The sequence below is a fragment of the Thermomonas sp. genome, assembly GCF_029945965.1.
Classification (GTDB): Bacteria; Pseudomonadota; Gammaproteobacteria; order Xanthomonadales; family Xanthomonadaceae; genus Thermomonas.
The window spans coordinates 171,488-286,830 of sequence record NZ_JAQSDO010000015.1 but is presented as its reverse complement, the minus strand read 5'-3'; the positions used below and the strand labels follow the sequence as shown (position 1 = coordinate 286,830).

At 61.9% G+C, this 115,343-nt stretch carries 101 protein-coding genes, 1 tRNA gene and 1 pseudogene (2 of these 103 running past the window's edge); 49 read left to right on the top strand and 54 right to left on the bottom strand.

The genetic code is table 11. From position 1 onward, the window contains the following. Together PSV05_RS07635 and PSV05_RS07630 are read right to left on the bottom strand one after the other, a co-directional pair. Nucleotides 1–860, bottom strand: partial view of a DMT family transporter gene (locus PSV05_RS07635; protein ID WP_300063782.1) — the 5' portion only. Its footprint begins 34 nt before the window's first position; 860 of the gene's 894 nt are visible here — the first part of the coding sequence; it begins with the start codon at nucleotides 858–860; its stop codon lies off the left edge, out of view. Nucleotides 861–881: 21 nt separating this feature from the next. Next, nucleotides 882–1,910: an NADP-dependent oxidoreductase gene (locus PSV05_RS07630; protein ID WP_300063781.1), complete on the bottom strand. Its 1,029-nt coding sequence runs from the start codon at nucleotides 1,908–1,910 to the stop codon at nucleotides 882–884. A 120-nt stretch (nucleotides 1,911–2,030) separates the two neighbouring features. Between PSV05_RS07630 and PSV05_RS07625 the strand changes: the two genes are divergently transcribed. The 3 genes from PSV05_RS07625 to PSV05_RS07615 all read left to right on the top strand — a co-directional run bounded on the left by PSV05_RS07625 (nucleotide 2,031) and on the right by PSV05_RS07615 (nucleotide 3,247). After that, entirely contained in the window at nucleotides 2,031–2,573 is a 543-nt protein-coding gene (locus PSV05_RS07625; RefSeq protein WP_300063780.1) for a glutaminase, read from the top strand. A 99-nt stretch (nucleotides 2,574–2,672) separates the two neighbouring features. Then, nucleotides 2,673–3,059 carry a hypothetical protein gene (locus PSV05_RS07620; RefSeq protein WP_300063779.1) on the top strand — a complete coding sequence of 129 codons (387 nt, stop codon included), beginning with the start codon at nucleotides 2,673–2,675 and terminating at the stop codon, nucleotides 3,057–3,059. After that, nucleotides 3,059–3,247 (top strand): helix-turn-helix transcriptional regulator, encoded by a 189-nt coding sequence (locus tag PSV05_RS07615; protein WP_300063778.1) that lies wholly within the window; start codon nucleotides 3,059–3,061, stop codon nucleotides 3,245–3,247. Before PSV05_RS07620 ends, PSV05_RS07615 begins: the two co-directional genes overlap by 1 nt. 47 nt (nucleotides 3,248–3,294) lie before the next feature. Here PSV05_RS07615 and PSV05_RS07610 read toward each other — a convergent pair whose 3' ends face one another. Beyond that, complete coding sequence (locus PSV05_RS07610) at nucleotides 3,295–4,065, bottom strand: M90 family metallopeptidase (RefSeq protein ID WP_300063777.1); 771 nt, start codon at nucleotides 4,063–4,065, stop codon at nucleotides 3,295–3,297. 25 nt (nucleotides 4,066–4,090) lie between these two features. On the opposite strand from PSV05_RS07610, the gene PSV05_RS07605 reads away from it, so the two are divergent. Then, nucleotides 4,091–4,294: a hypothetical protein gene (locus PSV05_RS07605; RefSeq protein ID WP_300063776.1), complete on the top strand. Its 204-nt coding sequence runs from the start codon at nucleotides 4,091–4,093 to the stop codon at nucleotides 4,292–4,294. Here the strand turns inward: PSV05_RS07605 and PSV05_RS07600 are convergent. The 5 genes from PSV05_RS07600 to PSV05_RS07580 all read right to left on the bottom strand — a co-directional run bounded on the left by PSV05_RS07600 (nucleotide 4,275) and on the right by PSV05_RS07580 (nucleotide 8,351). Beyond that, nucleotides 4,275–4,457: a DUF2892 domain-containing protein gene (locus PSV05_RS07600; protein WP_300063775.1), complete on the bottom strand. Its 183-nt coding sequence runs from the start codon at nucleotides 4,455–4,457 to the stop codon at nucleotides 4,275–4,277. The two genes, PSV05_RS07605 and PSV05_RS07600, sit on opposite strands and share 20 nt — an antisense overlap. 248 nt (nucleotides 4,458–4,705) lie before the next feature. Continuing rightward, nucleotides 4,706–5,728 carry an LLM class flavin-dependent oxidoreductase gene (locus tag PSV05_RS07595; protein ID WP_300063774.1) on the bottom strand — a complete coding sequence of 341 codons (1,023 nt, stop codon included), beginning with the start codon at nucleotides 5,726–5,728 and terminating at the stop codon, nucleotides 4,706–4,708. Between the two features lie 232 nt (nucleotides 5,729–5,960). After that, the gene (locus PSV05_RS07590; protein ID WP_300063773.1) at nucleotides 5,961–7,025 is read right to left on the bottom strand and encodes a serine hydrolase; all 1,065 of its coding nucleotides are present in this window, start codon (nucleotides 7,023–7,025) and stop codon (nucleotides 5,961–5,963) included. Between the two features lie 110 nt (nucleotides 7,026–7,135). Beyond that, nucleotides 7,136–7,801, bottom strand: a complete 666-nt coding sequence (locus PSV05_RS07585; protein WP_300063771.1) for a DUF480 domain-containing protein — start codon at nucleotides 7,799–7,801, stop codon at nucleotides 7,136–7,138. Nucleotides 7,802–7,841: 40 nt separating this feature from the next. Next, nucleotides 7,842–8,351 (bottom strand): DUF1993 domain-containing protein, encoded by a 510-nt coding sequence (locus tag PSV05_RS07580; protein WP_300063770.1) that lies wholly within the window; start codon nucleotides 8,349–8,351, stop codon nucleotides 7,842–7,844. Between the two features lie 95 nt (nucleotides 8,352–8,446). Here PSV05_RS07580 and PSV05_RS07575 point away from each other — a divergent pair, with 95 nt between their 5' ends. Both PSV05_RS07575 and PSV05_RS07570 read left to right on the top strand, forming a co-directional pair. Further along, nucleotides 8,447–8,893, top strand: a complete 447-nt coding sequence (locus PSV05_RS07575; RefSeq protein ID WP_300063768.1) for a hypothetical protein — start codon at nucleotides 8,447–8,449, stop codon at nucleotides 8,891–8,893. Nucleotides 8,894–9,055: 162 nt separating this feature from the next. Beyond that, on the top strand, nucleotides 9,056–9,496 hold the full coding sequence (locus PSV05_RS07570; RefSeq protein ID WP_300063766.1) for a hypothetical protein: 441 nt from the start codon (nucleotides 9,056–9,058) through the stop codon (nucleotides 9,494–9,496). 32 nt (nucleotides 9,497–9,528) lie between these two features. Here the strand turns inward: PSV05_RS07570 and PSV05_RS07565 are convergent, their stop codons facing one another. From PSV05_RS07565 to PSV05_RS07555, 3 genes are all read right to left on the bottom strand, one after another. Continuing rightward, nucleotides 9,529–10,317, bottom strand: coding sequence for an SDR family NAD(P)-dependent oxidoreductase (locus PSV05_RS07565; protein WP_300063764.1), 789 nt, complete (start codon nucleotides 10,315–10,317; stop codon nucleotides 9,529–9,531). A gap of 129 nt (nucleotides 10,318–10,446) precedes the next feature. Next, nucleotides 10,447–10,941, bottom strand: coding sequence for a CIA30 family protein (locus PSV05_RS07560; RefSeq protein ID WP_300063762.1), 495 nt, complete (start codon nucleotides 10,939–10,941; stop codon nucleotides 10,447–10,449). A 163-nt stretch (nucleotides 10,942–11,104) separates the two neighbouring features. Beyond that, entirely contained in the window at nucleotides 11,105–11,365 is a 261-nt protein-coding gene (locus tag PSV05_RS07555; RefSeq protein WP_300063760.1) for a hypothetical protein, read from the bottom strand. Nucleotides 11,366–11,545: 180 nt separating this feature from the next. Here PSV05_RS07555 and PSV05_RS07550 point away from each other — a divergent pair, with 180 nt between their 5' ends. Next, a complete protein-coding gene (locus tag PSV05_RS07550; protein WP_300063758.1) occupies nucleotides 11,546–12,700 on the top strand; it encodes a GGDEF domain-containing protein in 1,155 nt (384 codons plus the stop codon). Between the two features lie 132 nt (nucleotides 12,701–12,832). Here PSV05_RS07550 and PSV05_RS07545 read toward each other — a convergent pair whose 3' ends face one another. The 3 genes from PSV05_RS07545 to PSV05_RS07535 all read right to left on the bottom strand — a co-directional run bounded on the left by PSV05_RS07545 (nucleotide 12,833) and on the right by PSV05_RS07535 (nucleotide 15,591). Further along, the gene (locus tag PSV05_RS07545) at nucleotides 12,833–13,909 is read right to left on the bottom strand and encodes an OmpA family protein (protein WP_300063756.1); all 1,077 of its coding nucleotides are present in this window, start codon (nucleotides 13,907–13,909) and stop codon (nucleotides 12,833–12,835) included. 228 nt (nucleotides 13,910–14,137) lie between these two features. Next, nucleotides 14,138–15,091 carry a sensor domain-containing diguanylate cyclase gene (locus PSV05_RS07540; RefSeq protein WP_300063754.1) on the bottom strand — a complete coding sequence of 318 codons (954 nt, stop codon included), beginning with the start codon at nucleotides 15,089–15,091 and terminating at the stop codon, nucleotides 14,138–14,140. Between the two features lie 113 nt (nucleotides 15,092–15,204). Beyond that, nucleotides 15,205–15,591 (bottom strand): YajD family HNH nuclease, encoded by a 387-nt coding sequence (locus PSV05_RS07535; RefSeq protein WP_300063752.1) that lies wholly within the window; start codon nucleotides 15,589–15,591, stop codon nucleotides 15,205–15,207. Nucleotides 15,592–15,904: 313 nt separating this feature from the next. Between PSV05_RS07535 and PSV05_RS07530 the strand changes: the two genes are divergently transcribed. Genes PSV05_RS07530 through PSV05_RS07520 form a run of 3 tightly spaced genes read left to right on the top strand, consistent with a single transcriptional unit; the run spans nucleotide 15,905 to nucleotide 16,444 of the window. Continuing rightward, nucleotides 15,905–16,111 carry a hypothetical protein gene (locus PSV05_RS07530; protein ID WP_300063749.1) on the top strand — a complete coding sequence of 69 codons (207 nt, stop codon included), beginning with the start codon at nucleotides 15,905–15,907 and terminating at the stop codon, nucleotides 16,109–16,111. Nucleotides 16,112–16,127: 16 nt separating this feature from the next. Beyond that, nucleotides 16,128–16,307 (top strand): hypothetical protein, encoded by a 180-nt coding sequence (locus tag PSV05_RS07525; protein ID WP_300063747.1) that lies wholly within the window; start codon nucleotides 16,128–16,130, stop codon nucleotides 16,305–16,307. Beyond that, nucleotides 16,304–16,444, top strand: coding sequence for a hypothetical protein (locus tag PSV05_RS07520; protein WP_300063745.1), 141 nt, complete (start codon nucleotides 16,304–16,306; stop codon nucleotides 16,442–16,444). The genes PSV05_RS07525 and PSV05_RS07520 overlap by 4 nt, the downstream gene beginning before the upstream one ends. A 152-nt stretch (nucleotides 16,445–16,596) precedes the next feature. On the opposite strand, the gene PSV05_RS07515 is transcribed toward PSV05_RS07520, so the two are convergent. Further along, the gene (locus PSV05_RS07515; protein WP_300063743.1) at nucleotides 16,597–17,550 is read right to left on the bottom strand and encodes an acyltransferase family protein; all 954 of its coding nucleotides are present in this window, start codon (nucleotides 17,548–17,550) and stop codon (nucleotides 16,597–16,599) included. 726 nt (nucleotides 17,551–18,276) lie between these two features. Beyond that, nucleotides 18,277–19,590, bottom strand: a complete 1,314-nt coding sequence (locus PSV05_RS07510) for a VCBS repeat-containing protein (protein ID WP_300063741.1) — start codon at nucleotides 19,588–19,590, stop codon at nucleotides 18,277–18,279. A gap of 264 nt (nucleotides 19,591–19,854) precedes the next feature. Between PSV05_RS07510 and PSV05_RS07505 the strand changes: the two are divergent. After that, nucleotides 19,855–20,160, top strand: a pseudogene (locus PSV05_RS07505) (transposase); the annotation flags it as partial. 180 nt (nucleotides 20,161–20,340) lie between these two features. On the opposite strand, the gene PSV05_RS07500 reads toward PSV05_RS07505, so the two are convergent. The 4 genes from PSV05_RS07500 to PSV05_RS07485 form a co-directional block, all read right to left on the bottom strand. After that, nucleotides 20,341–21,240, bottom strand: coding sequence for an alpha/beta hydrolase (locus tag PSV05_RS07500; protein WP_300063739.1), 900 nt, complete (start codon nucleotides 21,238–21,240; stop codon nucleotides 20,341–20,343). Between the two features lie 560 nt (nucleotides 21,241–21,800). After that, complete coding sequence (locus PSV05_RS07495) at nucleotides 21,801–22,358, bottom strand: HNH endonuclease signature motif containing protein (protein ID WP_300063737.1); 558 nt, start codon at nucleotides 22,356–22,358, stop codon at nucleotides 21,801–21,803. Between the two features lie 232 nt (nucleotides 22,359–22,590). Then, nucleotides 22,591–25,680 (bottom strand): metallophosphoesterase, encoded by a 3,090-nt coding sequence (locus tag PSV05_RS07490; protein ID WP_300063735.1) that lies wholly within the window; start codon nucleotides 25,678–25,680, stop codon nucleotides 22,591–22,593. A gap of 60 nt (nucleotides 25,681–25,740) precedes the next feature. Further along, nucleotides 25,741–29,517, bottom strand: a complete 3,777-nt coding sequence (locus tag PSV05_RS07485; protein ID WP_300063733.1) for a methylmalonyl-CoA mutase family protein — start codon at nucleotides 29,515–29,517, stop codon at nucleotides 25,741–25,743. Between the two features lie 103 nt (nucleotides 29,518–29,620). Here PSV05_RS07485 and PSV05_RS07480 point away from each other — a divergent pair, with 103 nt between their 5' ends. Both PSV05_RS07480 and PSV05_RS07475 read left to right on the top strand, forming a co-directional pair. After that, the gene (locus PSV05_RS07480; RefSeq protein ID WP_300063731.1) at nucleotides 29,621–30,445 is read left to right on the top strand and encodes a ChaN family lipoprotein; all 825 of its coding nucleotides are present in this window, start codon (nucleotides 29,621–29,623) and stop codon (nucleotides 30,443–30,445) included. Between the two features lie 105 nt (nucleotides 30,446–30,550). Then, complete coding sequence (locus tag PSV05_RS07475; protein ID WP_300063729.1) at nucleotides 30,551–33,652, top strand: diguanylate cyclase; 3,102 nt, start codon at nucleotides 30,551–30,553, stop codon at nucleotides 33,650–33,652. Nucleotides 33,653–33,758: 106 nt separating this feature from the next. On the opposite strand, the gene PSV05_RS07470 is transcribed toward PSV05_RS07475, so the two are convergent. From PSV05_RS07470 to PSV05_RS07455, 4 genes are all read right to left on the bottom strand, one after another. Further along, nucleotides 33,759–34,292 (bottom strand): group 1 truncated hemoglobin, encoded by a 534-nt coding sequence (locus PSV05_RS07470; protein WP_300063727.1) that lies wholly within the window; start codon nucleotides 34,290–34,292, stop codon nucleotides 33,759–33,761. Between the two features lie 36 nt (nucleotides 34,293–34,328). Next, nucleotides 34,329–35,258, bottom strand: a complete 930-nt coding sequence (locus tag PSV05_RS07465) for a DUF3034 family protein (RefSeq protein ID WP_300063725.1) — start codon at nucleotides 35,256–35,258, stop codon at nucleotides 34,329–34,331. 102 nt (nucleotides 35,259–35,360) lie between these two features. After that, nucleotides 35,361–36,422 (bottom strand): hypothetical protein, encoded by a 1,062-nt coding sequence (locus PSV05_RS07460; RefSeq protein ID WP_300063723.1) that lies wholly within the window; start codon nucleotides 36,420–36,422, stop codon nucleotides 35,361–35,363. An 87-nt stretch (nucleotides 36,423–36,509) separates the two neighbouring features. Beyond that, entirely contained in the window at nucleotides 36,510–37,169 is a 660-nt protein-coding gene (locus PSV05_RS07455) for a hypothetical protein (protein WP_300063721.1), read from the bottom strand. A gap of 571 nt (nucleotides 37,170–37,740) precedes the next feature. On the opposite strand from PSV05_RS07455, the gene PSV05_RS07450 reads away from it, so the two are divergent. The 3 genes from PSV05_RS07450 to PSV05_RS07440 all read left to right on the top strand — a co-directional run bounded on the left by PSV05_RS07450 (nucleotide 37,741) and on the right by PSV05_RS07440 (nucleotide 41,673). Beyond that, the gene (locus PSV05_RS07450; RefSeq protein WP_300063719.1) at nucleotides 37,741–38,841 is read left to right on the top strand and encodes a Glu/Leu/Phe/Val dehydrogenase dimerization domain-containing protein; all 1,101 of its coding nucleotides are present in this window, start codon (nucleotides 37,741–37,743) and stop codon (nucleotides 38,839–38,841) included. Nucleotides 38,842–39,099: 258 nt separating this feature from the next. Beyond that, nucleotides 39,100–40,257: an isovaleryl-CoA dehydrogenase gene (locus PSV05_RS07445; protein WP_300063717.1), complete on the top strand. Its 1,158-nt coding sequence runs from the start codon at nucleotides 39,100–39,102 to the stop codon at nucleotides 40,255–40,257. A gap of 138 nt (nucleotides 40,258–40,395) precedes the next feature. Continuing rightward, entirely contained in the window at nucleotides 40,396–41,673 is a 1,278-nt protein-coding gene (locus PSV05_RS07440) for a sorbosone dehydrogenase family protein (RefSeq protein ID WP_300065390.1), read from the top strand. Between the two features lie 55 nt (nucleotides 41,674–41,728). On the opposite strand, the gene PSV05_RS07435 is transcribed toward PSV05_RS07440, so the two are convergent. Beyond that, nucleotides 41,729–44,707: an autotransporter serine protease gene (locus PSV05_RS07435; protein WP_300063715.1), complete on the bottom strand. Its 2,979-nt coding sequence runs from the start codon at nucleotides 44,705–44,707 to the stop codon at nucleotides 41,729–41,731. Between the two features lie 212 nt (nucleotides 44,708–44,919). Here PSV05_RS07435 and PSV05_RS07430 point away from each other — a divergent pair, with 212 nt between their 5' ends. From PSV05_RS07430 to PSV05_RS07415, 4 genes are all read left to right on the top strand, one after another. Then, nucleotides 44,920–46,095, top strand: a complete 1,176-nt coding sequence (locus PSV05_RS07430) for an acetyl-CoA C-acyltransferase (protein WP_300063713.1) — start codon at nucleotides 44,920–44,922, stop codon at nucleotides 46,093–46,095. 124 nt (nucleotides 46,096–46,219) lie between these two features. Continuing rightward, nucleotides 46,220–46,579: a hypothetical protein gene (locus PSV05_RS07425; protein ID WP_300063711.1), complete on the top strand. Its 360-nt coding sequence runs from the start codon at nucleotides 46,220–46,222 to the stop codon at nucleotides 46,577–46,579. Nucleotides 46,580–46,790: 211 nt separating this feature from the next. Then, nucleotides 46,791–47,174, top strand: a complete 384-nt coding sequence (locus tag PSV05_RS07420; protein ID WP_300063709.1) for a hypothetical protein — start codon at nucleotides 46,791–46,793, stop codon at nucleotides 47,172–47,174. Between the two features lie 280 nt (nucleotides 47,175–47,454). Further along, a complete protein-coding gene (locus PSV05_RS07415; protein WP_300063707.1) occupies nucleotides 47,455–49,065 on the top strand; it encodes a carboxyl transferase domain-containing protein in 1,611 nt (536 codons plus the stop codon). Between the two features lie 114 nt (nucleotides 49,066–49,179). Here the strand turns inward: PSV05_RS07415 and PSV05_RS07410 are convergent, their stop codons facing one another. Genes PSV05_RS07410 through PSV05_RS07400 form a run of 3 tightly spaced genes read right to left on the bottom strand, consistent with a single transcriptional unit; the run spans nucleotide 49,180 to nucleotide 51,134 of the window. Then, the gene (locus tag PSV05_RS07410; RefSeq protein WP_300063705.1) at nucleotides 49,180–49,905 is read right to left on the bottom strand and encodes a hypothetical protein; all 726 of its coding nucleotides are present in this window, start codon (nucleotides 49,903–49,905) and stop codon (nucleotides 49,180–49,182) included. Then, nucleotides 49,902–50,774 (bottom strand): FTR1 family protein, encoded by an 873-nt coding sequence (locus tag PSV05_RS07405; RefSeq protein ID WP_300063703.1) that lies wholly within the window; start codon nucleotides 50,772–50,774, stop codon nucleotides 49,902–49,904. The genes PSV05_RS07410 and PSV05_RS07405 overlap by 4 nt, the downstream gene beginning before the upstream one ends. A gap of 21 nt (nucleotides 50,775–50,795) precedes the next feature. Then, complete coding sequence (locus PSV05_RS07400) at nucleotides 50,796–51,134, bottom strand: cupredoxin domain-containing protein (protein ID WP_300063701.1); 339 nt, start codon at nucleotides 51,132–51,134, stop codon at nucleotides 50,796–50,798. Between the two features lie 372 nt (nucleotides 51,135–51,506). Between PSV05_RS07400 and PSV05_RS07395 the strand changes: the two genes are divergently transcribed. Together PSV05_RS07395 and PSV05_RS07390 are read left to right on the top strand one after the other, a co-directional pair. After that, complete coding sequence (locus PSV05_RS07395) at nucleotides 51,507–52,046, top strand: polymer-forming cytoskeletal protein (protein WP_345782241.1); 540 nt, start codon at nucleotides 51,507–51,509, stop codon at nucleotides 52,044–52,046. Continuing rightward, complete coding sequence (locus PSV05_RS07390; RefSeq protein WP_300063700.1) at nucleotides 52,043–52,396, top strand: hypothetical protein; 354 nt, start codon at nucleotides 52,043–52,045, stop codon at nucleotides 52,394–52,396. The genes PSV05_RS07395 and PSV05_RS07390 overlap by 4 nt, the downstream gene beginning before the upstream one ends. Nucleotides 52,397–52,415: 19 nt before the next feature. On the opposite strand, the gene PSV05_RS07385 is transcribed toward PSV05_RS07390, so the two are convergent. Genes PSV05_RS07385 through PSV05_RS07375 form a run of 3 tightly spaced genes read right to left on the bottom strand, consistent with a single transcriptional unit; the run spans nucleotide 52,416 to nucleotide 54,756 of the window. Continuing rightward, entirely contained in the window at nucleotides 52,416–52,649 is a 234-nt protein-coding gene (locus PSV05_RS07385; protein ID WP_300065388.1) for a DUF6587 family protein, read from the bottom strand. Nucleotides 52,650–52,651: 2 nt separating this feature from the next. Next, nucleotides 52,652–54,511, bottom strand: coding sequence for a ferrous iron transport protein B (gene feoB / locus PSV05_RS07380; RefSeq protein ID WP_300063698.1), 1,860 nt, complete (start codon nucleotides 54,509–54,511; stop codon nucleotides 52,652–52,654). Beyond that, nucleotides 54,508–54,756: a FeoA domain-containing protein gene (locus PSV05_RS07375; RefSeq protein WP_300063696.1), complete on the bottom strand. Its 249-nt coding sequence runs from the start codon at nucleotides 54,754–54,756 to the stop codon at nucleotides 54,508–54,510. The genes feoB and PSV05_RS07375 overlap by 4 nt, the downstream gene beginning before the upstream one ends. Before the next feature lie 132 nt (nucleotides 54,757–54,888). Between PSV05_RS07375 and PSV05_RS07370 the strand changes: the two genes are divergently transcribed. The 8 genes from PSV05_RS07370 to yeiP all read left to right on the top strand — a co-directional run bounded on the left by PSV05_RS07370 (nucleotide 54,889) and on the right by yeiP (nucleotide 63,549). Further along, nucleotides 54,889–55,674 carry an enoyl-CoA hydratase-related protein gene (locus PSV05_RS07370; RefSeq protein WP_300063695.1) on the top strand — a complete coding sequence of 262 codons (786 nt, stop codon included), beginning with the start codon at nucleotides 54,889–54,891 and terminating at the stop codon, nucleotides 55,672–55,674. Between the two features lie 42 nt (nucleotides 55,675–55,716). After that, nucleotides 55,717–57,777, top strand: coding sequence for a biotin carboxylase N-terminal domain-containing protein (locus PSV05_RS07365; protein WP_300063693.1), 2,061 nt, complete (start codon nucleotides 55,717–55,719; stop codon nucleotides 57,775–57,777). Between the two features lie 5 nt (nucleotides 57,778–57,782). Then, nucleotides 57,783–58,679, top strand: a complete 897-nt coding sequence (locus PSV05_RS07360) for a hydroxymethylglutaryl-CoA lyase (RefSeq protein WP_300063691.1) — start codon at nucleotides 57,783–57,785, stop codon at nucleotides 58,677–58,679. After that, the gene (locus PSV05_RS07355) at nucleotides 58,676–61,252 is read left to right on the top strand and encodes an EAL domain-containing protein (RefSeq protein ID WP_300063689.1); all 2,577 of its coding nucleotides are present in this window, start codon (nucleotides 58,676–58,678) and stop codon (nucleotides 61,250–61,252) included. The genes PSV05_RS07360 and PSV05_RS07355 overlap by 4 nt, the downstream gene beginning before the upstream one ends. Continuing rightward, nucleotides 61,249–61,746, top strand: coding sequence for a GNAT family N-acetyltransferase (locus PSV05_RS07350; RefSeq protein ID WP_300063687.1), 498 nt, complete (start codon nucleotides 61,249–61,251; stop codon nucleotides 61,744–61,746). The genes PSV05_RS07355 and PSV05_RS07350 overlap by 4 nt, the downstream gene beginning before the upstream one ends. Nucleotides 61,747–61,919: 173 nt before the next feature. After that, complete coding sequence (locus PSV05_RS07345) at nucleotides 61,920–62,690, top strand: SDR family NAD(P)-dependent oxidoreductase (RefSeq protein ID WP_300063685.1); 771 nt, start codon at nucleotides 61,920–61,922, stop codon at nucleotides 62,688–62,690. Continuing rightward, complete coding sequence (locus tag PSV05_RS07340) at nucleotides 62,687–62,986, top strand: hypothetical protein (protein WP_300063683.1); 300 nt, start codon at nucleotides 62,687–62,689, stop codon at nucleotides 62,984–62,986. Before PSV05_RS07345 ends, PSV05_RS07340 begins: the two co-directional genes overlap by 4 nt. Further along, nucleotides 62,983–63,549, top strand: a complete 567-nt coding sequence (gene yeiP, locus PSV05_RS07335; RefSeq protein ID WP_300063681.1) for an elongation factor P-like protein YeiP — start codon at nucleotides 62,983–62,985, stop codon at nucleotides 63,547–63,549. Before PSV05_RS07340 ends, yeiP begins: the two co-directional genes overlap by 4 nt. Nucleotides 63,550–63,574: 25 nt before the next feature. Here the strand turns inward: yeiP and PSV05_RS07330 are convergent, their stop codons facing one another. Beyond that, nucleotides 63,575–64,957, bottom strand: a complete 1,383-nt coding sequence (locus tag PSV05_RS07330) for an FAD-binding oxidoreductase (protein WP_300063679.1) — start codon at nucleotides 64,955–64,957, stop codon at nucleotides 63,575–63,577. 161 nt (nucleotides 64,958–65,118) lie between these two features. Here PSV05_RS07330 and serA point away from each other — a divergent pair, with 161 nt between their 5' ends. Further along, on the top strand, nucleotides 65,119–66,354 hold the full coding sequence (serA, locus tag PSV05_RS07325) for a phosphoglycerate dehydrogenase (RefSeq protein ID WP_300063677.1): 1,236 nt from the start codon (nucleotides 65,119–65,121) through the stop codon (nucleotides 66,352–66,354). A gap of 33 nt (nucleotides 66,355–66,387) precedes the next feature. Here serA and PSV05_RS07320 read toward each other — a convergent pair whose 3' ends face one another. Further along, entirely contained in the window at nucleotides 66,388–66,945 is a 558-nt protein-coding gene (locus tag PSV05_RS07320; RefSeq protein WP_300063675.1) for an NUDIX hydrolase, read from the bottom strand. 150 nt (nucleotides 66,946–67,095) lie between these two features. On the opposite strand from PSV05_RS07320, the gene PSV05_RS07315 reads away from it, so the two are divergent. The 5 genes from PSV05_RS07315 (at nucleotide 67,096) to PSV05_RS07295 (ending at nucleotide 71,909) form a co-directional block, all read left to right on the top strand. Beyond that, nucleotides 67,096–68,670 (top strand): amino acid permease, encoded by a 1,575-nt coding sequence (locus PSV05_RS07315; RefSeq protein WP_300063673.1) that lies wholly within the window; start codon nucleotides 67,096–67,098, stop codon nucleotides 68,668–68,670. A 98-nt stretch (nucleotides 68,671–68,768) separates the two neighbouring features. Beyond that, the gene (locus PSV05_RS07310; RefSeq protein ID WP_300063671.1) at nucleotides 68,769–69,401 is read left to right on the top strand and encodes a methylthioribulose 1-phosphate dehydratase; all 633 of its coding nucleotides are present in this window, start codon (nucleotides 68,769–68,771) and stop codon (nucleotides 69,399–69,401) included. Beyond that, nucleotides 69,398–69,958, top strand: coding sequence for an acireductone dioxygenase (locus tag PSV05_RS07305; protein ID WP_300063669.1), 561 nt, complete (start codon nucleotides 69,398–69,400; stop codon nucleotides 69,956–69,958). The genes PSV05_RS07310 and PSV05_RS07305 overlap by 4 nt, the downstream gene beginning before the upstream one ends. Next, a complete protein-coding gene (gene mtnC / locus PSV05_RS07300) occupies nucleotides 69,955–70,647 on the top strand; it encodes an acireductone synthase (RefSeq protein WP_300063667.1) in 693 nt (230 codons plus the stop codon). The genes PSV05_RS07305 and mtnC overlap by 4 nt, the downstream gene beginning before the upstream one ends. Then, the gene (locus PSV05_RS07295) at nucleotides 70,647–71,909 is read left to right on the top strand and encodes a hypothetical protein (protein ID WP_300063665.1); all 1,263 of its coding nucleotides are present in this window, start codon (nucleotides 70,647–70,649) and stop codon (nucleotides 71,907–71,909) included. The genes mtnC and PSV05_RS07295 overlap by 1 nt, the downstream gene beginning before the upstream one ends. 20 nt (nucleotides 71,910–71,929) lie before the next feature. Here PSV05_RS07295 and PSV05_RS07290 read toward each other — a convergent pair whose 3' ends face one another. Next, entirely contained in the window at nucleotides 71,930–73,312 is a 1,383-nt protein-coding gene (locus PSV05_RS07290; protein ID WP_300063663.1) for a calcineurin-like phosphoesterase C-terminal domain-containing protein, read from the bottom strand. A 135-nt stretch (nucleotides 73,313–73,447) separates the two neighbouring features. Here PSV05_RS07290 and PSV05_RS07285 point away from each other — a divergent pair, with 135 nt between their 5' ends. Continuing rightward, a complete protein-coding gene (locus tag PSV05_RS07285) occupies nucleotides 73,448–75,238 on the top strand; it encodes a diguanylate cyclase (protein WP_300063660.1) in 1,791 nt (596 codons plus the stop codon). A 37-nt stretch (nucleotides 75,239–75,275) separates the two neighbouring features. Here PSV05_RS07285 and hisIE read toward each other — a convergent pair whose 3' ends face one another. The 11 genes from hisIE to hisS form a co-directional block, all read right to left on the bottom strand. Then, a complete protein-coding gene (gene hisIE, locus PSV05_RS07280; protein ID WP_300063658.1) occupies nucleotides 75,276–75,878 on the bottom strand; it encodes a bifunctional phosphoribosyl-AMP cyclohydrolase/phosphoribosyl-ATP diphosphatase HisIE in 603 nt (200 codons plus the stop codon). After that, complete coding sequence (hisF, locus tag PSV05_RS07275) at nucleotides 75,875–76,645, bottom strand: imidazole glycerol phosphate synthase subunit HisF (RefSeq protein WP_300063656.1); 771 nt, start codon at nucleotides 76,643–76,645, stop codon at nucleotides 75,875–75,877. Before hisF ends, hisIE begins: the two co-directional genes overlap by 4 nt. After that, nucleotides 76,639–77,385: a 1-(5-phosphoribosyl)-5-[(5-phosphoribosylamino)methylideneamino]imidazole-4-carboxamide isomerase gene (gene hisA, locus PSV05_RS07270; protein ID WP_300063654.1), complete on the bottom strand. Its 747-nt coding sequence runs from the start codon at nucleotides 77,383–77,385 to the stop codon at nucleotides 76,639–76,641. Before hisA ends, hisF begins: the two co-directional genes overlap by 7 nt. Nucleotides 77,386–77,409: 24 nt before the next feature. Further along, entirely contained in the window at nucleotides 77,410–78,015 is a 606-nt protein-coding gene (hisH, locus tag PSV05_RS07265; protein ID WP_300065386.1) for an imidazole glycerol phosphate synthase subunit HisH, read from the bottom strand. A gap of 8 nt (nucleotides 78,016–78,023) precedes the next feature. Beyond that, complete coding sequence (hisB, locus tag PSV05_RS07260) at nucleotides 78,024–79,106, bottom strand: bifunctional histidinol-phosphatase/imidazoleglycerol-phosphate dehydratase HisB (RefSeq protein WP_300063652.1); 1,083 nt, start codon at nucleotides 79,104–79,106, stop codon at nucleotides 78,024–78,026. Continuing rightward, on the bottom strand, nucleotides 79,103–80,188 hold the full coding sequence (gene hisC, locus PSV05_RS07255; protein WP_300063650.1) for a histidinol-phosphate transaminase: 1,086 nt from the start codon (nucleotides 80,186–80,188) through the stop codon (nucleotides 79,103–79,105). The genes hisB and hisC overlap by 4 nt, the downstream gene beginning before the upstream one ends. Further along, nucleotides 80,185–81,498, bottom strand: a complete 1,314-nt coding sequence (hisD, locus tag PSV05_RS07250; RefSeq protein ID WP_300063648.1) for a histidinol dehydrogenase — start codon at nucleotides 81,496–81,498, stop codon at nucleotides 80,185–80,187. The genes hisC and hisD overlap by 4 nt, the downstream gene beginning before the upstream one ends. Continuing rightward, on the bottom strand, nucleotides 81,495–82,409 hold the full coding sequence (hisG, locus tag PSV05_RS07245) for an ATP phosphoribosyltransferase (RefSeq protein WP_300063647.1): 915 nt from the start codon (nucleotides 82,407–82,409) through the stop codon (nucleotides 81,495–81,497). Before hisG ends, hisD begins: the two co-directional genes overlap by 4 nt. A 10-nt stretch (nucleotides 82,410–82,419) precedes the next feature. Further along, nucleotides 82,420–82,743 carry a YerC/YecD family TrpR-related protein gene (locus PSV05_RS07240; RefSeq protein ID WP_300063645.1) on the bottom strand — a complete coding sequence of 108 codons (324 nt, stop codon included), beginning with the start codon at nucleotides 82,741–82,743 and terminating at the stop codon, nucleotides 82,420–82,422. A gap of 161 nt (nucleotides 82,744–82,904) precedes the next feature. Next, on the bottom strand, nucleotides 82,905–84,818 hold the full coding sequence (locus tag PSV05_RS07235; protein WP_300063643.1) for an aromatic amino acid ammonia-lyase: 1,914 nt from the start codon (nucleotides 84,816–84,818) through the stop codon (nucleotides 82,905–82,907). Further along, the gene (hisS, locus tag PSV05_RS07230; RefSeq protein ID WP_300063641.1) at nucleotides 84,815–86,197 is read right to left on the bottom strand and encodes a histidine--tRNA ligase; all 1,383 of its coding nucleotides are present in this window, start codon (nucleotides 86,195–86,197) and stop codon (nucleotides 84,815–84,817) included. The genes PSV05_RS07235 and hisS overlap by 4 nt, the downstream gene beginning before the upstream one ends. A 120-nt stretch (nucleotides 86,198–86,317) precedes the next feature. On the opposite strand from hisS, the gene PSV05_RS07225 reads away from it, so the two are divergent. The 3 genes from PSV05_RS07225 (at nucleotide 86,318) to PSV05_RS07215 (ending at nucleotide 89,732) form a co-directional block, all read left to right on the top strand. Beyond that, nucleotides 86,318–86,394 (top strand) — tRNA-Pro (locus PSV05_RS07225). Between the two features lie 137 nt (nucleotides 86,395–86,531). Next, complete coding sequence (locus PSV05_RS07220; RefSeq protein ID WP_300063639.1) at nucleotides 86,532–88,148, top strand: hybrid sensor histidine kinase/response regulator; 1,617 nt, start codon at nucleotides 86,532–86,534, stop codon at nucleotides 88,146–88,148. 24 nt (nucleotides 88,149–88,172) lie between these two features. Further along, entirely contained in the window at nucleotides 88,173–89,732 is a 1,560-nt protein-coding gene (locus PSV05_RS07215) for a class I SAM-dependent methyltransferase (RefSeq protein ID WP_300063637.1), read from the top strand. 34 nt (nucleotides 89,733–89,766) lie between these two features. On the opposite strand, the gene tssE is transcribed toward PSV05_RS07215, so the two are convergent. From tssE to PSV05_RS07170, 9 genes are all read right to left on the bottom strand, one after another. Continuing rightward, nucleotides 89,767–90,207 carry a type VI secretion system baseplate subunit TssE gene (gene tssE / locus PSV05_RS07210; protein WP_300063635.1) on the bottom strand — a complete coding sequence of 147 codons (441 nt, stop codon included), beginning with the start codon at nucleotides 90,205–90,207 and terminating at the stop codon, nucleotides 89,767–89,769. A 50-nt stretch (nucleotides 90,208–90,257) separates the two neighbouring features. Next, the gene (locus PSV05_RS07205; protein ID WP_300063633.1) at nucleotides 90,258–90,746 is read right to left on the bottom strand and encodes a type VI secretion system tube protein Hcp; all 489 of its coding nucleotides are present in this window, start codon (nucleotides 90,744–90,746) and stop codon (nucleotides 90,258–90,260) included. Between the two features lie 54 nt (nucleotides 90,747–90,800). Continuing rightward, entirely contained in the window at nucleotides 90,801–92,285 is a 1,485-nt protein-coding gene (gene tssC, locus PSV05_RS07200; RefSeq protein ID WP_300063631.1) for a type VI secretion system contractile sheath large subunit, read from the bottom strand. Nucleotides 92,286–92,354: 69 nt separating this feature from the next. Further along, nucleotides 92,355–92,867: a type VI secretion system contractile sheath small subunit gene (tssB, locus tag PSV05_RS07195; protein ID WP_300063630.1), complete on the bottom strand. Its 513-nt coding sequence runs from the start codon at nucleotides 92,865–92,867 to the stop codon at nucleotides 92,355–92,357. Between the two features lie 191 nt (nucleotides 92,868–93,058). Further along, a complete protein-coding gene (tssA, locus tag PSV05_RS07190) occupies nucleotides 93,059–94,135 on the bottom strand; it encodes a type VI secretion system protein TssA (RefSeq protein WP_300063628.1) in 1,077 nt (358 codons plus the stop codon). Between the two features lie 66 nt (nucleotides 94,136–94,201). After that, the gene (locus PSV05_RS07185; RefSeq protein WP_300063627.1) at nucleotides 94,202–97,801 is read right to left on the bottom strand and encodes a type VI secretion system protein; all 3,600 of its coding nucleotides are present in this window, start codon (nucleotides 97,799–97,801) and stop codon (nucleotides 94,202–94,204) included. Then, nucleotides 97,798–99,132 carry a DotU family type IV/VI secretion system protein gene (locus tag PSV05_RS07180; RefSeq protein ID WP_300063625.1) on the bottom strand — a complete coding sequence of 445 codons (1,335 nt, stop codon included), beginning with the start codon at nucleotides 99,130–99,132 and terminating at the stop codon, nucleotides 97,798–97,800. The genes PSV05_RS07185 and PSV05_RS07180 overlap by 4 nt, the downstream gene beginning before the upstream one ends. Nucleotides 99,133–99,136: 4 nt before the next feature. Beyond that, nucleotides 99,137–100,555 (bottom strand): type VI secretion system baseplate subunit TssK, encoded by a 1,419-nt coding sequence (tssK, locus tag PSV05_RS07175; protein WP_300063623.1) that lies wholly within the window; start codon nucleotides 100,553–100,555, stop codon nucleotides 99,137–99,139. Nucleotides 100,556–100,649: 94 nt separating this feature from the next. Then, nucleotides 100,650–101,927, bottom strand: a complete 1,278-nt coding sequence (locus tag PSV05_RS07170; RefSeq protein ID WP_300063621.1) for a TraB/GumN family protein — start codon at nucleotides 101,925–101,927, stop codon at nucleotides 100,650–100,652. 295 nt (nucleotides 101,928–102,222) lie between these two features. Between PSV05_RS07170 and PSV05_RS07165 the strand changes: the two genes are divergently transcribed. The 9 genes from PSV05_RS07165 to PSV05_RS07125 all read left to right on the top strand — a co-directional run. Continuing rightward, entirely contained in the window at nucleotides 102,223–102,897 is a 675-nt protein-coding gene (locus PSV05_RS07165; RefSeq protein WP_300063619.1) for a response regulator transcription factor, read from the top strand. Nucleotides 102,898–103,047: 150 nt separating this feature from the next. After that, nucleotides 103,048–104,862, top strand: coding sequence for an MltA domain-containing protein (locus PSV05_RS07160; RefSeq protein WP_300063618.1), 1,815 nt, complete (start codon nucleotides 103,048–103,050; stop codon nucleotides 104,860–104,862). A gap of 183 nt (nucleotides 104,863–105,045) precedes the next feature. Next, nucleotides 105,046–106,881, top strand: coding sequence for a type VI secretion system baseplate subunit TssF (tssF, locus tag PSV05_RS07155; RefSeq protein WP_300063616.1), 1,836 nt, complete (start codon nucleotides 105,046–105,048; stop codon nucleotides 106,879–106,881). 10 nt (nucleotides 106,882–106,891) lie between these two features. Beyond that, nucleotides 106,892–108,010 (top strand): type VI secretion system baseplate subunit TssG, encoded by a 1,119-nt coding sequence (tssG, locus tag PSV05_RS07150; protein WP_300063614.1) that lies wholly within the window; start codon nucleotides 106,892–106,894, stop codon nucleotides 108,008–108,010. Beyond that, complete coding sequence (tssH, locus tag PSV05_RS07145) at nucleotides 108,001–110,664, top strand: type VI secretion system ATPase TssH (protein WP_300063611.1); 2,664 nt, start codon at nucleotides 108,001–108,003, stop codon at nucleotides 110,662–110,664. Before tssG ends, tssH begins: the two co-directional genes overlap by 10 nt. Nucleotides 110,665–110,790: 126 nt before the next feature. Next, the gene (tssI, locus tag PSV05_RS07140) at nucleotides 110,791–112,917 is read left to right on the top strand and encodes a type VI secretion system tip protein TssI/VgrG (protein ID WP_300063608.1); all 2,127 of its coding nucleotides are present in this window, start codon (nucleotides 110,791–110,793) and stop codon (nucleotides 112,915–112,917) included. Nucleotides 112,918–113,038: 121 nt separating this feature from the next. After that, nucleotides 113,039–113,614: a DUF4123 domain-containing protein gene (locus PSV05_RS07135; RefSeq protein WP_345782255.1), complete on the top strand. Its 576-nt coding sequence runs from the start codon at nucleotides 113,039–113,041 to the stop codon at nucleotides 113,612–113,614. Between the two features lie 11 nt (nucleotides 113,615–113,625). Beyond that, on the top strand, nucleotides 113,626–113,982 hold the full coding sequence (locus PSV05_RS07130) for a hypothetical protein (RefSeq protein WP_300063602.1): 357 nt from the start codon (nucleotides 113,626–113,628) through the stop codon (nucleotides 113,980–113,982). Nucleotide 113,983: 1 nt separating this feature from the next. Then, a protein-coding gene (locus tag PSV05_RS07125; protein WP_300063599.1) for a hypothetical protein crosses the window boundary here: on the top strand, nucleotides 113,984–115,343 show its 5' portion. 206 nt of this gene lie beyond the right edge of the window; 1,360 of the gene's 1,566 nt are visible here — the first part of the coding sequence; it begins with the start codon at nucleotides 113,984–113,986; its stop codon lies beyond the right edge, outside the window.

The window sequence follows — 115,343 nt, the reverse complement described above, 5'->3', positions numbered from 1 at the left end:
CTGACTGCGGTCAGTCCCAGCAGTACGAACGCGATTCCAGCAAGCCCCATCGCCGATGGCTGCTCGTGCAGGATCAGCCACGCCAGCAGCACGCTGACAATCGGGACGCCCAGGCTCGAAACGCTGGCCACGGTGGTAGGCAGTCGCTGCAACACGATCAACCACAGCCACCACGCCAGGCTGGAGGCCAGCACGGCGCTGTAGGCAAGGCCGCCGATGAAGGCCCAGTTCCATTCGATCGAACGTTGCGGCACCGCCAGCGCCACGATGCCTAGCGCGAAGCCACCCACCAGCATCTGCCAGGCCGTGAGACTGAGCACGGATGGCGCGTGGCGTTGAAACATGCGCTTGCTCAACACGGTACCCGCCGCCCAGGCGATGCCGCCTGCAATGGCAAGCGTGGTGCTCAGCGGACTACCCAGCGAATGCCATGGCTCGATGATGCACAGCAGACCGATCGCTGCCAGCGCGAGTCCGAACCAATGTCGGCCCGTGGGATTGTCGCCCAGGAGCAGCCACGCCAGCAGCACTGCCCAGAACGGCATCGTGTACGCCAGCATCGCCACATGACCGGCGCCACCACTGACTAGCGCCCATTGCTCCAAACCCTGGAAAGCGGCCGTCTGACACAGGCCGATCAGGATCATTGGCAGCAACGGCGGTGGTCGCAGCGTTTGCCCCGACAGCATCAGTGCGGCAAACAGTATTGCTGCACCAATCAGATAGCGCAGCGCGGCGAAGTCGAACGGGCCGGCGTGCGCCATCACCTGTTTCATCACGATCCAGCTGTAGCCCCACAGCAGGATGGTGCCGATCAGCGCAAAGATGGCGCCGCGTTGGTGCAAGGAGACGGCTGACATGCCTGGTCCAGGAGCCAGCAATCAGCCGACGCGGATTACGCGCTTGCCGAAGTTGTCTCCCTTGAGCAGGCCGATGAAAGCTGCTGGTGCCGCTTCCAGTCCGTCGATGATCTCTTCGCGATACTTGATCTTGCCGCTCTCGATCCACCCACTCATTGCCTTGGCGAACTCCGGGTAGAGATGGCCGAAGCTGTCAAAGATGATGAAGCCCTGGATCAGGATCTTCTTGCTCAGTACCTGGCCCAGCAGCCAGTTCATCCGGTCCGGCCCCTCGGGCAGTTGGATTGCGTTGTATTGCGACACCAGTCCGCACAGCGGGATCCGCGCATTCGGATTGAGCAGCGGCAATACGGCATCAAGCACCTTGCCACCGACACTCTCGAAATAGACGTCGATCCCCTGCGGACTGGCCTTGCCCAGTTGCTCGGCAAAGTCGACCGCGTTGTGGTCGATGCACGCATCAAACCCCATTGCATCCACCGCGTAAGCGCACTTGTCCGGGCCACCCGCGATGCCGACCACCCGGCACCCGAGCAGTTTGCCGATCTGACCGACCGTCGCCCCGACCGGGCCGGTCGCCGCAGCCACAGCAATGGTCTCGCCCGGCTTGGGCTTGCCGATCTGGGTGAGACCCGCCCATGCGGTAAAACCGGGCATGCCTAAAACGCCCAGCGCCCAAGACGGATGCGTGGGTGATGCGCCCAGCGGCGTGACCCCCTTGCCGTCGGACACCGCGTAGTCCTGCCAACCGTTGAAGCTGAGCACCCAATCGTCCACGGCGAACCCGTCGAGGTTGGACTCGACCACCCGGGCCACGGTACCGCCCACCATCACCGCACCGATCGCGACCGGCTCAGCGTAAGACGCCGCATCGCTCATGCGTCCGCGCATGTAAGGATCCAGCGAAAGGAACACAGTGCGCAGCAACATCTGCCCCGCTCCCACGGTGGGGATCTGGCATTCCACCAAGCGTAGCGTGCGATCAGTGGGCTCGCCCTTGGGCCGCTCGCTAAGCAGCCATTGACGGTTCGTGGATTCTGTCTGGGGCATGGGGCTTTCCTTCGAAGTAGCGGCAATCAGTTATTAGGACAGAGGCGCAATTACGAGGCCGTGACGCTTATATCCGCGAGTGGCTGCAAGTGTTGGCGAGACGTCGAAAACAGAAAAGAAATGAAATCTCCCCGCCTCGCCCGCCAACGCGCGTCGTGCGAGCATGCCTGCGATGAATATTTCGATAGCGAGCACGGAATTCCGTGCAATCCACTGATCAATGCGGGTGCGCACGTCATCGCTGACGTGGTGCTGTCGCAATATCCCGATGCACTCGACCGGCTGCTGGCATTCGTGCGCGAACGCGCCGGCAACAACGGCATCGACATGGACCAGGAAGTGGCGCGATCCGAACGCGACACCGGCTTCCGCAATGCCGCCCTGGCAAACTTCATCAAGGCCGTCATCAGCCCGGACCGCGCCAAGCGCATCAACGCATTGATGCTGACCTGCGGCACCTACGACGCCGCCGGTGGAGTTTGCGTTCCGCGTTGGCCTGCCCGCCAAGAGCGGCGCGGGCGGCGGCACTGGATCGCTTTACGACAATCACCGGGCTGTCGGTCTTCTGAAGTACGCCAATGGGACGGCCGTAATTCCCGCACCACACGCCCCCTTCCTGCCACCAAACACCTTCGGAGTTGCCCCATTTTCAGGTTTCTGTAGAACCCGGGCCACTCCAAGTACATTTCGTAATGTAAAGGCTACTTGACACGGCCGTCATGCCAGCTCAATATGTAAAGCTTACTTTACGTGGAGACGGTGATGCGCGACCAGCGGTTGGCCAGACAATACCTTCTGGAACTATTCGGCAGCTCGACGGTATACATCGTGCTGCTGGTTTCCTCACTCTTTCTTGCCAAAGCGATGCAGCCCAGCGTGGCACGACTACTGGTACTGCTCAGCCCGATGCTCGGCTTTGGACTGATGCTTTGGATGCTGGTACGCCAGTACCGGCGCATGGACGAATTCTTGCGCCGAATACTGCTGGAGAACTGCGCAATCGCCGCCGGCATCACCGCTGCCCTGACCTTCACATATGGCTTTTTGGAAGGCGTCGGTTACCCACGCTTGAGCATGTTCACGGTGTGGGCCCTGTTGGGCGCGAGCTGGGGATTGACTGCCATTGTGCGCAGCGTGTTCGACCGCTGATGGAAAACCGCATTCGCGAACTGCGTGCCGAGCGAGGCTGGACGCAGGCCGATCTAGGGGAACTCCTCGACGTGTCGCGCCAAACCGTCAACGCACTCGAAACCGGCCGCCATGACCCGAGCCTCACCCTCGCTTTCGCAATTTCGGACGTATTCGGCAAAACGATCGAGCACATCTTCACGCCGTGAAACTTTACCTCGTACGGCATCGGCAACAAATGGGCTCCCTTTGTCGCTTATGCGCTCAACCTACTTTTCGGATCTTGTCGGTAGAACAACGCGAGTTGTTCGTAGACGGCTGGAAATTGATGATGCAACGTCGCGGGCGCTGTGAAGAAAGTCTCGCTCACCACCGCAAAGAACTCTGCCGGCGATGTCGCTGCATACGCATCGATTCCATGAGAATGATGATGTTCCAGCTGGCTGCGTAGCGCATCAAATGCGTCTGTAAAGACTTGCGTCCAATCCTCACGAATCATGCCCGAATGCACTGGCGGGATGCCATTGGCGCTGCCGTCCAGCGAGTCCAGTTTGTGCGCAAACTCATGCACCACCACGTTATGTCCGGACTGATGCCCGGCGAGATCGGCAGCGGCGGTAGCCCAGGCCAGCACTACCGGCCCGCGTTGCCACGACTCGCCGGCCAAGTGACCACCGGCATCTGACACCACGCCGTTTTCGTTCACGTCCCTGCTCACCTTGAACGCACCGGGATACAGGATGACTTCGACCCAGCCATCGTAGTAGTCCAGCCCCAGTTCCAGGATCAGCAAGCATGCCTGCGCTGCCACGGCCACAAGGATGTCGTTCGTCAGTTCCAGTCCCTGCGCTCCGCTGAACGCTTTTCGATGCAGGAACAGTGTGCTCATTTCGCGCAAATGGGCGCGTTCAACCGAAGTGAGGCCACGAAAAATATCCGCCTCGCGCATGAGCTTGTGCCAGCTCTCATCCGGGATCGGATGGTGGCGCAACGTATGGCGTACACGCAGGCGATCAAGCCATTTCATAGATAGTCGTCATGGTGGCGGCATAATGGCCATAATGGTGTCAGGGGCAATTTTGCGTTTGGCCATCCAGCAGCAAAAGACTTGGGGCAGCAAATGGTTCCGGTTGAAGATCAAGGCGCTTGCCGAGCGCGAGCTGCCTGTTCGGCTGCGCGGACGACCCAATACCAAGGAAAAATGTACTGATACCATTTTTCAGCAGGCCCAGCGCCTCAGCGTGCGCAGGTGTTGATTCCCACCAATCGATACAACGGACAGAAATTGATCAGCGCCGTGGCCAGCGGGATCACGCCGATCCACGCCCACATCGGCCCGCCGGTCGCAGCCCACGCAATCAGGGCAACTCCAAGGACGATTCGGATCCATTTGTCGATCTTGCCGATGTTGGCTTTCATGGCTATGCCCTTTGTTGAATGTGGAAGTCCGATACCGGATGCACGCTAGCACTACGTCCCGTGAAATGGTGTCAGGAACAATTTTGGAGGGGCGATCCTCGTCGTCGAGGAAACAAGACAAGCGATTATTGCCCCGCTGCACCACATACTGGTGAATACCGGCAAGATCAGGACAAGGAAGGCGGGCCATGCACCATAGCCTTCCCTCGCCGCCCGCAGACGCGATCAGCGCAACCCGCACCCAAGCATCAGAAATTGTCCCTGACACTATTTTTCGCCACCGATTGCCAGGCCTGCATCGCCAGCGCGAACGAGTGCAAGCGTGCCGCGTGGTCGAATATGTTGGCCGTCAGCAGCAGTTCGTCCGGGCGATGCGCCTTCACGAAAGCGTCGATGCCCGCACCCACAGTGTCAGCTGCACCAACCACGGCACAAGCCAGTGCACTGTCGACGCCGGCACGCTCCTGCGGCGTACAGAAATCCGCCATGGCCGATGTGCTCGGCAACGGCGGCGGCACCAGGCCAGGTCGTCCGCGACGCAGGTTGACGAAGGCTTGCTGCTGGGTAGTGAACAGGCGCGCCGCTTCTTCATCGGTATCGGCGGCCACCACGTTCAGCGCCAGCATCACGTGCGGCTTGGCAAGCCGTGGCGAGGGCTTGAATTGCTCGCGGTACACCGCGAGCGCCTGCGTGAGTGCCGCAGGGGCGAAGTGCGAAGCGAAGGCATACGGCAGGCCCAATTGCGCCGCGAGCTGCGCACCAAACAGGCTGGAGCCGAGAACCCACGCTTCCACTGCAATGCCCGCGCCGGGCACGGCCTGCACCGCCTGACCGGGTTGCACGGGCTCGAAATAATGCAGCAGCTCCACCACGTCCGCTGGAAACTCGTCGGCGCCCTCGTAATAGCGCCGCAGCGCGCGCGTAGCGGCTTGGTCCGTGCCTGGCGCGCGGCCGAGGCCAAGGTCGATGCGATCCGGATATAGCGCGCCAAGCGTGCCGAACTGCTCGGCGACCTGCAACGGCGCGTGGTTGGGCAGCATGATCCCACCCGCGCCGACCCGAATCGTCGATGTCCCACCCGCTACATGGCCAATCAACACCGCCGTAGCCGCACTCGCGATGCCAGGCATGTTGTGGTGCTCGGCCAACCAGAATCGCTGGAAGCCCAACTGCTCAGCGTGCTGCGCCAGTTCCAGCGTGTTGGCGAAGGTCCGCGCCGGCGTACTGCCTTCGGTGACCGGCGCAAGATCCAGGATTGACAGGGAAATCATGGGGATCGCCGTGAAGGGGAACTCATGACATGGGGGTGAATGCGGTTGAAAAAAGCCGCGTACGCACGCTGTGCGAGCATGCCTGCGATGAATATCCTCGACAGCCAGCACATGACGCGTGCGCAACAAACCAATTTTGCTGCAGTGCTCGAGCAGATCGCCACCGAAATGCAGCCTGTGGTTGGCCAAGGCAAGGTAGCCAACCACATCCCATTGTTTTTCCTTTTCTTCGCTAACGCTTCACGCAATCAATCACCTGCTGCACGAGATCGTTCACGCGTATGGCGGTCGGGTCTTCGTCGTATGCGCCGGCGGTGGTCACGATTGCCATGTCGAGCGCTGGAATGATGTAAAGGCGCTGTCCACCGTTGCCGAAACCGGCATGCCATTCCATCGGCTGGCCTTGCCAGTGCGCGACACCGCCCCACCATTGGTGCCCGTAACGATAGTTGCGTACATCTGTTCCGATGACCGTTTTCATCGATTGCCTGATCCATGTCGCCGGTACGATCTGCTTGTTCCGCCATTGGCCATCATCAAGGACGAGCCGGCCGATCTTGAGCAGGTCACGTGGCCGCATGCGCAACCCGTTGAATGCCATCGACCGACCATGCACGTCGGCCACCCACTCCCAGTCGCGGATATCCAGAGGCTCGAATAGGCGACTGCGCGCATATACGTAAAGCGGCTTCCCCGTGCCGCGCGTGATGAGGTCGGCGAGGATCGCCGTTCCGCCACCGTTGTAGTTAAAGGCGGTGCCTGGCGCAGTTTGCATACCGTGGCCGAGCACGTAACGCGCGATATCCCGTTTCCAGAACAGGCGCAATTCGTCATTCACACCGCGACCGCCTTCGTGCCAATCCAGGCCGTTGGCCATATTGAACAGGTCGCCGATCGCAATGCGGCGTTTTTCCGGCGTCGCGAGGTCGGCAAGCGTGGGATAGGCATCCAATACCGGTGTCGACAATGCCGGAACCTGTCCTTCGCCCAGGGCCACGCCGTAAAGCAAGCTGGTGATGCTCTTGCCTATCGACCGCATGTCCTGCCTTGTCGCAGGTCCAAAGCTGTGCCGGGTCGAGAACAATGCGTACACGGAACGGTCCTTGCCGCCTTGGTAATACTCGGCCACTAGTTTGCCGTGGCGTTCGATGAGCACGCTATGCACGTTCAGCGGCGCATCGAGCAGGGCCGTGACGGTGTTATCCAGCTCCACTCCATCGATGCCCTGCGCAGCAGGCACATCGATTACCCAGCCATCGGCCAGCGTCTCAGGCGTCGGCCCGGTGCGTGGTAACAACGGCCGCAACCAGCAAGCCCACAGTGCGGTTAGGACCAATACGCCCAATGAGACTCGCCATAGGATCCGGAACGGTCTAGAAGGAAAAATGTACCTGACCACTTTTTTGCTTACGTCCCTGTGTCCACTTTCGTCGCATCCAGCAGCCGCTCGAACTGCTCGCGCAAGTCCGCCACGTCGGCCTCCAGTGCGGACACGCGTGCCGCCAATGCCGGCGTGGCCGATTCGCCTGCGGTAGTCAAACTCCGCGCAACGATGGCGTCCACGTCCACCGGGCCGCACAGCAGATGTGCAACGCGATCCTCGCGCTGGCCGGCGCCGCGCGGCACCTGCACCACCAGCGCGGGCTGGTGTCGGGTCAGCCGATCAAGTTGGTGGCGCACCTCATCCAGATCAGTGAAGGCATGCAGCCGTTCGCTCCGCGACATCAGTTCGGACGCGGTCTGCGGGCCGCGCAGCAGCAGCAAGCCCAGCAAGGCGACCTGCTGCGATGGCAGCCCGAAGTGCGCCGCGACCCGGTGCTCATAGCGTTCCGCGCGCGAGGAAAACACCTGCCTGGCCAGCCCTTTTCCCTCCAACTGGCGCAGCGCGTGGTTCACCGCACCGGTTTCCAGCGCCATCACCGGTTCACGCGCGGTTTTCTGGTTGGCCGCTCCCTGCACCGCAGCGATCGTAAGCGGATAGACATCCGGCGTAGTCGCCTGTTTCTCGATCAGGCAGCCCAGCGCCCGCGCTTCGGCGGCGGTGAGCAACGGCAGGGAATCGGTAGCGTCCATACGGGATCCTTTTCGGCGAGGCACCTCATTCAAAGAGCCCTCAGTACGCGCCCATGAAGTCCTTCTTGCCGACTTCGACACCGTTGTGGCGCAGCAGGTCGTACGCGGTGGTGACATGGAAGAAGAACTGCGGCAGCCCATACGACACCAGGTAGGCCTGGCCGCCAATGCGGCGTTCCTTCGGCGTGCCGGGGCGCAACACGAGTTCGCGTTCATCGCTGCCGTTGAATCGCGCCGCATCCAACCCACCAATGAAGGCCAGCGTCGCGGCGATCCGCTGCTGCAGGTCGGCGAACGTCTGGTCGCCGCCTTCGTAGGCCGGGAGTTCCGCGCCCGCAAGCCGCGCCGACACGCTGCTGGCGAAATCGCAGGCGACCTGCACCTGACGTGCCAACGGGAACATGTCGGGGAACAGCCGCGCTTGCAGTAGCGCGGCAGGCTCGATCTTGCGTTCGGCAGCGTGGGCTTCAGCCTTTGCCAAAACGCCACCAAGCGCAGTGAGCATTTGCTGGAAGACGGGAACGGACACGGCATGCATCGAGAGGGACATGAGAGAGTTCCGTGATTGGGGGGGAAGGACATGGTATCCAAAAGGGGACGGAGGGAATTAAGCTCGCTCAACTCGCCGCACGGAAATAGTTCGTAATGAAGGGTAATCGCCGCGTGAAAAAAAATGGACAGGCAGTGATACATTTTATGCCCTCTCCATGGGCGACGCTGATGCACCTGCTGCTGCTCGCAGGCGTGTTCGCACTGTTCATGGGCCGCAAACCGGGCGCATTTCGGTCGGCGGACATCCTTGAGCTAGTGCCAGGGTTCTACAGCCACATCTCCAACTTCTCTATCTCATACGTGCTTTTGGCTGGGGTCGGATACTTGTGGTTGATGATGGGCGTATCGGTACGACACATCGCGTTGGCGGCACTCATAATGATCGCAGGCAACGTGATCTACGAATTGTTCTTGCCGCTATTAAACACGCGAGACCCAGTGGATGCGGCCTATGGTGTGGCCGGGACATTGCTCGCCTTCGCGTGGTTGTGGGTAATCAAGCGCGTCGGCTTGATGACCATCCCTGACCTGGGCAAGTGATGCAAAAATGGGGTCAGGTACATTTCTTACCAAGGCACGCGCCCAATGCCGAGTATGTGTCTACGAGCTAATTGCGAATGTGCGCGGGTCCTCACCTCGATTCAAGCACATGGCCCGCCTTCCCCGAATCGACCTGCCCGGTATCGCGCAACATATTGTCCAGTGCGGCATCGACGTACCGGCACCTTGCGGGAAGGTCGCTTCAAGTCAGCGCTCGTGGACAGCGAGCGGTACGTCCTCGCCTGTTACCGCTACATCGAACTCAACCCCATACGCGCCGGCATGGTAGCGACTGCCCTGGACTACCGTTGGTCAAGCCATGCTTGCAACGCGAACGGCGTGCACGATCCTCGGATCAACCCGCATCCAACCTACCGCGCGCTTGGCGCCACCGACGCGGAACAGCCGGAACAGCAAAAGACTTACCAGCACCTATTCGACGAAGGCCTGTCTGACAACGACGCGAACGCGTTGCGCCTGGCAACCAACCAGCAGAAAATCCGGGGCAGCGAACGGTTTCGGCTGCAGATCGAGGCGCTTGCCGAGCGCGAGCTCGAAGTTCGGCCACGCGGGCGACCCAAGCTCATGGGAAAATGTACCTGACCCCTTTTTTAGACCCCTTTTTTCAGTTGCTTTCACCAAGGGATCTCGTTCCCATCCCACCCGATGAAGCGACCACTGTCTTTCGCGGTACTTCCAGCGATGATCTTCAACAACTGGGTAGCGGCGCGCTGTGGGTCGAACAGCCGCTCTGCGGGCACCTTGGACTGGAATGGCGCCGAAAGCGGCGTATTGACCGTGCCAGGATGCAGCAGGAGGCAGGTGCCGAGGGGGTTGCGACGTTTCCATTCAATCGCGAAGGTCTTCATCAACTGGTTTTGCGCTGCCTTGGACGCACGATACGCGTACCAGCCACCAGCGCGGTTATCGCCGATCGACCCCACGCGCGCGGAAAGTGATGCAAAGACCGCAGGCTGTCCGCGGCATAGTTGCGGCAGCAGCACCTTTGCCAGCAGCAAGGGGGCGAATGCATTGATCGCGAACACGCGTTCGAACGTGGACCTGCTGGCTTGTTCGATCGATTTTTCGGGCGCCAACGCGTCGCCATGCAGTATGCCCGCAGCGTTGATCACTAGGTGCAACGCGTCGACCCCTTGCGTCGCGTGGGCCAGTCGCGCCAGGTCGTCTTCATTGGTGATATCGGCATCAATGCGCTGCAGACGCTCGCCGTGATCGCGTTGTAATTCACCCAAGGCGACCTTGGTGGTGGCGCTTCGCGACACGGCGAATACACGCCCGACATGCCGGTTCTCCAATAGCTGCTGCAACAGTGCATATCCAATGCCGCTGCTGGCCCCGGTGACCAACACCTCGGCTGGACAGTCAAGACCGGCCACAGGACACGTTTCAACGTCGAAGATCATGGCGACACACCTAAAAGAATGGGCTATGGAAAACAGGGACGCGGTGGACGTTTGTTGTCGAGCAGTAGTGGCCATCCTTCCTAGCGGAAATCATCGCTCTGTCCTAGTTTTTTTGCGTGTTGCAATCGCCTATTCCACGCCAATCCAGTCCACGTCCAGCGAGAACGCGCCTTCGCGCCCGTCCGCAATGAGCAGGCCAATCTCCCGCACCTGCGAGGCGTCCAGCGGTGGACCATGCAGACGGGTACCGCGCACGCTGGGATCAAGCTCTCCCAGTGGCACTCGCACTTCGGTCCACTCACCCGCCCGCGTATCGAACCCTGCTCTGTAAGACACGGCGACATCTTGGTGACGGGCATCCGTAGCCAGCCGCAGCTGATAGCGGCGGCCATCGCCACATACCCGCAGGACGATCACAGACACGTCCCTCAAGTCAAACGCGCGGACCTCGCAGCACACTGACGAAAAGCCCCCGTTATTGGCCAGCGACAACTCGCCGCTGAACGACAGCACTCCGTCGACTACCGATGAGCCACCACTCGAGCGCCCGCCCATCACGCCATCGTTGACCGCGATCCAGCGTGACTCCTGGGGACTATTCACGAAGCTGAAGAGACGATGCATGGAAGACTCTGTAGTAGAAAATGGGGTCAGGCCAGAATCCGGGGCAGTCCACCCTGACACCATTTTTTTGATCCCGAGCCAACTCAGCCCTGACGCAACTTAAAAAATCGACTCTGACCCCTGCTTTTGAGCACGCGCAATCAGCGCAACCCGCATCCTCCCATCATAAATTGCCCCTCACACCTTCTTTGTCTGTGGCGGAAGCCCCGAGTTCCATGATCTTGAGCACACGCAATTTCTCAGACTTCCTGAGTACTTCACGCGCTTCCTTGATGACCTGGTGGGCCAGATTTTGATTGGTGTGATGACGCTTTGCATCGATCGCGGCATCAAGCCGTTGCTGAGCCAACTTGATCGCCTTATCGACGCGATAGAGAGGGCCGTGAGGATCCGCAGTAAGAGGTGGATCGTAGCTTTTCGTCATGGCTTCTATCCGTGATCAGAACGGCACAATACCGAGGTTCAATCGGCTCCGCACGTTCGTAGTCATTGCCCAAAAACGCGCTTAATTCCCTGCGCCCCTTTTATTGCGGACTAAGATGATGGCATCGAAGGCGCGGCACTGGGCAACGCCGGGTGGTGAACAAGGGGAATGCTTCCACCTATGGATGCCTTGACGGCTGGGCTATCGCTCATCATTGGCCAGTTCTGCATTGCACTGGTCATGGTTGGCGCTCACTTCGCCACGCGTCCCGAACGCTCGACGCGATACTGGGCGTTGGCCGCAATCCTGGTGCTGGCGGGTGTACTGATGGTCGTCGCCAGCCGCAGATTTCCCATCCTGCAACCCATCGGAAGCAGCAGCCTGGTCTTCGGGGCCGTTTTGCAACTCTCGGGCTTGCAGGCGTTCTACAAGGTACGCCCGGGCAAGTTGGAATGGGTCATCGGCTCAGCCGCCTGCTTGCTCTTTTTCCTGCTTGTTGCAGCCGATGCACAGATCTACCGTCATCTCATCGTGTTCGCGACCGCGAATTTGGCCTTGTTTGCCATGAGTTTTCGCGTGCTGCTGGCGGGCATTCGACCTCGATGGACGTTCGCCAGCGTGTTGACGGTGGGGGCCGTCGTGCTACTCATGTCCAACAACATCACCCGCATCGTGTTGGCGATCGCGCGGGATCCGGACCTGATTGTCACGCGCTCCCCGATGGGCATCGCCACCCTGTACCTGGTGCCGCTGGGAGGCGTCTTCGTGTATGCGACGGGATTGCTGCTGCTGTACTTCGAGCGGCTGGTTGACGACAAGCACAAGCTCGCCACGCACGACGACCTGACCGGCCTGTTGAACAGGCGCGCCATCGTGATCGCGGGCGAGCGGGAAGTGGCCGTCGCGATCCGTCATCGGCAGCAACTGACCGTGGCCTTCGTGGACATCGATTACCTGAAGCGCGTCAATGACAGCTTCGGACATAAAGCCGGCGACCTGGTCGTAGCCGACATCGCCAAGCTGCTCAGCGAGGCATGCCGCAGCCTCGACCTGGTGGGGCGCTACGGTGGCGATGAATTCTGCATGGTATTTCCTTGCGCCGACAGCGACAGCGCAGCGCTCATGGGCGAAAGATTGCTCACGGCGGTACGGCAGAATTCCTTCCGCGACCAGCGCCCGCTCACCCTGAGCATTGGATTCGCCTCACTGCCACCCGATGGCGACCAATCATGGGCAAGCCTGATCCACCGCGCCGACTTGGCGCTCTACGAGGCCAAGGCGCAGGGCCGTGACCAGTTCTGTATCGCCCCGCAGGTCCAGAACATTTCCGTTTGAATTGCGGGGAGGCCGATACACGGCTCTCGCATCGCGTCCCCACATGCAAATGCATGATTGACCAGCGATATCTTAAAAGGGACGGAGGGAACTAAGCGCACTCAATTCCCTCCGTCCCCTTTCGTTGTGTTTTTAATTTGAAACCTTCACCAGTTCAACACGTCGATTCTTCGCTTTACCCTCTTCGCTGCCGTTATCGGCCACGGGTTGCGTGTCCCCGAAGCCTTCCGCGGTCAGCATGGTGGGAGCGATACCCTTCGCGACCAATGCCGCTATGACGGATTGCGCTCGTCCTTCAGAAAGTGCTTGGTTGTGGGACGTGCTGCCGGTGTTGTCGGTATGCCCGTTGATCGCGAGCTTGAGCGCTGCATCATCTTTCAGGAGTTGTACGACCTGATCAATCTGGGACTGTGAGTCGGGCAATATGTCGGTCTTGTCAGTGGCGAAATTGACCTGTATGGCGACCTTTCCTGTCGCATCAATCGCCTGCTTGAGGGTAGAGGCGGAGATCAGTTCAGAGGTTTGGGTGTAAGCGGTTTCCTTGCCGACAACATAGCCGCCGCGTTTCGGGTTAGTGGTCAGGAACACCCAGATATTGCCGTCGTTGCGGCGGATCACCCAAACCGACGACGTTGAAGCCGGATACTTGTATCTGGCGGGATCAATGCCGAGTCTGAAGCCGCCATTGATTTCAGGCCCCCAGTTTTTCACGACGTCGACTGGAATGTTCCCCTCGCCTACCTTGGTACCGCCGAGTTGCCGAATAGCACTGTCAAAGTTCTTTGAAATTTCAAACTCAGAGAAATCCTTGCCTTGTTCGGCCGCGAAGGCAGCGTAGTAGAACTTGCCTTCGATCCACTGATCCTTCTGGTCCACCCAAAATGGGAAGCGCGCGAAATCCTTTGTCGCACTCTTTTCCGTTCTGCCAGGGCCTTTTGATGTATAGCCTGCAGGCAAGGTGAAATAGGGAAATTCGCCAAGGGCGGCATCGCTGATGGGAAGGGTATTGACGTCGAATGCCTGCGACGTAGGCGTTGGGTCAGGCTCCACCGTTGGCGCTGACTGCGCGGTCGGGACTTCTGGAGCGGCCTGCACCGCGGCCTGTGTTTGCGTTCCACCGGCTGGCTCGGCACTGCAACCGGCCAGCGCCACAACCATCACGCAGCTCAACAGAATCAGGTTGGGACGCAGGGGATGTAGGCGCATCATAAGTCTCGATTGCGGAAGGTGAATATGTTTTGACATCTTGCGGCAGGTTCAAATCGAGTACAAGGCTGCGAAAAACGCTATTCCTTACGTCCCTGCGTGCCCTTTCGTCACCCCTTTTTCTGAGCTGGAAGTACGGTCACGCAGCCGTCCCAGGATTAAAGGAAAATGTACCTGCCCCTTTTTTTCCCGAAAAAGTCGACTCTGACCCCTGTTTTGTTCCGTAACCTGCTACGCCGCTCGCGGCTTGCGCTTGGCCGCGTAGAGCATCCGGTTTGTGTGGTCCACAAAGCCACTCGCGTCGTTGGCATCGCCAGCCACCTGGGTGTCCACTCCGATCGAAATACTGACCCATTCGCCCGCATCGTCGAAGCCATGCGGGATCTGCAGCGCAGTCACGGCGGCCTCCAGTTCCCGCGCCAATGCTTGCGCAGTGGCCGCATCGGTGTCCGGCAACAGCAGCCCGAACTCGTCCCCACCCAAACGAGCGGCGACGTCACGCGATCGCCTTGCCGCCCCCTGCAGAACCCCGGCGATTTGCTTGAGGCACGCATCGCCTGCGGGGTGCCCGTACAGATCGTTGTATTGCTTGAACCAATCGATATCCACGATCAACAGCGACAGCGGTTTGCCGCTGCGCCGGGAGTCGTTCCACTCGACGTCCAGGCGCTGGTCGAACAGGCGGCGGTTTGCGATCTCGGTCAATGCATCCGTGAGCGATAGCGCTTCCAATTCCTTGTGCAGACGCAGCAGCTCCACCTCCGCCTGTTTGCGTTCGCTGATGTCGAACATGAAGCCGACCAGGCTGGTCACCTCGCCCGCATCGTTGCGTGTGACATGCACGACATCACGGATCCAGACGTACGCGCCATCGCGCGTCAACGCTCGATAGTCCGCCTCATGGTCCATGCCGGCCTGCGATTGCGCCACGCAGAAGTTCACGGTGCGCTCGCGATCATCCGGGTGCATGCGCGTGGCCCAGTCCTCCACGGTCTTCCAGCTGTCCTGCGTCCACCCCAGCAGGCTTTCGATCTGGGGCCCGATATAGGCAAAGCGCAGGTCGGGCCAGTCAAGCTTCCACGGGATCGCGTTGGTGGATTCCAGTAGCGTCTTGTAGACGCCTGCATCTTCAGCCACGTCTCGCCCGTGCGCCGCGCGGAATACTTGGTTTTGATGTGTGGTCACAGGCTTATCTTAACCAAGTCCGCAAAACAGGGGTCAGAGTGGATTTCCCCGAAGTAGACCCATATCGCGGCGCGTTTCAAACGGAAATGTTCTCTGGCCTGTTTTGGTGTTCGCTATCCATCCTTGGGCGAGACTTTCCCAAGCAGTGACCTCAGGTCGCCGAACGGGTTGGACGTGGCTGCAGGCGGCTTGTCCTCGGCGGCCAGGGCGCTGACCCCGGTGTAGTCGGCCTGTCGTGAATGTTCGTTGTCATGGCAGTACACGCACAACAGCTCCCAATTGCTGCCGTCCGGCGGATTGTCGTCGTGGTTGTGGTTGCGGTGATGGACCGTCAGCTCGCGCAGGTTGGTGCGGGTGAACTCACGCGCGCAGCGCCCACAGACCCACGGGTACATCTTCAGGGCACGCTCGCGATACCCCTGGTCGCGCTGCTCGGCGTTGCGCCGGGCCTCGGCAACGATACGGTCGAGCTTGGCATCTTGTGGTGTCGTCATGGTCATAGCTTACGAGGTGCAGCAGGAAACACCGTCAATAAGGGGGTAGAAGCCAACAAATGGGGTCAGGTACATTGCTTACGGCTGCAGACCGAAGCGCTCGCCAAGCGCGACTTGGAGACTCGACCACGCGTGCGCTCCAAGCTCGAGGAAAAATGTAGCTGACTCTTTATTTCCAGGACCCCTTTTTTTGACCCCTTCTTTCGTATCGGGCGGGCCACTAATCGGGTTAGTATTGGCGCATGAAATGCACTGTGAAGCTGTCTTGCTTTTACGATTCCTGGATCCACCAAGGCGTCCGCGGGGGTGCGTGGACGCCATGATTCGCAAGCCGCACTATCGCCGCATCCTGCTGGTCGCCGGAGTCGTACTGCTCGTTCCAAGCCTCCTGCTGTTGTTCGGCGGGATGTTGGGCGTGTTGACCATCGATAACCTGCCTGAAGTCCTGCAATTCAAAATGCGCAGCCTGGGCAGTTTCGCAGTCGCCGGCTGTCTAATGGCGGCAATCGGCTCGCTAGAGCCCTGATCCGAAGAGGACAACAATGATCAAGCAATCCGATTTCTTCATTCTCCTGGCGGTGTCAGTCTCATTCGTGCTGTCGGCCTTCCTGTGGTTCAACGGACAGCGCGAGGAGGGGGCGTTCACAGCGCTGTGGGTGCCATCGATCCTCTGCTTCGGCATCTACTTCAAGCTCACGTCATTGATGGCGCGCAAGTCGTGAGTAACCCGATGATTGGCTATTTCGCCATTGCCGTATTCGGACTAATGATGATCGGGGTCATCCTGACCGGTATCGAATTCCGCAAGATGAGAGGCAACGACGACGCGAAGTCGCCCGAGGAAAAGTCGAACCGCTGAGCCAGCCTGGTGCAACGGCTCCTGTGTTTGCTCGGGAGCAAACGGGAGAGAAGGAATCAAGCGCGGCAATAACGGGGTCAGGTCCACTTGAGAGCTCTGACTAAGTGAACCTGACCCCGTAATTGCTTTCCTTTTTCACTCCGTTCATTGGATCAGGCGCCGATCAGCATCCGCGAATAGCGGCCGAACAGTTTCTTCAACATGATGCACAGCATCAGCGTCAAGGTAATGCTGACAAGATAAATAGCGAGGGCACCGGCGGCGACGCCCACCACGCTCATGCCCGGCCAAGCCTGGACCAGCGCCTTGTCGAGGTTCACCATTACGGTGAAATGCAGAAAATAAAGGCTGAAGGCGTAGGTGCCCAAGGTCTGCAGAAGCCTTGGCATCCGATCTTCGTGTGCTTGCAGGAGCTCGAGGATCAGAAGCGCTGCCAATATCTTGTTGAGATAGACCACACTTTCTTGCAGCGAAAAGAACCCTGATGGCGTGTAACCCGACAGAAACAACCAGAAGTTCGCTACCAGGCTAATCAAGAACACAGCCCACATCAACGCCCGGAAATTTCGCACGAGTGCCAGCATCGCCTCGAGCCGCTCACCCAGGTACATGCCAAACCCATACGCACCGAGAAAATAGATGACCGAATTGACGCTCAGCATGTGAGGCGAAACCGTGCGAGACACGACCAGCGGCACCAGAGCCAGCAACAGGAGCAGGACGCCATTGCGGAACCTGAGCATAGCTTCTAGCGCCGGCGTCATCACGAATAGCACCGCCAGCACCGGGATGTACCACAACTGTACTTCCGCGGATCCGGTCACGACGTTGAGGAGCAGCACGTGCAGGAATGAGTCTTGGAGGTCGTTCGCCTTCAGGTATGCAACGACCTGAGGCCACTGTAATGCGACAAGCACGGTCGACACCACGAGGTAAGGCAGGATCACGTTGGTGAACTTGTTGAGATAGAACCTGGCCCACGGCATGCCGCGCAACACCCGCGTAAACAGGATTCCGGAGATCAGCGCAAAGAACAGGGTGGTGCCGTGGAATAACCCTTCGGTCATTGCGTAAAGAATCCGGAAATCGGCGCCGGACGCGAGCACGTCGAACTGCGCGCCAAGCCCTGACTAGGCCTCCTGACCCAGCATGGACCAGGCATGTGCAGCCATGATCGCCAGGATGGCAATGCCACGAAAGCCGTGCAGGTAGTCGATGTATTCCTTGGTGTTTCGCGATTGCATGCACTCTCAATCAGTCGCTTTACCTGCGCATGCAGGAATTTTTTATTTCGACGCCCTCATACCAACGGGCAAATGCCGCGAGACCGGTCAGGGTTCGCGCACAAAAGGGGGGCAGAAATTTTCCCCAATGCACCCCGAATCGCGGCGCGTTTCAAACGGAAATGTTCTCTGACCCCTTTTCCCGCCCTCACATCGCGGCGCGTTTCAAACGGAAATGTTCTCTGACCCCTTTTTTGGAACCATGAAGGCGCATTCGTATACCGGATGGCGTGTAGCGTGTAGTCACCAGACACTCCTTATGAGTCGCACCGAGGCTTTCCGAAAGTCTGTCATACAGTGGCAAAAATGGGGTCAGGTACATTTCTGACCACGCCACCCGCCCAATGCCGATGGGAGGCATACGCTCTAGTTGCGAATGTGGGCAGACACTCACGCAAAAAGGGGTCAGAGAACTTTTCCTCGAAGCACCCTCACGTCGCGGCGCAATTCAAACGGAAATGTTCTCTGACCCCTTTTTTCCCGGACGCGGCCGACCCCGCCTCAAGAAAAAATGTATCTGACCCGTTTTTTCTCAAAAACCGAAAAAGGTCAACGCTTGCACTTGGCGCCCGTTCGAACCAGAAGGCCGTGTTGGTAATCGGCCAACACGACATCAATACAACCGTCAGAATTGATGTCACCAGCGGCCAAGCCGTCAGGCCTGTAATGCGAGGTGGGAAAGGCTGTCAACGAAACGGTAACCATCGTTTCCGGCTCAAAACCGCCAGGGCCTTGCAAGTAATAACCCATGTTGAAGAACCCGCCGTGCAGCGTGATGATGTCCTTCAATCCGTTTCCATCAAGGTCTGCAATGACCACCGGCTCGGGTATGTCGAACGAGTCAAGCACCTTATCCAGCTGATATCCCCCATTCGCCTGCGCAAGATAAACGGCAATTCCCGCGGGCCTATTCGAGACGAGGCTGGTCACCACGTCCGGCCGACCATCGCCATTCAGGTCAGCGGTATCCACGCCCCGCGCCATCCAAGGCCAATCGATGGGCGTACGCCTCGGGATTGCATTCGACGTTGCCGCCGCGAACGTCCCGTTTCCTTCGTTCAGCATCAGGTACCAGAACGCGAAACCCTGACCATTGGTCATCACCAGGTCAGGCTTCTGGTCCTTGTTCATGTCACGAGCAATTATCCGGTTGTACCCTGCAAGCGGTGTCGCCAGATCCTTGAAGCGCAGCAGGCCTCCAGTTCCGTCGCCCTTATACAACACGGCACCACTGGACCAGGTCTGTGCCACGACATCCACCTTGCCATCGCCATCAAAATCTCCGGTAGTGACAGCGGAATAGCCCACCGGGTCCGGCAACGTCACCATTTCCAGGCTATTTGTGCTGGGTCGGAATTTCGCGATGGACAGACCATCCTGATGACCGACTAGGATTTCCTGTACGCCATCGTTGTCGAGGTCACCGAGCGCCATGCCGGTGGTAGCCCAAGCATAGTGACTGAGGAAGGGCGCGTGAACAGGCTCCCCCAACGTCTTGTCCGGCAATTGCGGGAACACCATGACTTGACTGATCAAGCTGGGCGTAGAGGTTTGCTCGGTTCCTTCCGTGGTCATCACAACATCTGGGCGTCCATCCCCGGTGACATCCCCGATCGCCACGGCCGCACCCCAGTACTTGCCTTCCTGATTCACGAGCTGCGGCGGGTATTGCTTGAGAGGATTGAAGCTGAAATTTCTGTTGACGGAATTACTTGGTGGAGGTGGAGGTGGATTGACGATGGGCCCACCACCGCCTGTTCCAGTTCCCGATGACGAGCCGCCCCCACCCCCGCCACAACCCGCTACCAGGCTGGCGAAAAATGCGATGAAAGTTGCGTACAGCGCGTGACGTAGTGGCGACATCTCGAATTCATCCCCTGGTGGTCCAAAGCCCTAAAGAATTCTCCCATGTTTTAGAACGTCATTCCCAAAAATAGGGTCAGGTACATTTCCTACCGAAGCGCGTCCGTAACGCCGAGTGCTCTGCCAAAAACAGGGGTCAGAGTCGACTTTCCTGAAAACCGGGGTCAGAGTCGACTTTCCTGACCTCGGCAAACGAACTTTCCCGATGGGTCTGTGAAGCGTTGCGAGGCACCCTGCCTATGACTTATCACGCTGCCAATTGCTATGCCTCGTCCACTGCGAATAGATCTTCCCGGTATTCCGCAACATGTCGTTCAACGGGGCAACGACCGCCAGCCATGCTTCTTCAACGACGCTGACTACCTGTGCTATCGCAGCGAACTGCGTGACATGGCCCGCCGCGAGGGCTGCGCGATCCATGCGTATGTGCTGATGACGAACCATGTCCACTTGCTGCTGACGCCAACGGCGAAAGGCGCCGTCCCACGCCTTATGCAGGCTCTTGGGCGGCGCTATGTTCGATACATCAACGCCACATACCACCGCAGCGGCACCCTGTGGGAAGGACGTTACAAATCCAGTCTGGTCGGCGACGGCGGCTACCTCATGCACTGCCACCGCTACGTCGAACTCAACCCCATGCGCGCTGCGATGGTCGCCGATCCGCGCGACTATCGTTGGTCCAGCCATCGAGCACTGGCCTTTGGCGAGAGCGACAGCCTACTCACGCCTCATCCGGAATACTTGGCGCTATCGACTGATACCGCAAAACGTCAGCAGCATTACCGTGCCATGGTGATGACGGCAGTTGATGCCGAAGAAGTGGACGCCATCCGCTGTCACCTGCAACGCCAGCACCCCTACGCACAAGATCGCTTCAGGCTGGCAATCGAGGCTCAGCTTGGAAGAACCGTGGGCCCACAAAAAATCGGGCGGCCCAGGAAACAACAGCAGAAGCAAAACAGGGGTCAGAGTCGACTTTTGTTGCCGAGCCAACTCAGACCCGACGCACTCTGGAAAAGTCGACTCTGACCCCTGTTTTTCCTTGTAGGTGTGATCAAAATGCGCTTCGGACCAAGCGACAGCATCGCCGTTGTATGGCAACCGTGCGAGTAATGCGCGACCGGCATCCAGCGCTTTCGGCGTGAAGTTCCATTCGGCCGAGGCCACCGCAAGACGCATCAGGTTCGCAGCGGAAGGCTCCTGCTCGTACGCCGCGGCAGCCTGATCAAATGCCGGCAAGGGATGCTTCCGGGTCATCGCCACGAACTGCGCATGCCAGGAGCAGTCCGCCGCCGTGTCGAGCAAAACCAGGCCGCAGATTAAGCCATGCAGTCCCGCTGTCGCCAGCAGGTACATGCCGCCGGTCGAATGACCGACAAAAATCGCATCGGAAACCTCCTTGGCCGCTTCAACGATGACCCCCGGCCAACTTCCGAACACTTCACGATCATCTCGCGCCACGTTGGACCCATCGCCGGGAAGATCAACCAGCCAGACGGAACCAGGCACATCCAGCGCATCGGCGAGTTCCGTCAGGCTCTCCGAACCAAGGCCAGGGCCACCTGGCAAGAGCAGCCAGTTCAATGTTCCCGCTTTCGAACCATGAAGGCGCATTCGTATACCGGATGGCGTGTAGCGTGTAGTCACCAGACACTCCTTATGAGTCGCACCGAGGCTTTCCGAAAGTCTGTCATACAGTGGCAAAAATGGGGTCAGGTACATTTCTGACCACGCCACCCGCCCAATGCCGATGGGAGGCATACGCTCTAGTTGCGAATGTGGGCAGACACTCACGCAAAAAGGGGTCAGAGAACTTTTCCTCGAAGCACCCTCACGTCGCGGCGCAATTCAAACGGAAATGTTCTCTGACCCCTTTTTTCCTGCACGTTTCAAACGGAAATGTTCTCTGACCCTTTATTCCCGGATCCCTGCCCAACTCAGTCCCGACTCAGTTTGAAAAAAGTCGACTCTGACCCCTGTTTTCCGCGGAGCAATTCAAACGGAAATGTTCTCTGACCCCTTTTTGCCAGATGTAGACACTTGTATCGATAAGGTAAATAATGCGCCTTAATACTTTTGCGCGTATCGAGCACTTCGACGTGTGCCGTACCATTTTTTTCCAGACCGAGGAGCTCACCAAGCGCGATTTGAAAGTGCGCCGACGCGGCCGACCCAAGGTCAGAGAAAAATGTACCTGACCCCTTTTTTCACCGACCCCGCAGCCGGGCTTGAAGAAACACGTTTTCTCGATGGAAACGCAGATAGCTCCGCTGCCCTGAAGAGAAAGCACCTACATTCTTTAGTGAGGAGGGGTCCAGACCCATAGCGCTCAGTGACGCTACATGGGCGACGGGGGACACAAGGACTTTTCCCGAATCTTCAAAGCTCAAAAAACCACGATCGAATAGATGATCGGCGTCTGGCGTAAGCAACAAGCCGTTTTCGCCGTCTAAGCGCTCGGTGTTGTCTGCATCGCGCCATGGCTTGCAATGGCTAGCCCGAAGGTGTTCAAGGCGATCGACTCCGGTGAGACGACAGCGGCGTTCAATCTTCATGACCCGCTGCTTGAAAAGGCCTTGGCCGCGACGCGCCTGCACCACCGCCTGCCTCGTTGTCTCCGTTATCGTCGAGTCGTGTCGCACCTCAGCCAGTTGATGCTCTTCCCATTGAATTAGGCCCACAGCGGGCAAGGTCTCGGCATCAGCCACTTTGCTGCCCCGAAGAATAATACGAGCCTCGTGACCGATTAAGTCAGCAAGCTCCAAGACGAGTGATTCTGGGACGTTGGTGAGGTACACGCTCTGCAGCCCGCGCCCACTTGGCTGTAATGGCGCGTATCGCTTGAAAACAGGGGTCAGAGTCGACTTTTGATTCCCGGCGAACTCAGCCCAGACGGAATCTGGAAAAGTCGACTCTGACCCCTGTTTTTTGCCTGTTTTTTGGACTCTGAAAAAGTCGACTCTGACCCCTGTTTTGTACCTTTTTTACAGTCCCGGTTTACGACTTGCCTCCGGCGCCGACCAGCCGCGCTGGAAGGCGCTTCGTTTCTATTCCTAGGAGTTTGCATGCCTGATCCCGAACAGCATGATCGGGTGGATCTAAATGAAATCGTCGAGCAACCAACCATCCGAGTATTGAGTGCGCCAGAACATTCGCGGGCTTCAAGCCGCTATTGAATTCGATAACTGCGTGAGACGGGTACTCTGGATCAGCTATCAGTCTAGCCGCCAGCAACATCAATCTTGAATCTTCATCGTCGGCAGCATCTTTCTCGAGTCTAGAAATCAACAACGGTAGCTCTGGGGAAGCAAGCGCCTCTCCTACTATCGAAATTGACACCTTCCCGAATCCAACCACTAGCAATCCTATGAAATCATTTGCAATATTAGCGGCTTCTGTTTTGTCAATTTTTAATGCTCTCTCAAAAGCATCTGACGCGAAATGAACAAACATATCCGCATTTTCATAAATTATCTTGTAGAAGAATGAGAGCATTCTTCGAGTAAGCTTCATTGACTCGCTAGCTATTAATACTTTCTCGTCCGCTTCAAAACCACTAGCCCTACTTTTCAAAATCTGACCCAGCACTTGGATCGATTTGATAGCCGTATTCAATTTGAATGTGTCTTCCAACTGAGACCCGTTCCCCACATCCTCCCGACCTTCGATCATTCCATCCATACGATCGCGCTCATCGTGCATGTAGTCGCTAACTTGATCAGGCTTACCTAGCATCAATGTTTGACGGTCCGCCGCGGTGCGGTATCGAACTGATATTTTTGAGTATTCACTCAAAGTACCTTGAGTCGATTCAGAATATAGGCTCGACGCCATGGGAAGTAAAACTTTTAATACTTCATGATGTTTTTCTAAATGGGCCAGGAAGGTAAGAATATTTGCGGAGCGCTCAGTATTAACAAACTCCACATGCCGCCTGATTTCAATATCTCGCTCAACGTCCTTGAGCCGAGAAATCCAAAGTGCTGAAAAGTAATAATATAAATACGGGTAACGAAAGGCCATACCCCTAGCATCGACAGCAATTAATCTGGCTTCAACAAGCTCTTCTAACAAAATATCCGAACTAACCGTGACCAGTCTTGCAGCAAATTTTTCTCTCAAGCTGGCCACATCAGCCGTACTCAGATAAGCCGCATCTTTTACCCACAACGCAGCTGCGAATTCACTTAAAAAATCACGGACCGTGTTGATAGGGTGCTTATGGACATGCCCTTCAATCGCCTTAGTAATGAGTGCTTCAAAGAGAAATCCTTGCGATCCATTCGAAATCACAGATTTCAGCTGACGGCCCACGTCCATTTGCTGAAGCACGATCAGTACGAATACTGGGAATCGGGGTAGAAAATTTTTGCCCAGCCAGGCATCGATCACGGATTTGACTTGTCTGGTTTCATGCTCGATTTGCTCTGGAGTTATCGAGTCCGACCTACCAATCTCCACCCATTTCCTGATTAATTCCCCGCGGCGCTTATGAGAAAGCGGAAGAATCTCGAAAATCTTGGAGCCACGCCAGTATGCCGAATCTTGATCACCTTCAATTTCGGCAGAAAGCACAGTAATAGCCGGCGAAGCGCTTGTAAGTGAAATTATTCTATCTGCCCATGCTGTAACTAACTCAAAAACCCGTGCAATACCCGTTGAACCTGCTGGGGCCGACTGAAGGTTATCGAGCACGACGAAGCGACGTTTCGATTCTAGCTGTGAGATTTCATCGTGGGCGTCGCGCTCATATTGAGCTGACAATGCAGACCTGAACCAGGTCTTTATTTCACCCCTATTAGCACTACTTAGAGTGGCAAAGTCGAGGTAAATAGGAATGCTTCCATTATGCCGTAGCTCACTGACTAGCGTCTTAGCAAATGTGGTCTTTCCAGACTGCTCCTGTCCAAATACTATAACCTTTCCAAATGCGGTGGAAGCATCAATTAAATCAGACGTCGTTACACTGCTCGTTAGCTTGACGGATTCGCTCTTCGCAGAATCAACCGTACGGAATTCAGGATGAACATATACTTCTGATAGCCGCAGATGTCGGCTAAGTTGAGGATGTTTGAGAAACGCCCCTGGATCATCTAAAAAATCCTCGAACGTGCTAGTAAATCGAATTTTCCCTAAGAGGCGTGCCGGATTCATCGGGCATATTTCTCCAATGTGTTCCGACTTCAAGCGCAACTCCGCCCCGCTCCAGTGAAAATCTGTTTTCTGCAAACCACCTTCCGTCGCGCTAATTTTTAAACACGAGAATCCACATTCACTTTCTCTATCGTCAATCGGTAAGGCGATCAAATGCTTCACTTTGGATCCGAACTTACCGCGAATTTGTTCGAAATCGTCAATCGCGTGTTCGTGGCCCCAGAAAGTCATGTCAACATGAGTGTCCAGCCAATGCGAAAGATATCTTGCGTCCTGCGGCGAGAACCAATTAAGGGGATGATGTGCAATCGCAATAGCTAGATCCGCTTCGTCCATATCATTAGGCAAGACGTCCTTTGGCATCCGGAGTGCGCCTGGGGTTTCGGGATTTTTAGAGGTCCATGCCGTATTGATCGCATAGATCGCAATTGATCTTCCATTGAGATCGATACGAGTACGACTCAGTATCGATCCATGAGCTTGCATAGGCGAGCAAACCACATCCCTAAAGAGCGTGAAGTCCACTTGAGTTCGGCTCAGCTCCCCTATAATTGAATCCGTCTCCAAGCCGGCGACTTCGGGGATGTCGTTTATCAACGCAGATTGAACTGTGGTTGATATTTTTGAGAAATCACAATCATGATTCCCTGGCGACACATATACATGACTGCTCTCGACCGGCCATGCTTTTAGAGATTGTTTTAGCTTCTCTAGTGCCGTCGTGGCAAGATCATACTCTTCAGCCTTTCCTGAAAAGGCCAGATCTCCGGATACTAGAAACAATACGGCTGTCGGTCTGGTCACGAGACTGCCTATTGCGCCCGAGATATCTGACATTCGACTTAGTGCAATAGACTCTGCCGTACGAATATGGAGATCTGACAAGTGGCAAATTAAGATGTCTGGCTTAGTTTCGTCTACATCAATTGCCATTTGAGATCTGCCTTTTTCAAACTGAAATAAAAAACCACGCGTTTTTTCAGGTGTACTGAATCACATATTCCTCCGATACTCCCCACCCACATCATAAAGCGCATGCGAGATCTGCCCCAACGAATGCGTCTTCACCGCCTCCATCAACGCCTCGAACACATTCTTGCGATCCCGCGCCGTCTGCTGCAAATACCCCAATCCATGACCGTCGTGCGGTTCACTCGCCCCGCTCTCGTCTTCGATCATATGGCCGTGCGCGGTCTCCCCAACCGGCGCCAGGGCATTGCGTGAGTCCTGCCAGCCTTTGACGTTGGCGATCTGCTGGCCCTTCTCTTCTTCGGTTGAACGGATCAGCTCGATCTCGGTCGCAATCTCGCCAGCGTGTTCCTTGGGCAGGAACATGTTCACGCCGACCAGCGGCAGGCTGCCGTCGTGCTTCTTGTGTTCGTAGTACATCGACTCTTCCTGGATCTTGCCGCGCTGGTACATGGTGTCCATGGCGCCGAGCACGCCGCCGCGCTCGCTGATGGCTTCGAACTCCTTGTAGACCGCCTCTTCCACCATGTCGGTCAGGTAGTCGACCGCGAAGCTGCCCTGCCACGGGTTCTCGTTGAAGTTGAGGCCCAGTTCCTTGTTGATGATCATCTGGATGGCCACCGCGCGGCGCACGGACTCTTCGGTCGGCGTGGTGATGGCTTCGTCATAGGCATTGGTGTGCAGGCTGTTGCAGTTGTCGAACAGGGCGTACAGCGCCTGCAGCGTGGTGCGGATGTCGTTGAACTGGATTTCCTGCGCGTGCAGTGAGCGGCCGCTGGTCTGGATGTGGTACTTCATCATCTGGCTGCGGCTGGACGCGCCGTAACGCTCGCGCATGGCGCGCGCCCAGATGCGGCGGGCGACGCGGCCGATCACGGTGTACTCCGGGTCCATGCCGTTGCTGAAGAAGAAGCTCAGGTTGGGCGCGAAGTCGTCGATCGACATGCCGCGCGCCAGGTAGTACTCCACGATCGTGAAGCCATTGCTCAGGGTGAAGGCGAGCTGGCTGATCGGGTTGGCCCCGGCTTCGGCGATGTGATACCCGGAGATGCTGACCGAGTAGAAATTACGCACGCCGTGGTCGACGAAGTATTGCTGGATGTCGCCCATCATCCGCAGCGCGAATTCGGTGCTGAAGATGCAGGTGTTCTGCGCCTGGTCTTCTTTCAGGATGTCCGCCTGCACGGTGCCGCGCACGGTCTTGAGGGTGTCCGCCTTGATGCGGGCGTAGGTGTCGGCATCGACCACTTGATTACCGGTCACGCCGAGGAGGCCAAGCCCGAGACCGTCATTGGTCGGCGGCAATTCACCCGAATATTGCGGACGTTCGCGGCCATCGAACAGCTTGGCAATCGTCTTTTCGGCATCGGCCCAACGCGTGTCATCGGCCTTCAGGTATTTCTCGATTTGCTGGTCGATAGCGGTGTTCATGAACATCGCCAGGATCATCGGCGCCGGCCCGTTGATGGTCATCGACACGCTGGTGGTGGGCGCGCACAGGTCGAAGCCGGAGTACAGCTTCTTCATGTCGTCCAGCGTGGGGATGTTGACGCCGGAGTTACCGATCTTGCCGAAGATGTCCGGCCGCGGCGCGGGGTCTTCGCCGTACAGGGTGACGCTGTCGAAGGCGGTGGACAGGCGCGCGGCGGGCTGGCCGACGCTGAGGTAGTGGAAGCGGCGGTTGGTGCGCTCCGGCGTGCCCTCGCCCGCGAACATGCGGATCGGGTCTTCGCCGGTGCGGCGGTACGGATACACGCCGCCGGTGTACGGGTAGCTGCCCGGCAGGTTTTCCTTGCCGAGGAAGGTCAGCAAGTCGCCCCAGCCGCGGTAGGTGGGCGCGGCGATCTTGGGGATCTTCTGGTGACTCAGCGAAGTGGTGTAGTTCTCAACGCGGATGGTCTTGTCGCGCACCTTATATTCGGTGATCTCGTCGGTGATCGACTTCAATCGCTGCGGCCATGCGCGTAGCAGCTTGATGTTTTCGGCGGTGAGCGACTGGATGGCGTCGTTGTAGCGCTGGCGCAGTGTGAGCAGGCTGCGGTCGGGGGCATCGGTGAGCGCATCGGCGCCGTAGATATCCAGTGCAGCCGGCAATTCGGCATCGCCCAATTCCGACAACGCCTGCCACAAGGACTGCGCGCGGTCGGCGGTTTCGGCCTGGGTTTCGATCTGGCGGTTGATGCTACGGCCCTGCTCGGCGATCTCGGACAGGTAGCGCGTGCGAGCGCCGGGTATCAGCACTGTCGCGCGGGGTTCTTTCAGGGTGGTGTCGATGTGAGGAACCATCGAAAAGGGGTCAGAGGCATGTTTTCGGACGTTGTCTCCGGCAGGATCATTGTCATCGGCCGAAAAATGCGTCTGACCCCTTTTCTCCTCGGCCGAAAAATGGGCCTGACCCCTTTTCGACTCCCATTTTGCTTTCAGCAACCTGCACAAGTTGCTGAACATCCAGCTGATGCCGGGGTCATTGAACTGGCTGGCAATGGTCGGATAGACCGGAACGTCTTCGTCCTTGGTCTGGAACGCGACGCGGTTGCGCTTCCATTGCTTGCGGATGTCGCGCAGTGCGTCTTCGGCGCCGCGCTTGTCGTACTTGTTGAGCACGATGAGCTCAGCGAAGTCGATCATGTCGATCTTCTCCAGCTGCGACGCCGCGCCGTAGTCGCTGGTCATCACGTACATCGGGAAGTCGACCAGGTCGACGATCTCCGAATCGGATTGGCCGATGCCGGCGGTTTCGACGATCACCAAGTCGTAGCCCAGACCTTTGAGGAAACCGATGCAATCTTTCAGCACCGCATTGGTGGCGACGTTCTGCCGACGCGTGGCCATCGAACGCATGTAGACGCGATGGCTGCGTAGCGAGTTCATGCGAATGCGGTCACCCAGCAAGGCGCCACCGCTACGGCGGCGGGTGGGATCAACACTGATCACCGCGATACGCATCTGCGGGAAGCTGGCGAGGAAGCGGTTCAGCAGTTCGTCGGTGACCGAGGACTTGCCAGCGCCGCCGGTGCCGGTGATGCCGATGACCGGGGTCTTGCGGCTGGCGAGTTGCCATTGCTTGCGCTGCTTGGAGAGCTCGGCTTCGGACAGGGTGCCGTCTTCGATCGCGGACAGCGCGCGGCCGATGGCGATTTCGTTTTCGATGGAAGGTAAAAAGGGGTCAGAGAACATTTCCTCCGGCACCACATCCGAATTGAGCGCTGTCGGGGAGGAAACTGTTCTCTGACCCCTTTTTACGGAGAACATTTCCTCCGACACCACATCCGACTCAAGCTCTGTTGGGGAGGAAACTGTTCTCTGACCCCTTTTTACGTCACGCTGACCGCGGTTTTCACCCGCCCGCTTGACCACGTCTTCGATCATTTCCACCAGCCCCATCTTCATGCCGTCATTGGGGTGGTAGATGCGCTCGACGCCGTAGGCCTGGAGTTCGCGGATTTCTTCTGGCGTGATCGTGCCGCCACCGCCGGCGAAGATCCTGATGTGCGGGGCGCCGCGTTCTTTCAGCATGTCGACCATGTACTTCAGGTATTCGACATGCCCGCCCTGGTAACTGGACAGCGCAATCGCGTCGGCGTCTTCCTGCAACGCGGCACGGACCACGTCTTCGACGCTGCGGTTGTGGCCGAGATGGATCACTTCGGCGCCCTGCGCCTGGATCAGCCGCCGCATGATGTTGATCGCGGCATCGTGGCCGTCGAACAGGCTGGCGGCGGTGACGAAGCGCAGCGGGGAACGGCTCTCATCAAGAGCGGTGGGCTGGCTTGCGGGCAGGGTTTCGGCGGGACTGCTCATACGCTGGCATCAGTGATTGCGGGGACCGCCGATTGTAGCGCGCGCGTTATCCTGTCTCATTCGTATAAAAGTTCCAGCCACCGATCCACCGTCAGGACCTGCCATGCCGAATGCCAACCGCCTGTTCGTTGCCCTGCTCCCGCTGGTCCTGCTGGGCTGCGTGCACCATGACCCGGCGGCATCGGCTGATGTGCTGCTGCTTGGGGAAACCCACGACAACGGCGAAGGCCACCGCCTGCGCGCCAAGGAATTGCGCGCCCGCGTTGAGGCAGGCTGGCGCCCGGCCATTGCGATGGAGCAGTTCGACCGCGAGAACCAGGCCCTGCTGGATGCGGCGCTGCGCGAATGCACCGATGCCGATTGCGTGGTGGCGCGCGCGGCGCCTGGCAAATCCAGCTGGAACTGGGAATTCTACAAGCCGGTGATCGCGCTGGCCATGCAATACAAGCTGCCGCTACTGGCCGCCAACCTGTCGCGTGCGGATGCCGGCAAGGTGATCGAGAAAGGATTCGCCCCGGCGCTGGATGCGGGCGAGATCAGCCGTTACGGGCTGGACAAGCCGCTGCCGAGCGGGGTGTTGGGGCCGCAGATCGAGGAGGTACGCACTGGCCATTGCGGGATGCTGCCGGCCGAAATGCTGGAGCCGATGGCGCGCGCGCAGATTGCCCGCGACATTGTAATGGCCGAAACCCTGCGCCCATTCGCCTCACGCGGCGTGGTGCTGATTGCCGGCAATGGCCATGTGCGCCGCGACATCGCAGTGCCGTACTGGCTGCACACGCAGGGCCTGACGACATCGAGTATCGGGTTTGTCGAAGAAGCAGGCGCGCCGGGCGAGTTCGACAGCGAACGGCATATTCCTGCCATCCAGCGCCCGGATCCTTGCAAGGATCTGGGCAAGAAGATGGGCATGAAGCTCGGCGGCTGAGCCGGAATGGTGCCTGGCTGAGCGTATTCAGCGCGAAATTCGCATGTTTGCCACTTCAGATGGCATGGGCCTTGCTAAAGTCCTTCCCAAATCCTGGGGAGCTGCATGGCCGGCATCCGATCCATCTCCACCGCTGCCTGCCTGGCCACCATGCTTGCCATCGGCGCGCTTGCCATGGTCACGCCTGCCACGAGCACACCTGCCAAGGTCACGCCCGCCAAGGAGCTGGCGGCTGTATCACCCGCAGCCACGGTCGCTGCTGACACATCCGGATTGCATGGCTTGGGCTGGTTGCCGTCGGATGTCTTCGATACCGGCGAAGGCCTGCCCGACCCGACGGTGAATGCAATCGCCATCCAGCACAGCGGGCAAGTCTGGGTCGGCACCATGCGTGGACTGGCGCGCCAGAGCGGATCGCGGATGGTCGCCGAACATGGGCCTGGCGATGTGCTGGAGCGGCAGGTCCTGGACCTGCTGGTGACGGCTGACGACACCCTGCTGGCGTCGGTGGACAGCGGTGGCATCTGGCAACTCCGGAACGGCCATTGGTCCTCGCTGGGCTCGCCGTTCGATGAACGCCGCACGCAACGCATGCGCGCCTTTGCGTCGGGCTCGGGCGAACGCGTGTTCGCCGTGGGCGGCGGCGTTGCGGAATTCGTGGATGGGCAATGGCGTGCGTGGCCGCTGCCGGCGTCGCTGGCTGGGCGCGAGATTTTCGACATCGCGCTGGAGCCTACCCGCGCTGGCCAGCCACAGCGCATCTGGCTGGCGACGTTTGGCGCCGGATTGCAGCGTTGCGACGGTGACAGTTGTTCGCCGGTTTCGATGGCGGGATCGGGGCCACGCACCAACGAAATCCTGACCCTGCAGCAGCAACCGCGTGCCGGCACCTCGGCTGCGTTGTGGGTCGGCATGCAGGGCGGCGGGCTGGCACGCTGGCAGGACGATACATGGACTCGCTGGCACACCGACAACAGTCCGTTGCCGAGCAACTTCGTGGCCGACATCGAACTGGTCGCGATGCCGGGCGCAGGCACCGATGCCTGGATCGGCACGCGTGATGGCCTGGCGGTGTTGCGCGCGGACGGCAGTTGGACCATGGCCGATCCGCGCATCCCGCAGCTGGGCAGCCGCGTCCGCACACTTACCCCGGGGCAGGATTCACAGGGCAATCCGCTGATCTGGATCGGCACGGATGCCGGTGCGGTGCGCACGCCAATGACTGGCGCATGGCGACTGATGAGTACCCTGGGCACCCGCGGCAATGGTGTTTGGGGACTGTTGGTCGAGCCGGTTGCGGATGGCAGTGAACGCATCTGGCTGGCCAGCGACGGTGATGGCCTGCAGCGCTTCGAAGCCGGGCAATGGCATGCCTATGGCGCCGCCGAAGGTCTCCCCGAAAAGACGATCCGCAGCATTCTGCGCGTACCCGATGGCAGCCGCGAAGGCGCGCTGTGGGTCGGTGCGTGGAGCGGTCGCGTCCTGCGCCTGCAGGGCGACAGGTTCATCGAAATCCCCACCCCGTGGGCCAAGAACGACAACGAAGCGGTCAGCCTGCTGCTGGCCAACAAGGACAGCGTCTGGATCAGCACGCGCAACCAGGGCATTGCCCATTGGGATGGGCGCGCTTGGGACTGGAAAGGCACCCGGACAGGCATGCCGTCGCGGGCCTACGGTGCGATCCGGGTCGGACGCGATGTGTGGATGTCCACCGCGGACCGCGGCCTTGCCCGCGTGCGCGACGGCAACTGGGACTTCTTCGGCGCGGATATCGGGATTCCGTCCGATGCCCTGTACGACATGCACCTGATCCGAGATGCAGGCGGCCGTCCAGTGTTGTGGATCGGCAGCAACAAAAGCGGCCTGTTGCGCATCGATATCGGCAACCCGGACGTGCCTCGTCTGGTGACCAGGCCGGCATTGCCACCGTTGCCGGTACCGATGGTCTATGGGGTTGTACGCGATGGCAGCGGCGACTTGCTGGCATGCACCGACTATGGCGTAGCCCGCTTGAAGCGTGCCGGCACAGGCTACCAGTCGATCATCTACCATCGCGCCGATGGCCTGCCCCACGACGAATGCAATGCCAATGCCATGCAGGTGGACGACCGCGGCCGCGTCTGGATTGGCACGGTCGGTGGCGCCGCGGTGTATACGCCGCGTACGGCGGGCATGCGCAAGCCGTCGCCACTGTTGCTGTCGGCGGTGCTGGTGAATGGCAAGCGCATACCGGTTCCTGCCAATGGGCAACCACTGGTCTTGCCATCGCGCAGCAGCGGCGTGGAACTCCAGTTCGAGCTGCTGACTGGCGAAGACGAACACGCCAGCGAGTATCGGGTGATCGCTGAAGAGGCATCAGGCAATGTGGCCTGGTCGAACGACAATCGGCATCGGCTGGCCAACCTGGGCGATGGCCTGCATGAATTCCGCATCGAAGCCCGCGATGCGATGGGCACCACGGCATTCCCGATTACCTTTTCCATCGACGTGCCACAGGCGTGGTGGCGCACGCCGGCTGCGCGCGCGGCGCAAGTGCTGGCCGCCTTGGGCCTGTTCTGGCTGGTCCTGAAGTGGCGCGAACGCCAGCTGCGGCGAAATACGCAACGGCTGAGCGAAATGGTCCAGCAACGCACCACCGAGTTGAAGGGACGCGAGCAGGAACTTCACCAACTCAATCACGAATTGCTGCGGCTGTCCTACACCGACCCGCTGACCGGGCTCGGCAACCGACGACACCTGTTCGAGACGTTGGCGCGCGAATGGCAGGGCTCGACCGCTGCCTCTTCGCCACTGTCACTGCTGATGCTGGATCTGGATCATTTCAAGGCGTTCAACGACAGCCACGGCCATCAGGCTGGCGACGCGCGCCTGCAGCAGGTAGCGGGCATCCTGCAGTCGCATCTTCCTCCACAGGCGCTGGCAGCGCGCTATGGCGGCGAGGAATTCTGCGTACTGCTGCCCGGCACCGACCCGGTGCAGGCAATCGCAGTGGCCGAATCGCTGCGCGCCGCGATTGCATCGCTGTCGACGACAGGCGACCAGGCATTGCTGACTGGCCCGGCTACGACCGCCAGCATTGGCGTAGCGACGATGCGGCCCTCCTTGGAAAGCCGCCTGGACGACCTGATCGCCGAGGCCGACCAGGCCCTGTATGCCGCCAAGCACGCCGGACGCAACTGCATCAAGAGTGCCGCCGGCAGCGATTGATGCGGAAAAGGGGTCAGAGTGAATTTCCTGCCTACGGGCTTACATCATTCCTGATCGCAATCAGGAAACTTCACTCTGACCCCTTTTCCCTTCAAGTCGAAGTGCCCTACTTCGTTATCGCCTCGCGATGCATAGGCGCCAGGATCGCCAGCAGCTTGTTCTGCGAACGGAACGGCACCTTGTGGGTGTCCATCGCCAGCTGCAGGTCTTCGACCAGCGCGTTGAAATTATTGCGGTCGATCTTCAGGCCCGCGTGCGTGGTGCGCATGTCGCGACCCGTGTAAACGCAGTCGCCGCCCAGGATCACGCAGAACTGTTCAGTCAGCTCACGCTTGACCCGCTCGCGGTCGACATTGGCGAAAAACGGTTGCGTGCGCGGGTCGGCCATCATGTTGTCCATGAAAGTGCCGACGATTGTCGTCAGCCCGGCCTTGCCGCCGAAATCATGCAGCAGCACGCCGGCCAGTTCAGGATGCGGCGGCGCAGGATTCGGCGCGGTGGGGTCGAGCCGCGCAGTGGTTTCCATCGGCATCGCGTCGTTGGCATCGGTATTGGTATGGGCATCCTGTGCGAAGGCTGCAAATGGGAGGCAGGCAAGCAGCATGAAGCTGGATGCGATCAGGGTTTGCTTGAGATTCATTTGATTTGCTTCCTTGGGAAGGACTGAGCGTGCAAGTCAGAACCCGACCTGCAGCGAGGCGTACCAGCCGCGCTGGTTGTCGCGAATGACGATGTTGCCGAGATCCACGTAGGCCACGGTCACTGAGACGTGCTTGGCCGGTGCCCAGGCGATGAAGGCATCCCACGCATTGTTTTCATGCGCGATGTTGAGGTTGTCCGGCTTGCTGCGGTATTCGGCGCCAATTGCCAGGTTGCGGTTGAGCAGGTAGGCGGCCGAGCCTTCAAACTGCGGCTTGTAGCCGTCGTGGCGGTCACCGCCAAAACCAAGAATGCCGAACTGGTTGGCCTTGGTGAACCGAACCGTGGCGTTGAGCAGCAAGCTTTGTGCGAGATAGAGCTTGGTCGCGCTGACATACACATCGGTGCCATTTGCACTCTTCGCACCAATCGCCGAAAGCAGGCCGCCCTGGTCGTTGTGCTTGTACTGCACGCCGACCGCGACCTGCGGCATCCAGTTGTCCTGTTCAAGCACGGCATCGCCTGCAATCTTCACCTTCAGCCCATAAGTGTCCTGGCGGATGGTGAAGCCGTGGCCCAGACCAAGTGCGGCACCGACGGCTTCGGTATCAAAGGCCTGGCGCGACACGCTGAGTTCGACGCGGTCATGGATGCCGACCAACGCGCCGTAACTTTGCAGGTTGTAGTCGGACAGGTTGACCCGCGTGTAATAGGCATTTGCGCCAATCTGGTCGTGCGTGCCGTAACCGCCGATCACCGCCCAAGGCGTGAGCCCGCCCCCGGCCGCACCTTCGATCTGGGTCACGCCGCCTGTCAGCAGCAGCTTGCCACTGGTGCCGGTCGGTGTCTGCACAGGTTCGGCCGGTGGCTCCTGATCCTGCAAGGCGGAAGCCTCCTGCGCCTGCGCATTGAAGGCCCAGCCGAACAGGCACAGTGAAATGACGAGACTGGTCCGCCTGCCCTTCAAGTGCATTCCTTTCGAATGCATGCCCTTCAAATCTTGTGCTCGCATTGCGATGTCCCCTGTTGATTCTTGTGTTGTGGTGCAGTGGCAACGATGTGGTCGTGCTTATCGCGATTGCTGCTGCTTGAAGATCTGGTTGATCGCGGTGCCGATGCGGCGCAGCGCTTGTGCGCCGGCAACCGGTGCCGACATATGCATGTCATTGGCTTGCGCGGCACGTTCGAGGACTTCGGCCAATCCATTGGCCGGGCGCAGCAACTGCTGCCAGACCCGCCACGCAGCCGTGCCAAGTACCAGCAGCAGCAAGCCGCTGGCGATCAGGAACGGCAACCGCAAGGCCAGGAAGGAAGCGCTGTCCGTGGGTGGCCGCACCAGCGATACCAGCCGCGCCTGCTGCAGGCCGAACAGAGGCTGCACGGACACGTCCTGGCGCTTGCTTTCCATCTGGATTTCGGTGCGTGTCACATCGACCTTGCCATGTTGCGGCAGCTGGTCCAGCAGTCCGGCCTGCTGGTCGGCCGGCAAGGTCGAAGCCACCATCAACAGGCCATCCCTGGTATCGGCCAGCAAGGCCACATCGGCATGACCGATCTCGGCAATGGACTGCGCCTGCTCGATGCCGATGCGTTCGGCCACCAGCAACTGCGCCACGCCAACGCCGTAGTCGACCAAGGGCTGGATCGACACGCGCAGCAGGCGGCCACCATCGACCATCAAGCCGGTGTGCACCTTGCCGGTCTTGCTGGCATCTAGGTACAACGGGTTCTTGCTGAAATCGTTGCCTGCCGCGAACGGTTCGGTGCTGGCCACGACCTGGCCCTGCGCATCAATTACCGCCGCCATCGCAAGACCGAGCTGGTCGCGCCTGTCCTGCAGCAGGTCGACCAGGGATGCGGTATCAAACACCACGCCCGGCAACGAGCCACCGAGCGCCTGCGCCACGTAACCGGTCACGCCCTGGTTGTTGGCGATCTGCCCGCCACGCGATTCCAGTCCCTGCCGGCCGATCTCGGCCACCAGGCCCTGCACCCGCTGCAGTTGCTCCAGTCGCTCGCCCGCGACCGCCGTGGTCAGGCGCGCGTCCTGCCAGCGAAACAACCCGAACAATGCGACCAACAGCGCCGCGAGCACGACCAGTACTCCGATTCGATATTGCCTGGATGTCATCTCATTTCCCCTGTATCCCGCCGACTTGATTCACCGCACACGGCCTATTGGCGTTTGCCGCGGTGCGTGCTTGACGTTGCAAGCACTTCAATGCATTTGTGGCGACTTGCTGACGACCAGCGTCTGCGTGGCGCCGCCTGTCAGCGGTGCGCTGGCCTGCAATGATTTCGCGGCCGCGCGTGGATGCCAGAACACCAGCGTGCCCGGGCCTGGCGGCACGTCCTTGATCTGGTAGCGACCGTCCTTTGCCGGACGCGTGTAATACGGGGTGGCCAGCACCACCACATTGGCGCGCATGGTGTGGTGCACGGTGCAGTTGACGATCGCCAGCCCGGCCGTGTTGAAGGTGAACTCGGGGCTCTGGCCGGGGCCGTAGTAACCCAGGTCGAAACTGTTGCCGGGCGAACGCGAATACACGTTATGAATGATCGTGTCGACGTTCGGGAAGCGCACCGTGCTGCCCTGCGGCACCACCAGTGTCTCGGGAGCGAAACCCTTTGAACGGGTGTTGATGCTGAAGCGGCCCGGCTTGGGCTTCGGGCTGCCGGCCTTGGGCAGGAAATACACCAGGCCTTCGCTGACCTCGCCCGCACTGACCGATTGACCTTGTCCGGCAACCAGCTTCAAGGTGCCGCTGATGGAGCTTGCGGGTGCTGCATCAGGCTGCTGCGCTGGTGCAACCGCGACGGGTTTGGCGACCGGAGGTGGCTTGCTTGCAGGCACGGGCTTGGCGGCAGGCTTCGACATCACGACTGCTGGTTCAGCCGGAACAATCACTGGGACTGGCGCAGGTTCGGGTGCGGGGGCCACCTCGACAATTGCCTTGGGCACGGATTCGGGCATCGCTGCCGCTTTGGCGGCCGTCGTAGTTTGCTCGGCCGGCATCACGTGCGTGTCGTTGTTTTCACGCGTTGGCGCGGAGCTGCAGCCCGCGAGCGTAAGCAACAGCCCGGCGATCGCCGTCCTGTGGATGGTGTGCATGGATTACCCCCTGATTACCTGAACAGCTGATTTGCGACGTCGCCAGCCGGACTTGCACGGCTGTCTCTACAGCCCATACGCCGCCAGGGGCGGCCCGGATGCATCCGGGATTAAAATAGTTTCAAAAGAGCTGTTTCCACACGCATGCGTATGGAAACCGCAAGCGCCGCGCGACCTGCACAACGCGCTTTTGCTGGCCGACCTGCGTAAAATTCGCGCCGCGATCCGAACCTCGCGCCTACCGTCGCTCGACACCGCATATTCCTGATTGTTCCAGCGACTCAACACACACTGGCTGACGCCGCCAAGCGGACCTCGTCCAGACTGGGAGCACCCGATGATCTTCGAAACCCTCGACACCACCGGCCATGAGCAGGTCGTGTTCTGCCACAACAAGGATGCCGGCCTGAAGGCCATCATCGCGATCCACAACACGGTGCTTGGCCCGGCACTGGGCGGCACCCGCATGTGGCCGTACCAGACCGAGGCCGAAGCCCTGAACGATGTGCTGCGCCTGAGCCGCGGCATGACCTACAAGAACGCAGTGGCCGGCCTGAACCTTGGCGGCGGCAAGGCCGTGATCATCGGCGATCCGGCCAGCGACAAGTCCGAGTACCTGTTCCGCGCGTTCGGCCAGTTCGTGGAATCGCTGGGCGGCCGTTACATCACCGCCGAGGACGTCGGCATCGACGTCAACGACATGGAATTCGTCTACCGCGAAACCCAGTACGTGACCGGTGTGCACCAGGTCCATGGCGGTTCCGGCGATCCCTCGCCATTCACCGCCTACGGCACCTTGCAAGGCCTGATGGCGACCTTGAACAAGAAGTTCGGCGATGAGGATGTCGGCAAGTATTCCTATGCCGTACAGGGCCTGGGCCACGTCGGCATGGAGTTCGTGAAGCTGCTGAAGGAACGCGGCGCCAAGATTTTCGTCACCGACATCAACAAGGGCCTGGTCGAAAAGGCCATCAACGAATACGGCGCCGAAGCGGTCAGCCTGGACGAGATCTACGACGTGCCTGCCGATGTGTATTCGCCCTGCGCACTGGGCGGCACGGTCAACGAAGCCACCTTGCCGCGGCTCAAGGCCAAGGTGATCTGCGGCGCGGCCAACAACCAGCTGGCCAACAACGCGATCGGCGACGAAGTGGCCAAGCGCGGCATCCTGTACGCACCGGACTATGCGGTGAACGCGGGCGGCGTGATGAACGTGTCGCTGGAAATCGACGGCTACAACCGTGAGCGCGCGATGCGCATGATGCGCACGATTTATCACAACCTGGCGCGCATCTACGAGATCGCCGAACGCGACGCGATCCCGACCTACATGGCAGCCGACCGCTTGGCCGAGGAGCGTATCGAGCAGATCGGCAAGCTCAAGCTGCCAATGGGCCGCGGCACACCGCGCTTCCAGGGTCGTATCCGCGGGCATTGATATATCGACCTGAGCTGCGCTCAGATCAATCCCAAAGTTTGAAAAAATCAAACTTTGGGCCCCGCTGATCGCCATCCAAATCCCCGCCGCTGTCGCGGCGCACCCTTTACCAAAGGGGGCTACCTCAATCCACGCCACGACAGGGGTTGTTTGAATGAGGATTTGGATAACGGGTGAGACCAACGCGGCATAATCAACGGGGCCCCACGGCCCCGTCTGTTTTTTCGACGAGTTATTCACGAACACAGGACCAATGTCATGCGCCCGTTCCCCCTTGGTGAAGAGATCGATGCCCTGCGCGACGCCGTGCGCCGCTTTGCGGAGGCCGAGATTGCACCACGCGCGGCGCAGGTCGACGAGGACAATGCCTTCCCGCAGGAGCTGTGGCTGAAGCTGGGCGAGATGGGCCTGCTCGGCATCACCGTGCCGGGCGAATTCGGCGGCTCGGAGCTGGGCTACCTGGCGCATATGGTGGCGATGGAGGAGATCAGCCGCGCCTCGGGTTCTATTGGCCTGAGCTACGGCGCGCACAGCAATCTGTGCGTGAACAACCTGTACGCCAATGGCAACGATGCGCAGCGCGCGAAATACTTGCCGAAGTTATGCACGGGCGAGTGGAAGGGCGCGCTGGCGATGAGCGAACCCGGTGCCGGTTCCGACGTGGTCGGATCGATGAGCTGTCGGGCGGAACTCAAGGACGGCCAATGGATCGCCAACGGCACCAAGATGTGGATCACCAACGGCCCCGAGGCGGACGTGCTGATCGTCTACATGCGTACCGCAGGCAAGGACGCCGGCAGCCGCTGCATGACCGCCTTCATCGTCGAAAAGGGCATGCCTGGTTTTTCCACCGCGCAGAAGCTGGACAAGCTCGGCATGCGCGGCAGCAATACCTGCGAACTGGTATTCGAGGACTGCGCGATCCCGTCTGAAAACGTGCTCGGTGAAGTCAACCAAGGCGTCAAGGTACTGATGAGCGGCCTGAACACCGAACGCCTGGTGCTGTCCGGCGGGCCGATTGGCCTGATGCAGGCCGCGCTCGACATCACCCTGCCCTACGTGCGCGAGCGCAGGCAGTTCGACGAGGCGATCGGCACCTTCCAGCTGATGCAGGGCAAGATCGCCGACATGTACACGTCGCTGCAGTCATCGCGCGCCTTCGCCTACCAGGTTGCGCGCGACTATGACGCCGGCCATAAAAGTCGCGTCGATGCGGCATCGTGCCTGTTGCATGCCTCCGATGCCGCGGTGCAGGTCACGCTGGAAGCGATCCAGTCGCTGGGCGGCAATGGCTACATCAACGAATACCCGGCCGGCCGCCTGCTGCGCGATGCCAAACTTTATGCAATTGGCGCCGGCACCAACGAGATCCGGCGCATGCTGATTGGCCGCGAGCTGTTCAACGGCAACAGCTGACCACGCGCCAATCGCGCCATTTGGCGCACGCCCCGCTCACGCACTAACTGCTACACGACAGGCTCCAAAGTTCTCGGAGCTGCGTCCATGATTGCATCGCGATTACGCGCAATGCCCGCTGCCCCCGCCTTGGCGACGATGTTGTCGCTCGTAGGCTGCGCCGCGCCCGCAATGTTGCCGAGGTCCGCGACCACCGGTCACGATCCGACCCTGCCTGCGCCGGACCATTCGTTGATCCCTACGGTGGATATCGCGCCGGCGGAAGGCTGGCCCGCAGGCACTGCGCCCACCCCGGCGCCCGGCCTGGCCGTCACCCGTTTCGCCGACGGCCTGGTGCATCCGCGCTGGCTGCTGGTGTTGCCCAATGGCGACGTGCTCGTCGCGGAGACCAACGGCCCGCCGGGCAAGAGCGGCATCACCGGCATCAAGGGCAAGGTGATGGGCGTGGTCATGAAGAAGGCCGGAGCCGGGGTGCCGAGCCCGGACCGCATCACCCTGCTGCGCGATGCCGATGGCGACGGCGTGGCCGAAACCAAGCACGTGTTCCTGAAGGGTCTGCATTCGCCGTTCGGGATGGCGCTGGTGGGCAACACGCTGTATATCGCCAACGCGGCGTCACTGGTTTCGGTTCCCTACACCAGCGGCCAGACGCAAGCGACCGCCGAGCCCACCAAGGTCATCGACCTGCCCGGCAACGGCAAATTCAACCACCACTGGACCAAGAGCTTGTTGCCCAGCGCCGACGGAAAACGCCTGTACATCGGCGTGGGTTCAAACAGCAATGCCGGCGACAATGGCATGGCGGTCGAGGTGCTGCGTGCCAACATCCTCGAATACACGATCGCGACCCATGCGCTGCAGGTATTCGCTTCGGGCTTGCGCAATCCGGTTGGGCTCGCATGGGAGCCGGACACAGACGCGCTGTGGGCCGTGGTGAACGAACGCGACGAACTCGGCAGCGACCTGGTGCCTGATTACCTGACCTCGGTACAGCGCGGCGGCTTCTACGGCTGGCCCTACAGTTACTGGGGCCAACATCTGGATCCTCGGGTGAAACCGCAGGCGCCGGAATTGGTGGCGCGCGCGATCAAACCCGACTATGCGCTCGGTAACCATGTCGCGCCGCTTGGCCTCGCATTCCATCCCGGTGGTGTGTGGAGCGGCGGTCGCGCGGGTGCGGTAATAGGCCTGCATGGCTCATGGAATCGCAAGCCACTGGCGGGTTACAAGGTGGCTTTCGTGCCGTTCGAACAGGGTCGCCCGAAAGGCGCAATGCAGGACCTGCTGACCGGCTTCGTGGATGCCGATGGCAACGCGCGCGGCCGGCCGGTCGGGATCGCGGTAGCCAAGGATGGCGCGCTGCTGGTCGCCGACGACGTCGGCAATTCAGTGTGGCGATTGACTCCAAAACGCTGATGCGAAAACGCCGCGATCAAAGCCGCGGCGTTTTCATGGGCCAATGTGCTTCCGGTCAGAAGCGATACGCTGCTTGCAACGACGCCATCGTGCTTGCGCCGATTGCACCTGTGCGGCGACTGAGGTCAAAGCGAAACGACGTGTTGTTGTCTACGCTTGCCGACACGCCCAACCCGAGCAAGGAACTGCGGCTGCCCAATGCAATGCCCTGCAATGGCGCCCACTGGGTCAAACCGGTGTAACTGGCATCGAACAGTTGCCCGCGCGACGCGAGCGTCTGCTGCCATTCGGCGCGCGCATCGGCACGCAGGTCGATGCCACCCACGCGCCAACCGCGATCGGCGCGCAAGCCAGCGAAACCCTGCCAGCGGCTGCTGTCCCAGGCATTGGCGCGCAGGCCGAAGCCGGTCGCACTGGCCTCGGCAAAACCGTCATTGCCGATGCGCACGAACTGGCTGCCCAGATAAGGCGTCAGCGCAATGTCACTGGTGCCCTCGAAACGCCAGCCAATTTCGCCGGATGCACTGGTGTAGCTGCCAGCCAATTGCGTGGCTACTGCGTCCTGCAGTGAGCCGAGCAGCAGGTTGCGCTGCAGTTGGCGCTCGAATGAACCCAGCGCCAGTTGCGCCTGGCCGTACCAATCGCCGTGCCAGCTGGCGGCATACAGTTGCATCTCGCGCTGACGGCCGCGGTTGCGATCGCCGAACGCGCCCAGCCAGCTGGATTGCTCGATCCGGTTCATGCCGATGCCGATCACGGTGTTTTGGCCGGCCTGCCAATCGTTGCCGATCATCTCGCCCGACGCGCCCATGCCGATGCTGTCGTAGCTGCTTTGTGCCAGCGTGCCGCTGCTCGACAGGTCGCGATACCAGCCACCAACGCCACCCACCGCATTGCGCGCATGCGCGAGACGCTCGATGCGCCCATCCAGCGCACGACGTCCGGCATCGATGCCATCGAAGGTCATCGCCGCCGACGCCGCATGCAATTCACCCGACAGGCTGCGCAGGGAGATGTCGGCGTTGGCAATGCTGGTCGACCGCTGCAGATCGCCGGCTGCATCGATAAAGCTGCTGCCGATGCCCGCAGGTGCGAAGCCAGCAAGCTGGCCATCGATCGCGGTCATCGCCGACTCGACACGCACAGCCGACGTCTGCGTGATCGTGGACAGGCTCATCCCCGCCACGGCGGTGGCGACATCGATCCGGTTGATGTTGAGGAACACGTTGTTCGGGTCGTAGGCAAGGCTGGCATCGAGGAAGACGTTCGGCGCGGCCTTCAGCGTGCTGAAGGTGCCACTCACGCCACCCACCGAATTGAGCAGGGTTTCCTTGGCAGTGGTGGTGTACCCGCTCTTGACGCCCAGGATCGACATCTGCCCGTCGATCATGGCCGTGCCGGTGACTTTCAATGTGCTGCCAAGCCAGACCCCGAGGTTGCCGGTCGAGGACTGGATGAAATTACCGGCGATTGCTGCGGGCGTACTGGCCCCACCGAAGAAGCGGCCGCTGTTGCTGACGTTGCCGCCGAAGCTGCCGCTGCCCCAGACGGTGGCGCCGCTCGCAATCGACAGGTTGGAACGCAGGCCCTTGCGGATGTCCAGTCCACCGGCCTGGACCTGAGTCACACCGGTGAAATTGGCGGTTTCAGCCAAGGTCAGGATGCCGCTGCCGGCCTTGGTCAGGCCGCCGCTACCGATGATCGGATTGCGCCACACGGAATTTCCGGAAAACGACACGCTGACATCGCCCCAGGCGAAGTTGCTGGGGCCGTTGGCAGCTTTGGTGACGTCCAGCAGGCCCCAGCCGAAGACCGGATCCACGCCCGGAGCGCCGAGGTCCTTGGCAGCAGCCAGCAGGCTTTGCCGAACCAGGTCATTGTTGAAATACGGAAACACCGACCACACCACCGCTGCAGCACCGGACACCAAGGGCGCTGCATACGAGGTGCCGCCGCCTTTGTAGAGGCCACTGGTGGCTTGCGAGGTCGCCTTGGAGTCGATGAACACCACGTTGCCCGGTGCAACCAGGCAGTAATTCATCGCGATGCCGCACTGCTGCGAGTAGCTGGTCAACTGCGTGGGAGTGTCCGGATCCAGCGCGCCGACTGTGAGCCATCCCTTCTCGAGCGCAGCATCGTTGGCAATGGTCGGCAGCGCAGCATTGTCGGAAGGATTGCCGGCAAAGCGCGGGTCATCGCCGCTGTTACCGTTGGCAAAGACCACAATCCCGCCGCGGTTGACCACGAAGTCCTTCCACGCATTGGCCAATTCCACGGTCAGTGCAGGATCGTTCCAGTACAGGCCACCCCACGAGTTGTTGATGACCTTGGCACCTGCAGTGGCGAGCTCGGCATTGAGCGCCTGGAAATAATCGCCGTAACCCTCGCCAGCGAAGATTTCATTGCCTCCGCCGGAACCGTCATCGACCGGACGTGCATCACTGATGAAGCGAGACGACGCGATGTTGGCATCCTGGGCCACGCCACCGCCCCAAACTCCGGTATTGCCGGAGTTGGTTCCATCTGCGTTCAAGTAGTTGCCGACGGCCGATCGACCAGCCGCCAGCGATGCCACCGTGGTGCCATGGCCAACCACGTCGTCGATGCTCAGGTTGTTGGGTGGCGAATTGACATGAATGAAGCTGCTGGTGACCCGGCCGTTCAAGGTCGGATGGCTGCGATTCACTCCGGAATCGAGAAACCCGATCGTCACGCCCTGCCCCTTCAACCCGGCACCCAAGGCACCCATCGCATTGATCAGGCTCAGGTGCAGGTTGAGGCTGGGGTTAACAAAAGTGATGGGCGGAGCCAGAGTCGGGATGGCAGGTGGATTCACTACCAGAGTTGCGTCATTGGCCACATTCGGCGTGAAGCCGATCCCGCCAGTTGGTGGTGGTGTAGATGGCGTGACTGGCGGCGTGGCTCGCACACCACCGCCACCGCCACAGGCAGCCAGCGCCAGCGCGATCGCGCATGGCAGCAATGCTGAAGCCATCGGGCGCCTGCGGATTGATTGTTTGTTGTATGTCTTCATGCCCCACTCCAAAATTTCGCGCCGGCTGCATGTCGGCCGGATCCTCTCGCGTAGACGCATGTTGTATGCCAGTCCGCAGAGCATCTCAACGATTTTTTAATGAACAGGCCGGCCTTGTCGCAGCGCAGCATCGATCATCGTTTCGCGCCATAATCAGGGGATTCGATAATCAGATACCCGGCCCAGCCGGCCCCACGACCCGGGAGTTCTCCATGAGCGACATCGTCATCGTTGGTGCCAAGCGCACCGCCATCGGTTCATTCCTCGGCCAGTTCACCGGCGTACCAAGCCCCACCTTGGGCGCCACCGCGATCAGTGCTGCACTGGCGCAATCCGGCGTGGACGCCGCAAGCATCGATGAAGTCATCATGGGCTGCGTACTGTCCGCCGGCCTCGGCCAGGCACCGGCACGCCAGGCCTCGCGCGCCGCAGGCATCCCGGATGCCGCCGGCTGCACCACCATCAACAAGGTCTGCGGCTCCGGCATGAAGGCAGTGATGCTGGCCCACGACCTGATCAAGGCGGGCAGCGCAAGCGCCATTGTTGCCGGCGGCATGGAATCGATGACCAATGCGCCGCACCTGCTCAATGGCTCGCGCACCGGCATCCGCTTCGGTAGCGCCGAGTTCCTTGATCACATGGCTTACGACGGACTGACCAATCCCGACGATGGCAAGGCGATGGGCGTGTTCGGCGACACCGCCTGCAACAAGTACGATTTCGACCGTGCCAAGCTCGACGGCTTCTCGGCGGAAAGCGTCAAGCGCGCCCAGGCCGCGCAGGCTTCCGGCGCGTTCGCCGCCGAAATCGCGCCGGTGACCGTCAAGACCCGCAAGGGCGAGGTCGTCGTGGACCAGGACGAGGAGCCCGGCAAGATCGACACCAGCAAGATCCCGGGCCTGCGTGCGGCATTCGGAAAGGACGGCGTGTTGACCGCGGCCTCCTCATCCAAGATTTCCGATGGCGCGGCTGCGCTGGTGGTGATGTCGGCCGAGGCGGCCAAGGCCGCCGGCGCCACGCCGCTGGCACGGATTGTTGCGCATTCCACCCATGCACAGGCCCCGGAATGGTTCACCACAGCCCCCGTGACCGCTATCCGGAACGTGCTGGCCAAGGCGGGCTGGAACGTGGCTGACGTGGACCTGTTCGAGATTAACGAAGCCTTCGCCTGCGTAGCCATGGCACCGATGACCGATCTGGGCATTCCGCATGAAAAATTGAACGTAAATGGCGGCGCTTTGGCGCTGGGACATCCGATTGGGGCATCCGGCGCTCGCTTGCTGGTCACCTTGCTGAACGCCCTTCAGGCCCGTGGCGGGCGCCGCGGAGTGGCGTCCCTGTGCATTGGTGGCGGCGAAGCCACGGCCATGGCGGTCGAGTTGATGTGAAGAAATAAAACGAAAATATGAAAAAAAACAGGCCAACCGCTTGACACAGGATAATGGCTTGTCATCATGTTACGGGCGCGCAGTTTGCGCGTTGCCAAATAACTTACGACGAGGAAACCGTATCATGTCGATCAACAAGATCCTGCTGGCAATGGCGCTGGGCCTGGCCCTGACCGCTTGCACCAACAAGGAGCAGGCCGCTGACGCCTCTGCTGATGCCGCTGCTGCTGCTGGCGATGCCCAGGCTGCTGCCAACTCCGCCGCTGCAACCGGTGACACTGCTGCTACAGACGCTGCCCAGGCCGCTGCCGACACCGCTGCCATGGCTTCTGACGCTGCTGACTCCGCTGCCACTGCCACTGCCGCTGCTGGCAGCGACATGTCCAAGGCTGACTCCGCTGCCGACTCTGCTGAGAACGCAGCCGACGCCGCTGGTCAGGCCAAGGACGCCGCGGTAGACGCTGCTGCTGCTGCCAAGAAGTAATATTGATTTGGCGTAACCACGCCATGTTCAATATCGCAAGATCGAAGAGCCGTCGGTATACCGACGGCTTTTTCGTAACCAGCCTCTCGGGGCTGCGAACATAAGTAAGTCAGTGAACGACCCGCCGGTCACAGATCGGATCGCGAAGCCCACTGGCGTTGCTTGATCCAAAACCCGAACCATTTTCCATAACTCATCAGGAGAGAACCCAATGAATACCAAGCTCGTAGTGCTGCTCGCCGCTGGCGTCCTCGCCCTGTCGGCCTGCAAGAACGAAACTCCGGAAGCCAAGCAGCAAGCTGCCGAAGCCTCCGCCGCCGCCGACCAGGCTGGCAATGCTGCTGCCGACGCTGCTTCTGCTGCCGGCAACGCCGCCCAACAGGGTGTCGAATCTGCTGCCGCCTCCACCGGCGAAGCCGTGGGCGAAGTCGCTGCCAACGCCCAGCAGGCTGCTGATGCTGCCAAAGCCGCTGGTGCCGAAGCTGCTGCCGGCGCCGCCTCTGCCACTGCCGACGCTGCGCAGAGCACTGCAGACGCCGCACAGCACGTGGCCGACAAGGCTGATGCTGCTGCTGCAGAAGCCAAGAAAAACTGATTTTCTTAGCATCGCGATCCCTGAAAGGCCCGCCTCGGCGGGCCTTTTTTTTGGCTCGTTGCCCGCCTCGGCGGGCCTTTCGTTTTTGCGGGTTGCTTGCGCGCTAGCAGCATCGTGATGCCTCAGCTCTCGAGCACAATGCCTGCCTGCGCAATCACCAACGATTTGATGCTCGTAGCATCACCATTGCGGCATGCCGAAAGCAGGTGCCCTCAGCGGTTATCCTGTGGCATTGCCAGATTGATGGCTGACGAACAATGAACCAATAAATGGCCAACCGATGCCCGCGCTGACCTCCCAGATCGATCCCCGCTCACAGGATTTCCAGGACAACGTCGCCTGGCATCGCGAGCTGGTCGCCGAGCTCGACCGCCGCCTCGCACATGCTGCCGATGGTGGTGGCGAGAAGGCGCGCAACAAGCACACCGAACGCGGCAAGCTGCTCCCGCGTGATCGCATCAGCGCGCTGCTTGATGCCGGTTCGCCATTCCTGGAGATTGCCCCGCTCGCCGCCGAAGGCATGTACGACGGCGCCGCACCTGCGGCTGGCATGGTTTGCGGCATCGGCCGGGTGATGGGACAGGAAGTCGTGGTGGTGGCCAATGACGCCACCGTCAAGGGCGGCACCTACTTCCCGATGACGGTGAAGAAGCACCTGCGCGCGCAGGAGATCGCCCGCGAGAACCACCTCCCTTGCGTCTATCTGGTCGATTCCGGCGGCGCGTTCCTGCCGCTGCAGGACGAGGTATTCCCGGACAAGGAACACTTCGGCCGGATCTTCTACAACCAGGCGCGGCTGAGCGCGGAGAACATCCCGCAGATCGCGGTGGTGATGGGTAGTTGCACCGCTGGCGGCGCCTACGTGCCGGCGATGTGCGATGAATCGATCATCGTCAAGGAGCAGGGCACGATCTTCCTCGGCGGGCCGCCACTGGTGAAGGCTGCCACGGGCGAAGTGGTCGATGCCGAAACCCTGGGCGGCGCCGACGTGCATACCAGAATCTCGGGCGTCGCCGATCATTTCGCCGAGGACGACCGCCATGCGCTGGAAATCGCACGCGGGATCGTCGGTACGCTGAATCGCAGCAAGAAGTTGCCGGTGGCGGTACAGCCATCGCGCCAGCCGTTGTTCGCCGCTGAAGAGTTGTACGGCATCGTGCCGAAGGACGCGCGCCGTCCATTCGACATCCGCGAGGTCATCGCGCGCATCACCGACGGCAGTGAGCTACAGGAGTTCAAGGCGCGCTACGGCAAGACCCTGATCACCGGCTTCGCGCACCTGCATGGCTATCCAGTCGGGATCATCGCCAACAACGGCATCCTGTTCGCCGAAAGCGCGCTGAAGGGCGCGCACTTCATCGAACTGTGCAACCAGCGCGGCATCCCGCTGGTGTTCCTGCAGAACATCACCGGCTTCATGGTCGGCAAGAAATACGAACAGGCCGGGATTGCAAAAGACGGCGCCAAGATGGTGACTGCGGTGGCATGCTCGCATGTGCCCAAGTTCACGGTGGTGATCGGCGGCAGTTTTGGTGCCGGCAATTACGCGATGTGCGGCCGCGCCTACGGTGCGCGCTTCCTGTGGATGTGGCCGAATGCGCGGATCAGTGTGATGGGGGGCGAACAGGCGGCGACGGTGCTGGCCACGGTCAAGCGCGACGGCATCGAAGCCAAGGGCGGTGTGTGGACGCCCGAGGAAGAGGAAACATTCAAGGCGCCACTGCGCGATCAGTACGAGTTGCAGGGCAACCCCTACTACGCCACCGCGCGGCTATGGGACGATGGCATCATCGATCCGGCCGATACGCGCCGGGTGCTGGGCCTGGGGCTGTCAGCCTCGCTGAATGCACCGATCGCGGATCGCAGCCGTTTCGGCGTGTTCCGGATGTAGGTAACGCTACGGCCACCGCGGCCACTCCTGGAGCGCCTGCACGCTGTTCCAAGCGGCAGGCTCTCTCGGCGCGGAAGCAGTTCCTGCAGGGAACCATTCTTTGGCTGGCGGGGGCTACAGCGCCAGTTCGTACTCCAGTTGGAAGCGCACGGTGGTATCGGGCGCACCGGCGGTGACCCCGGCCAGGACCGCGCCGTCGTACTTGATCTTGTGACCCGACGGCAACCGCATGCTGCCGAACAACGCAGGACCCAGTTTGGACTCGTGAGCCTTACCCAAAGCGCCAGTCGGGCCGAGGTCGCCAAAGCCCTGCAAGCCGAATTCCAGTTTCGGGTTGCCGCGATGCTTCCATTGCCAGGCGTAGCCCAGCTCGGTCTTGGCACCGTCGACAAGCTCGCGCGAGAACTCGAAGTTGAGGTTGAATTGCTCGCGTCCCACCTGGGTCTGGAACAGTGGGCCGAACTCGATCTCGTTCAGTCCCCTGGCGCGGTTGTGCACGACCTCGGCGATCAGGCCGATGTCCAGCCAATGCTTGCCCGGCTCGGTCAGCAGGAAGATGTTCTCGGACTTGAACTCCTGGATCTGTCCGCCCTCGCCCGGGGCCCGGGAATAGAACACGGCCAGTTCGGTGAACCAGCGCGTGGTAACGCCGTAGCCGACGTCGAACACGTACTGCTGGCCATCACCTTGGTCGGTCCCGTTGTAGTCCTGCCAGCCGCCACGGAACTCGAGTTCAAGTTCGCGGTATTCGACTTTCGGCAGGTAGACCTTGGAGGCGGCACCGGCATGCGCCGGCAAGGACAATGCCAGCGCAGGCGCGGCCAAGGCGACTGCAATCAATGCGATTCGGAGCGGCTGGCTGCAGAGGGAACGGGAGTGACGACTGGACGGACGGGTGTTGGCGCGGATTGGGACGATCCCCATATTTTCATTCCTGTCAGGATGAGCAAAGCGGTGACTGTGTAGAAAACGAGTTGCATGCCTGACGGTCGCGCGTCGTACCCGATGAGGGTGCGCAGCGTCTGTCCCAGCAGCGACTGGTTGGAGAGCAGCCCGGAGGTATCCCAGACCTGCTGCGAAAGCGGAGGCAGGAGGTCGGCCTGGATCAGGAAGTGCGCCGCCTGCGACGCCAGTCCCGCTGCCAACAGCAACACCATCCAGTTGGTGGCGGTAAAGAAATGGCGCAGCGGAATGCCGAGCAGCCCGAGATACAGTGCGACGCCCACCGCGCCTCCCGCCAGCAGCCCGGCCGCTCCGCCGGCGGCCATCGAGGCGGCGCCCGAGCCGCCTGCGCCCATGCCGTATAGGAACAGGACGACCTCGGAGCCCTCGCGCAACACGGCCAGCGCGACCACCAGCATTAGCGCGCGTACCGGCCGCGCACCGGACACGACCTCGGCCCCGACGGTCTTCATCTGCAGCGCCAGTTCGCGGCCATGACGCGACATCCAGATTGCATGCCAGGCCAGCATGAGCACGGCGGCAAGCAACACACCGGCATTGAGCAGTTCCTGGCCCATGCCTTCGGCAGCGGCGGCGACGCGGCCAGCCCCCAGCGCCAGCACGACTGCACCGGCCAGGCCCCAGGCGACGCCCATCGCCACCCAGCGGCCGCGCCCGGCTAGCCCGCGAGTGGCGGCGAAGACAATACTGATGATCAGCGCGGCCTCGAGGACCTCGCGAAAGACCACGATGGCGGTGGCAAGCATGGCGGGATCTCCAGTGGCAGCTTATTCGGCGATGATCTTGCCCTTGGCGGTTTCCATGTGGAACTCGCCAAAGAAGGGATAGGTCCCGGGTCGCAGCGGACCGATGTAGACGACGATGCTGCTTCCGCCCGCGACCACTTTTTCGCGGTTCAACTCGTAACTCTCGAACTCTTCGGCAGTAGCGTCGCGGTTGACCACGGTGAGCTTGATCTTGCGGCCGGCCGGCACGACCAACTCTGCGGGCTGGAAGCGGTGACCCTGGATCACCAGGCTGGCCTCGTACTGATCGGCGGCGGATGCGGCGGGAGCACCAAGGGCGAGGCCGAGCAATGCAAGGCAGGTGGGAATCAGTCGGCACATGGAACAACTCCAGTTTGATTCTCAAATGCTAATAGTTCTCATTGACAAATGCAATCCATCCTCAACTGAACCTGGCACGCGAACCCCGGGAACGGCAATGGAACAGGAAGCCGTGATTGGGCCCGTACCAGCCCACCGCACGGCTGCGGGACGACCGCGTCATCGTCCGGCGACAGGCGTCGCGTCGTAAGGTTGGGTTTATCGGCATCGCTGACTGCGCCAATCATGGATCGCAGCCGTTTCGGCGTATTCCGGATGTAGCGCACGTTTCCTGCATGGGCGGCGACTTGCGGCACCCAGTTGACGTATTCATGCAGGAAATCGTCGCAAAGTAGTGATAGCCTCGATGCCCACCCCCGTGGAGCTCGACCGATGGCCATCTGGAAAGACCCGACCCCGGCTGCCAAGCCTGAATCGCACCGCTTCGATCCACCCGCACCGAAACCCGAACCGGCTGCCTCGACGCCGCCCCCTTCACCAGCCCCGATCCGCGCAGTCGAAGCCGCTGCGCGCGAATCGATCATTGCCGCCGATCTCACCATCGAAGGCAAGATCGAAGGTGCTGGCCACGTCCGCATCGCCGGCAAGTTCAAGGGCGACGTGCGCGTGCAAGGCAACCTGACCATCGAACAAGGTGCCAAGGTCAGCGGTGGCGTCACCGCCAACAAGGTCACCCTGGCCGGTGAACTGAACGGCAACGTCGAATCCGCGCAACAGATCGAGTTGCAACAGACCGGCGTGGTCAACGGCGACCTCAAGACCGGCTCGCTGACCGTGGCCGCTGGCTCGCGCATCCGCGGCCATGTGGAATGCGGCTGGAGCGAGAAGGACAGCAAGACGCTCACCCCGTCGACCTCGTCAACTTCGTCGGCGAGCTCCTCAAACAAGATGGAGAGCGGCAGCGCCGCATGAACGCGGCGCGCCCGGGTACGACAGGTGCGACCCGCACCTGTCCGCACTGCAAGACCGTGATCCTGGAAAGTTCGCCCGTGTGTCCGGCCTGCCGCGGCCACCTGCGTTTCGATACGCCGGTGGTGGATGCATCCGAGCACTTCGTGCCCTTGCAGGTCGAAGGCACGATCAACGCGCCCGCCGATAGCGCGTTCGAATACACCATGGTCGTGGTGATCCGCGACGAGCACGGCAAGGAAGTCAGCCGCCATGTGGCCGGTGTTGGCGCAGTCTTCCCCGGCGAATCACGCAGCTTCAATGTCAGTGTGGAAGCCGTGACGGCCTCTGCCGGCAAGCGGCGGCGGCACTAAACCGTCGGCTCCAATCAGGCTAGTCGCAACCGTTGCAGCCGCCGCAGTCCTTGCCGCCTGCGGCAGGCTCAGGCGCGATCCAGCGACCCATTTTCTTCAGCACGTCGGGCGAATCTTCGCGCAACATCGACAATGCTATCGCGATGCGCAGGCGTCGGGTTGCGCCCGGGAACTGCTTGCGCATGACCACGATCAGACTGGCAATGACCGCCAACGCGATCAGCAGGTATTGCGCGAGCAGGCCCACACTCATACTCACCCCGCGCCCATTGCAACCGCGACCTGATATGTCAGCAGCGAAGCCAGGTAGGCCAACGCAAACAGGTAAGCGGTGGCGAACGCGGTCTGCTTCCAGGAATGGGTTTCGCGGCGGATCGTGGCCAGCGTCGACAGGCACTGCGGCGCATAGATGAACCACACCAGCAGCGACAGCGCGGTGGCAACCGACCAGCCCTGGCTGATGATCGGGGACAACGCCTGCGCGGCGGCATCATCATTGGCCACAGACAACGCATAGACCGTGGCCAGCGAGGACACCACGACCTCGCGCGCGGCCATGCCCGGAATCAGCGCAATGCAGATCTGCCAATTGAAGCCGATCGGCGCAAACACGTACGTCATCACTGCGCCGATCCGCCCGGCGAAACTGTGTTCGATACCGCCGCCGGGGAACGACAGCAACACCCACAGCAGGATGGTCATGGAAAGAATGATCCCGCCCACGCGCTTGAGGAAGATCATCGCGCGTTCCCATAGGCCAATCGCAAGATCACGCAGGTGCGGCACGCGGTAGGACGGCAATTCCAGCAGCAGTGGATGCTCGCTCTTGTCGCGCCGCCACTTCTTCATCATCCAGGCCACGCCCAGCGCACTGACGATGCCCGCGGCATACAGTCCGAATAGCACTAGTCCCTGCAGGTTGAACCAGCCCACATCGCGCGCCGGGATGAACGCGCCGATCAGCAGCGCGTACACCGGCAATCGCGCCGAACATGTCATCAGCGGCGCTACAAGAATCGTGGCAAGGCGATCGCGCGGATCCTGGATCGAACGCGTCGCCATGATCCCCGGCACCGCGCAGGCGAAGCTGGACAGCAACGGAATGAAACTGCGCCCCGATAGACCGGCGGCGGCCATCATCCGGTCCAGCAGGAACGCCGCGCGCGGCAGGTAGCCGCTTTCTTCCAGCGCGAGAATAAAGAAGAACAGCACCAGGATCTGTGGCAGGAACACGATCACGCCGCCCACGCCGGCGATGATCCCGTCCACCAGCAGGCTGTTGAGCGGGCCTTGCGGCAACGCTGCGCCGACCGTGGCGCTCAGCCAACTGGTCGCAGCCGCGATGGCATCCATCATCGGCGTTGCCCAGGCGTATACCGCCTGGAAGATCAGGAACATCACCACGCCCAGCGCGAGCAGCCCAAACACGGGATGCAGCAACCAGCGATCAAGTGCATCGTCGATCGAAGCTGTCCGCCGCGGCATGGTCACCGCAAGCGCCAGCAGGCGACGTGTCTCAGCGTGCAGGTCGGCTTGCAGGTCAGCGCCGTCGGCCAGTTGCATCCGTGGCGGAGGAATGTCGGTACCGAGTCGTTCAAGTTGGTCGATCAGTGCTCGCGCGCCGTCGCGACGCACTGCCACGGTCTCCACCACTGGCACGCCGAGTTCGCGCTGCAAGGTTTCGATGTCGATGCCGATGCCGCGATGCCGCGCCGCATCGGCCATGTTCAGTGCGACCAGCATCGGCCGCCCAAGCTGGCGAAGTTCCAGTGCAAAGCGCAGGTGCAGGCGCAGGTTGGTGGCATCGACCACGCACACCAGGAGGTCCGGCGCAGCCTCACCAGGATAGAAACCGCGGATCAGGTCGCGGGTCACCGCTTCGTCCAGGCTCGCCGCATTCAGGCTGTAGGCACCGGGCAGGTCGAGCACCGCGTAGTGGCGACCGGACGGCACGCGCAACTGGCCTTCCTTGCGCTCCACCGTCACGCCTGCATAGTTCGCGACCTTCTGCCGGCTGCCGGTCAGCAGGTTGAACAGCGCGGTCTTGCCGCAGTTCGGACTGCCGACCAGGGCGATGCGCGGGATCGCGGCAACCATGTCGGCGCTGGGACTCATGCGCCGATTCCGTTGCTGCGCAGGCGGACGCGCGCGGCCTCGACCTGGCGCAGCGCAAAGCGGGTATAGCCGACCTGCACCAGCAAGGGTTCGGCGCCAAGCGGGCCAGCGGCGACGACCTGCACTTCCTCGCCAGCCACGAATCCGAGTTCGCGCAGACGACGCGCGATCACGTCGTTGGGCACGTGATCCTCGACGTCTTCAACGATGGCCGGCGTGCGCCGGGCGAGCTGGTTCAATTTCACGGCGAAAGCCGAATGGGAATTGTTCGCATTCTAGCATCCACTCGCACTGCGTGACGTTTCCCACTGCCAGAAGCGCGACGCCAGCTATCATGTCCGTTCACCTTCGTGGTGACTGCCTTGCCTGGAGATGAGATGAGCGATCGCCTGCAACTGCTCCGCGATGGTCCGGTCGCGCGCCTGCGCATGACCCGGCCGCAGGTCCACAACGCCTTCGATGCCGAACTCATCGGCGAACTCACCGCAGCGCTGCAACAGGTCGCTACCGATGCCGGCGTGCGGGTGCTGGTGCTGGAAGCCGAAGGCGCCTCGTTCTCGGCCGGCGCCGACCTCAACTGGATGCGTAGCATGGCCACTGCCAGCGAGGATGCCAACCGCATCGACTCGCTCGCCCTCGCCCGCCTGATGCGCACGCTGGATGAACTGCCGAAACCAACCATCGCCCGGGTCCAGGGCGCGGCCTTCGGTGGCGGCGTCGGCCTGGTTGCCTGCTGCGACATCGCGATTGGCGCCGAAGGCGCGAAGTTCGGGCTGACCGAATCGAAACTCGGGCTGTTGCCGGCGGTGATCTCGCCATATGTCATCGCCGCGATTGGCCCGCGCCAGGCGCGCCGCTATTTCGCGACCGCGGAAATCTTCGATGCCACCGCAGCACTGCGCATTGGCCTGCTGCACCAGGTGGTCGATGCCAATGCACTGGACGCTGCGGTGCAGGCGCAAGTGGCGTTACTGCTCAAGGCCGGCCCGGTCGCTGCGGCATCGGCCAAACAGCTGGTGCGCGACGTATGTGCGCATGCCGACGGCAACCGCCATGATGCCGACAACGCCGCACTGATCGCGCGACTGCGTGTGTCACCGGAAGGCCAGGAAGGCCTGTCTGCATTCCTCGACAAGCGCAAGCCACAGTGGATCGCCCAATGAGGATTTCCCTATGAGAACTAGCCTCATGAAGATCAGCGCCTGATGTTCGACACCATCCTCATCGCCAACCGCGGCGAAATCGCTTGCCGGGTTATCCGCACCGCACGCCGGCTCGGCATTCGAACGATCGCTGTGTATTCCGATGCCGATGCCGATGCACAACACGCGCGCTTGGCCGACGAAGCCCACCACATCGGTGGCGCGCGCCCACAGGACAGTTATCTGCGTGGCGACGCAATCATCGAGGTCGCGAAACGCACGGGCGCACAGGCGATCCACCCCGGTTACGGCTTCCTGTCCGAAAACGCCGACTTCGCTGATGCAGTGGAAGCCGCCGGCATCGCCTTCATTGGCCCGAAGGCCGCCTCGATGCGCAAGATGGGCAGCAAGGCCGGTGCCAAGGAACTGATGGCCGCAGCCGGCGTGCCGGTGGTGCCCGGCTATACCGGTGAGGACCAGTCATCCGGCCTGCTGCAGCGCGAAGCAGACAAGATGGGCTACCCGCTGATGATCAAGGCTGCGCACGGCGGCGGCGGCAAGGGCATGCGCATCGTGCGCGAATCCGGCGAATTCGCAGCGAATCTCGAAAGCTGCCAGCGCGAGGCTCGCAATGCCTTCGGCCGCGACCGCGTGTTGCTGGAACGCTACATTGAACAACCCCGCCACATCGAGATCCAGGTGTTCGGCGACAGCCATGGCGGCGCGATCCATTTGGGCGAACGCGAGTGCTCGGCACAGCGTCGCTACCAGAAAGTGCTGGAGGAATCGCCCTCGCCGTTCCTGACACCAGAGCTACGCGCGAAAATGGGCGCCGCTGCGGTGCAGGCTGCGCACGCGATCGACTATGCCAATGCCGGCACGGTGGAGTTCATCGTTGATGTACATGGACGCACGAATGCCGCGGGAGGCAGGATGCCGGGAGCGGCCGGCCAAGGCGGCGATTTCTATTTCATGGAAATCAATACCCGCCTGCAGGTCGAACATCCGGTCACTGAGGAAGTCACCGGCCTGGACCTGGTCGAATGGCAATTGCGGATTGCAGCAGGCGAACATTTACCTCTGGCGCAGGAGCAAGTGACCCAGACTGGCCATGCGATCGAGGTTCGCCTGTACGCGGAAGATCCGGATGCCGGTTTCCTGCCCGGATCCGGCACCTTGCAGACGCTGCGCATGCCTGAGGCGTCGCGACATGTTCGGATCGATTCCGGCGTGATCGAAGGCGACACCGTCACCATTTTCTACGACCCGATGATCGCCAAGCTGATCGTCTGGGACGAAGACCGCCCACGCGCACTGGCGCGCATGCGCGACGCGCTGGCGGCATGCGAGATCGTCGGGCCGAAATCCAATATCGGTTTCCTCGAACGCCTGACCCGGCACCCGGTGGTGACCGAAGGGCGCATCGATACCGGCTATCTGGACCGGCATCTGGATGAATTCCTGACCCCAGCCGAGCTTGATCAAGGTCTGCTGCTGGCCGCTGCCGCCACACGCTTGCTGGTACAGGAAGCCGAGGCCAGCGAGCGTGCCGCAGCCAGCAGCGACCCGAGCTCACCCTGGGGCACCTCCGATGGCTGGCGGCTGGGCCATGGTGGCGCGCGGCGGCTCGCATTCGCGCATGGCGGCGCGCCTGGCGAAAGCCGGCGCATCGAACTGGTCGCGCACGGCCACGCTGGCAACTATCGGATCGAGTTGGACGGCACCTCGCACGAGATCAGTGGCGCACGCCTGCACGATGGCGTGCTCAGCCTGCGCCTGGATGGCGCGATGCGGCGCTTGCATGCCAGCGCTGATGCCGCCCGTGTGCTGGTCCACGATGGCCGGCAGCGGCTGCGCCTGAATTCGGTGGAGGTGTATCGTCGGCAGGATGCCGGTAACGATACCGCCGAGCACCGCATCCGCGCACCGATGCCGGGACGCGTGGTGCTGGTGCAGGCCAAGCCAGGCGATACCGTGAGCGCAGGGGACGTGGTGCTGGTGATCGAGGCGATGAAGATGGAACTGGCATTGAAGGCCCCGCGCGATGGCGTGGTCGCCGAGATACGCACGACGGCCGGCGAATTCGTCGAGGCCGATGCCGTACTGGCGACGTTGGCGCAATAGCGGTGATGCTCCCGGCACAAGTGCGCATCGTTGAAGTCGGGCCACGCGATGGCCTGCAGAACGAGAAGACCGAGATCAGCACCGCGGACAAGATCACGCTGATCGATAAACTCTCGGCCACCGGACTGCGCAGCATCGAAGCCACTGCTTTCGTCAGTCCGAAGTGGGTGCCACAAATGGCCGATGCCAGCCAGGTGCTGGCCGGGATCACCCGCCGCGACGGCATCAGTTATCCGGTGCTGGTGCCGAACGAACAGGGCTATGATCGCGCACGCGCGGCTGGTGCTGAGGAAGTCGCGGTATTCACCGCTGCGTCGGAAGCCTTCAACCTGAAGAACACCAATGCCGGCATCGACGAATCGCTGCGCCGGTTCGAGCCGGTGCTGGCACGTGCCAAGGCCGATGGCGTGCGCGTGCGTGGCTACGTCTCCACCGTGCTGGGTTGCCCTTATCAAGGCGTGGTGCCGATCGCGGACGTGGTGCGGGTCGCACGTAGCCTGCACGACATGGGTTGCTACGAAGTCTCGCTGGGCGACACGATTGGCGTTGGCACACCGGCCAAGGCGCGCGCGATGTTGAAAGTGGTCGCCGAAGAAGTACCGATGGCGGCGCTCGCCATCCATTTCCACGACACCTACGGACAGGCACTGGCGAACGTGCTGGCCTGCCTGGAAGAAGGCGTGGCGGTAGTCGACAGCGCAGTGTCGGGCGCCGGCGGCTGTCCGTATGCGAAAGGCGCCAGCGGCAACGTCGCCAGCGAGGACGTGGTCTACATGCTGCACGGACTCGGCATCCGGACTGGTATTGATCTCGACGCACTGGCCGCGGTTGGTCGCTGGCTTGCCGTATTGCTCGGCCGTGAGAACGGCAGCAAGGTCGGCAAGGCATTGGCCGCACGATGAATGCACCACAGCCGCCAGCCAAGGCGGACCCCACCGCCATGTCGGAAAACCCTGCCCTGGACGCATTGGTGCAGTCGCTGCAGCAGGCGGCCCACGATGTTGTTTTGCCCGATCCCACCCGCGCGTTGTTGATGGAATCCGCGCGTGAACTGCGCGCCGCGCGCGACGCGATCGATGCCGAACGCACCCGCTACCGCGCCCTGTTCGATGCCGTACCGGACCCGGTCAGCGTGCTCACCCGCGATGGCACCGTGCTCGACCTCAACAAGGCCGGCATGGCGGCGTACAAGCGTCCGCGCGAGGAGATCATCGGCAAGCCGATCGACATCCTCAATCCGGAACTGCCGCGCGGCCACATGGTGCCGGTATTGGAGGCGCTCGATCGCGGTGAAACCTATGTCATCGAAGTCACCAACATGCGCGCGGATGGCTCGCGCTTCCCGGTGGAAGTGCATTCGGCCAACCTGGTCTACGACAGCCAGCCCGCAATCGTGGCGGTGGCCCGCGACCTGAGCCAGCGACAGGAAGCGGAAATCCGCTACCGCGAACTGATGGAGGTGATCGACAAGGGCATCCTCATCCAGGAACGCGACGGTAAATGCGTGTTCGGGAATTCGGCGGCGATGCGCATCCTGGGCGTCGGCGCGGGCGAGGCACTGGCGGAGGCACTGGACCTGCGGCGCTGGAAATTCCTGCACGAACACGGCCACGAAATGCCGCTGGCCGAACACCCAGCGATGCGTGCGCTGCGCAGCGGACGCATCGTCGAAAGTACAGTGCTCGGCCTGTTCCACCTGCATCGCCGGCAACTGACCTGGATCACGGTCACGGTGGTGCCGCAGTACGCACCCGGCGAGGACACGCCAAGCCGGCTGCTGTCGCTGTTCAGCGATGTCACCGAACTCAAGCGCGATGTCGCCTGGTTCGACCGTGCGCAGGCTTTGGCCCAGATCGGCGGCTGGCAGTGGGATCGCGCCGGCGACGAAATGTACCTGACCGAGGAGGCAGTACGAATCCTCGGCGCTGTCACCACTCCGCACGACATGGAAGGCTTCCTGGCTTGCCTGCACGACGCCGATCGGCGCCGCCTGCGCGACCTGCTGTCCAGGATCGGCCAGGGCACCGGCTTCGAAGTCGAACTGCAGGGGACGCAAGGTGATGGAACGCAGTTCTGGATCAGGATGATAGGCGAGTCCGAATCCGGCGGCCCCGGCACCGACCTGCTCACCGGCACCTTGCAGGACGTCACCGACCGCAAGCGCGCGGAGGACACCCTGCGCGTACAGGCGCAGACCGATGCGTTGACCGGCCTGATGAACCGCGATGCGATCCTGGCCAAACTCGACACGCGCCTGGCCGATCGCACCAGCAACCACATCGCCCTGCTCTACATCGACCTGGACCGTTTCAAGATCGTCAATGACGTGCTTGGCCACAATGCCGGCGACGTACTGCTGATGGCGGCGGCACAGCGCATGCGCGATGCGATCGGCACCGAAGGCCTGCTCGCCCGTTTCGGCGGCGACGAATTCGTGGCGATCTGCGACATCCACGACGATGTTGGCCGCCCGGAACGGCTGGCACGCAACATCCAGAACGCCTTCACTGACCAGTTCTGCCTGCAGGGCGAAGAGTTCAACGTCACCACCAGCATTGGCATTGCCCGCGCACCCACCGATGGCGAGACTTCGCAGCAGCTCATCCAGAGCGCCGACGTGGCGATGTACGACAGCAAGCGCCGCCATCGCAATGGATGGCAGTCATATTCGCCCGAACTGGCATCCCGCCAGCACGAGCGCTTGCAAACCGAAACCCAATTACGCCGCGCACTCGACAAAGGCGAGTTCCACCTGGTCTACCAACCGCAGGTGGACCTGCGCACCGGTCGCATCGTGTATGCCGAAGCGCTGGTGCGCTGGCGCAATCCACAACTGGGCGAGATGCGCCCGGATCGCTTCATCGAACTGGCCGAAGGCACCGGTGACATCGTTCGCATCGGCAACTGGGTCCTGCGCGAAGCCTGCACCCAGATGCGCCGCTGGCGCGAACAGGGCCTGCCGATCCAGCGGGTGGCGGTGAACGTTTCGTATCGGCAATTCACCGGCGAAAACCTTGGCGAAAGCGTGCGCCAGGCATTGCTGGATGCCGACCTGCCCGGCTCGGCACTGGAGCTTGAGCTGACCGAACGCGTACTGGTCGACGACAGTACTGACACCCTGATCGTGTTCGACCAGTTGCGTGCGCTTGGCGTGCAGCTGTCGATCGACGATTTCGGCGAGGGCTACAGCGCGCTGAACTACCTGCGCCGGCTGCCGATCAATGCGCTCAAGCTGAGCCATTCGTTCATCAAGGGCGTGCCCGGCAAGCCGTCGGATGTCGCGATTTGCCAGGCGGTCGCCGGGATCGCGCAGAGCCTCGGGCTGGGCTTGGTCGCGGAAGGAATCGAGAACGAAGCACAACGGGATTTCCTGCTGCGGCTCGGAGTCACCACCGGCCAGGGCTTCCTGTTCGCGCCCGGTTTGCTGCCAGGTGAATTTGCCAAGCGCGTTGCTGCACAACAGGACACAGCATGACCGAAGCACTCCACTACCAACTTCGCCCGATCCGTGGCGAGGACGACGCAGCCATGGCTGCGGTTATCCGCACGGTGATGCCGGAGTTCGGCGCAATCGGAAGTGGCTTCGCTATCGCCGACCCGGAAGTCGACTGGATGAGCCGCGCCTATGCCGAACCGCGGCATGCGTATTTCGTGGTCGAATCCGGTGGTCGCCTGCTCGGTGGCGCCGGCATGGCGCCATTGATTGGCGGCGATGTCGACACCTGCGAACTTCGCAAGATGTACTTCCTGCCCGAAGCGCGTGGCCACGGCGCCGGCACCGCGATGATGCAGTGCTGCCTGGACGCAGCCCGCGCCGCCGGCTTCAAACGCTGCTACCTGGAAACCCTGGCCGGCATGGACGCGGCCATGCGCCTGTACGAACGCAGCGGCTTCCAGCGCATCGCAAAACCTATGGGCGCAACCGGCCACGGCGGTTGCGATGCGTTTTATTTGCTGGAGTTCCAGTAATCCGGACAAAGCGGCGAGACCGTCGCGTGATCGCGCAGGGGCATTTCGAGCCCCGTAGCGAGCACGCGACGGTAGGCGCCGCGGCGGCTCTCGCGGAATTTGCAGCGCTGAGCTGTTGGAACACTCGCATCCGGTAAAATGCAGTATTCCCGTTTCCTTCCGCAGGATTGCCCATGCAACTCGCCAACGTCCGCGCCGTGATCACCGGTGGCGTCTCCGGCCTCGGCCTCGCTGTCGCCGAACACCTGGTCAAGCACGGTGGCAAGGTCGCCTTGTTCGACGTCAATGACGACAAGGGCGCCATCGCAGTCAGCGCACTCGGCGAAGCCAACGCCCGCTACTTCAAGACCGACGTCACCGATGAAGCCGGCGTGTCGGCCAATGTCGATGCCGCGCGCGAATTCCTGGGCGGCCTCAATGCCACCATCAACTGCGCCGGCATCCTTGGCGCAGGACGCATGCTCGGCCGCGAAGCACCGATGCCGCTGGCCAATTTCCAGACCACGGTCATGGTCAACCTGGTCGGCAGCTTCAACGTGGCCAAGGCCGCGGCCAACCTGATGCAGCACAACGAGGCGGGTATCGACGGCGAGCGCGGCGTAATCGTCAACACCGCATCGGTGGCCGCGTATGAAGGCCAGATCGGCCAGGCTGCGTATTCCGCATCCAAGGGTGGTGTGGTCGGCATGACCCTGCCGATGGCGCGCGAACTGGCCCGCTTCGGCATTCGCGTGATGACGATTGCGCCCGGTATTTTCTGGACGCCGATGGTCGATGGCATGCCCGATTCGGTGCAGGAATCGCTGGCGGCCTCGATCCCGTTCCCGTCGCGGCTCGGCCAACCGCCAGAGTTTGCCGACCTGGTCGCATATATCCTCGGCAACACCTATCTGAACGGCGAAACCATCCGCCTGGATGGCGCCACCCGGCTAGCGCCCAAGTGATCGATTACGGTTCGCGCACCGAACGATCAATCGCCAGGCGCTGGCCGGCGATTCGCGCCAAGGGCATGGCGCATTTCGTGCTGGTACGCGGCCTGTTGCTATGGGGCGGACTGATGTTCGCCTTCTCGATCGCCCTGACCTGGGCGAAGTTTGGCCCGCAGCATCCTCGCTTCGGCCTGTTGCTGGGCGTCGCTGCCGGCCTGTGCGCGGTTGGCGGCCTGGTCTGGGGCCTGCTCACCTGGACCATCAACGAACGCATTTTCCGCAACCTCAACCTGCACCGGAACTCCGCATGAAGGCTTACGACACCAAGAAAGGCAATGTGGTCGAACACAATGGCACCGTTTACCAGGTCCGCGACATCGAGCGCAGCTCGCCGCAGGGCCGTGGCGGCAACGTCAAGTTTCGTTTCACCATGTACAGCGTGCCGGGCGGCGTGAAATACGACCTCAGCCTGGGTGGCGACGACGACCTGAAGGAAGTCGAGCTGTCGCGCCGGCAGGTCACGTATTCCTATCGCGATGGCGATGCTTTCGTGTTCCTCGACGACGAGGACTACAGCCCGTACACGCTCGATGCAAACGTGATCGGCGACGCCGCCGGTTATATCGTCGAGAACCTCACCGGCTGCTTCGTGCAGATCATCGACGACCTGCCGGTGGCACTCCAATTGCCCTCCAGCGTGGTGATGGAAGTCATCGACACGCCACCGGAACTCAAGGGCGGCACCGCGACCAAGCGACCGAAGCCGGCCAAGCTGTCCACCGGCATCGAAATCCAGGTGCCGGAATACATCAGCAATGGCGAGAAGGTCTGGGTCAGCACTGCCACCGGCGAGTTCGGCGGTCGCGCGGACTGACGCCTGCCCGCGCGGCTGAGGCTGCTCAGTCGAACAGCTTGCCGGGATTCATGATGCCATTCGGATCCAGCACCGCCTTGATCCCGCGCATGACTGCGATTTCCGCTTCGCTGCGCGTGCTCGACAGGTAGGGTTTCTTGACCAGGCCGATGCCGTGCTCGGCAGAGATGCTGCCGCCATGTGCCTTGAGCACCTGCGCGAGCAGTTTGGTCACCCGCTCGCAATCCGCCACGAATGCGTCCTGCGCCATGTCATCCGGCTTGAGGATGTTGATGTGCAGGTTGCCGTCGCCAATGTGCCCGAACCAGACCACCTCGAAGTGCGGGTACTCGCTGGCCAGCAATTCCTGCGTCTCCGCCAGGAAGGCAGGCATCGCCGAGATCCGCACAGAGACATCATTCTTGTAAGGCACGTAGCGGGCCAGGCTTTCGGTAATACCTTCGCGCAGGTGCCAGAGCTGCGCTGCCTGTGAATCGCTCTGGCTGATCACGCCGTCAGCGACCAGCCCCTGCTCCAGGCAAGCCTCGAATGCCGCAAGTGCCTCGGCTTCGCTGGCCTCGTCACTGGCGAATTCGGTGACCACGTAAAAGGGATGCGTCTCAGCAAATGGCGGTTGTCCGCCCTGCGCCAGCACGTGCGCCAGCGCGCGATCAGTCAGGAATTCGAACGCCTGCAGTTGCAGGCGCTGGCGGAACGCCGCGAACACTTGCATCAGCGCATCGAACGACGGCAATGCCAGCAACATCACGTTGGTCGGTGGCGGCGGCTCGGTCAGCCTGAGGGTCGCTTCGACCACGATGCCCAGCGTGCCTTCCGAGGCGATTGCCAAGTGCCGAAGGTCGTAACCGCTGGAGTTCTTGACCAGGCTACGCCCAAGTTCCAGCAGTTCGCCGCGGCCGGTCACCAGCTTCAGGCCGGCGATCCACTCGCGGGTGTTGCCGTAACGCACGACCCGGATCCCGCCGGCATTGGTTGCGATGTTGCCGCCAATCGTGCACGAACCGCGTGCGGCGAAATCCACCGGATACTGCAACCCGTGTTCGCGCGCTGCTTCCTGCACGCGCTGCAGCGGGATCCCGGCTTCCACCGTCAGCGTGCGGTCCACGGCATCGAAGCCCAGCACCTTGGTCATGCGCTCCAGGCTGACCACAAGCTCGCCATTAGCCGCGACCGCGCCGCCGGACAGGCCAGTGCGCCCACCGGAAGGGACGATGGCGACTGCGTTCGCGTTGGCCCAGTGCACAATGGCCTGCACCTCTTCAACGCTGGCGGGCAAGGCGATCGCCAGCGGCGCAGGCGTCCAGCGTCGGGTCCAGTCGCGGCCGTAGTGCTCCAGGTCGGCCGGGGCGGTTTTCAGCCGCAACGCGGGCAGTGCAGTGGCGAGGGATTGCAGACGCGGGTCGGCCATGGCCTGCTCGATACGCTCCGTGCGGAGCTTTGGCGGAAACTAAGGGGTGACAACGGGAGGTCTCCAGCCTGCCAGCCGCCACCGCCCGCGTCCAGTGCGGCACTGCAGCAAACCACCGTTGGAACTGGCAAACTGGAACATCCACCGGCAATGACGACCTGATGAAGAAGACCTCGTACCCCAAGCAGGACATCAAGGTCCTGCTGCTCGAAGGCATCAGTTCCAACGCTATCGAGACGTTCCGCGCCGCCGGCTACAGCAACATCGTCAGCCATGCCAAGTCGCTGCCGGAAGCCGAGCTGCGCATTGCCATCGCCGATGCGCATTTCATCGGTATCCGCTCACGCACCCAGCTGACCGCCGGGGTGCTATCGGAAGCCAAGCGCCTGCTGGCGATCGGCTGTTTCTGCATCGGCACCAACCAAGTCGATCTGGAAGCGGCCGAACTAGCTGGCGTGCCGGTCTTCAACGCACCCTACTCCAATACCCGCAGCGTGGCGGAACTTGTCCTGGCCGAGGCAATCATGCTGCTGCGCGGGATCCCGCAGAAATCCGCGCAGTGTCATCGCGGCGGATGGAGCAAGTCCGCCACCGGCAGCCACGAGGCCCGCGGCAAGACCCTGGGCATCGTCGGTTACGGCCACATCGGTACCCAAGCCGGCGTGCTCGCCGAGTCGCTGGGCATGCAAGTGCTGTTCCATGACATCGAGACCAAGTTGTCGCTGGGCAATGCGCGTGCGGCGCGCGACCTGGATACGCTGCTTGAGGCGTCCGACGTGGTAACCCTGCACGTGCCGGAAACACCGGCCACGAAATGGATGATCGGTGCTCCGCAGATCGCGCGAATGAAGCTTGGCGCGCACCTGATCAACGCGTCGCGCGGCACGGTGGTGGATATCGTCGCACTCGCAGCGGCGCTCGCTACCGGGCATCTCGGCGGAGCGGCGGTCGATGTGTTCCCGGAAGAACCCAAGGGCAACGACGATCCGCTGCTATCGCCGCTGTGTGGCCTGGACAACGTGATCCTGACCCCGCACGTGGGTGGCAGCACGCTGGAGGCACAGGACAATATCGGGATCGAGGTCGCGGCCAAACTCGTCCGCTATAGCGACAACGGCAGCACGCTGTCGGCGGTGAACTTCCCCGAAGTCACCCTGCCCGAGCACGACGGCAGCCATCGCATCCTGCACATCCACCAGAACGTGCCCGGCGTGTTGTCGCGGGTCAACGAAATCTTCGGCCAGCGCGGCATCAACATCGATGGACAGTTCCTGCGCACTGACGCGAACGTCGGCTACGTTGTCATCGACATCAGCACCGGCGATGCGCAAGCCGCCGACCTGCGCGCCGACCTGGCCGCGATCCCGGGCACCCTGCGGACCCGCGTCCTGTACTGATCGGTCCGATGTGATCTTGCCTGCCGACCGGGTTCAGGCGTCCGCCTGTCGCGCCAGCCACTTCCCCGCCATCCGCCGTACCGACGCATCGGCCTCGGTGCTGTTGGCAAGCTCGGCAATGCCGCGCCAGGCCAGGTCATGCGATTCGTCGCTGACGACATACTTTTCGTTCACGCCAGCACGCACCACATAGCGCACGTCGTAATGCCAATGCTCGGCCACGCCCTTGTGTTCGGGGATGCGATGGCGGTCGAGATCGAAAATGCCGGGCTCGATGCGCAAGTCCGTCAGCCCGGATTCTTCTTCCGCTTCCTTCAGCGCCGCGACCTGCAGGTCGCGCTCGCCATCGGCATGGCCACCGAGTTGCAACCACATTCCGAGCTTGCGGTGATGAGTCAACAAGACGCGACCTCCATCATCACTGACCAGCCACACCGAGGCGGTGAAGTGACCCGCCAGCCGCTCACGCCGGAACGGGTTTTCGGCATCAACCAAAAGATGCTCGAACAATCCAACCGTCTCGCGCTCGAACGGCCATCGGCGCGCATAGGCGGACAAATCATTGGTGAAGGCTTGGTCGGTGTCAGGCATGTTGCATCGCATCATCGTCGGAAGCATTGATTATCGCCGCTGAATGGTCGTTTGGCGCTTGTGCATGACCCCGCCAGCCCGGTAAGGTCGGCGCCTTGCATCATGTGCACGATGACTCGTGCTCCGTCTGAATTGCCTGGGGAGAACACAATGCTTTTTTGGCGCGTCAAGCCGCTCGATCAGATTCTAGAAACTGCTGGAAGGAAGGCGCTGACCCGCCAGCTTGGCGCGTTCCAGCTGACCATGCTGGGTATCGGTGCGGTGATCGGCACCGGTATCTTCGTATTGACTGCCGAGGCAGGCCAGAAGGCTGGCCCGGCAATGATGGTGGCATTTGTCATTGCCGCGGTGGTTTGTGCCCTGGCCGCCCTGGCCTACGCGGAACTTGCGGCGATGATCCCGGTGTCGGGCTCGGCCTACACATATACCTACGGCGTGCTGGGCGAGGCCTTGGCCTGGATCGTGGGCTGGGCACTCGTCCTTGAATATGCAGTCGCGGCAGGTGCGGTATCGGTGGGCTGGTCCGGCTACATGAACGGGCTACTGAAGCACATAGACTTGTTCGGACTTGTCCAACCCGGCACGCTTGAGTTGCCGCGCTGGCTGCAGACCGGTCCGTATGACGGCGGCACCTTCAACATCCTGGCGTTCTCGATCGCGCTGCTGGTGACCTGGCTGCTGGTGCTCGGCACCTCCAAGTCGGCCAAGGTCAACGCGGTGCTGGTGTCGATCAAGATTGCTGCTCTGATCGCCTTCATCATCATCGCGCTGCCAGCGGTGAATAACCAGAATTTCGAACCGTTCTTCCCGACCGGCTGGGGCAGCCCGATGGGTGGCGTCGGGGTGCTGGGCGCGGCGGCATCGATCTTCTTCGCTTACGTCGGCTTCGATGCAGTGTCCACTGCATCGGAAGAAACCAAGAACCCAAACCGCAACATCCCGATCGGCCTGATCGGTTCGCTGGCGGTCTGCACCATCTTCTACCTGCTGGTGGGTTATGGTGCGGTGGGCGCGGCGGGTTCGGCACCGATGGTCGGCGCAGACGGTGTTGCGTTGTCGCCGGGCACGCCGGAAATGGCCGCCGCCTGCGCAATGGCATCACATGCCGATGCCCTGGTCTGCAGCAAGGAGCCGCTTGCGCACGTGATGCGCATGATTGGCTTCGGCAAGGTCGGCAACATGATTGGCCTCGCCGCGGCAGTGGCGCTGCCGTCGGTGGTGCTGATGATGATCTACGGCCAGACCCGCATCTTCTTCACGATGTCGCGTGATGGCCTGCTGCCCGAGAAGCTCTCGAAAATCCATCCGAAGTACCATACTCCGCACGTGATCACGATCATCACTGGCGTGTTCGTGGCGCTGTTCGGCGCGATGTTCCCGGTCGGGATCCTCGCGGACATCTCCAACTCGGGCACCCTGTTCGCCTTCATCATGGTGTCGGTCGGCGTGATGATCCTGCGCAAGCAACAGCCGAACCGGCATCGCCCGTTCCGTACGCCGCTGGTGTGGGTGGTCTGCCCGCTCGCGGTCGCCGGCTGCCTGCTGCTGTTCGTGAACCTGTCGGTGTACACGATTGGCCTGTTCTTCGGCTGGGCAGCCATCGGCCTGGTGGTGTATCGGCTGTATGGCTACAACCGCAGTGAGCTGGCGCCGGGCAACAATAAACACGGCGGCGGCCCCGGCATGGACCCGGAGCCCAAGTTCCACGAAGGGCCGCAAGCCTGATCCCTGCTACATGAAACCCCAGAAAGCCCGGCTCCGGCCGGGTTTTTTGTTGCCTGGCCATGCAGAAGGCAAACACCCGATTCGCTACACTGACGCGCATGAAAGATGCCTACGACGTGCAGCACCTGCGCCACCTGGCTGGCGAGATCATCACCAATGTGCGCGAGTTGTCGCGCGCCGGCCTGACACCTGCGACCAGCAGCAATTTCTCGCTGCGCCTGGACGAACGCCATGCGGCCATCACCGTCTCCGGACGCGACAAGGGCAAGCTGACCGAAGCCGACATCATGGTCGTGGATTTCCATGGTAATCCGGTCGGCAGTGAGCACTGCCCGTCTGCGGAAACCCTGCTGCATACCCACCTCTACCACCGCTTCCCGGAAATTGGTTGCGTGCTGCATACGCATTCGCAGGTGCAGACGATTGCATCACGCCTGTACGCATCCGATGGCCACATCCGGCTGGAAGGCTATGAGCTGCTCAAGGCATTCGCCGGCAACACCACCCACGAAGCCGCAATCGACGTGCCAGTTTTTGCCAACACCCAGGACATGGTGCAACTCGCCGCACAGGTTGACGAATCGCTCGACCGGCAAACCATGTGGGGCTACCTGATCGATGGCCACGGCCTGTACGCCTGGGGCCGCAACATGGGTGAAGCGCGCCGGCATCTGGAAGCATTCGAATTCCTGCTGTCCTGCGAACTGGAATTGCGCAGGTTGCAGCGATGAGCCGACTCAGGATCTTCGCGGACGATGCACCGGACGTGCCGCGCCTGGCGACCTCAGACGTGGCAGAACTCGCCGCTGAATTGGCCGTGATTGGCGTCGGCTTCGAACAATGGGACGCATCGCAACCCGTGCAACCAGGCGATGCGCCAGACACGATCATGGCCGCCTATCGCGCCGATATCGACCGTCTGGTCGAAGCCAATGGCTTCCGCAGCATCGACGTGGTCAGCATCTCCCCCGACAATGAGCAGTGCGAAGTGATGCGTGCAAAATTCCTCGAGGAACACTTCCACAAGGAAGACGAGGTGCGTTTCTTCGTCGCAGGCTCAGGCCTGTTCACCCTGCACGTTGACGACAAGGTCTTTGAGGTGTTGTGCGAAGCCGGCGACCTGATCGCGGTACCGGACCGCATGACCCACTGGTTCGACATGGGCCCGGAGCCGAGCTTCGTGGCGATTCGCTTTTTCACCGAAGCGGACGGCTGGGTCGGCCATTTCACCGGCACCGACATCGCCACGCGCTTTCCGCGCTATGAAGTGGGAGCCGCGCGCGCATGAAAACGACAATCCTGACTGATATTGAAGGAACCACGTCGTCGATTTCCTTCGTCAAGGACGTGCTGTTTCCGTACGCGCGCCGCGAACTGCCGCGCTTCGTTCGCGAACACGGCCATGAGCTCGAAGTACGCCACTGGCTGGACGTGGTCGCCACCGAACATGGCGCGATCTGCGACGACGCTGTCATCGCCGAAACCCTGCAGGGCTGGATCGACCAGGACCGCAAGCACACCGCGCTGAAGGCGCTGCAGGGCATGATCTGGAAGGCTGGCTACTGCAGCCGCGATTTCACCGCGCACATGTATCCCGATGTTGCACCGCAGTTGCGTGCATGGCACGAGGCCGGGCATCGGTTGGCGGTGTATTCCTCGGGCTCGGTTCCCGCGCAGAAACTGCTGTTCGGTAACTCCGATACCGGCGACCTGTCCGCACTGTTCAGCGCCTGGTTCGACACCGAAGTTGGCCACAAGCGCGACGCCGACAGCTACCGGCTGATCGCCGACGCACTCCATCGCAGCCCGGCCGACATCCTGTTCCTGTCCGACGTAGTCGCCGAACTGGATGCCGCGCGCGATGCCGGCATGCGCACAGTCCTGCTGGACCGCCACGAGGACTATCCCGAGCCGCGCACAGGCGACGATACGCATGGCCATATGCGAGTGGAGTCGTTCGCGGAGATCATCCCCTGATGCGTATACATCGGTGCAATACGATCCTCTTGATTGTTCCATTGGCCGCTGTGCTTGCCTGCGGCATGGCAGCAGCTTCAACGCCATCGTCATCGCCCCAGGCCAATGACGACAAGACATCGACGGCGGTCACTTACAAGCAAGGTTCATTGCGATCGCGCATAGCACTTGATGCCTATCTCATAGCCAACAAGGGGCATGCGACTCCATTCGACGCATTGCCGTCTATGGCGCGTCGTCGGTTCCTGGATAGCCTTGTCTTTGGACGCAACGGACTAGGCGGATTCGGGACCGCAGAATTGGAAACGGAACTCACCCGCGACGAAGTCATTAGGATATTGACGCTTTTTGATCTCTCGGAATATGCCTCGGGAGTGAAATCCCGGCATCCCGATGTGCCACCAGCTTGGCGAAAAAAGCAAGCGGATGCCGGCAAGGTGGAAACCGGTTTCGACGAGCTTTACCGCCTGAATCGACCCGATGCCAGCAATCGTCTGGAACTACGCCAACGCTTCAATGTGTTGTTCGCAGATCTGTTCCGTCAACCCGACATAATCAGGAATATACCAGAGCACGATTTGCTGTATTTGATGCGGTCGATTGAACTGACCGCGTCCGATTCACCAACACCGGAGACCATTAAGGACCTGCGTGCCGTTGTTGCAGCAATGAATGAATCTGGCATCGCACAGGCACAGGATTTTCGAAGCGTTTACGACGCGCTGCTGAGGTTGCATCGCTTCGATGAAGCCAAACGCTACGCGGTTGAACATCCCAATGCTGACCTGGCAGAGCTTCCCAGGATGGTGGATCCATTCCATGACAGCGCCCCACCTATCAGTGTCTGGCGTACGAGCAACGACAATACGAGCCTGGTGAGGACCGCACTTGATATCGGGCCGACGCAAATCCTGGTAACGGCCGGCTGCCACTTCTCCGAAGATGCTGCCGAAGATATCTCCAACGATCCCATGCTCGGTCCAGCATTCGCAGCACACGCACACTGGCTGTTGTTGCCACCGGGTCAGGAAGACCAGGATGCCGTGCGTGAATGGAACCAGCGTTTCCCAGCTGCCCAAGCAATGCAGATCTATGATCGGAAAGAATGGACACTGCTGCCCCCAGGCTGGGCCATGCCGACCTTCCTGGTCGTACGCAACGGCAAAGTGCTGGAGCGCATCACAGGCTGGCCACGCAAGCCTGCAGCCAATCGTCAATTGCTGATCGATGCACTCAAGCGCGCAGACCTGCTGAAACCATAGAAGTATCTTTCAAGTGCGCCTCAAGGTGCCGCATCCTCTAGCCGATAGCTCGTGGTCGCGCGCAATTCGCCGCGCCAGCGATCAAACGTGCGCACTTCTATCTTGTGTTCGCCAACAGCCAGCGTGGTCGGCAAGGCGGCTCGCCAGAGATGGCGTGATGGCTCGGCTTCGGGCGAGCGATCGTAGCCACGCAAGGCATCCGCCGCGTCATCACGCATGTTTTCTGCCAGCAATGCCGGATCCGGCTGCAGCAGCTTGCGCATCGGCGCCCAGTCGCCGCCGTCGACGCGGTACTCGACGCGGCTGTCGTCCATGCCCATGTAGACATTCGCGTACACGCCCCAGGCCGGGTACGCGCCGCGTCGCAATACTTTTGGTGCATGCAGTCCGATCTGGGTATCGGCGACGTCGCGTGCGTTATGCCAGGCCAGCGCATACGTGCCGCCTGCCTGCACGGTCAACACCGCGTAACCGTTCGGGGTGCCATCGGCCATGGTCGCATCGGGAATGCCGTCGCTATCCTTGATGCCGGACCAGTAGGCGCCACAGGCGGCACCAATGTTGTATTCGTGCAGTGGTTGCGCGCCGTTCCAGCCGTCGCCGGCATCGTGGAAGACATGTTGTTGCGAGTGGCTGTGCGCACTCAGCACCAGCAAGTGCGGGAAGTCGCGCAGCAGTTCGAACAGGTGCGCGCGGTCGGCGTCGCGGAAACTGTCCTTGCTCTCTTCCTCGAACAACGGGATATGCACCGCCAGCACCAGCAGCCGATCCTTGCGCAGGGTCGGCAGATAGGCTTCGAGGAAGGCGAACTGATCCTTGCGGAAGCCACCGATGTAGGCCGGCTTGCGGCCCGGCAGCGCGATCACATCATCAAGCGCGATGAATGTGGCCAGTGTGGTTTCACGGGCATGGGTATCAGCACCGAACGCCTGATGGAAACTGCGTAGCGAATCCGCATCGCCGGTCGCATCCGCATCGATATCGTGGTTGCCTGGCAGGTACATCCACGGCAGGCCGAGTTCCGCTGTCGCGGCCTTCACCAGCGGATACACGGCAGGCGCATCGCTGACGATGTCGCCCAGCGAGAGCCCCAGTGCGGCCTGCTGGCGTCCGCGCAATGGCTCGACGATGTCGCGCCGGAAATAGTCGGCATCCACCGCTGACTTGGGCTGTGGGTCGCCGAACACCAGTACTTCCAGCGGCGTATCGGGCGCAGGAGCTGCAGGCTGCGGAATGTAGCGGATGCAGGCGGTCGATGTCCGCACCACGGTGGTACGCGACTGCGCATTGCCGGACTCGACCACGACCGGCGTACATTCGGCCACGCGCGCCTGCGCGCTGCCCGCCATTACGAGCATCACAACCGACATGCAACCAGGAATCAACGCGACCATCGTGCGCATGGGCACCTCCAGCCCCGATTATGCCGCGCCAACCCAACCTTGGGATTTCCACTAGAATCCTGCAAGGCAGGGGAGCCTGAAGGCAGGCCGCGATTGCGCGATGTGATTCGTAAGATTCATCGATGCTGGCTCGGGATGGCGATGCTCCTGCTCGCCACCAGCGGCATTGTGCGCGCCGGGCAACCACTGGCCCTGGATACCAGCATGACATCCGTGCCGCTCAGCCAGAGCATCACGTATCGTCATGACGCACTCGCCAGCGACGGTGCCAGTGAAGCCTTCCAGCGCGCGCAGGAGGGGCAGTACGCGCCGCTACCCGACGGCAACCCGAGCCTCGGGTTCCAGGAAGGCGCCTACTGGTTCCACGTGACGGTAGTGAACCGCAACCCGGAAGAGCCGCGCTGGGTGCTGGTGCAGGAATACGCGCTCAGCGACAACCTGGACCTGTACCTGCGCTACCCGGACGGCCGCGTGGTGCACCAGAGCAGCGGCGACCACGTGCCATTCGGAACGCGATACATCCGCTATCGCCATCCCAATTTCCGCATCGATCTGCCACTGGGCCAACCGGTAGAACTGTTGCTGCGGGTGCAGAGCCAGAGCTCGATGCAGGTACCGCTGGTGCTGTACACGCCGGGTGCGTTCGCCGAACTGTTGCGCGACGCGCAATTTTCCACCGGCCTGTACTACGGCATCGTGCTCGCGCTGTTGATCTACAACCTGGTGCTGTGGTTGATGCTGCGCGATTCCAGTTACTTCTGGTACCTGTTGCACGTCAGCGCATTCGGCCTTGTGCTGTTCACGCTCAATGGCTACGGCTTCGAATATCTCTGGCCGGAGTGGCCATGGATGGCTGATGCCTCGGTACCCCTGTCGATCTGCCTGGCATTGATCGGCATGCAACTGTTCTCGCGAAGTTTCCTGGAACTGCAGGAACGCTGGCCGGTCGGCAATGCGATCAGCCTTGGCATCAGCGCGTTCTTCGGAGTGTTGGCCATCGTCTCGACCCAGGTCGAGTACCACGTGGTTACCCCACTCGCCTCGAAGACGGTGTTGCTCGGCCTGGCATGGATCATTGTTGCCGCCATCGTCATGCTGCGGCGTGGGTACAAGCCGGCACGGCTGTTCCTGCTCGCATGGGCGTTGTTCCTGGTCGGGACCGCGATGTTCACCCTGCTCGCGTTCGGCCTGGTGCCGCGTAATTTCTGGACCTTGAATGGCGTGCAGATCGGTTCAGCCATGGAAATGCTGCTGCTCTCGCTGGCGCTGGGATCACGCTATGCCGGCCTGCGCGTGGAGAACATCCGGATCGTGCAGCAAGCCAACGAACAACTGGAACGCAGCGTGATAGATCGTACCAAGCAGCTGCGCACCACGATGGCGCAACTGGGCGAGGCCAACGTGCAACTGCGCGAATACAGCCAGCGCGATCCGTTGACCGGGGTCTACAACCGTGGTCATTTCCACGAAGCCTTCAAGCAAGCGCTGGACGCGCGCCTGTATGACGGCAAGCCTCTGGCCCTGCTGTTGCTGGACCTGGATCATTTCAAGCAGATCAACGATACCTACGGGCACCTCGCCGGGGATGATTGCCTGCGGCATGCGGCGCGCTGCGTGGAAAGTGTCGTCAACGCACGTGGCGGCCTGGTCGCACGCTTCGGCGGTGAGGAATTTGTTGCGGTACTGCCCGCCACCGATGCGAAGGCTGCGCTAAAGGTTGCCGAAGCCGTACGCCAGCGCATCCAGCAAGCGCCGGTCGCAACCCGCAACCACAGTATCCGCATGAGTGCCAGCATCGGCGTGCATACAGTTGATGTCAGCCGCGAGACGGTTCCGGAAGAGGTGATCCGCATCGCCGACGAAGCCCTGTACCGGGCCAAGGACGATGGCCGCAACTGCGTGCGGCATTCGGTCACTGTCGCCTGATTCCAGGCCTCATGCCCGCCTCCTTGACGCAAGCACGCTAGCTTTCGCGCGCCTTCAGCATCGCTTTTGCGTCCGCCAGCGACAGCCCGCGGGCACGCAGCAACACCATCAGGTGATAGAGCAGGTCCGCAGCTTCGCCAAGCAAGGCGGCATCGTCCTGCACCACGGCGGCAAGTGCAGTTTCCACGCCCTCCTCACCGACCTTCTGGGCAATCCGGCGCACGCCGGCCTCGAACAAAGTCGTGGTGTAGCTGCCAGCGGGACGCTCGCGTTCGCGCTCGGCAATGCGCATATCCAACGCCGACAACACGTCATGCGGTGCGTTGGGGAAGCAACTCGTACTGCCGAGATGGCAAGTCGGGCCAGCGGGCTCAGCCATCACCAGCAGCGTGTCCTGGTCGCAATCGGCCTCGATCGAAACCAGCCGCAACACGTTGCCGCTCTGCTCGCCCTTGCGCCACAGTTGCTGACGGCTACGGCTGAAGAAGGTGACTTCGCCACATTCAATGGTCGCCAGCAATGCCGCGCGGTCCATGTAGCCCAGCATCAAGACACGCAGCGTGCTGGCGTCCTGGACGATGGCCGGCAGCAGGCCATCCTGTTTGCCCCATGCCAATTCATCGACCCATTTATTGCTCACAGGCGCACCTCGATGCCAGCATCGCGCAGGCCTTGCTTGAGATCGGAAATGGCCAGCACGCCCGAATGAAACACGCTGGCTGCGAGCGCCGCATCGACATCGGCATCGCGGAATACGTCAATGAAATGTTGCGCAATACCAGCACCACCAGACGCCACCAGCGGCACATGGCAGATGTCGCGCACCTCACGCAACTGGTCGATGTCATAACCGCTGCGCACGCCGTCGCTGTCCATGCAATTGAGCACGATCTCGCCGGCACCGCGCGACTGCGCCTCGCTGATCCAGTCCAGCGTACGCTTGCCGGGCGCACGCATGTTTTCAGGATCTCCCGTATGGCTGCGCACGCGCCATTGCCCGTCAGCTTCACGCTGCGTATCAATGCCGACCACCACGCATTGCACGCCGAAGGCCTCGGCAAGTTCTTCGATCAGCACCGGCCGTTCCAGCGCAGGCGAGTTGATCGAAATCTTGTCCGCCCCGGCATGCAGCACCGCACGCGCATCCGCCACGCTGCGAATGCCGCCCGCTACGCAGAACGGGATGTCCAGTACCCGAGCGACCTGCTCCACCCAATCACGATCAACGCTGCGGCCTTGCGGACTGGCGGTGATGTCGTAAAATACCAGTTCATCTGCGCCTTCATCGCGATAACCACGTGCCAGCGTCAGGATGTCGCCCATGTCGATGTGGTCGCGGAAACGCACGCCCTTGACCACGCGTCCATCGCGCACATCCAGGCACGGAATGATGCGACGACTCAACATGACGCGACTCCGTCAAGCGCTTCGGTCACTGTGAAGCGAGCATCCAGCAGCGCCTTGCCCAGCACCACGCCTGCACAACCCAGTGTTGTCGCCTTGCGGATGTCGTCCACGCTGCGGATGCCGCCAGACGCCTGCAACTGCACCTGCGGCGCACGCGCCAACAGTTGTCCATACAGCTCCAGCGCAGGCCCAGCCAACATGCCGTCGCGGGCGATGTCGGTGCACAGCACGTGGCGCGCACCGGCATGCAGATACTCGTCCAGCAGCGTGAACAAACTTGTACCGCTGGCACGGGTCCATCCGTGTGACGGCAGCTGCCATTCGCCATCCGGATTGCAGCTTGCATCCAGCGCCACCGTGACGCGCTCGGCGCCGTAGCGTGCAAGCCAGCCTTTCACGCGCTCAGGCTCGCGGATCGCCAGCGACCCGACCACCACCCGATCCGCACCCGCCGCGAACAACGCATCGACGCCGGTTTCGTCGCGAATGCCGCCGCCGGTTTGTACGCTCATTGAGGTCGCGGTCTTGATCCGCGAAAGCAGGTCGAGTTGCGCATAACCGCCGTCACGCGCCGCATCCAGGTCGACCAGGTGCAGCCAGGTCGCGCCCTGCGCGGCATAGCGGGACGCAAGTTCGAAAGGATCATCGGCATAGCGCGTCTCACGCGCGTAGTCGCCCTGTTGCAGGCGGACCACGCGCCCGTCGCGCACGTCGATGGCCGGATAAAGGACGGCAGTCATGCGTCGGTGCTCATGGAAGGCGACTCATTCGGGATTCCAGCGCAGGAAATTGGAGAGCAGCGTCGAACCGACATCGGCCGAGCGCTCCGGGTGAAACTGCATGCCGGCGATGCGACCACGCTGCACGCAGGCGGCAAACGGATCGCCATGTGTGCAGCTCGCGATGCAGTCATCAGTGACCGGCGTAGCATAGCCATGCACGAAATAGGCATGCGCAGGCATGGCGATGCCATCCAGCAATGCGGATTCTCGAATAATTTCCAGCGTATTCCAGCCCATGTGCGGCACCCGCAGACCGGCGCTGCCCTGCATCCGGCGCACCGTACCTGGCAGCAAGCCGAGGCAGGCGACATCGCCCTCCTCGCTCGCGTCAAACAGCAGTTGCATGCCAAGGCAGATTCCGAGCAATGGCGCATCCAGTGCACGCAAGGCGACATCCAGCCCGCGCTCGCGCAGGAGTGCCATCGCTGGTGCCGCCGCACCGACCCCTGGCAGGATCACCCGCTGCGCGCCGTGCAGGCCATTAGCATCACGCACGATGCGTGCGTCCACGCCGAGCCGCTCCAGCGCATACCGCACCGAGCCGAGGTTGGCGCCGCCGGCATCGATCAAGGCAACATCGTTCGCGATTCCATTTTTCACAGCATGCCCTTGGTACTTGGCAGCTCGTTGCCCTCGCGGCGCAGCGCCTGCCGTAGCACCCGCGCCACTGCTTTGAAACAAGCTTCGATCTTGTGGTGGTCATTGTCGCCAGTGACGGTCAGGTGCAGATTCAGGCGCGCGCCATCGCACAGCGATTGGAAGAAATGCGGGACCAGTTCGGTCGGCATGTCGCCGACGCGTTCGCGCGAGAACGATCCACTGAATTCGAAATACGGCCGTCCGGAGAAATCCAGCGCAGCGCTGGCCAGCGACTCGTCCATCGGCAGCACGAATCCGTAGCGACCGATGCCGCGTTTGTCGCCAAGCGCCTCGGCAAGCGCCTGCCCGAGCGCGAGCGCGGTGTCTTCGATGGTGTGATGCTCATCGATATGCAGGTCGCCCATGCAACGCACGCGCAGCGCAAAGCCGCCATGCTTGCCGAGTTGTTCCAGCATGTGGTCGAAGAAGCCGAGGCCGGTCTTGATGTCAGGCTCTGCACTGCGATCCAGGTCGAGTTCGACCTCGACTTTCGTTTCGCGGGTATCACGTGTCACCAGAGCGGTACGCGGCGCATCAGCCAAGGCGTGGGCAATCCCGGTCCAGTCCCATTCACCGCCGAACTGCGGGGTGCGCAACTGGAACCCGCGAATGCCGAGGTTGTCGGCGAAGGTAATGTCGGTCGTGCGATCACCGACCATCGCACTGCGCGCCCAGTCGATGCCGCGATCCTTCAGGTAGTGCTGGACCAAGCCCAGGTCGGGTTTGCGGGTCGGCGCGTTGTCGGCAGGAAAGCTGCAGTCGATCAGAACCTCGCGAAACCGGATGCCCTGACTTTCGAACACCTGCATCATCAAAGCCTGCGGGCCATCGAAGGACGCCTGCGGGTAGTCAGGCCTGCCCAGGCCGTCCTGGTTGCTGACGATCACGAAGTCGTAGCCGACATCGCGCAGGCGAAGCATTGCCGGGATCACGTTTGCCACGAAACGCAGCTTGTCGAGCCGGTCGATCTGGAAGTCTTCGGGTTCTTCGATCAGTGTGCCATCGCGATCGACGAACAGGATGGGTGTGCCATTGCTCATGCTGCTTCCACCTGTGCCTGCGCAAGCACTTCAAGTACCCGCAGATTCTGTTCAGGACTACCAATCGTGATGCGCAAGGCATCGCCGAGTTGCGGCTGGCTGCGCATGTCACGTACGACCACACCTGCCTGCAACAGGCGCTGGAATGCAACTTCGGCATCATCAAACCGCGCGAGCAGGAAATTACCCTGCGAGGCATACACGCGCCGCACGCCCGGTAATCCGACCATGGCAACCGCAACCACTGCCCGCTCCGAGCAGATTTCGCGCACACGTTGGCGAGTTACCTCTAAAGCGCTGCCCGACAATGCCTCACAGGCCACATCGGCACATGGCTGCGGGATTGGATACGGCGCCTGGCAGCGACGCAACGCATCGATCATCTCCACGGAACCGATCACGCAACCGATCCGTGCCGCCGCCAGCGCATGCGCCTTCGACAGCGTGCGCAGGATGGCAAGATTGTCGTGTGCATCCAGCAATGCAGTCGCGGAAGGCTGCTCGCTGAACTCAGCGTAGGCCTCGTCCACCACCACGACGGCGCGGTTGCGCAGTCGCTCAGCCACGACTGCGATCGCATCGAGCGACAACGCTTCGCCCGATGGATTGCCCGGCGAGCACAGGAACAGCAGGCGCGCATCGTTTGCAATGACGGCATCCACCATCGCATCAAGATCAGCATTGAGACCCGCAGCGCCATCGACCAGCGGAACTTCGATCACTGCCGTGCCATGCAAGCGCGCACAAACCGCATACATGCCGAACACCGGCGGCGCGATCACGATGCGATCCTGCCCCGGCATGCAGAACGCACGCTGCAACAAGTCTATCGCTTCATCGCTGCCGCGCCCGGCCAACACCTGTTCGGGGGTTACCAGATACAGGCCTGCCAACACATCGCGCAGCTGTTGCGGTTGCGGCGACGGATAGCGACGCAAATCGCTTGCCGGCGTGCCGGGATTCGCCCACGGCGATTCGTTGGCATTCAGCCAGATATCACCATCAAGCTTGTCGCTGCGCGCCGAGCGATAGCCGCCAAAATCGCGTAGGTCGCTACGCAGCAATGCAGACACCGTACTCATGCTGCTATCTCAAGACGTGCGCGCTCCAGGCGCAGCTCGACTGCACGCGCATGCGCCTGCAGGCCTTCGGCATGGGCCAGCGTCGCAGCGCAAGGGCCGGTGTTGACGATGCCTTCGCGGCTCGCCGTCTGCACCGTGATCGCCTTCTGGAAACTGGCCACGCTCAACCCGCTCCACGCACGCGCAGCCCCGCCGGTAGGCAATACGTGGTTGCTGCCGCTGCAGTAATCACCGAGTGCTTCAGGCGTCCAGTCGCCGAGAAAAATAGTACCTGCGCTAGTGACGCGTTCAACCCAGGTTTGCGGTTCCCGCAAAGCCAGAATCAAGTGTTCCGGCGCGTATGAATTGCTGATCTCGAATGCGGTTTCAAGCGTGTCCACCAGCACCGCACGCGACTCGCCAAGCGCAACACGGGCGATATCAGCGCGGGGCAACTGTGCAAGTTGCACTTGCACCTGCAGCAGCACCGCATCCAGCAATTGCAACGAATCGGTCAGCAGCAGTACCTGCGAATCCGGGCCATGCTCCGCCTGCGACAACAAGTCAGCCGCAACGAACGTGGGATCGGCACCGGCATCGGCGATCACCAGCACTTCCGACGGTCCAGCGGGCATGTCGATGGCGGGGCCGCCAAGCTCCTGTGTGACCTGCCGCTTGGCTTCATCGACATAACCATTGCCCGGTCCGAACAGCTTGTCGCAACGCGGCAGGCTTTCGGTGCCGATGGCCATGGCCGCTATCGCCTGCGCACCGCCAAGCTTGAACACGCGCACGCCCGGCGTCATCCGCGCGGCAACCAGCACTGCAGGATCGGCCTGGCCATCTGCGCGCGGCGGTGTGCAGAGAATGATGTCGCGGCAACCGGCAAGGCCGGCCGGCATCGTCAGCATCAATGCGGTCGATGGCAACGGCGCACTGCCCGCAGGAACATACAGCCCCACCCGCATGATCGGACGCTGGATGCGTTCGCAGCGTAGGCCCGGCGCAGTGTCGACCGCATATGGCGCAGCCATCCCGGCGCGGTGGAAGGCTTCAATGCGTCCGGCAGCTTCGCGCATCGCGTCGCGCAACGATGCGGGCACGGCGGCTTCCGCGGCGGCGAATTCGGCTTCACCGACTTCGAAGCTGTCCAGATCCACGCCATCGAATTGCGCGGTCAATGCGCGCAGTGCCGCATCGCCATTTTCAGAAACTTCAGCACGGATCTCCGAAACCGCATCGCGCACGCGTTCGGAAACCCCCTGCACCGGACGCTGCAGCACCTGCGCCTTCGCAGCGTCATCCAGGCTCGACCAGTCGATCCGATTCACGCCAGCATCCTCTCAACCGGCAACACCATCAGCCCACGAGCGCCTGCACGCTTCAGGTCTTCCAGCCGCTGCCAGGTGACAACGCCATGGCACAGCGCCTGCAGCGCGATGGAATCACTGCCATCGACCTGCATCATGGTCGGCGCCTCGGCATCCGGTAGCAGGCTGATGACCTCAGCCAGACAGTCGCGTGAGGCCTGGAACAACAGCAACTTGCTGTCGCGGATCCGCAACACGCCATCCAGGCGGCGCAGCAGCATGTCTGCGAGATCCGCACGCGTGTCGCCAAACGGTAACGCCGGTGCGGCAAGCACGGCCTCAGTTTCGAGGATCGTGTGCACCGCCTTGAGGTGGTTGGCGGCTAGCGTCGCGCCACTGGAAACCAGGTCACAGACGGCATCGGCTTGCCCAAGTCGTGGTGCGATCTCTACCGAGCCCGACAGCGTCACCACATCGGCATCGATTGCAGACGCCTTCAGCCAGCTGCGCAGCAATGCCGGGTAGCTTGTGGCGATGCGTTTGCCGGCTAACTCTTCCGGCGCTTGCCAATCCCACTCGTCCGGCACCGCCAGCATGAGCTTGCAGCCACCGAAGCCAAGCGGTCGCAGTTCGCGGAATGCCGCTGGCTCTCCCGCTTGCTCGCGCTCGCCAGCCTGTTCCAGCAACACGTTGCGGCCGACGATGCCGAGGTCACACAACCCGCCGGCGATCAAGCCTGGAATGTCGTCGTCGCGCACCAGCAGTAGGTCGATCGGCGCGCTTTCGCCATAGCAGAACAGGCGGTCGCGGCTTTCGCGCCAGCTCAGCCCACAGGCACTCAGCAGCGCACGTGCGGGATCGCTGAGGCGACCGTTTTTCTGGATGGCGATGCGCAGGCGATCACGCACCGCCGGATTGGCGGGGGGAGTCATGGGAGTTGCCTTAATGCGAAGCGAGGGGGAGGCGCAGGCGACGTGCCGCGAGGGTGTAGCCACCCGTACCGCGGTCAATCGTGCGCGCCACGCGACCGATGGTGGTCACGCTGACCGAGGTTCGGTCGTGTATTTCACGGTACGGCACGCCCTGCAGCAGCAAGGGCACCACTTTCCAGCGGTCCCCCATCGACTCCAGTTCGGCCGGCGTGCACAGGTCTTCAAGGAAGGAACGCACTTCCTCTCCCGTTTTCAACGACGCCAAAGCATGCGCCAGCGCATGCAGCGCGGTGGCGCTGTCATAGTCCGGCAAGGGTTGTGGGCGTTGCTTCATGCGGGTAGAGGCCTGGTTGACTGGAAGTCAATCGAACAAGCGAATTAATGTAATAACACGTTAATACATTAAAACAATGATTGGTACCTCGTCAACCCTTGTATGGGTCGAATTTGATTCGGGGGACTTTGTGTTGGAACTCTTGTTCCGGGCGAACGCAATCAGACGTTACTGATGGCCCGTGCAGCCTTCAGTACATCGCCAGTGGCCACCATCTGAACAATCGTGGCGACTTCGCCATCGAGTGCGCGATCGCGATCCAGGAATGGCAGGCGTGCACGGATCGCGGCGTGTGCCGCAGCCACGGCGGGCCCGGGCTGGAACGGCTCGGCCGCCGCGAGTTCGGCGCGCAATCCATCCACTTCGTCGATGAAGCGTGCATGCTGCGGATCGCCCGGCAACGGGCCACCCTGCACTTTTAACGCAAGTACCTGCGCATCCGCACGACCGGCAAGATCACGCGCCGCATTGATCATGTCGCGGCGCAGGTCCAGCGCCTGGGCTGCAGTGTAAAGCTCAAGCGCCAGCACCTTGCCGAGATCGGCCGTCATCGCCAGGACGTGGCGTGCTTCATTGGCACCCATCGAGACATGGTCCTCGGCATTGGCCGAGGTCGGGATCGAATACACGGACGCCGGCATCGCGCGGCTGGTCAAGTCGTTGACAATTGCCGCAGCGGTGTACTGCACGATCATGTGACCGGATTCGGTGCCGTCCTCGTTGCCGATCAGGAATGCCGGCAGGCCATCATTGGTGGCGGGATCGACCAGCTTGTTGAGGCGGCGCTCGGAGATCGAGGCCAGCACCGGGATTGCAGCCTTGACGTAACTCATGGTCAGCGCCAGCGGCATGCCATGGAAGTGGCCGGCGGAAATCACTTGTTGCTCAACGTGCTCAGACTGCGCATCCGGGAACACCAGCGGGTTATCGGTGACCGCGTTGAGCTCGACATCGAACACACGTTTAGCCTGCTCCACCGCATCGCGCACGGCGCCATGCACCTGCGGGGTGCAGCGCAGTGAATAGCTGTCCTGCGGTTGATGCTTCTTGCCGCCACGGAACGGACGGAAGCGCTCATAGAACTTTTCGCGGCCATGACGCTGGCCGAATGGCACCCAGTCCCAGCCGATGTCGAAGCTGAGTTGCTGTGCTTCCGGACTATCCCAAGACGTCGGCAACCACTGCCGGAACTTCGGTACCAGGTGGTAAGCGATGTCGGCCAGGGTCGAACCGTGCAGCAACGTACGCAGATTCCCGGCGACCCGCACCTGCCCCGGATGCGGGCGCAACGCATGCACTTGCGGCGCGAACGCGCCGAGCCGACCTGCGAATGCGTCAATGGTCATTGCGGCAGCAAGGTCGGCGGTGTCCAGCAACTCGTCAAGCTGGTGCAGCGCCAGCACGCCGGTCGCCAGCATCTGCGCGGTGCCGTTGTTGAGTGCCAGGCCTTCCTTGTAGGACAACGTGACCGGCTGCAGGCCTGCTTGCGCCAGTGCCTGCGCGCCCGGCATGCGCTGGCCATCGACGAAGGCTTCGCCGCCACCCAGCAATACGATAGCCAGGTGCGACAGCGGCGCAAGATCACCCGACGCACCCACCGAACCCAGTTGTGGAACCACTGGCACGATGCCGGCGTTGAGCATCGCCGTCAGCGCCTGCAAGGTCTGCACGCGGATGCCGGAATGGCCGCGGAGAAGGGTGTTGATGCGGATACACAACATCGCCCGCACCACGTCCGGTGCGAACGGTTCGCCCACGCAAACCGCATGGGTGACGATGAGGTTTTGCTGCAGTTCCACATGCAGCGAACGGCCGGATCGCGCGGCGCCCGGCAATTCATCGCGCAGCGGATGCGCACCCAGCAGCTTGTCGGCATTGCTGCCAAAACCGGTGGACACGCCGTAGATAGGTTCTTCGCGGCGCACCTGTTCGGCCAGGAATTCGGCCGCTCGCTCCACAGCTCCCAGCGAGCTTGTGGCCAGCGTCACCGGGGCACCATTGGCCACCGCGACCAATTGTTCGCGGGTCAGCGAAACACCATCGAGCTCGACGCTAGCGTTGTTCACCTCGCTCATGCCGGCAGCCCCTGGGTCCGTAATTGTTCGCGCTCCACCTGCAGCGTCGCCGCAAGCTCGGTTTCGACCACATCGAACTGTTCGCCGCGACGCAGGTCCTTGACTGCAATCACGCCACGCGCGATCTCGTCTTCGCCACGGATCACCACGAAGCGGATCCCCGCGCGGTCGGCGTATTGCATCTGCTTGGCCAGCTTGCGCGGTTCGAGCTGGGTTTCCACGTTCAGGCCGGCTGCGCGCAACCGCTGCGACAGCGCCAATGCATGCGCGAGACCATCGTCGTCCAGTAATGAGACCAACACATCGACCGAGCTTTCTGCAGTCGTGACCAAGCCGGCTTCGCGCAATTGATAGAACAAGCGAGTCAGGCCGATGGAAATGCCGACGCCCGGCAGCTTCGACTTGCTGTAATGACTGGCCAGGTTGTCGTAACGGCCGCCAGAGCAGATCGAGCCGATCTGCGGGTGTGCGTCCAACGTGGTCTCGTAGACCACGCCGGTGTAGTAATCCAGGCCGCGCGCAATCGACAGGTTCAGCGCATAGCGCGACTCCGCCACGCCCAGCGCGCGCAATTGCTGCAGGATGCCGCGCAGTTCGTCGCGACCTTGCTCGAACAAGGCTGTGCCGGTGCCAAGCGCGTCGAGCTTGGCCAGCGCGTCGTCATGACCATTGGAACGCACCCGCGCGAAGGCCATCAGCTTTTCGATGGCATCCGCCTGCAAGTTGAAGCCTTCACCAGCGAGGGTCTCGCGCACGGCGTCTTCGCCGCGTTTATCAAGCTTGTCCATTTCGCGCAGCACCGTGAATTGCTGCTCACCTTCAATACCGACGCCCTCGAAATAACCACGCAGCAACTTGCGATGGTTGAGCTGGATGGTGAAATCACCGATGGCCAGACGTTCGAACACTGCTGCAATGACCGCAGGGATCTCCGCATCGAAGCGTGGCGACAGGCTGTCCTTGCCGATCACGTCGATGTCACATTGGTAGAATTCGCGGAAGCGTCCGCGCTGCGCGCGCTCGCCACGGTAGACGCGCTGCATCTGGTAGCGGCGGAACGGGAACGCCAGGTCGTGCTCGTGCTCGGCCACGTAACGCGCCAGCGGCACGGTCAGGTCGAAGCGCAGGGCCAGCTCGGGCATGCCATCGGTCGCACCTTTCTCAAGCGCACCGGTAGACTGCACGAAATACACTTGGCGCTCGGTTTCACCGCCGGTCTTGGTCAACAGCACCTCGGACAGCTCCATCACCGGGGTTTCCACCGGCAGGAACCCGAAGCGCTCGAAGGTCTGGCGGATCGTGTCCAGCATGCGCTGGAAGGCGATCTGGTCACGGGGCAGCAGCTCCATGACCCCGGGCGGCGTGCGTGGCTTGATCAAGAAAGTGGCTCCGGCGCAGTGAGCCACCAAGTTTAGCGGTTCCTCCCATGCGCGATGCAGCTGGCGCGAATTCAGTTGCCGAACCGCCACCTCATTGCCTACAATGTGCGGCTACACCGTCGGGGTGTAGCTCAGTCTGGTAGAGCGCTACGTTCGGGACGTAGAGGTCGCAGGTTCGAATCCTGTCTCCCCGACCAATGGAATCAAGGTGTTACGTCAAAACCGCCGTAAGGCGGTTTTTTCATGCCTGCTTCGACATGCACTGCAGCAAGGGTTGTCCAGTTCACCGAGCTTTTCGCGTTTAAACCGGCACGATCTTCATGCAGGTTACTGCGTGCCGCAAGCAAGCCATGACCGCGAAACCGCCATCAGCCGCGATGGGTACAGCCCACCCGTGCTGCGCTATCTGGCGCTACGGATCATCCTGCCGATGCTGCTGGTCTCGCTGGCCCTGTTCTGCCTGCTTGCCTACGACGCCGGCAAGCTATACCCCGCATCCAGCCCACAGCATGTTGCTGCGCTATGGCGCAGTGGCATCCTGCTGCTGATCGGCTTGGCCATGGTCGTGGTTTTCGGATGGTGGACCGCAAAGCGGGCGATCAGGCCAATCACCGAGCTGACCCATGCGATCGAGCGCATCGGCGAAGGCGAAGTAGTCCGTCTGGATGTCGAACGCAGCGAAATACTCGGCCGCCTGCAGCGCGGGATCAACGACGCCTCGCTGATGTTGGCGCGTTCACGCAACCGGATGGAGAGCGAGCTCGGGCGCACCTCGGTGGAACTGGCGGACAAGAATGCACGGCTTGAGGCGGCCAGCCAATCGCGCTCCCGCTTCCTGGCCGCGGCCAGCCACGATCTGCGCCAGCCGCTGTATGCCTTGACCCTGTTCTCGTCGGCGTTGCGTGCTGGCGAAACCGATCCGACCAAGCTCACCCGGGTGCTGCGCATCGAGGAATGCGTCGCCTCGCTTGACCAGTTGTTCTCGGAACTGCTGGATCTGTCGCGATTGGAAGCCGGGGTGATGCACGCGGCGATGTCCGATGTACGCGTGGATGATGTGTTCGACGAAGTCAGTCGCAATTTCCGGATCATGGCCGAATCGCGCGGCCTGCGTCTGATCGTGCGCAAGACTGATGCCTGGGTGCGCACCGATCGCACCATGCTGGCGCGCATCCTCAACAACCTGATCAGCAACGCATTACGTTACACCGCAACTGGTGGCGTGTTGCTGGGCGTACGCTTCCAGGCATCCGGGCAAGTGCGGATCGATGTCTGGGACAGTGGCCGCGGGATCGAGCCCGAACACCAACAACGCGTGTTCGATGAGTTCTACCAGGTCACAGTCGCCAACGAACACTCGGGTGAGCGCCAACGCGGACTTGGGCTTGGACTGGCAACCGTGCGCAAACTGGCCGAACTGGTGGATTGCCAGGTGCAGCTGGCGTCCTGGCCGCAACGCGGCACCCGCATCTCGGTACTGCTGGCGCCAGCATCCGGCACAAGTGCATCGCGAATACCCGATCAAATAGACATTCCATTGGATATCAGCGGCTTACGCGTACTGGTAGTGGACGACGAGCCGAATATCCTGGAAGGCCTGAGCGCCTTGCTGCAGGAGTGGGGCTGCGATATCCGCGCCGCCGAAAACGAAGCGCAGGCCATCGAGATGCTGTCTGGCTGGGATCGTCCGCCGGATCTGGCAATCAGTGACCTGCGCCTGCGCGAAGGACGCAGCGGCGTGGATGTCCTGCGCGCTGTGGCCCGCCACTACGGGCAGGATCCGCAAAAGCCCGGATTTGCCCGCCTGCTGGTCACCGGGGAAACCCGCAGCGACCGTATCGGCGAAATCGCCGCCAGCCGCATCCCGGTGCTGTTCAAACCGGTATCTCCACAAAAATTGCGCGAGGCCATGCTGGCATCGGTATTCGCCAGTCGCGCAGCACCGCAATGAACCAGATGCCACCAAGGATTCGACATGAACAATGACTTCGCCTACGACAAGGTCCGCTACCCGGCCCAGGTCTACCCCAAGTTGCATCCCTCGCGCCTGGCTGCCATCGCCAGGCTGCACGGCGTGCCTGTCGCTTCGCCGAAGGCGTGCCGCTTGCTTGAGGTTGGTTGTGGCGACGGCCTGACGCTGCTCACGCAGGCCATGGCCTACCCCGACAGCCAATTCGTCGGTGTCGATATGTCGCATGCGGCGATTGCGCGTGGCGACGCGATCAGGGCCAAGCTCGGCCTCGACAACCTGACCCTGGTGGCCGCCGACCTGCTCAGCTGGGATCCGGGCGACGAACGCTTCGACTTCATCATCGCGCATGGGTTCTATTCCTGGGTTCCGCACGCGGTGCGTGAACGCTTGCTGGCGCTGTGCAACCAGGCCATGGCGCCGGCTGCAATCGCCTGCATCAGCTACAACGCCCTGCCCGGCTGCCATATGCGGCGCATGTTGTGGGACATGCTCAAGTTCCACTCAGCAGTCGTTGAGGATCCGGTCGAACGTGTCGAACGTGCGCGGGAGTTCCTCGACCTGCTCAAGTCGGGCCTGCCTGAAAACAGCTTGTACGCGACGACGATGACTGGGGAAATCGACGACCTGAGCGAACGCCTCGATCCCAACGTCCTGTTCCACGACGACCTTGCCAAGATCAACGACCCGTGTACGCTGGACCAGTTCGTCCGCCATGCAAGTGAACATGATTTGACCTTCGTGGCCGAAGCCAATTACCACGAAATGTCCCCGCGAACGGCGCATGAGCGCATACGGCCGCTGCTGGAACAGATGGGGCGCGACGACCTGGTGGCCAAGGAGCAATACCTCGACTTCTTTACCGGTCGGCGTTTTCGCCAGACGCTGCTGTGCAGGCGCGACGCGGCGCCGAACCCCATCCTCGATCCGACCGTGATCGGCACGCTCGAACTTGCATCGGACCTGCAGCCGGATACAAGTGACCCGGATGATGAAGGCCGCCAACGCTTCTCACTGCGATCCAGCGGCAGCGTGGTTTCCGACAATGCAGTGATCCAGGCCCTGCTGACGGAATGCGCAGAGCTGTACCCGCAGTCGCGGCGCGTTGCGGACCTTGCGGATGCCGCCCTGTCGGTCATTGCGAATGCGGATGTGCGTGCGCATGAATTCGAGAAAATCTGCCAGTTCTTCGCGCGCGCCTTCGAAGTCGGGATCGTGGAGCTGCATTGCGACGGGCCCCGGTTTGCCGGTCGTCCGTCGCTGCGTCCATGCGCAAGCCCGCTGGCGCGGCTGCAAGTGAAGACAGGTGAATCCGTGGTCACGAGCCTGCGTCCATCCACGCTCACCCTGGATGACATCGTCAGCCGCAGCCTGTTGCTGGCGCTGGACGGCAGCCGGGATCGCGCAGAGACCGTTGCCTTCCTCGCTGCGGAGATGGATCGCATTCAATCGGATGGCGATGCGGGTGGCATTCACCTGCCAAGAACCAGTGAACTGGAAGCCCATCTGGATGCCAACCTGGAGAAGATGGCGCAACTTGGCCTGCTATTGCAGGACGAGGCCTGATACGCGGTCATGGCCGCGCACGAGCGCTACCGGGTCAGCGCACTGAGTACGAATGGGTACTGAGCTGAAGCACTGCGTCGAATTGCACCTTTTCGCCCTCTTCGCCCAGGTTCAAGAGCGCATCCACGCGGAAGCGCAGGGAGCGGACCAGTTCATCTTGCGGTTCAAGGGTCACCCGGACCCGTGTCAACCGAGTCTCATGCAGGCCGATGGCCTGCTCCAGTGAGCGCCGGATGCGGTCACGATCGCGCGGGCTGAGCAAACTATAGGACGAGAAATCCAGGATGCCGTAAGTCAACGACGAGGCGCGGGATTCCTTGAAGATGTCCGGCACCACCCGGGCGGCTTCCGAACGCGTGTTGAGCAGCGCTTCCAGGTCGGCGGACACCTCCGCACGCATCTCGGTCATGGAAGGCCGACGCCCTGCGTCTTCAGGCAGGGCGTCGGTAACCAAGCGGTTAAACAGGCCGCGCATGGTCTGGCGTGCGCAATGCGTGGTCGGTTGGGCAGACCATGCCGATCAGGTCAGACCGCGGTGTTCTTGGCGCGATCAACCGTGACCGCCATGTTGCCCTTGAGGCTGCCATCGTCGCCCTGCTGCTTGTATTCCCACTTGAACTTGGTCGGGCTAAGCGACAGGTTCTCGTGGAATTCCCCACCCGCGCCGCCGGAGACCTGAATGCCGGTTACGAAGATGGTGTCGAGCTCGTAAACCTGATAATCAACCTGGCCGGCAGCACCACCCGACTTGCGGATGTAGATCTTGGCCTTTTTGATGTGCTCGCCCCTGGCTGAAATCAGGGCAAGCTTCGGTGAGGAAATATCGACGGCCTTCGTCATATTGAATTCGGAAAAAGTCGCCTTGCCGACGCCGCCACCGGTGCTGGCCGAACCAATGCTGACGCCACTGCTGGCGCCCCACGAGAAACTTTGAAGTTCGATCGTACCCGGGTGTTTATCGTCGGTCGATTCGCCTTTTACCCCGTCGAGCTCTAGAAACATGTCAATAGGCATGATGGATCCTCTGCTAGTGGAAAAATGGAACGGTTAGGGTTATGTCGACGCGTTTTATCTCGCGGACTTGGGCAATTCAGCGACCAGTCGCAGTGACACGCTCAGCTCGTCGAGCTGGTAATGCGGCCGCAGGAATGCCACCGACTTGAAGGCGCCAGGCTTGCCGGGAACATCGGTGACTTCGATGCGGGCTTCACGCAACGGATAGGAAGCCTTGGCTTCCTGCGAGGCGTTGTCGTCCAGTAGCACGTACTGCGCAATCCAGTTGTTGAGGAACAGCTCGACACTGGACTTGGACGCGAAGCTGCCGATCTTGTCGCGCATCATCGACTTGAGGTAGTGGGCGATGCGGCTGACCGCGAAGATGTATTGCAACTGCGAGGACAGCCGCGCATTGGCATTGGCGGCATCGGTGTTGTATTCCTTGGACTTCTGCGTCGACTGGGTCGAGAAGAACGCCGCGTAGTCGGTGCCCTTGCAGTGCACCAGCGGCACCAGGCCGAGGTCGGCGAGTTCTTTCTCGCGGCGATCGGTGATCGCAATCTCGGTCGGGCACTTCAGCGCCACTTCGCCGTCATCGGTGGCGAAGGTATGCGTCGGCAGGCCCTCCACCAGGCCGCCGCCCTCGACGCCACGGATCGCCGCGCACCAGCCGTACTTGGCAAATGCGTCAGTCACCTTGGTGCCTAGTGCGTACGCTGCGTTCATCCACAGGTACTTGTTATGGTCGGTGCCGGTAGTGGATTCGATGAAATTGAAGGCTTCCACCGGTGCAGTGTCCGGCCCATACGGCAGGCGGCCGAGCACGTGCGGCAGGGCCAGGCCGACATAACGGGAGTCTTCGGATTGACGGAAGCTCTTCCACTTCGCGTATTCGACAGTATCGAAGATCTTGGCCAGGTCGCGCGGACCGGACAGCTCGGTGAAATCGTCGAAGCCCAACAGCTCCGGCGACGCAGCGCTCAGGAACGGGGCATGCGCAGCGGCGCAGACGTGGGAGATTTCCTCCACCAGGTACATGTCTTCCGGGTGCCTGCCGAACTCGAAGTCACCAATCAGGGTGGCGAATGGCGCACCACCGAAGGTGCCGTATTCCTCTTCGTAGCACTTCTTGAACAGCGTGCTCTGGTCGAAGTCGGAGGCGTTCTTGAAATCCTTGAGCAGCTCTTTCTTGGTGGTATTGAGCACCTTGATCTTGAGAGTGGTGCTGGTCTCGGAGTTGTCGACCAGGTACTTCAGGCCACGCCAGCTGCCTTCCAACTGCTGGAACTCGGGCGCGTGCATGACCGCGGAAAGCTGGTCGGACAGCACGCGGTCGATCTCGGCGATGCGCGCGTCCATTGCACCGATTGCGTCCTTGGACACCACCATGGCGCCTTCAGTGACTTGGGCCACGAGTTCGGCGATCAGGTCGCGGGCGCGGGTACGCTCGGTATCGGAACGGGCGATCTTGCTCTGGGTCAGGATCTGGTCCAGCAAGCCGCCTTCGACGGCTTCGGCAGCGGCGGCGCCTGCCGCCTGGGTTTCGGTATTGGCCATGGTGTTGTGCTCGCTTGTTCGTTTGTCGGGTCTGCAGAACCTAGGGACGGCTGCGGCTCATTGGTCGGGTCATTCCTCGGACTTGGGCCCGACTTCCTTGGTCAGCTGCGCGATCTTGTCGGTGTTCTGCAGCACCTCGTTGAGCAAATCCTCGAACTTGTCGTTGCTGGCCGCCTTGTTGCGCAGGTCGGCGAGCTTCTGGCGCGCTTCAAGCAACTTGCGCAGCGGTTCGATCTGGTTGGCCACGCGCTCCGGCGAGAAATCCTCCAGGCTGCGGAAGTTCAACTCGACACCAAGCTTGGAGCCGTCATCGGCCAGCCTGTTTTCGACCTGCATCTGCACCCGCGGCTTCATGCCCTTCATCACGTCGTCATAGTTGTCCTTGTCCAGGTTGACGAACTTGCGGTCCTTCAACTTGCCCAAGGGCTCGGCGGGCTGCCCGCTGAAATTGCCGATGACGCCGGCAACGAAGGGCAGCTCCTTCTTCTCGATGGCGTCGCCCACTTCGACGTCGTAGGTGAGCTGTACGCGCGGGGCGCGTACGCGATCGAGTTTGTGCTGGGTGCTTTCCTTCTTGGCCATGACAATCCCCGTAAGCTGTTGATAGGTTCGGTACTGGTGGAGGGAACGGCCGTCAAGGCCAAACCCCGGCTAGTAAAAACAAGTCTAGGAATGGCAGCCGTGCTGCAACATCCATCGGACGGCCAGACTTGGGCATATGCCGTTCGGCGTGGCCACTCTGCTTGCCCGGTTGCGTGGCAACCACATTCGGGTCAGTTGGACGGTGGCAGGCCGACCCGTTCCCGTATCGAAGACAGCGTGCTCTGGTCGCGGATCACCTCCGCCAACCAATCCTCCAGCGGCATGTTGGCCCAGACCACGGCGCGGTCCAGCAGGTAGGCCACCGGATTGTGCGGTTCGGTCCGGCGGAAGAAGCCGGCAATCTCGCTGATCGCATGCAGCGCTGCTTCCTTGGAGGCCAGGCTGCCTGCACTGAGGTCGAGTGCGCCACCGCCACCACCCGCGGTGCCTGCACTGCCGCCGCTTGCGATCGACTCCCCTGCCTCGTCCACGGCGGTGACTTCGCCCATGCCCTTGGCAACGGCGACCTTGGAATAGATCTGCTGGACCTTCTTCAAGGCGTCGTCGATCGCGGCCAAGCTGGGTGCGTCGCGTCCGAGCTTGCCGTCGGACAGGGCGCTGAACCGAGCGAAGGCATCGCGCGCAGCGGCCGCTTGATCAATGCGCTCCTTGATCAGGGCGTCTGGAATTGCTTGCGCGCGGGCATCGTAGGTCTCGCCATTGATCCTGTTTTCGTCCATCGCGGCCTGATAGGCCTCGGCGTTCTGCCGCCCGAGATTGTCGACTTCGCGCGAATCTATCCACCCTGCCAAGGTCAGCGGCGCCTGCGGATCGTCGTTCAACAGCATCATCTGCAAGGCTGTTCCAGCATAAGTGTTGAACCATGCAAGCTTGCCGGCGCGTTCCTCGAGATCGCCGTCGTCGGCCCGCGGGTACAGGCTCTCCCAGTAGGTGTCGAGCAACCCCGAAATCAGATCAAAGCTGGCCTTCGCGCCCTGCAGGCCATCCCGGGAGATCACCGCCTCGCCTAGCCATACCGCGGCCTGCAAGTCCTTGCTGGTGCGCAGCAGGATGTCCTCGGACAGGCTCTGTGCCACGCGCCAGTCGGCGACTTTGCGCTCGGTCTGCCACTCGCCCTGGGGCAGGTTGGGATCATCCGACCGGCGCGCCTCGCGAATGCGGTCGAACTCGTCGGAAAAGCTGACGTCGCTGCCGGCAGGATCGTCGCCGGGAATCGGGGCAAGAAGTTCGTTGAGATCAATGGGCATGGCGCAGCTCCGGTTGGCTCGGTTGTACGAGGAATGACTCGAGAGACCTGCTCGAGGGGTCTGGATTTACTCGAGGATCACGTTGGGGACCTCGGCACGCGCCGTGCGCGCGCCCAGGAACAGTTTCATCTGGTCAGAAAGATCCACTTGCAGGTACACCCTTGCATTGCGAAATTTTGCCTCTGACAGGCGCGCGCGCAGGCCTGTCCATTGCGCCGGGCTGTAGCTTTCGCGAAAATCGTCGATGCCGAACACATGGCTGCCGCTGGCGAATTCCTCGACCAAACGGGCGAAGCCTTCGGGGCCGGGATAGATGCGAGTCAGGCTGATCTGCTCGGCAACAGGCACTTCGGCCGCCTGCATCTTGCTGGTCTCCGGGTCGAATTCCTGCAATGGCTGGGTGACTTCGGCAGGCGGCACTGCCATGTTGATGCGTATGCGTGCCTCCAGGCAGCTGGATGGCGACCAGAACACCTGCGCCTTGGCATCGGCCAGCGATTCACCGGCGGAACTGGCGCGGTACACACGCTCGCGGCATTCGACTTCAAAGACCGTGCCGCCCTCGCCTTCATCCAGCGCGCCCAGCACACTCGGTTGGGTGAGGGTGAAGCTGCCGGCCAGGAATGGCGGGCCATTGTCGAGCACGGGCAGGAACTTGCGCTCGGCAGCCACCATCGACTGGTAGCCCAGCGTGAGCGGCATCGCCACGCCACCCACTTTCATCGGCACACGTTCCTTTTCGGAGATGAAGGGCTTCAGCCAGTCATTGACGAACGCACCGAGCTTGCCTTGCGGCCCATACAGCGCCTCGATCTGTTGCTCCTGCGGCAAGTTGGCGAGCGGCTTGACCACGCTTTCGCGCCAACGCTCCTGCACGTATTCGCCGGCCCGATGCACGGTCAGGAACAGCAGCAGCTTCGATGGCCCACGCACGATCGACCATGCCGCCATGTCGTCGCCCTTGAACGCCGTCGCAAATTTCTCCTCCGGCTTGTCCACCGCGTTGATCAACGCGGTGTACTCGCTCGCCGGTGGTTGCTCCGCCCGGCCCTTGCTGGCGAACAGGTCGGAAGCGATCTGGTATACGTCCTGGCCGGTCCCTTCGGCCTGCAGGCGCAGGTAGGCGCGGGCAAAATCGCCCTCTTCGCCAACCAGCACGCGCGCCTGGGTGTCGTGCATCGCCAACAGCCATACCGGCGGCGTGATGTTTTCCCCGCCAAACTTGAATGAATCGGCGATGAGGCGACCGAAGGGCCGCCATGAGGACAGCCACTTGGCCTTCATCTGTACCCAGGTTGCAGCCCAGCGCGACGAGAACGGCCAATCGAGCGGCAGTTCATACAGGTTGCGCTCGGCGGCCTGAAAAAAAAGGTTGTAAGGGTTGTCCTGGCTGCTTGCGCGCTTCTGCAACTCCCCGTAGCGGCCACGCCATAGTGCGACGCCATCGGGGAACTTCGCCTGGAACCTGGCCCAGTTGGCGAAGTAGTCCTTGAAGTAGCTGTTGCGCAGTTCGTCGATGCGCGCCTGTTGCTTTGGCGCCTGGTCGTCCAGGGTATCCAGCATTGGTTTGACGATGCCGTCCCAGGAATCGCGGGTGTAGGCGCTGGACACTGCCGCGGTGTCACCGGCTTCGGTCCCCACAACCGCACCTTCGGGCAGCCAGTAGGTACCCAGGTCCATTCCCGGCTCGCGTGCATCGGCCCATTTCTGCAGGTCCGCGGCGCGCGGGGTATAGCCAGCCAGCAATTTCTTCAGCTGGGTTTCCAGCCGATCATGCTCTGCGTCAAGGACGTTTTTTTTTTGCCAGCGAATATAGCCGAGGTAGGTTGCGAACAGTGCCTCTGCGTTGTCGCGGTCGCGCCTGGTGTCATGCTCGGGACTGACGAATGGCGCGAACAGGCGCGAGCGTGCGTCGAAGCTGACGTTGTTCGGCATCTCCTGCTTGCGGCATTCGTCCTTGCTGCTGCGGCATTCATCCAGCAGGCGCAAGCGCTGGGTGATCGCCAACACATGCTCGATGCCGGCACGGTTGCGGTCGATGTCGGTCGCCAGCATCTGGTCCTCGGGCGCCAGGATCAAGTTGGCAAAGTCCTCGATCACCCGTTTTTTCAGTTTCTCGATGTCGCTGTCGGCGCGGCCCATGCCAAACCTCAACGAGGTGCTGCTTGCAGCGGCTTCAAGCGATTCGATGGTGCGCCCGCAACCCGCTACCCAATTGATGCGTCCACTTGATGTGCGGTCCGCGACCTCAGCGCAGGCACTCCTGGTTTGCGCGAGCAGGAGGGTATCGTCACGGTGTGCTGTCGATAGGGTATATGCCAGTGATGACGAGAGCCCGAGCATCGCCAGCACGCCAACGCCGGCGATGGCCAGGCGTCCGGCCTTGCCGCGCAGGCTGTTTCCAGCCAGGGGCTGGTCGGTTGGCAAAAAGCGCGTGAACAGGTCGGCGACGAAAGCACCACCACGATGCGCGTCGTCGGCGGCACCGGCGAAGTACAGGCCACGCCAGCGCGGGGTGCGTTGGAAGGGGTTGTCTTCCAGCATCAGTGCAACGAACAGCGAGAGCCCCTGGTCAGCCTGGCGCAACGATTCGATGAAATCGAACACCGCGCGGCGCGACTGCGGCGTGGTCTGCGTGCGCATCGCGGTCATGCGCAGCGCATGCAGGCGATCCTCGATGGGTTTGATCACGTCCTCGATGCGCCCGCTTGCGGCCGCACTGACGACTTCGCTTTCGGCGAATCGATGGCCGAGTGCCTGGCTGAACACTTCCGCCGGCAGGGTTGCGCGCACCTGCGCGTAACCGGGCAGGCGGTCCAGGCCGCTGACCACGAAGTACACCGGCATCTGCACCTGCAGGTGTTCCATCGCCTCGTCGACCAACCGGCGCAGGCGCGTCGCGGTCTCCTTCAGCGTATCGGCCGGCCCCATCAGGGTCTGTGCGGAAACCGCAACCACCAGGCCATTTAACGGCAGCTTCTCGCGCTCGTCGGCGAGCTTCATCAAGGACTGGTACCAGAGGCCGCGATCCAGCCGTGCACTGTTGTCGCAGACCACGCGCGGATGCATCTCGACCGCGATCATCGACTTGAAGAACCACCAACGCCAGACATCGCCGGCATCCATCTCCCCGCTGTCGGGCGGCGGGAACGGCGACACTTCGCAACCAGCGCGCAACAGGCCATCGACATCGGCCGCCTGATCGCCGATGAACATCATCCATGGGATCCGGTACAGCGGCGTACGACCCTTGGCGATGTCCGGCGAACGGGCAATCATGCGCTTGGCCTCGTCGATCACCGCAGCCATCTTTTGCAGCGGCTCGCGTTCGTCCTCGGCATTGCCGGGACCAAGGTCACCCATGCGCTTGCGCGTGCGACCCTTGAGCGAAGCCTTGCGCCGGCCTGTCGCGAACCACCACAGCACCACCACCGCCACCACGCAGATGCCAAGTACCTGCCAGAAGCGCATGGGGATCTGCGGGATGAACGCGAGGCCCAGGAACACCAGGCCCGCCAACACGATCAACAACAGCAGCCCCAACAGGATCCTGCGCAGCCACGGGCTCTTTGCACCATCGGCGACCGGACGGTAGATGTATCCGATTCGGCGGGTCATCGAACCGAATCTGGTGAACATTCTTTCGACGATATCCAGCGGGTTCATCGTGCGGGCTCCGTCTGCATGAACAGGTAGGTCGCAGCCAACTTGGTATTGCCCTTGTTGGCTTCCAGCATCTGCCGCAGGCGTGGCAGGTATTCCTCGGCGGTCTGGATCTCCGGCAACGGCTCCGTATACAGCGGCGTTGGCGACGAGATCACGGTGATCAATTCCTGGCCGAATGGCGGCGCGACCGTCCAGGTCTTGGTCGGCGTGGCGCCGACTTCGAACTCCTCGCTGGATCGGATCAGGCGTCCGCTTTCCGGCTCGCCGGTGTTCGGATACATGTGTGCGACCTGACCGGTCACAGTGAAATAGTCCACGTACACATAGCCGTCGTAGTTGGCCTGCTGCAGCTTGGCGATGACGTTTTCGTTTTCGATGAAACGGTCCGAGTGACCCGTGCTCGGCGTGATGGCCAGGCCATAGCCGCTATCACTGTTGCGATCCTTGAACGGCGCGAGGATCTTGACCACCTCGCAATGCGGCCAGATCCGCAACTGCACGTCGGCCGTGGCGGACTTCACGCCCTCCACGCCATTGATCCTCTGTTTCACCGCGCTGATGTCGTCCGCCCGCGACACATAGCCGGATACCTTGACCGAGCCCTTGTCCTCGTTGACCTCGTCGATTTTCAGGTCGGAGCATGGGAAGCCCGCGAGTGCCTCCTGTATCGGCACCTGGATATTGGGTTTTGGCGCGGCCAGCAGGATGTAGATCAGGTAGATGATGGGAATCAGCAGCGCGACCAGCGCACCGATGCGCAGCAGGGTGCGGTCCCATTGCCGCGGCAAGCGCGGACCGGAGGGATCCTCGATGCCATATGGCTGCGGGGTGATCTTCTCCTCGCGCAGGGTGTGGATCGGTGCCGGCGCGACCGGCAATTGCCGCGAGTGCAATTCCTTGAGCTTGCCGAGCTCGCCGGTGTCGCCATTCTCGTAGTAGTACTGACCGACGAAGCCGCACAACAACGCGTGGTAGTAGACCTCGCGTACCTCGTCCTGGTCCTGCTTCAGCGCCGACAGATGCTGGAAGAACTCGTTGCCCGCGTTGTTGGTGTTGAACATCGTCACCTGCAGCGGAATGCTGCCGGTGAGCCAGGTCGGGTTGCGCGCCATGATCTCGTCGATCCAGGCGGCCACCGCGAACGCGGCACCGTCGGCCTGCTCGGGGCGCTTGCCATCAGCCTGTGCCGCGGTCTTGGCGCGGTCGATCAGCGCGCGTGCGCTCGCCACGATCGATGCGCCAGGCTCGCTGGCCTGACCGGCGTTGACTTTCTCGTCCAGCGCCAGGCCATACGAAAACACGGGGATGAAGTGGTGTAGAAGTCGAGCCATGCGTTCAGTCCTGCGTGGCGACCGGGAACAGCTTGATCACGGTCGAGTCGGCCGGCAGGTCGGAGAACACCGCGATGTTGCGGCCGTTCTTGATCATCTGCCAGAAAGGATGGGTGGTATCGACGAGGAAGTACGTCGTGTTCGGGCTCTTCTGCGGCAACTCTTCCGGAGGTACCGGCAACAGGTCGATCTTCAGGCCGAATAGCGCCGCCGAGAGCAGTCGCGGCATCTCGTCGATCGAGGCGATCTTGCCAGTGCGCGAGAGCCGCGCGAACAATTCGGCGCCCTTCAACTCCGATTCGAACGCCAGGTAGAAGCGGGTCTTGTCGTTCTCGAACAGATTGGCCGGCAGGTCGGCGCGGTAGAAGCGCCCGTCATAGGCCAATGTAATCCCGACCTCGGCGCCCACGGTCAGCGCCTTGATCAGGGCCTCGGCGCGGTCGAAGCCAATCCGGAAGCAGCGCCGCAGGTCTTCGTGGTCGTAGTCGGGAAGCTCGGTTTCGCGCGGCTTGTTGGCCAACTCGCCGAAATAACCGATGTCCTCGGAAAACACCGAGAACTCAGCCACCAGTCGGCGCAGGTCCTGGTACATCGCATACGCGCCGATATTGCCCAACCGCGCGTGTTCCTGGAACTGGGTGATGTAGCGCGCGAAAGTCTGCATCATCACCACTCGCATGACTTCCTGCGCACTGGTCGAGGCCGCGCGGATGCCGCGCTGACGCTTGGTCGAGGCGAAGTCCTGGCCACGCGACACCAGCAGGTCGCGCAGCGCCCGGGTCCAGCGCGACAGGTTGTGCGAGGCGGTGATCGCCGTGGTCGGCGGAATGTAGTCGTGCGAGAGCTTGAACTTGCCCGGCCCCGCAGGAAGCAGCTCCGCGAACTTGTAGCTGTCGGAGGAACGCACGATGGCCTCGGCATTCTCGTCCAACCCGGTGATGATATTTGGCTGGTACAGCAGGAAATCGACATCGGCCGCGGGCGCCTGCGGATCGTAGGCATCGGCCATGCTGTCGGTGGCCAGCGCATGCCGCGCCAGCAGGCGCTCGGACTCGCGCGCGGCCAAGCCCTGCAATGCGCGCTCGCGGTTGAACACCAGCCACAGCGGGATCGGATCGTTGTTGGCAACCTTGAGCTCGACGATGTTGCGCTGGAGTACTCGGGTATTGCCGGGGTCGGTCTGGATCGAACCACCAATGAGACGCTCGCCTTCGCGGGTGACAAGCACGAAGCGTTCCACATCGACGATGCCACTGCCCAATGCATCCTCGCGCAGGCGCAGCGCTTCATAGCCCCACGGAAACGGTGTCAACCGCTGGTGCAAGGCATGCCGGCCGGCCTGCTGCCAGGTGTCCTGCGCCTGCAGATGCTGTGGACTGAGGAAGGCACCTTGCCCCCAATGAACCTGCCGCTCTCCACTCATTCCCGACACTCCTGGAATAGCACCTGAAAACACGCCTGAGTCGCTGTTCGCACCGCAGTTCGTGCCACGCATTCCTGTAAACGCAAAAAGCCACTCATAGCGGCACTTCCTCGATCCGATACCCATCACGGCGCAATACCGCGAGCAGGCCTTCAGGTCCCACGAGGTGCACTGCACCGACCGCAACGAAGCTTGGCCCGTCCTGGAACAACGTCTCCAGTTGCCCGCCCCAGCGCGCGTTGCGCTCTTCCAGCAGGCAATGGCGCGAACGTTGTTCGATCGCCTTGCCCGCATAGCTCAGGCCGTACATGTGGTCGATGTCGGCCAGCCACGCACCCAGGTTGCGAGTGCGGTAATAGCGCATCGCCGCCGCGGATTCATCGCGCAGGATCCACGGTGCGCGCAGGCGTTCGTCCAGCACCAGCGCATGTTCAGTTGCAGGCACGCAATCCAGCGCCTTCAGCTGCTGTTCCAGCGTTTCAAGGTGCACCAGGCGTTTGCCGGATGCACTTGCGATGCGTTGCAGGCGCCCATCCATGCTGGTATCGCCGCCGGTCTCGCCGCGCGCTTCCAGCAGGGCCAGCACCGACCATGGCTTCATCCGCACCAGATCCTGCGCGCGCACGTTCGGCAGCAGCGAACGTGCCATGGCATAGCTGTCCTTGCCGATCATCGACGACAGCGGCTGTTCCGGTGACAACCAGCGATAGTCGTCGTAGGCCGGCTTCCATACCTCGTCGAGGTTGGCCTCATTGACGAAAGTCTCAACCCCGGCCAGCGCTTTTTCGAGGATCGCGTAATCGATACCCTGCTCTTCCGGGCTACCGAAATGGATAGTGCCCAGCAGATAGCTGGGCTGCGGTCGTGAGAGCGTCGACGCAATCTGTGCCGGTGCAGCGCTAGCCGCATTCGCTTGCGATCCGCCATCCACGTTGGCGGACTCGGCAACGGCGAGCTCGGCCGGGAGTTCGGTGGGCATGGGCGGGAAGATCCGGAACAGCACGCCACGCGTGGCGCCGAGCGTGACCGGCGCGGCGACAGCCACGTCAGGCGAAGACGCCGACGCTGGCATGCCGGACGGCATTCCAGGTTCCGATGTGGCATTTGCAGGCGTAGTCGATGCCTGCTGCGCGGCATCCTGCGCAACTTGCCTGGCTTGTGCGTCCTGCTTGTCTTGCGATGTCGATTCGAGCTGTGCCGCCGCCGCTTCATTGGCTGCCTGCGCGGAAATCCCGCGAGTTGCCACGTGCGACCTGGGCGTGGCGATCTGCGTCTTAGGCTCGACTGGAATCGAATCCTGCCCGGAAGAGGCGTGCTGCGTTGCATTGGCCGTGGACATGACCACCAGCAATGCAATCATTAGCCATGCCATGGGCAACGTCCGCCAGCATCGCCATTCCGCGCGATTGCGTGCGTATGTCAGGACTGCGCGCTGGCGTGCTGCCCTACTCATTGGAGCGCATCGGAACTCATCGACACTCATGGGCTGCGCCGGCAGGCGCGGATGTCTTTCATTCTTCTGCGTGCACACCACCTGCAGCCATATGTCGTCGGAGCTATGCCTTAGGAACGGCGCCCTGCCATTGCTGGCCGCATTGGTTGGGAGATATCGTCTCTGCCATAAAGCGCAGTTGCGTTCGCAACACCGCGCGCCGGGGAATTTGTGAATGAAGGTGCTGATCGCAGACGATCATCGTTTGATCATCGAAGGGGTCAAGATCAAGCTCGCTGAACTTGATCCCACCGTCGAGGCAGTGGTGGCGATGAACATCGAGGAGCTCGAACGCGCGGTCGCCGAGCATGCCGACCAGCTGGACCTGGCGCTTGTGGACATCGCCATGCCCGGCACCCAGGGCCATCAACACATCGCCAAGCTGCGTGCGCAGGCACCTTTGCTGCCGGTGATCGTGCTGTCCGGTTCGGAAGACCCGGAGTTGATGCGTTCGCTGCTCGACATGGGTGTGCTCGGCTTCATCCCCAAGGCCTATTCGCCAGACATCATGCTGTCGGCCATCCGGCTGGTGCTGGCCGGGGGCGTTTATATCCCGCCATTGCTGCTGGCCAATTCACAGACGCAAGGCTGGCAACCCGCCGATGCCACTGCCGGCCCACAGGGATTCGATTCCGCCCGCTCTCTGGAAGGCCTGCGCACCTTGCTGACCGAGCGCCAGATCGATGTGATGCGGCTGCTGTCGCAGGGCAAGCCGAACAAACTGATCGCACGCGACCTCGGCATCAGCGAAGGCACGGTGAAAATTCATTTGGCCGCGATCTTCCGTGCGTTGAACGTGCGCAACCGGGTCGAAGCAGTGGTGGCCTCGCGCAAGCTGCAAGGGCTCTGACCAGAAAGGGCTCCGAAACAAGCCCCATGCGGGGCAGCCGCAGGCCCCACCTCGGGCCATAGTGCGTACGCCGTATTGTCGCCACAAGATGGCCGGCGCAGCCTGAAGCTTGATGCGCGGCCCGGTTTCGTGGCCGCGGAGGCATGAGCCATGAACCGCACCGTCCCAAGTACGACCAGCAAGCACCCGCTGCGCACGCCACTGCTGGCCTTGGGCATCGCCATCAGCAGTCTTGCCGCTGCACAAAGTGCGCCGGATGCACCCACAACGCCGGTCAACCCGGATCTGGGGCCTGCATTCGCAACCAAGACCGCCGCTTATGTCCCGGTGCTGTTCGACGAGATCCCCGGTTGGGACAACGAAAGCTTCGAGGAGACCAGCGCTGGCTTCGCCAGCAACTGCATGGCGATGAAGCGGCGCTCGGCATGGGCGCCAATCTGCGCCAGGCTGACCAAGCTGCCCAAGACCCATGAAGCGCTGCAGCAGTTCATGCACGACGAGTTCTATGCCTACCAGATGCTGACCTCGACCCGCAGCGCCACCGGCAAGCTGACCGGCTACTTCGAACCGTTGATCTCCGGCTCACTGCACCGCACTGGCTCTTACAAATATCCGCTTTACGGCATCCCCAACGACATGTACATGGTGGATTCGCGCACGGTCGCAGGCCAGTCCAGCCGTTGGCTGAAGGTGTCGCAAGGCAAGTTGGTCGGTGCTGATACCGGTGAATCAGGTGCGCATCAGTACCAAATTGATCTGGCCGGTGTCAGTCCAAACAATCGCGACAAGCGTTACCGCGTACGCATCATCGGTGACACCATCCGCCCCTACTACAACCGCCAGGAGATCGATGCCAACGGCATCGACGCGCCGGTGCTGGCGTGGGTCGCCGACCCGTTCAAGCTGTGGTCGATGCAGATCCAGGGTTCGGGCAAGATCCAGCTCAAGGATGGCGGCCTGATTCGCCTGGCTTACGCCGAGCAGAACGGCTTCCCGTTCATGCCCAACGCGACCCGCGGCGACTCCGACACGATGCTGCAGGCAATCAAGGCACGCGGCTTGTCGGAGCCGCTGACTATCGACATCCCCGGCGGCACTCGCGGCGTGCGCAAAACCGGCGGCAATTCCGCGGTCGATGATGAAGTCGCACGCATCGTGGCGGCCCTGTCCGGTGGCGGATCCGGAACCGCAGCATTTGCATCGACTTCAAGACCGTCGAACAGCGGCAAGAAACAAGGGAAGCGCCCATCGCGTCCTGCGGCCAGCAGCAGGCCAGCGGCCAGTACCGATGCGATCCATGTCGAATCTGCCGAAGTCGAGGCGATGATCGCCGCGCTACTCACCGCACCGGTGGCCGATGACAGCGACTACGTGCCGCCGGAGGAAGACGTTGTCGCCTCGATCGCACGACCCAGCAGTGCGAAATCATCCGGCTCTTCGGCCGGTGCACACATGGACATGTCCGAATACGAGGGCGATGGCAGTGGCAAGTCCGCAGGCCAGGCCGTTGGCGAAGGTGCTGCAGTGCCCAAGACCGGCATCACCGACCCCAGCTATGTATTTTTCCGCCGCATCGGCGATGGCCCGGAAGGTCCGATCGGCGCACTTGGCGTGCCGCTCAGCCCGGGTCGTTCGATGGCAGTGGATCCACGCGCCACGCCATTGGGCGCACCTGTTTTCATCAATGGCCAGCAACCAGGCGGCAAGGGTCCGATGCAGCGCCTGGTGTTCGCCCAGGACACCGGCGGCGCGATCCGCGGCAGCGTGCGCGGAGATTTCTTCTGGGGCTTCGGCGACAAGGCCGGCAAGATGGCGTTGGCAACCAATCAGCCGGTGCAGATGTGGCTGCTACTGCCCAAGGCAGTAGCTGGCAGCGCCGCTGCCAGCGGCATCAAGACCCGTGGTGGCCCCGCCGAACTGCGCGATTGCGCAGTGCCGGATCCAGACTTCTGCGTCGAGGATTGATGCACCTTGAGTAGCAAAGGGCGGCCATGGATGGCCGCCATCTCAGGCTCCAACGCACGCTTCAACCGACGCGAATCCAGAGTGCATACGCCTTCCGGCAAATGGCCGCATCGTCGATGGCTATCTAGCCTGTGCTGATATCGGGTGCGCATTCCGCGTCACCCGGCCACGCGCGGGAACGCCATGCTCGAAGATCTGCTGCCGTACTACGAGAACGAACTGACCTACCTTCGACGCCTGTCCAAGGAGTTCGCCTCCAAGTACCCGAAGATCGCCTCGCGCCTGCAGATGGAAGGCGAGGTCTGCGAAGACCCGCACGTGGAACGCATCATCGAGTCATTCGCGTTCCTGACTTCGCGTATCCACAAAAAACTCGATGACGAATTCCCGCAGATCACCGAAGCCTTGCTGTCGGTGCTGTATCCGCACTTCCTGCGACCGGTGCCATCGATGTCGATCGCCCAGCTGCAGCTGGCGCCGGGCGCCGAGATCAGCACGATGCAGGAACTGCCGCGGCACAGCGAGCTGCTGAGTCGGCCCGTGCAAGGCCTGCCGGTTCGCTATCGCACCGGCTACCCGGTCGAGGTCTGGCCGATCAAGATTGCAGATGCACGCCTGGAGGCGGCCGAGCGCTCCGCCTTCGCGGTGACCCATGACGAGACCATCGCGACGCTGCGCATCCGCATCGAAGCCACCGGCCAGACCGACCTGTCGAAGCTGCCGATCAATCGCCTGCGGCTGTACCTGGACGGCGAAAGCCCGCTGGTGCACGCGCTGCACGAGGTCCTGCTCAATTCGGTTGCCGGCATCACCCTGCGTGCGCCCGATGACGCCACCCAGGTGCCACCATTGCGCTTGCCCGCCTCGGCCTTGCAGCCGGTCGGGTACGGCGACGACGACGCCCTACTCGACTACGACCCGCGATCCTTCCTTGGCTACCGACTGATCCAGGAATTCTTCGTGCTGCCGGAGAAATTCCTGTTCATCGATATCGATGGCCTGGATTTCTCACGCTTCCAGCGTGCCGCGGAACTCACCATCGAGCTGAGTGCATTCGGCCGGCCGGATCGCCTGCAGCGGCTGGAACAGACCGTCTCCGCAGACAGTTTCAAGTTGTTCTGTACGCCAATCGTCAACCTGTTCAAGCAGCAGGGTGAGCCGATCCGGGTTTCGCAGGAACGCCACGAATACCAGATCGTGCCTGACGTGCGCCGCCCGCTGGGGCTGGAGGTCTACTCGGTCGACTGGGTGCGCAAGTTCAGTCGCAACCCGAGCAGCCACGAGGTGGTCGAGTTCCATCCGGCCTACTCCGTGAAACACGGCCTGCATGACGACGGCGACGGGCACTACTGGTATCTGCAGCGACGCCCATCGTTACTTCCGAACGACGATGGCACCGACGTGATGATCAGCCTGGTCGATCGCGACATGAATCCGCGCGCTCCTGTGGTGGACACGCTTTCGCTCAGCCTGACCTGTACCAACCGCGACCTGCCATCCGCGCTGCCGTTCGGCGGCGAGGAAAGCAATCTGCAACTGGAACAAGGCGGCGTGATCGCCAGCGCCCGTCTGCTGAAGAAGCCGAGCGGGACCTGGCGTGCGCCAATGCGCATGGCCAACCAATGGCGGCTGATCTCGCACCTGTCGCTCAACCACTTGTCGATTATTGATGGGGGTCGCGAAGCGTTGCTGGAGATCCTGAGCCTCTACAACTTCGCCGACTCGGTCACCGTGCGCAAGCAGATCGCCGGCATCACCAACGTATCCGGTGGCCCATCGACCACGCGCATCGGACAGGCACCACGGCAGGCATTCGTGCGCGGCACCGAGATCGAACTGGAATTCGACGAGAGCCAGTACGTGGGTTCCGGCGTCTACCTGATGTCGTGCATGCTCGACCACTTTTTCGGCCTGTACTGCACCGCAAATTCCTACACGCGCCTGAGCGTGCGCACCCAGCAACGCGAAGGCTGGATGGTGCGCTTCCCGCCGCGCAGTGGCGCACAGCCGCTCGTATGAGCCAGCAACGATGAGCCCAGCCACAATGAGCGAAGACAAGCCCGACGCAGATCCTCCCGACGGCCACGGGATTCCATTGGGCGATCCGATGCGGCCGGCAATCGACCGCCTGCACCATGACCCGGGACGGTTCGGCTTCTTCCAGGCCGTGCGCCTGATGTATGCCGACAACGGCTTCGATGGGCGCGGCACCGGCTCGCGCCCGGGTCCGCTGCGCTTCACGACCCCAGCCTCGCTGTCGTTCCCGCCGTCGGAATTGCACTCGGTCACGCGCAGCGATGCCAACACCCGCGTCTGCGTGAACTTCCTGGGCCTGACCGGACCATCAGGCGTCTTGCCACGCACCTATACCGAGATGCTGATCGCGCGCCAACAGGTCCAACGGGACCGCAGCGCGCAGGAATTCCTGGACCTGTTCAACCATCGCCTGGTCGCCTTGTTCTGGCTGGCGTGGGCCAAGCACCGCCCGGAGATCGGCCGCCAGTTTGGCTTCCACAATTCGGTGCTGGGCTACCTGGAGCACATCGTCGGCATGGGCACGCCGGCCTTGCAGGCGCAACTGCATCCAGGCAAGCGCAGTGCGGGCAAGGCCCGCAAGCCAATGCCTGGCGCCGCAATGACCTATTTCTCCGGCCTGATCGCGCAGCGTCCGCACGGCGAAGTCTCACTGGCACAAGTGGTGTCTGCGGTGGTCGGTGCACCGGTGTGCGCCAACAGCTGCCTTGGCACCTGGCAAGCCATCGGCGCCGACGCGCGCACCCAGCTTGGCCGCAGTTCGAATCGGCTGGGCCATGACTGCGTGCTGGGAAAATCCTATTGGGACCGCCAGTCCACGCTGCGCCTGAACATCGGTCCGATCGACCGCAAGCGCTTCAATGCGCTGCTGCCGACCGGCACGATGCTGCCGGACATCATCGAGCTCAGCCGCTTCCTGACCGGCTTGGCATTGGACCTGCGCATCCGCCTGTCGCTGCGCGCCGACCAGGTGCCGGCGCTGCGGCTGGGCGCACGCAATGTCGACCGTCCGCGACTGGGCTGGAACACCTGGCTGGGAGGGCGCAACGATCCGCGCCCGGCCCAGGACTGTGAATTCAATTTTTCCGCAATGGGAGGCCAATCATGGCACTGAATCTACGCTCGCTCGTCGCACGCCTGAACACCACTTGCCGCGGCGCGATGGAAGGTGCCGCGGGCCTGTGCATGTCCCGCGGTCACTACGACGTTGAAGTCGAGCACCTGCTGCTCAAGCTGCTGGAAGTCGAGAATAGCGACATCCGCCGCATCCTGCGCCAGTTCGAGATCGCGCCGGAAGCATTGGAGCGCGAACTTGGCAAGGCCCTGGATGGTTTCAAGACCGGCAACCAGCGCACGCCTGCCCTGTCCGCGACGATCCCCAAGCTGTTCGAACATGGCTGGACCTGGGCCTCGATTGAATTCGGCGAAGCCAAGGTGCGCAGCGGCCACCTGCTGGTCGCCCTGCTGGCCGATTCCGAATTGCGCCGGCTGGTCTCGGCCAGTGCGCGTTCGCTGGAGAAGATCAACCTTGAATCCCTGACCCAGAATTTCCACGCGCTAGTGGAAGCCTCCACTGAAGCGCGCGACGCGCGTGCCCTCGGTGATGCTGCCGGCGGCGGCGCAGTCGGTGACGGCACCACCCCGGGCGCGGGCGCGACCGGCGGCAAACCGAGCCACAGTCCGAACCTGGACAAGTACTGCGTCAACCTGACCCAACGCGCCCGCGACGGTCAGCTGGACGCCGTCCTGGGCCGCGATGCGGAAATCCGCCTGATGATCGATGTGCTCACGCGGCGTCGCCAGAACAACCCGATCCTTACTGGCGAAGCGGGTGTCGGCAAAACCGCCGTAGTCGAGGGCCTGGCGATGCGCATCGCCCAAGACGATGTGCCGCCGATTCTGCACGGGGTGGAATTGCTGTCGCTCGACCTCGGCCTGCTGCAGGCCGGTGCCAGCGTCAAGGGTGAATTCGAGAATCGCCTGAAGGGCGTGATCCAAGAGGTCAAGTCCAGCCCGAAACCCATCATCATGTTCATCGACGAGGCGCACACCCTGATCGGTGCTGGTGGTGCTGCAGGCCAGAACGATGCCGCCAACCTGCTCAAGCCGGCACTGGCGCGCGGCGAGATGCGCACGATTGCGGCCACTACCTGGTCTGAATACAAGAAATATTTCGAGAAGGACCCTGCCCTTACCCGCCGTTTCCAGGTGATCAAGGTCGACGAGCCCGACGACGAAAAAGCGATCTCGATGCTGCGCGGCGTCGGCCAGGCAATGGCCGCTCACCACAAGGTGCGCATCCTCGACGAAGCGATCACCGAAGCGGTCAAGCTCAGCTCGCGTTTCATCCCCGGCCGGCAACTGCCGGACAAGGCGGTCAGCGTGCTCGATACCGCCTGCGCCAAGATCGCGATCGGCCAGAACGCAACACCAGCGAAGCTCGAGGATGCACGCCGCCGGCTGGACATCCTCGCCACCGAGCGTGCACAGCTGGACAAGGAACAGTCCAGCGGCAGCGACCACGGCAAGCGCGTAGGAGAAATCGAAGCGGAGACGACCGCGCTCAGCGCAACGCTGGCGGCCGACGAAGCACGCTTCGTCATCGAAAAGGAACTGGTCGCCAAGGTCCACGCCGGACTCGACAAGATCGAGGCGCTGCCGGCCGATGATCCCAGCCGCGCCGAGGTGCTGGCGGAATTGAATGCCGTGCGCGCCGAGTTGTCCGCGCTGCAGGGCTTCGAGCCGATGATGCTGCCGGTGGTCGACGCCAACGCGATCGCACAGATCATCGCCGGCTGGACCGGGATCCCGGTCGGGCGGATGGTCGCCGACGAGATCAAGACCGTGCTTCGCCTCAAGGAGTCGCTGGAAGAACGCGTGATCGGCCAAAGCCATGCGCTGGATGCGATTGCACAGCGCGTGCGCACCTCGCGCGCGAACCTGGAAGACCCGGACAAGCCCAAGGGCGTGTTCCTGCTGGTCGGCACCTCGGGCGTGGGCAAGACCGAGACCGCCATTGCGCTTGCCGATGCGTTGTACGGCGGCGAGCGCAGCATGATCAGCATCAACATGAGCGAGTACCAGGAGGCGCACACCGTTTCCAGCCTCAAGGGTTCCCCGCCCGGATACGTTGGTTACGGCGAGGGCGGCGTGCTGACCGAAGCCGTGCGTCGGCGACCCTATTCGGTGGTCTTGCTGGACGAGATCGAAAAGGCGCATCCGGACGTGCTTGAGCTGTTCTTCCAGGTCTTCGACAAGGGCCGCATGGAAGATGGCGAAGGCCGCGAGATCGACTTCCGCAATACCCTCATCATCCTGACCTCCAACACCGGCACCGACCTGGTGATGCAGGCCTGCAGCGAATCGGAAGAACTTCCGACCGTCGACTACCTCAACGACCTGCTCAAGCCCGAACTCAACCGCGCGTTCAAGCCGGCGTTCCTGGGCCGCACCGCGGTGATCCCGTACTACCCGCTGCGCGACGAGGACATGCGCAAGATCGTGCGCTTGAAGTTGAACAAGATCGGCAAGCGGATCAAGAACAACCACGGCGCCGAGTTCAAGTACGACGACGCGGTGGTGGATGCCATTGCCAAGCGTTGCACCGAGGTCGACTCCGGCGCCCGCAACATTGACAACATCCTCACCGGCACCCTGCTTCCGGATGTGTCCGGGCACGTGCTGGAACGCATGGCCGAGGGCGGCGGCATCGAATCGATCACGATTGGCGTGGGCGAGGATGGCGATTTCGCCTATGCGGTCGCCTGACCAGCAATCCGGACTAGACCCTTCGCGCTATCCGTGGCTGTCGCATTGGCCGCGGATAGCACTTCGGACGAATGTCGCCATTACGTGCGGTAGCGGACGATAAGCGTCGACCATTGGCGAATTGGCATGCCTGCGAACCTCTCCACCAGCAACCGGATGTATTTCCTCAAACTCGAAGAATTCGAGGAAGACGACCTGTTGATCCAGGAAATGTCCGGCACCGAATCGGTCTCGCAGCTGTTCGAGTTCCGTTTGCGGCTGATTTCGGCGCGGCAGGACATCGACGTGCGCGACATCATCGGCAAGTCCGCGATCCTGCGCATCGAGACCCCCGACATCGACCACATGGGCGGCGAACGCCATTGGAACGGCTACGTCTCCCGCTTTGCCCGGTCCGGCCGCGCGCCTTCCACGGAAGACGATCCCCTGTACACCTACGAATGCGACATCGTGCCGTGGTTCTGGTTCATGACCCAGCACGAGGACTGCCGCATCTTCCAGAACAAGACGGTGCGGCAGATCGTCGAGACGATTTTCGGGGAATTCAACTACAGCGACTTCAAGATGGAACTCAACGAGGACCATCCGACACTGGACTATTGCACCCAGTACCACGAAACGAGTTTCGACTTCATCTCGCGCCTGATCGAGCGGGAAGGCATCCACTACTACTTCCGCCACAACGAGGACGATGACGGCGAAACCAAGCACGTACTGGTCTTCACCGACAACAACGACAACAATCCCAAACTCGATCCCGACGAATATCCATTCCACCACGAAGGCCATTCGCACGGCCTGGACGCGATCAGCAAGCTGACGCTCGAACAGCAGATGCGTACCCGCAAGATCACGCTGGGCGACTGGGATTTCAAGCAGAAGCGCCCAGTGCGAGAGAACACCCCCACGGTCATCACCATCGGTCAAGACCGCGACCTGGAACGCTATCGCTATCCCGGCGGCTTCGTCGAATCGACGGATGGCCAGCACCTGTCCAGGATGATCATGGAGGCGGAGGAAGCCAGCCACCTGCGACTGCGCGGGGAAAGCCAGATCCGCACATTGGCGCCAGGCCACACCTTCACCCTGTACGACCACACATTCGATGCCTTCAACATCGAGTACATGATCCTGTCGGTCTGGCACCACGGCCGCAACAACCTGACCGGCGACGGGCCATCGGACTACGGCAACGGCTTCACCGTGCACCCGCATGCGGTCACCTATCGCGCGCCTTTGATCACTCCCAAGGGGCTTGTACGCGGACCGCAGACGGCGCTTGTGACCGGCCCCTCAGGCGAAGAGATCTATACCGACGAGCACGGCCGGATCAAGGTGCAGTTCCATTGGGACCGGCAGGGGCAATACGACGACAAGACCTCCTGCTGGATTCGCGTTGCCCAGGTCTGGGCCGGCAACGGCTACGGCACCATGTTCATCCCGCGGATCGGGATGGAAGTCGTGGTTGATTTCCTTGAAGGCGATCCGGACCAGCCGCTGGTCACCGGTTGCGTCTACAACGGCATCAACAAGCCGCCGTACGACCTGCCTGCGAATGCCACGCGCTCGACCCTGAAGACGCTGTCATCCAAGGGTGGTGGCGGCTTCAATGAACTGCGCTTCGAGGACAAGAAGGACGAGGAGGAAATCTTCCTGCATGCGCAGAAGGACCTGCAGACCCGGGTCACCGAGAAAGCGACGTCCTTCATCGGCAAGGACATGCATGCCCTTGTCAAGGAAAACCGCTACGAGCAAACGGAACTTGACCAGCACCAGACGACCAAGGGCAAGCGCTTCGCGTACGTCGAGGGCGATGAACACCTGAAGGTGACAAATGATCTGAAGCTGCAAACTGAAAGAGGCAGCATCAACCTGGACTCCGGTACTGATTTCCTCGTGAAGAGCGGTATGAACGCCCACATCAAGGGCGGAACGAGCGTGGTCCTGGAGGCGGGAGTCTCGATCAGCCTCAAGGCCGGCTCCAACTTCATCAACATAGGCCCTGCGGGCGTGTCCATCGTGGGCACGATGGTGATGATCAATTCTGGTGGGTCCGCCCAGTCCGCGACTGCTCCTGACAAGCCCGAAAAAGCGACGGAGCCCGAGGAAGCGATCAAGTCCGAGCCCGGGAAGGTCATCGATCCGATCCAGCAATTGCAGGCGCAGGCCCTGAGCAATGCCGCACGCCAAGGCCAGCCGTTCTGCGCGGAGTGCGAAGCCGCCCGCGCCGCCTACGCGGCGCTGATGGCATGACCTGTTTGTCCGCCACTCTGCGTATACCCTATGGCACAGGCACGGAGAACCTCCGTTTCCCTAGCCAGGGACTGCATCGACCGCATCGTGAACTCTTAATGCGCGGCTCGTGTCGCGGTTCATGCCAATGAAAGGCTGGAGACAGGATCAGGTGATTCCGCAAGCTCAGTACGAGGCATTGCACAGGGCCGTCTTCGGACATCCCGCGCGGGCCGTTTACGCGGTTCTGGATGGCGCGATGATCGAGGGACTCCCGTCCCGCTTGGCCAAGATCGCCCCGGACGCAGTCTGCCTGTTCGAAGGTTCGCTCGACCCGATGCTGAGCGCCGCTGCACCCTACGTGGTGAAGTTGGATCCAAAAAGTGGCGCCACGGAACTGGCGCTGAAAGAAGGCTGGAACGGCCACTGGGGCATCGTGCTGCTGACCGACGCCGGCCTTGACCTGCGCGCGGTGCGTTCGCACCTGCGCCGGGTCCTGCGCGTCTCCGCCCCGGACGGGACCAGCATGTTGTTCCGTTTCTACGACCCACGTGCCTTCCGCACCGTGATCCCGGTGCTGGATTCCGGCGTTCGCCGTGACTTCTTCGGTCCGATCCACGGCGTATACGTCGAGGACAGGACGCCCGATTCCGCGCTGTTCTTCGCGCGTGATGGCAAGCCTGAGCCACAGTCACTGCTGTTGTCGGCAGCAGCCTGAAGGAGCCTGCAGTGCTTGCCGTCAAACGTAAACAGATGACCGAAATCGGCGAAGTCCAGCTTCGCAACAACCTCGCTGATTTCCTCAATCTCCACCTGGGTGGCCAGACCCCGCTCCAACTCGACCAGCTGGACGCCGAACTCGACGCGGTGATCGCGCACTGCCGCAAGGCCGGCCTGCGCAGCCAGCGCGCCGTCGCCAGCTACGCCCTCGCCTGTTCGTTGTTCGGCAATGATCGCGTCGGCCATGACCCCTCCATCGTCAACATCCTCGCGGATCGCACCAGTTCCCAGCTCGACCGCGCCATGTTGATCGAGATGTGGACCGCCGCCGCGTATGGCGATTTCCGCCGGACGCAAGGAGGCTGACATGTTTGAATCAATGACCGAAGGCCTGTCGGGCATCGGCGCAGCAGCCGGACAAGCCGTTCAGCAAGGGCAGCAGCAAGCCGCGACTGCCAACAGCCAGGCCGCTGCCGCCGCACATGGCGCGATTGCCGAGGCGCAAACCGCTGTCGCGAATGCGGTCGCGGCAGCCGCAGGTGCAGCCAACGGTGCAGTGACGCAGGCGCAACAGGCGGCAACACAGGCGGCAACACAGGCGGGAGCCGCAGCACAAGGTGCGATCACGCAGGCCAACCAGGCCATGGATGCCGCGAGCGCCGCGGCCAACGACATGGCGCAGAACGCACTGGCGCAAGCCAACCAGGCACTCACCGACGCCAGCCAGCAGGCAGGTGCAGCCGCACAGAATGCGTTGTCGCAGGCACAGGCCGCCGTCGACAGCGCGCAAACCCAGGCCAAGGCCGCGGTCCAGGGTGCATTGGACCAGGCGAGCCAAGCCCTGGACCAGGCGATGGACGTCGCCGAACAGGCTGCGCAGGAAGCACTGGACAACGCCATGGGCATGGTCGACAACGCCATGACCATGATCGAGGACGGCGTCGGCAATGCACTTGATGCCGCCAACAATGCCATCGACCAGGCCCAAGCGGCACTGCGCGATGCCGCCACCAATGCCATCGAACAAGCGCGAGCGGCGGTGATCGACCAGGCGCGCGATGCGCTTGGCTCAGTCGGCAATGCACTCGCGGCATTACCCACCAGCTTCCCGAACCTGCCGGTGAATTTCCCGGCGTCGGACTGTCCCTATGTGCGTGCGCTGCAGGCAGAGCTGGCCCGCCGCGCCGCGCAAGCCAACAACGCACTTGCCAACGGGGTCGGCGCACTCAACGACATTGCGGGACCGCTGCTGGACCAGGCCAACAACGCACTGGACCAGGCCGACGCCCTCGCCGACGACGCGCTCAGCGCGATGGACGATGCGATGAACTCGCTGGACGAGGCCCAGGCAGTCGCCAACAGTGCAGCGCAAGAGGCCCTGGGCGCAGCCAAGGAGGGGGTACAGCAGGCGCAGCAAGCGGTGCGCGAACAGGCCGGCGCGGCCATCATGCAAGCCAGGGAAGCCGTCAACGGCATGAAGGATCAGGCCCAACAGGCGGCGCAGGGCGCAGTTGACCAGGCGATGTCGGCGATCGATGACGCACAGCAAAAGGCCGGCGATGCGGCGCAACAGGCGATCGCCGGCGCACAACAGGCCGCCGCCCAGGCCCAGCAACAGACGAACCAAGCCGCGCAACAGGGCCTTGCACAGGCCAACCAGGCTGCGCAACAGGCCCAGCAGGCTTTGAGCGGCGCGGCCCAGGGCGCGTTGAACAATGCCCAGACTG

Coding starts and splice junctions, on each gene's coding strand:
- PSV05_RS07235 (WP_300063643.1), bottom strand. CDS start 84,818: ATGAGCGAGGTGAACAACGCTAGCGTCGAGCTCGATGGTGTTTCGCTG.
- serA (WP_300063677.1), top strand. CDS start 65,119: ATGAAGAAGACCTCGTACCCCAAGCAGGACATCAAGGTCCTGCTGCTC.
- PSV05_RS07290 (WP_300063663.1), bottom strand. CDS start 73,312: ATGCGCACGATGGTCGCGTTGATTCCTGGTTGCATGTCGGTTGTGATG.
- PSV05_RS07435 (WP_300063715.1), bottom strand. CDS start 44,707: ATGAAGACATACAACAAACAATCAATCCGCAGGCGCCCGATGGCTTCA.
- PSV05_RS07315 (WP_300063673.1), top strand. CDS start 67,096: ATGCTTTTTTGGCGCGTCAAGCCGCTCGATCAGATTCTAGAAACTGCT.
- PSV05_RS07595 (WP_300063774.1), bottom strand. CDS start 5,728: ATGATTTCCCTGTCAATCCTGGATCTTGCGCCGGTCACCGAAGGCAGT.
- PSV05_RS07185 (WP_300063627.1), bottom strand. CDS start 97,801: ATGAACCCGCTGGATATCGTCGAAAGAATGTTCACCAGATTCGGTTCG.
- PSV05_RS07360 (WP_300063691.1), top strand. CDS start 57,783: ATGCTCCCGGCACAAGTGCGCATCGTTGAAGTCGGGCCACGCGATGGC.
- PSV05_RS07455 (WP_300063721.1), bottom strand. CDS start 37,169: ATGTCGAAGCCTGCCGCCAAGCCCGTGCCTGCAAGCAAGCCACCTCCG.
- PSV05_RS07285 (WP_300063660.1), top strand. CDS start 73,448: ATGGCGATGCTCCTGCTCGCCACCAGCGGCATTGTGCGCGCCGGGCAA.
- PSV05_RS07350 (WP_300063687.1), top strand. CDS start 61,249: ATGACCGAAGCACTCCACTACCAACTTCGCCCGATCCGTGGCGAGGAC.
- PSV05_RS07475 (WP_300063729.1), top strand. CDS start 30,551: ATGGCCGGCATCCGATCCATCTCCACCGCTGCCTGCCTGGCCACCATG.
- PSV05_RS07310 (WP_300063671.1), top strand. CDS start 68,769: ATGAAAGATGCCTACGACGTGCAGCACCTGCGCCACCTGGCTGGCGAG.
- PSV05_RS07425 (WP_300063711.1), top strand. CDS start 46,220: ATGTCGATCAACAAGATCCTGCTGGCAATGGCGCTGGGCCTGGCCCTG.
- PSV05_RS07205 (WP_300063633.1), bottom strand. CDS start 90,746: ATGCCTATTGACATGTTTCTAGAGCTCGACGGGGTAAAAGGCGAATCG.
- tssI (WP_300063608.1), top strand. CDS start 110,791: ATGCCTGCGAACCTCTCCACCAGCAACCGGATGTATTTCCTCAAACTC.
- PSV05_RS07445 (WP_300063717.1), top strand. CDS start 39,100: ATGCGCCCGTTCCCCCTTGGTGAAGAGATCGATGCCCTGCGCGACGCC.
- PSV05_RS07405 (WP_300063703.1), bottom strand. CDS start 50,774: ATGCTTGCCACCGCCATCGTGGTCTTTCGCGAGGTCCTCGAGGCCGCG.
- PSV05_RS07305 (WP_300063669.1), top strand. CDS start 69,398: ATGAGCCGACTCAGGATCTTCGCGGACGATGCACCGGACGTGCCGCGC.
- PSV05_RS07470 (WP_300063727.1), bottom strand. CDS start 34,292: ATGAATCTCAAGCAAACCCTGATCGCATCCAGCTTCATGCTGCTTGCC.
- tssA (WP_300063628.1), bottom strand. CDS start 94,135: ATGCCCATTGATCTCAACGAACTTCTTGCCCCGATTCCCGGCGACGAT.
- PSV05_RS07600 (WP_300063775.1), bottom strand. CDS start 4,457: ATGAAAGCCAACATCGGCAAGATCGACAAATGGATCCGAATCGTCCTT.
- PSV05_RS07525 (WP_300063747.1), top strand. CDS start 16,128: ATGATCAAGCAATCCGATTTCTTCATTCTCCTGGCGGTGTCAGTCTCA.
- PSV05_RS07370 (WP_300063695.1), top strand. CDS start 54,889: ATGAGCGATCGCCTGCAACTGCTCCGCGATGGTCCGGTCGCGCGCCTG.
- PSV05_RS07170 (WP_300063621.1), bottom strand. CDS start 101,927: ATGGCATGGCTAATGATTGCATTGCTGGTGGTCATGTCCACGGCCAAT.
- PSV05_RS07490 (WP_300063735.1), bottom strand. CDS start 25,680: ATGGCAATTGATGTAGACGAAACTAAGCCAGACATCTTAATTTGCCAC.
- PSV05_RS07320 (WP_300063675.1), bottom strand. CDS start 66,945: ATGCCTGACACCGACCAAGCCTTCACCAATGATTTGTCCGCCTATGCG.
- PSV05_RS07440 (WP_300065390.1), top strand. CDS start 40,396: ATGTTGTCGCTCGTAGGCTGCGCCGCGCCCGCAATGTTGCCGAGGTCC.
- PSV05_RS07240 (WP_300063645.1), bottom strand. CDS start 82,743: ATGAAGCAACGCCCACAACCCTTGCCGGACTATGACAGCGCCACCGCG.
- PSV05_RS07420 (WP_300063709.1), top strand. CDS start 46,791: ATGAATACCAAGCTCGTAGTGCTGCTCGCCGCTGGCGTCCTCGCCCTG.
- tssF (WP_300063616.1), top strand. CDS start 105,046: ATGCTCGAAGATCTGCTGCCGTACTACGAGAACGAACTGACCTACCTT.
- PSV05_RS07615 (WP_300063778.1), top strand. CDS start 3,059: ATGGAAAACCGCATTCGCGAACTGCGTGCCGAGCGAGGCTGGACGCAG.
- tssG (WP_300063614.1), top strand. CDS start 106,892: ATGAGCCCAGCCACAATGAGCGAAGACAAGCCCGACGCAGATCCTCCC.
- PSV05_RS07160 (WP_300063618.1), top strand. CDS start 103,048: ATGAACCGCACCGTCCCAAGTACGACCAGCAAGCACCCGCTGCGCACG.
- hisB (WP_300063652.1), bottom strand. CDS start 79,106: ATGAGCAATGGCACACCCATCCTGTTCGTCGATCGCGATGGCACACTG.
- PSV05_RS07135 (WP_345782255.1), top strand. CDS start 113,039: ATGCCAATGAAAGGCTGGAGACAGGATCAGGTGATTCCGCAAGCTCAG.
- tssB (WP_300063630.1), bottom strand. CDS start 92,867: ATGGCCAAGAAGGAAAGCACCCAGCACAAACTCGATCGCGTACGCGCC.
- PSV05_RS07430 (WP_300063713.1), top strand. CDS start 44,920: ATGAGCGACATCGTCATCGTTGGTGCCAAGCGCACCGCCATCGGTTCA.
- PSV05_RS07215 (WP_300063637.1), top strand. CDS start 88,173: ATGAACAATGACTTCGCCTACGACAAGGTCCGCTACCCGGCCCAGGTC.
- PSV05_RS07630 (WP_300063781.1), bottom strand. CDS start 1,910: ATGCCCCAGACAGAATCCACGAACCGTCAATGGCTGCTTAGCGAGCGG.
- PSV05_RS07355 (WP_300063689.1), top strand. CDS start 58,676: ATGAATGCACCACAGCCGCCAGCCAAGGCGGACCCCACCGCCATGTCG.
- PSV05_RS07610 (WP_300063777.1), bottom strand. CDS start 4,065: ATGAAATGGCTTGATCGCCTGCGTGTACGCCATACGTTGCGCCACCAT.
- PSV05_RS07605 (WP_300063776.1), top strand. CDS start 4,091: ATGGCCATAATGGTGTCAGGGGCAATTTTGCGTTTGGCCATCCAGCAG.
- PSV05_RS07625 (WP_300063780.1), top strand. CDS start 2,031: ATGAAATCTCCCCGCCTCGCCCGCCAACGCGCGTCGTGCGAGCATGCC.
- PSV05_RS07560 (WP_300063762.1), bottom strand. CDS start 10,941: ATGCATCGTCTCTTCAGCTTCGTGAATAGTCCCCAGGAGTCACGCTGG.
- hisA (WP_300063654.1), bottom strand. CDS start 77,385: ATGACTGCCGTCCTTTATCCGGCCATCGACGTGCGCGACGGGCGCGTG.
- PSV05_RS07180 (WP_300063625.1), bottom strand. CDS start 99,132: ATGGCTCGACTTCTACACCACTTCATCCCCGTGTTTTCGTATGGCCTG.
- PSV05_RS07585 (WP_300063771.1), bottom strand. CDS start 7,801: ATGGACGCTACCGATTCCCTGCCGTTGCTCACCGCCGCCGAAGCGCGG.
- PSV05_RS07395 (WP_345782241.1), top strand. CDS start 51,507: ATGGCCATCTGGAAAGACCCGACCCCGGCTGCCAAGCCTGAATCGCAC.
- PSV05_RS07620 (WP_300063779.1), top strand. CDS start 2,673: ATGCGCGACCAGCGGTTGGCCAGACAATACCTTCTGGAACTATTCGGC.
- PSV05_RS07390 (WP_300063700.1), top strand. CDS start 52,043: ATGAACGCGGCGCGCCCGGGTACGACAGGTGCGACCCGCACCTGTCCG.
- PSV05_RS07480 (WP_300063731.1), top strand. CDS start 29,621: ATGCCGAATGCCAACCGCCTGTTCGTTGCCCTGCTCCCGCTGGTCCTG.
- PSV05_RS07165 (WP_300063619.1), top strand. CDS start 102,223: ATGAAGGTGCTGATCGCAGACGATCATCGTTTGATCATCGAAGGGGTC.
- PSV05_RS07550 (WP_300063758.1), top strand. CDS start 11,546: ATGGATGCCTTGACGGCTGGGCTATCGCTCATCATTGGCCAGTTCTGC.
- hisC (WP_300063650.1), bottom strand. CDS start 80,188: ATGAGTACGGTGTCTGCATTGCTGCGTAGCGACCTACGCGATTTTGGC.
- PSV05_RS07535 (WP_300063752.1), bottom strand. CDS start 15,591: ATGACCATGACGACACCACAAGATGCCAAGCTCGACCGTATCGTTGCC.
- PSV05_RS07295 (WP_300063665.1), top strand. CDS start 70,647: ATGCGTATACATCGGTGCAATACGATCCTCTTGATTGTTCCATTGGCC.
- PSV05_RS07580 (WP_300063770.1), bottom strand. CDS start 8,351: ATGTCCCTCTCGATGCATGCCGTGTCCGTTCCCGTCTTCCAGCAAATG.
- feoB (WP_300063698.1), bottom strand. CDS start 54,511: ATGAGTCCCAGCGCCGACATGGTTGCCGCGATCCCGCGCATCGCCCTG.
- PSV05_RS07460 (WP_300063723.1), bottom strand. CDS start 36,422: ATGACATCCAGGCAATATCGAATCGGAGTACTGGTCGTGCTCGCGGCG.
- mtnC (WP_300063667.1), top strand. CDS start 69,955: ATGAAAACGACAATCCTGACTGATATTGAAGGAACCACGTCGTCGATT.
- PSV05_RS07555 (WP_300063760.1), bottom strand. CDS start 11,365: ATGACGAAAAGCTACGATCCACCTCTTACTGCGGATCCTCACGGCCCT.
- PSV05_RS07530 (WP_300063749.1), top strand. CDS start 15,905: ATGATTCGCAAGCCGCACTATCGCCGCATCCTGCTGGTCGCCGGAGTC.
- PSV05_RS07415 (WP_300063707.1), top strand. CDS start 47,455: ATGCCCGCGCTGACCTCCCAGATCGATCCCCGCTCACAGGATTTCCAG.
- yeiP (WP_300063681.1), top strand. CDS start 62,983: ATGAAGGCTTACGACACCAAGAAAGGCAATGTGGTCGAACACAATGGC.
- tssH (WP_300063611.1), top strand. CDS start 108,001: ATGGCACTGAATCTACGCTCGCTCGTCGCACGCCTGAACACCACTTGC.
- PSV05_RS07575 (WP_300063768.1), top strand. CDS start 8,447: ATGAAGGGTAATCGCCGCGTGAAAAAAAATGGACAGGCAGTGATACAT.
- tssC (WP_300063631.1), bottom strand. CDS start 92,285: ATGGCCAATACCGAAACCCAGGCGGCAGGCGCCGCCGCTGCCGAAGCC.
- PSV05_RS07545 (WP_300063756.1), bottom strand. CDS start 13,909: ATGATGCGCCTACATCCCCTGCGTCCCAACCTGATTCTGTTGAGCTGC.
- hisG (WP_300063647.1), bottom strand. CDS start 82,409: ATGACTCCCCCCGCCAATCCGGCGGTGCGTGATCGCCTGCGCATCGCC.
- PSV05_RS07330 (WP_300063679.1), bottom strand. CDS start 64,957: ATGGCCGACCCGCGTCTGCAATCCCTCGCCACTGCACTGCCCGCGTTG.
- tssK (WP_300063623.1), bottom strand. CDS start 100,555: ATGAGTGGAGAGCGGCAGGTTCATTGGGGGCAAGGTGCCTTCCTCAGT.
- PSV05_RS07565 (WP_300063764.1), bottom strand. CDS start 10,317: ATGATCTTCGACGTTGAAACGTGTCCTGTGGCCGGTCTTGACTGTCCA.
- tssE (WP_300063635.1), bottom strand. CDS start 90,207: ATGCGCGGCCTGTTTAACCGCTTGGTTACCGACGCCCTGCCTGAAGAC.
- PSV05_RS07485 (WP_300063733.1), bottom strand. CDS start 29,517: ATGAGCAGTCCCGCCGAAACCCTGCCCGCAAGCCAGCCCACCGCTCTT.
- PSV05_RS07365 (WP_300063693.1), top strand. CDS start 55,717: ATGTTCGACACCATCCTCATCGCCAACCGCGGCGAAATCGCTTGCCGG.
- PSV05_RS07450 (WP_300063719.1), top strand. CDS start 37,741: ATGATCTTCGAAACCCTCGACACCACCGGCCATGAGCAGGTCGTGTTC.
- hisF (WP_300063656.1), bottom strand. CDS start 76,645: ATGTTGAGTCGTCGCATCATTCCGTGCCTGGATGTGCGCGATGGACGC.
- PSV05_RS07385 (WP_300065388.1), bottom strand. CDS start 52,649: ATGAGTGTGGGCCTGCTCGCGCAATACCTGCTGATCGCGTTGGCGGTC.
- PSV05_RS07400 (WP_300063701.1), bottom strand. CDS start 51,134: ATGTGCCGACTGATTCCCACCTGCCTTGCATTGCTCGGCCTCGCCCTT.
- PSV05_RS07345 (WP_300063685.1), top strand. CDS start 61,920: ATGCAACTCGCCAACGTCCGCGCCGTGATCACCGGTGGCGTCTCCGGC.
- PSV05_RS07510 (WP_300063741.1), bottom strand. CDS start 19,590: ATGTCGCCACTACGTCACGCGCTGTACGCAACTTTCATCGCATTTTTC.